This is a genomic window from Devosia sp. P2_G7, assembly GCF_056403495.1.
The window spans coordinates 219,471-332,315 of sequence record NZ_JBFUFI010000004.1 but is presented as its reverse complement, the minus strand read 5'-3'; the positions used below and the strand labels follow the sequence as shown (position 1 = coordinate 332,315).

Here is a 112,845-nt window from a genome sequence, read left to right as displayed (position 1 = left end):
CAGCCCGGTTCACGACCCGGCCGGTGAGATTGTCCAATATTTCGCCTCCTTCGCCGATGTGACCAAACACAAGCAAGCGTCGATGCAGTCGAAGATGCTCATCGACGAACTCAATCATCGGGTGAAAAACACACTGGCGACAGTTCAGTCGATTGTGTTCCAGGCCCTGCGGACGGCATCGGCAGAGCCCCAGTCGATCCACGAAGCGATCGAGTCGCGACTTCTGGCATTGTCGCGGTCTCACGACTTGCTGACGCGCGAGAACTGGAAGAGTGCGGGCTTGCGAGACATCATCGACGACGCGCTTGAACCCTTCACGGCATCCGGCTCCGGGCGCGTCGTGCTTCATGGTGGCAATGTTCGCTTCGCCCCGAAGGCGGCCTTGGCGCTGGGTATCGCCTTCAACGAACTGGCGACCAACGCCGCCAAGTACGGAGCACTCTCCGTCGATGCGGGTACCGTGGACATCAACTGGACGCTCAAGACGACATCCAGCGACAGGCGGCTGATGCTTGTTTGGCGCGAAAAGGGTGGTCCAGCGGTTGTAACACCAACCCGCAAGGGGTTCGGAACGCGAGTGATCGAGCGCGGTCTCGCCCATGAACTCGAGGGGGAGGCCAGTCTAGATTACCGAAAGGACGGGCTTGTAGTCACCTTGGAGATTCCAGCGCCGAAAGGTATTCAAAATGAGTAACTTGTTGTCCGGACGGAGCATCCTTGTGGTTGAAGACGAGATGCTCGTCGTCATGATGATCGAGGACATGTTGGCCGATCTCGGGTGCGAGGCGATCACCACGGCCGCGACGGTCAATCAGGCCCTCCGCCATATCGAGGGAAAGGCATTTGACGTGGCGATGCTCGACATGAACCTTGGCGGCACGGGCAGCGAGTTGGTAGCCGATGCCCTCGTGGTGCATCGCATCCCCTTCATCTACTCGACCGAAAATTCTGGCAACGCCATGCGGCCGGGCTACGGCGATCGTCCGGTTCTTCGCAAGCCGTTTATGGCGGAAAGGCTGGAGGAGCTACTGACCGTCGCTCTCATGGCCGCGTCTCCCGCGCACTGAATACCTCATTTCGGCACAGGAAGGGCTGCCCCTGGCGCAAAGCGGCCCCTTGACACCTCACCCGACACACGCCTATCAATCCCCACCTAAATCTGGAGCACGATCCGTGCAGAAGCTTATCGTAGTAGTGGGGCGCATCGAGCACGTGGGGTAAATCCCTGCGAGGGTCGGTGCGCTCGTTCGAAGGTCCCTAACGGGGCCTTTTTTGTTGCCGAATTTCCGCCGGTGACGGCGCGTTGCGAATAGAAGACCGGCTGAGCCCGGGTGGAGTGAGAGAAAATGGCCGAGCAGATGACAGGCGCCGAGATGGTGATCCAGGCCCTGGTGGATAACGGGGTGGAGCACATCTTCGGCTATCCCGGCGGGGCGGCGTTGCCGATCTATGATGCGATGTTCCAGCAGGACAAGGTGCAGCACATTCTCGTTCGCCACGAGCAGGGCGCGACGCACATGGCCGAGGGCTATGCGCGCTCGACCGGCAAGGTCGGCGTCGTGTTGGTGACCTCGGGACCGGGGGCGACCAATGCGGTCACCGGGCTGACCGACGCGCTGATGGACTCGATCCCGCTGGTCTGCATCACGGCGCAGGTGCCGACGACGCTGATCGGCTCGGACGCGTTCCAGGAATGCGACACGGTCGGCATCACCCGCTCGTGCACCAAGCACAACTACCTGGTGAAATCGGTCGCCGACCTGCCGCGCGTCATGCACGAGGCATTCCACATCGCCAATTCGGGCCGTCCGGGTCCGGTGCTGGTCGATATCCCCAAGGACGTGCAGTTTGCGCTCGGCACCTATCTGGGCATAGACGAGATCGGCCCCAGCCGCCACAAGAGCTATCACCCGGCCGGCGCCGGCGACAGCAAGGCCATCGAGCAGGCCGTCGACATGATGCTGAAGGCCGAGCGGCCGATCTTCTATACCGGCGGCGGCATCATCAACTCGGGGCCGGAAGCGTCGGAGAAGCTGCGCGAGCTGGCGGAACTGACCGGCTTCCCGGTGACTTCGACACTGATGGGGCTGGGCGCTTTCCCGGGCTCGAACCCGCAGTGGATGGGGATGCTCGGCATGCACGGCACCTACGAAGCCAACATGGCGATGCATGACTGCGACCTGATGATCAACATTGGGGCGCGGTTCGACGACCGCATCACCGGGCGCATCGATGCGTTCTCGCCGGGCTCGACCCGCATCCATGTCGATATCGATCCGTCCTCGATCGGCAAGAACGTCCGCACCGACCTCGCCATTGTCGGCGACAGTGGGCTGGTGATGGAAGAGATGGTCCGCATCTGGCGCACCAAGACCAACCAGCCGCGCACCGAGGCGATCGCGCCGTGGTGGGAGCAGATCGAGGGCTGGCGCGCCAAGCACTCGCTGGGCTTCAAGAACTCGACCACGACGATCAAGCCGCAGCACGCGATCAAGCGGCTGTACGAGGCGACCAAGGGGCGGGATGTCTACATCACCACCGAGGTCGGCCAGCACCAGATGTGGGCGGCGCAACATTTCCCGTTCGAGATGCCGAACCGCTGGATGACCTCGGGCGGGCTGGGCACGATGGGCTACGGCCTGCCGGCGGCAGTCGGCGTGCAGGTGGCGCATCCGGATGCACTGGTCATCGACATCGCCGGCGAGGCGAGCGTGCAGATGACCATGCAGGAAATGTCGACGGCGGTGCAGTACGGCCTGCCGATCAAGGTGTTCATCCTCAACAACGAGCGGATGGGCATGGTCCGGCAGTGGCAGGACCTGCTGCACGGCGGGCGCTATGCGCACAGCTATTCGGAGAGCCTGCCGGACTTCGTCAAGCTGGCAGAAGCCTATGGCGGCAAGGGGATCCGCTGCTCGGATCCGGCGCTGCTCGATGCGGCCATCCAGGAGATGCTGGATTACGATGGCCCGGTGCTGTTCGACTGCATGGTCGAAAAGCACGAGAACTGCCTGCCGATGATCCCGTCGGGCAAGCCGCATAACGAGATGATCCTGCCCGATTTCGAGGACGATATCGGCGCGGTGATCGACGAAAAAGGCCGGCAGCTGGTTTGAGGGAGACAGAGAAATGAACGCACATTTGCAGCCGAGCGGTTCGGCTTACTTCCTCGCCGCGGAAACGCAGAAGCCGGAGCGGCATACGCTGTCGGTGTTGGTCGACAACGAGCCGGGCATTCTCGCGCGGGTGGTCGGACTGTTCTCGGCTCGCGGCTACAATATCGACAGTCTCACTGTCTCAGAGACCGAGCACGAGAAGGGGCTGAGCCGTATCACCGTGGTTACGGTGGCGACGCCCAAGGTGCTGACGCAGATCAAGCTGCAGCTCGAGCGGCTGATCCCGGTGCACCGGGTGCATGACCTGACCAGCGAGGGGAAATCCTTGGAGCGCGAGCTGGCGCTGATCAAGGTCGGCGGCTCGGGCGAACCGCGGGCCGAGGCGCTGCGGCTGGCCGATGCGTTCCGCGCGCAGATCGTCGATGCGACCACCGAGAGCTTCGTGTTTGAGGTGACGGGAAAGCCGTCGAAGATCGACAGCTTTATCGCCCTGATGATGCCGCTGGGGCTGATCGAAGTGGTGCGCACCGGGCTCGCGGCGATTTCGCGCGGGCCGGAAGGCATGTAAGACACGGAGGCCGGGAGCGATCCCGGCCTTTTCGTTCGAGGGGATCTACTCGTGTCTTTTGCGTCGCACCCGTTCCGCGGGCCGTTGTTCATGGTCATCGCGACCTGCTCGTATGTGATCAACGACACGATGATGAAGCTCGCGACCGAGGGGTTGCCGCCTTACGAGGTGCTGATGCTGCGCGGTTGCGCGGGGCTCTTGTGGGGGCTGCCGCTGATGCTGCTGCTCGGCTATGGCAAGCAGTTGCCGCTGGTGTTCGAGCGGCGGGTGCTGGCGCGTAACCTCGCCGAGATGGCGGCGATCCTCTGCTACGTGGTGGCGCTGGCCAACATGCCGATCGCCGACGCTTCGGCGCTGGGGCAGATAACCCCGCTGCTGGTGCTGCTGGGCGCCTCGATCCTGTTCCGGGAGCGGATCGGCGGCGTGCGGATGGCGCTGATCGGGGTCGGCTTCATCGGTGCGATCATGGTGGCGCAGCCGACGATGCAGGGGATCTCGATCTACGCCGTGCTGGCGCTGGCCAATGCCGTGCTCTGTGCGGTGCGTGATATCGCCGGGCGGCGGGTGGCTGCCGAGGTGCCGGGGATGATCGTTGCGATGTCGGCGATCATCGTGGTGTTGATCGGGGCGGGGGCGATGCATCTCGTCACGGAGCAATGGGTGACGCCGCAGACGCATCACCTGCTGCTGCTCGCCGGCGCCGGACTGTTCCTGATCTTCGGGCACTTCTTCATCTTCATGGCCTACCGCGTCGGGCCGACCGGCGTGGTGGCGCCGTTCTATTACTTCTTCACGTTCTGGGCGGTGCTCTCGGGGCTGGTGGTGTTCGGGCAGTTCCCGAACCTTCTCGCCATCAGCGGCATCGTGCTGGTGGTGGCGAGCGGGCTTGCTATCGTGCTTCTCGATGAGCGGAAGCGGCGGTTGGCGCCGGTGGCGTAGGACCATCTTCGGCGGTGATCGGGCTTATCAAAACGTTCGATTGGCTGGCCGGCGTCCGATGCGGTAAGCCTCGCGCCTGAACCTGCCGAGGCCCGCGATGACCCATCTCAGCGTCAATCTCAATGCCGTCGCCATGCTGCGCAACCGGCGATCGGTGCCGTGGCCGAGTGTCACCGGCATAGCGCGGATCGCGCTCGATGCCGGCGCGGACGGGATCACGGTGCATCCGCGGCCCGATGAGCGGCATATCCGGCGCACCGACGTGTTCGAGCTGGTGACGCTGCTGCGGCAGGACTATGCGGGCCGCGAGTTCAACATCGAGGGCTATCCGACCGAGGATTTCCTGACGCTGGTGGAACGAGCGGCGCCGGAGCAGGTGACGTTCGTGCCGGACGATCCGCTGCAGGCGACGTCGGACCACGGCTGGCACATCGAGGCCAACCGGGCCGTGCTGGTGCCGGCGATCGAGCGGATGCGGAAGGCCGGTATTCGGGTATCGCTGTTCATCAATGCCGATCCGGCGGCGCCGGCGGCGGCGGCCAATGTCGGCGCGGACCGGGTGGAGCTCTATACCGGACCTTATGGCGGATCGCTGAAGCCTGAGGTGCAGGCGGTGCATCTGGCGGCGCTGAAGGAGACAGCCGACGCTGCACGGGCCGCCGGCCACAACACGCGGCCGGGGCAGGGTGGACTGATGGTCAATGCCGGGCACGACCTCAACCTCGTGAACCTGCCGCCACTGAAGCAGGCGATCCCCGATCTGGCGGAAGTGTCGATCGGCCATGCCATCACGGCTGACGCGCTGATCTACGGCATGGCTGAGACGGTTCGGCGCTACAAGGCGGCCTGCGCCTGACCGTTCAGGAGCGCCTGAGCTAAGTGCTTATGCTGGCGCGCGTGACCGCCATTGGTGCGCTTTCGCACATACGTTAACGGGCAACACGCGGTTGGCGGTCAAATCCGACTTAACTACCGCCGACGCCGCTCATTTCGCTTCAACCGTGGATGGACCAAGTTGGGGTCTTCCACGGATCGGGCGGGTTGCCATATGGCTTTGAGAGCAGTTGCGTACGAGCAGGCGATGAGCGACCCGATCAACGAAGCACTGGTGCTCTATACCGGGTTCGGCAGCTCGCCATTCCCGCGGGCCAAGACGCCGCATCTGGTGCAGCGCTTCGGCGAGGTCGAGGGCACGGAGCTGAAGCAGCGCATCCTTGGGCTGCTCGAGGAGCTGCAGCAGCCGGTCGATGGGCTGGAGAAGCGCTCGAAGAAGAGCCTGACCGAGCGGGCGATCGAGCAATTGCAGCCCAGGCACCCTGAGCTCGATGATTCCGGGCTGAAGGCGCTGGCCTGGACCTACTCCTTCGGGCTGCGCTGACACGCCTCCGTTACCAGTCGTTCGATAATCGCGAACGGTGCATTTCGCATTCGGCGAGAATGACGCATCAGCTGGGCCGTTGCGCGATGGCGCGCTCGGTGATGCCCGGAATAGCTTCACTCACAGTCCTGTAACCGCACGCACATGGTTGTGCCCGGGTTTGGATTCTGTGCCCCCGCTTCAAATTGGTGCCTGCTTGCACCGGGCCATGTGGGTCACTTATTTGCCGCTAGTCACATTTTGTTACTAGGAGTGCAGCAGCAAATGACCAAACCCAAGATCGCCGTCATCATCAGCTCGATCCGTCCGACCCGCTTCGGCGACAAGCCGGCGCAGTGGATCGCCGATCACACCGCCGCTCGCGGCGACGTCGATGTCGAAATCGTCGACCTGAAGGATTACCCGCTTCCGCTGTTCGACGCGGCCGCGTCCGACTTCTGGATGCCGACCCCGAACGAGGTTGCCGCCAAGTGGCAGGCCAAGCTCAACGAGTTCGACGGCTACATCATCGTCACCGCCGAGTATAACCGCTCGATCACGGGTGCGCTGAAGAACGCCATCGACTGGGCCTACAAGCCGTTCATCAAGAAGGCCGTGGCCTTTGTCGGCTACGGTTCGGTGGGCGGCGCCCGCGCCATCGAGCACCTGCGCAACATCATGGTCGAACTGCAGGCCGTGCCGGTTCGTCACGCCGTCCACATCGGTGGTTCGGACTTCATCCCGATCATGATGGGCCAGAAGAGCTGGGACGACACCAAGGGCAACTTCGACTTCTTCGTGCCCGAGATGCTCGACAACCTGGTGTGGTGGACCAATGCCACCCGCAACGCACGCCAGGCCGACGCGGCCGCCGCGGCGACCAAGGCCGCCTAAACCCCGGCTTTCCGTTTCCGGGGTTCTCCTCCTTTCGCACCCCGGTCGGGGACGGTGCTTCCCATGGCACCGTCCCCTTTTGTATTGTCACGTGGCCGATTGGGCGGCGGGTTGAGTGTGTAAGCCGTTGGGTGTAGACAACCGCCCTCGACAGGCGGAGCCCTCCATGGCACCCGAGAATACCGCTGCCCAGCCGGACAGCTCGACCACTCCCCTAAATGAAGAACTGAACCAGGGCCTCCCCGTGCTGATCATGGGGGCTATCGGTGTCGTCTACGGCGACATCGGAACGAGCCCGCTCTACGCGTTCCGAGAGGCGCTGCATGTCTCGACGGGGCATGGCGCGCGGATCGACCCGACGATCGTTCTGGGTCTGCTGTCGCTGATCGTCTGGACGCTGATCATTCTCGTCACGGGCAAGTACATCACCATCGTGCTCCGCGCCGACAACAAGGGCGAGGGCGGCACCCTGTCCCTCATGGCGCTTGCACAGGCGAGCTTCACCAATCGACCCGCCTGGGTGCTGGCGCTCGGCGTGCTCGGCGCCGCGCTGTTCTACGGCGACGCCATGATCACCCCGGCGATCTCCGTGCTATCGGCCATCGAGGGCATCCAGGTCGTGGCGCCCGCCTTCGACCGGTGGATCATCCCGATGACCATCGTCGTGATCATCGGCCTGTTCGCGGTGCAACGCTTCGGCACCAGCGGCGTCGCCGCGGTGTTCGGCCCTATCACGGTGGTCTGGTTCCTGGCGCTGGGCTATTTCGGGCTGACGCGCATCATCGAGGATCCTGCCGTCCTCTCCGCGCTGAACCCACTCTACGGGGTCAACTTCATCGCGACGCACACGGCGATCGCGGCGGCCACATTCGGCGCTGTGTTTCTCGCCGTCACCGGGGCCGAGGCGCTCTACGCCGATCTCGGTCATTTCGGCCGGAAGCCGATCATCATCGCCTGGATCGCGCTAGTGTTTCCCTGCCTCCTGCTCAACTATTTCGGGCAGGGCGCCTATGTGCTGGGCCACGGCGAGGCGGTCGCGAACCCCTTCTACCAGATGCTGCCGGACTGGTCGCAGGTGCCGATGGTAATCCTGGCGACAATGGCCACGGTCATTGCCAGCCAGGCTGTGATCACCGGCGCCTTCTCGCTCACCCGGCAGGCCGTGTCGCTGAACATCCTGCCGCGCATGACAGTGCTCCACACGTCCGCGACCCAGCACGGGCAGATCTACATGCCGCTGGTCAACGGCCTGCTGATGGTGGCCGTGGTGCTACTGGTGCTCGGCTTCGGCAGTTCGAGCCACCTGGGCGCCGCATACGGCATCGCTGTCACCGGCGAGATGATCGTGACGCTGGGATTGCTGGTGGTTGTCATGAGCCGCATCTGGCATTGGCAACCCTGGATGATCGCTGCGGTCGTCCTGCCCATCGGGATCATCGAGGTGATCTTCTTCTCCTCCAACGCCGCCAAGTTCTTCCAGGGCGGCTGGGTGCCGGTAATGGTGGCGCTGTCGATTGCGGCGACCATTGTGATCTGGATCTGGGGCCGCCGGCGGCTGACCGAGAAGACGCGGCGCGACGAGGTGCCCCTCGAGTTCCTGGTCGAGAACCTCGCCAAGAAGAAGCCGACCATTGTGCCCGGCACGGCGGTGTTCCTGACCTCCGACATCGAGGGCGCGCCGACGGCGCTGTTGCACAGCCTCAAGCACTACAAGGTGCTGCACGAGCACAATGTGATCCTCACGGTGATCACGTCCGACCGTCCGCGCGTGGCGGACGAGGACAAGATCAGGATCGATGCCTACAACGACCTGTTCTACCGGGTGGTGGTGACGTTCGGTTACATGGAGACGCCGAATATCCCGAAAGCACTGGCGCTGGCCCGCAAGCTCGGCTGGAAGTTCGACATCATGTCGACCTCGTTCTTCCTGTCGCGGCGGTCGCTGAAGCCATCGCCGAAAGGTGGGATGCCGCTGTTCCTCGACCGTATCTTCATCGCGCTGGCCCGTAACGCGACAGACGCAACGGAATACTTCCACATTCCTACCGGCCGCGTGGTTGAAATTGGCACGCAGGTGGTGATCTAGTCCGCTCGGGGAACCGAGGGACGCGAGCCTGCTGAAATCATTGGACATTGCGATCGCTGGGGCGGGACCCGGCGGGTTGGCGACGGCGCTGATGCTCAGCCGTGCCGGCCATCGCGTACGGCTGTTCGAGCGGTTCGAGACGCCGAGGCCGGTGGGCTCGGGGTTGATGCTGCAGCCGACCGGGCTGGCCGTGCTGGAGGCGCTCGGCCTTTATGACGAGATCGCAGTGCTGGGAGCGCGGATCGGACGGCTGGTCGGCACGGATGCTCGCAGCGGCCGCGTGGTGCTCGACGTGGGCTATCGGCCGCTGGGGCCGGAGGTGCATGCGATCGGCGTCCATCGAGCGACGCTGTTCAACGTACTGCACGATGCGGTGGTGGCCGACGGGTTGTCGATCCGCACCGGGTTCGTGGTGGAGCGGCTGGAGCGGTCGGGCGGCGGCCAATGGCTGCTGGGGCCTAATGGGCGCGAGGGCCCGTTCGACCTGGTGGTCGACGCGCTCGGCTCGGCTTCGCCGCTGAAGGTCGAGGCGCAGGTGCCGAGCCGGGCGCGACCGCTGAGCTTCGGCGCGATCTGGGGCACGGTCCCCTGGGTGGACGCGGGCTTTCGGCGCGACGCGCTGATGCAGCGCTATCGCCAGGCCAGCGTGATGATCGGGGTGTTGCCGGTCGGTCGCCAGAGGCGCGATGCGCCCGAGCAGGCGGCGCTGTTCTGGAGCCTGAAGCCGGAGGCTTACGCGGCGGTGCGCTCAGCCGGGATTGATGGGTGGCGCGAACAGGTGATGGGCCATTGGCCCGAGACCGCGCCGCATCTCGAGGCGATCGCCGATTTCGACCAGATGACCTTGGCGCGCTATGCGCACCATACCCTGCGGGTGCCGGCCGGTGACGGGATCGCCTTTATCGGCGACAGCGCGCACGCGACCAGCCCGCAGCTCGGGCAGGGTGCCAACATGGCGCTGCTGGATGCGGCGGCGCTGAGCAGTGCGTTGGCGAGCTCCGGATCGATCGGGGATGCACTCGACAGCTATGCGCGGCTGCGGCGCTGGCATGTGCGGCTCTACCAGATGCTGTCGTTGACACTGACGCCGTTCTACCAGTCCGACGGCGTTGTCCTGCCCTTGGCGCGTGACGTGCTGGTATCGGCGATGGCCAAGCTGCCGCCGGTTCAGTGGGTTCTGGCGGGCATGGTGTCCGGGCAATTGCTGAGTCCGCTGAAGGCGATCGGCCTCACAGCGAAAGCGTTACGCGAGGTGCCGGCGTGAGCCGGCCGCACGTCCTGATCGTCGGCGGCGCCGGCGTGTTCGGCTCGCGGCTGGCCCGGCTGCTGGCGCGGCGAAAGGGATTCCGGGTGAGCCTCGGCGGGCGCACGGAGAGCCGGGCGCTGGCGTTGCAGCGGGAGCTGCGGCTGATCGACGAGCAGGGCGAGTTCGGCTTCGTGATGATCGACCGCGACCGGATCGGGGCCGAGCGCCTCAAGGAAATCGACTGCGACGTGGTGGTGGATTGCTCGGGGCCGTTCCAGCTCAGCGGCACGCAACTGATCGAGGCCGCCATCGGGGCGCGATGCCACTATGTCGATATCGCCGACTCGCGTGCGTTCGTTACCGGCGTCAGCAAGTTCGACAGCGCGGCGCGGGCGGTGGCGATTTCGGTGATCTCGGGGGCGAGCTCGACGCCGGGCCTGACGCATGCCGTGCTCGACAGCGTGACGAGCGCCTGGCTTACCGTCGACAGCATCGATATCGCCATCGTGCCCGGGAACCGGACGCCGAAGGGCCGCTCGGTGATCGAGGGGATCCTCAGCTGGGTCGGGCAGCGGGTGCGGGTGTTCCGCGAGGCCGGGTGGGAGCAGGGGCGCGGGTGGAGCGGCGGCCGATGGGTGACCATCGAGGGGCTGCCGCGAAGGCGTGCGATGCTGGCGGACGTCCCGGATCTCGATCTGGTGCCGGCGCGATTTGCGCCGCGGGTGCGGGCCGGGTTTGACGCCGGGATGGAACTGCCGGTGCTGAACTGGCTGATCGGGGTAGTGGCGGTGCCGGTGCGCTGGGGACTGGTGAAGTCGGCGCGCGTCTTCGCGGGGCTCGGCACGCAGATTGCCATGTGGCTCGACCGGTTCGGGACCACCGATGGCGGCATGCTGGTCGAGGCGGCCGGGCAGGATGCGCGGGGCGATACCCGGGTGGTCCGGTGGTGGCTGAGGGCGGCGAACGGTGATGGTCCCTATGTGCCGGTGGCGCCGGCCGCAGCGGTGGTCGAAATGCTGACGCTTGGCGGCCGGTTGCGCGGCGGGGCCCGCTCGGCCGCGGGGATCGTCACGCTCGAGCAGATCAGGCCGTGGTTCGATGGGCTCGCCATCGAGACCAAGCAGATGGCGTTTCGCGGCGAGAAGCCCCTGTACCGGCGGGTGATGGGCGATGGGTTCGACCGGCTGCCGGAGGTGACCCGGCGGGTGCATCGCGGCCGGCCGGCTGTGATTGCCGAGGGCGAGGCCGTGGTGGCGCCGCCGGAGAATTTCGTCACCCGGTTCCTGGCGCGGCGCTTCGGGCTGCCGCTCGACGAGGGGCGGATACCCGTGCGGGTGGTGATCGAAAGCCGCGACGGGCGCGAGCATTGGACCCGGTTCTTTGCCGACAGGCCGATGCGGTCGGTGATGAGTCTGGCGTCGGAGGGCCTGATCGAGGAGCGGTTCGGGCCGGTGGCCATCCGGATGCGGCTGGTGCCGCGCGGTGACGGGCTGGATATGCAGCGGGTCTCGGGCCGACTCTGGGGCGTCCCGATTCCCGGCTTCCTGCTGCCGGTGATCAGGGCCGAGGAGCGGGTGGACGAGGGTGGCCGCCATCGCTTCGAGGTCGAGATCGCGCTGCCGCTGCTTGGCCGGCTGATCGCCTATCGCGGCTATCTGGTGGTCTGACGCCTAGATCGCGAGGGCCGCGTCGCGCTTGCCGTAGGCGCGCAGGAACGTCTTCACGCCGTTGCGGGCGGCCTTTTCCAGCTGTGCGTCGCTGACGGTTTCGCCCGGTTCGTTGGGAAGATCGGCGCCGATCAGCGCCATGAACTGGCGGGCAGCGAGATCGGGATCGTCGAGCTCGATGTCGCCGGCGCGCGCCAGGCGGGCGAAGCGAGCGGAGATGGCCGGCCAGTTCTTGCCGGGGCCGTAGTCCTTCCAGGTCTCAAAGAGCTCCGGGTAGCGCCGCCCCTCGTTCTCGATCAGCTTGCGGAGCGCGCGGGAATTGGCGTCGCAGAGGCAGTTTCGGGTGAGCCGTATAGCGAAGGCGACGAGTTCGCGGCCGATGTCCTGCGGCTGATCGGGGAAGGTGGCGAGGGTCGCGACCATGCGGGTGCTGCCCTGCTCGGTGATGTCGCGCACCACCTCGGCGAACAGTTTCTCCTTGTCGCCGATCTGATTGTAGATCGTCTGCCGCGAGACGCTCGCCTCCTCGGCGATGGCGTCGATGCTGGCGCCGGTGAAGCCATCGCGCACGAACACCGCGGTGGCGGCAGCGATGATGGCGCATCGCTTGTTGTAGTTGCCCCGCTGCATGGCTGGGCTGCGAACAAGGTCGTGGCTGATCTCCATGCAGAGGAGGATAATGGGACTTGACGAATTGGACAAGAGTGTCCAAAAGTCATTTTGACACATGTGTCCATTTTTATGGACGACATCGTCACATTAGCGGCAGCAGAGCCGGGTAGAACCCGGTGGATATGAGACGACGCGCGGGGGTGAAACGCGCGCGCTTGATCGCCGCCCGGTTGAAGGATATTCAACTGGTAAGTTATATACTGATTGGTTAAATACGAGCAGGTTGGGAATCACTGCTATGAACATGAACATCTTGAAGTCGGCCCTCGTGCTTGGGCTGCTGTCGGTGATCGGCCCCGTCGCCATCGACATGTATCTGCCGGCGCTGCCGGAAATTGGCGGACAGCTGGGAGCGAGCACTGCATCGGTGCAGCTCAGCCTGATGTCCTTCATGGCCGCATTCGCGGTCGGTCAGCTGATCTACGGTCCGATCAGCGACATGGTCGGGCGCAAGCCGCCGCTGTATTTCGGCATCGCGCTGTTCATCATTGGCTCGATCGGCTGTGCGGTTTCGCCTTCGGTGGAGTGGCTGATCGTCAGCCGATTCATACAGGGTATCGGTGGGTGTGCGGCGATGTCGCTGCCGCGGGCTATCGTGCGTGACGAATATACCGGTGCCGAGGCGGCGCAGCTGTTCAGCCTCATCATGCTGGTGTTTTCGATCTCGCCGATCCTTGCCCCGCTCTCGGGCAGCATTGTCATCACTTTTGGCGACTGGCGGCTGTTGTTCTGGGTGATGGGCGCGGTGGGGGTGCTCGGGCTGATCCTGTCGGTCGTCGCGCTCAAGGAGACGCGGCCGAAGCATCTGCGGACCGAGTCGAGCCTCGGTGGTGCGATCCGTGGCTACGGCTCGTTACTCGTCGACTGGAACTTCATGGGCCTGACCTTCATCGGCGCCTTCGGCATGTCGGCCTTCATGGCCTTCATCGGCAACTCGAGCTTCGTGTTCATCGAGCACTATGGGCTGACGCCGACTGAGTACAGTCTTGCGTTCTCGGTCAACGCGATCTCGTTCTTCGCGGTGTCGCAGTCGACCGGCTTCATGGTGAAGCGCTTCGGGTTGCAGCGGGTGGTTCGCTGGGCGGTGACCGGGTTCGCAGTGTCGATGGCGCTGCTGGCGGGCATCTTCGTCGCCGGCATCGACAGCATGTGGATCCTCAGCGGCCTGATGTTTGTCGCCTTCGGCTTCCTCGGCCTCGTGCTGCCGACGACGGGCGTGCTGGCGATGGAAGAGCACGGCGAGTTCGCCGGTACCGCATCGGCGCTGATGGGGACGCTGCAGATGGTCCTCGGAGCGGTGGTAATGGGCATCGTGGGTGCGTTCCACGACGGCACGGCCATTCCGATGGTGCTCGGCTTTGCGGTCTGTGCGGTGCTGGCGTTCCTGCTGACGCAGGTGACGATCCGCACGACGACGACGCCGGTGGTCGGTGCGCCCGCCGAATAACTGGCCTAACCCATGCGGGCCGGTCGGGCGCGAGGGAAACCTCGCGCCCTTTTCTTAAGGGCGGGCGGCCCTAGATGCTGGCCTGCACACTTTGCAGCGCGGCATAGACCCCGCTCATTGCCATCAGCTCGTCGTGCGTGCCCTGTTCGGCGATGCCGTCGCGGCCGAGTACGAGGATGCGGTCGGCGTGCCGAACGGTCGAGAGGCGGTGGGCGATGACGATGGTCGTCCTGCCCCGCGCCAAAGTTAGCAGGGCCTGCTGGACCGCCCGCTCACTTTCGTTGTCGAGGGCGCTGGTCGCCTCGTCGAAAATGAGGATGGCGGGATCCTTGAGGAAGGCGCGAGCAATGGTCAGACGTTGTTTCTGCCCGCCGGAGAGCTTCACCCCGCGCTGCCCGACGTCCGTGTCATATCCGTCGGGCAGGGCCATGATGAACTCGTGCGCGTTGGCGGCTCGCGCCGCGGCCTCGACCTCCGCGTCGGTCGCGCCGGGGCGGCCATAGCGGAGGTTGTCGGCCACCGAGCCGGCGAACAGGTAGACGTCCTGCTGAACGACAGCGATATGGCGGCGAAGCGTCTCCAGCGTCACGTCGCGCACGTCTCGCCCATCGATCCGGATTGCCCCAGCATCCACATCATAGAAGCGCGGGATAAGCGCGCAGAGCGTGCTCTTGCCGACGCCGGACGGGCCGACCAGGGCGACGAACTCGCCGGGAGCGATATCGAGCGACAGGTTGCGCAGCACATGCGGCCCGCCCGCCTCGTAGCGGAAGGTGACATCGTCGAAGCTGACCGCGCCGGTGGGCGTGGACATCGGAGCGGCCGCCGGCCGATCGGCGATATCGGGGGCGACCTCCAGGATCTCCATGGCACGGGTGAACCCGGTATACCCCTCCTGCAGCAGCCGGGCGAAGTTGGCGAGGCGCTGGATCGGATCGACCAGCACGGCAACGCAGAGGAGGAACGTCAGCATCTCGGCGACGGTGAGTTCGGCCGACAGGATGCGAAGCGCGCCCACCACCACGACCAGGATCATCACCAGCTGGGCGAAGCTCTCGACGCCGATGGAGAACCAGGCCTCGGACTTGTAGCCATCGGCGCGGCTCATGACGAACCGCTGGTTCTGCTCGGCAAATCGCTGCGTTTCCAGCGTCTCGTTGGTGAAGGACTGGACCACGCGAATGCCGCCCAGGGCATCCTCGACCCGCTCGTTGACGGCGGCAATCTGCTGCTTGCTGCGCTCGAGCGCCCGGTTCATGCGCCGGTTGAAATAGAGGGCATAAGCGAGCGCCAGCGGGGTCAGCGCCAGGATGAGGCCGGCCAGCAGCGGATCGATGAAGAACAGCACAAGCATGGCCCCGCCGAACTTGAGCACGGCGATGGCGAGGTCTTCGGGACCGTGGTGGAACAGCTCGCCCACCCAGAGGGAGTCGCTGGTGATGCGGCTCATCAGCTGGCCGGTGCGCTGCCGGTCATAGAAGCTGAAGGACAGCTTCTGGCAGTGCTCGAAGAGCTCCTGGCGCATGGCCGCTTCAATGCGGGCGCCCATCACGTGGCCCTGATAGTCGACGAAGAAGACCGCCGCCATCTGGATGGCGAGGACAGCCAGCATGCCGCCGCCCATGGCGAGGATCTGCCAGATGACTCCGGGCGCATCGGGCAGGGCCAACAGTCGCGTGGTGATGAAGTTGGCGCCGAGCGGCAGGGCGATCGCGGTGCCCGCGACCAGCACGGCACAAATCAGGTCGGCCGCGAGCAGCGGCAGATGTGGGCGATAGTAGGAGAAGAACTTCCGTATACGCGCCGAGCGCCGCTGACGGGCAGCGGGGTCGGACGAGGCGGCGATGCGGTGGCGGAACGGCTTATGGCGCGGCGGGCTTTTCCTTGCGCGCGGGAAGGTGGAAGGCATGAAGCGTGATGTCCTTGCTGAGATGGGCTCCTTTCCGAGTGGACAGCGTCGCTTTCATCGTGATCTCCCGAGGGCATGAATTGAGGGCGGACCATAGGCGAGGTCGGATGCCCCGACAACCGGGAGTGCCGGTTGTCGGGTGGCGGTGTGGTTGACGGGCAACAGGTGCAGCGAACGCTCGCGGCAACGTGCCGAGGATCAGCTCTTGGGCATGTCCGGGCAGACGTAGGGCACGGTGGCCGTCACGTACTTCTCCTCGATGGCGTCGCTGCCGAGCTTGAGGCTCAGCACCAGTTCGGCGTCGGTGAGCGAGACGATGTCGGCGTTGATGTCCATGCCGTCCTCGTTCCACTTCAGCGCGGTGTCCGAGGTAAGCTCCCATGCCGACAGGCGGTGGGTTTCCCAGCAGGAATCCTGCACGAGGGTGCCGTCGGAGAGGAAGATCTTCATTACGCCGGGCAGGTCGCCATCGGCCTTGGTCCAGACCCGATCGACGAGCCCGGCCTTGCTGGTCTTGGCATCGGTGGCGGATTCGGTTGCCGTATCCTCGGCGAAGGCGGGAAGGCAGGCAGTGGAGCCGACGCCCCACATGGCGAGCAAGGCGAAGAGGGCGGCTTTGCTGGTCATTCGGCGTCAATCTCCAGTGGCAATCCGAACATGGGTGCGTCGTAATCGCCATACAAGGTGGCATGGCGATTACGACGGAAATCGGATCATCGGGGAGTGAAAATGAACGGCCGATGAGCGTGGGCTCAGCGGCCGCCCAAGTGCCTGGCTACTGCCGGATGCCCAGCGCGCGGTCGCGGTCGCGGATGCGGTTGCGGGCCTGCTTGGGCCAGAGCTGGTAGGCATCGCCGCCGCCTTCGAGGGCGTGGCGCGCGTGCACGGCCCAGTTCGGGTCTTCGAGCGCCGTGCGGGCAAAGGCCACGAGGTCGGCTTCGCCTTCCTCGAGGATACGCTCTGCGTCGTGCGGATCGTCGATGAGACCGACGGCGATGGTCGGGATGCCGGCCGCCCGCACCGCCTTCGACAGCTCCACCTGGTAAAGGGGCGCCGCTTTCAGCGAATAGCCGTCGAAGCCGCCCGATGAGCAGTGGATCATATCGACGCCGAGTGACTGGAGTTCACGCGAGAGGACGATGGAATCCTCGACGCCCCAGCCACCCGGGCTGCCGTCGGTCACCGACAGGCGCATGATCAGCGGCTTGTCGGCCGGCCATGCGGCGCGGACGGCTTCAGTGACCTCGAGCGCGAAGCGCATGCGGTTCTCGCGGCTGCCGCCGTACTCGTCGGTGCGATGGTTGGCGAGCGGGGAGAGGAACTGGCTGATCAGGTAGCCATGCGCGCCGTGGATCTCGACGGTGTCAAAGCCAGCCTGGTCGGCGCGGCGCGCGGCGTCGGCGAAGCTCTGCACGATGCGCTGGATGCCCGGCTTATCCAGCGCGACCGGCATCTGGAAGTTAGGGTTGTCGGCGTGGCGCTCGGCGCTGGGAGCTTCGGGCACCCAGGTCTCGTAGGCGTATTCGGCCTTGTCTGCCTCGGTCTCGTTGAAGCCGCCGCGCCACCAGATCGGCGTCGCGGCCTTGCGCCCGGCATGGCCGAGCTGGATGCCCGTCGCAGCGCCCTCGGACTGCAGGAACTTCACGATATGGGCCAGCGGCGCGATCTGTTCGTCGTTCCAGAGCCCGAGATCGCCGTAGGAGATGCGCGCTTCGGGCGTGACACCGGTTGCTTCGAGGATGACGAGGCCAAAGCCGCCAAGGGCGAAACGGCCGAGGTGCACGAAGTGCCAGTCGTTGGCGAAGCCGTGCTGCGCCGAATACTGGCACATGGGCGCGATGACCGTGCGATTGCGCATTGTGAGCCCGCGCAAGGTGAACGGGGAAAATAGCTGGGACATAAATCGGCTGCTGCTGCAGGTGGAGGGAGCAGGGACCTTGCACCGCGAGCACTCCATCGGCAAGTACCGATGGAGCAGGTCTCACTTGCACTCAACATGCCGTGTTCGCCGGAACCGCCGCAGCGGGGGCGAGTTGCGCGTGCGAGGGTTGAGGAGAAAAGTGATGAAAGTTCTTGCTGCTGCGACCCTCTCGGCGGTCGCCCTGTTTGCCTCCGGTGTCCTGGCGCAGGATACCAAGGTGCTGACGGGCAAGGCCGCCTTCGGCGATTTCACGCAGGATGCACCGGGTGTGAGGCGCCTGATCAAGGCGACGGACCTCGACCCGCCGAATGTCACCGAGTCCGCGTCGAATGCGCCGGGGACGGTGCCGATGCCCGAGGGCGCGCTGCCCAAGGTGCCCGATGGTTTCAAGGTGGAACTGGTCGCCTCGGGGATCACCAATCCGCGCGCCATACGCTTCGCGCCGAACGGCGACCTGTTTGTCGCCAACTCGGAGGACGGCGAGGTCCTGGTGTTCGATTTCGACGAAGAGGGCGGGATGAAGGAGGTGAAGCCGGCCGTCTACGCCGACAAGCTCAACCAGCCCTATGGGATCAGCTTCTACCCCAAGGACAATCCCGAATGGATCTACATCGCCGAGAGCGACGGGCTGAAGCGGTTCCACTACAAGGCCGGCGACCTGAAGGTCGAGGAGGGCGAGGATGGTCCGGACCAGGGTGAAGCGATCCTCACCGGCATCCCGGCAGAGCATCACTGGACGCGCGACGTCGCGTTCTCCACGGACGGACAGACCATGTACTACTCGGTTGGCTCGGGCTCCAATGTCGGGCTCGACATGACCATGGATCCGACGCCTGAGGGTGGCCTCGAAGCGTGGATCAAGGATCATCCACTTGGCGTTGCCTGGGGTGGCGAGGAGCGCCGCGCGGCGGTGCTGGCCTTCGATCCCGAGGGCAAGAACGAGAAGTATTTCGGCACGGGCCTGCGCAATTGCGCCGGCATGACGGTACAACCGGCCACCGGAGATGTCTGGTGCGTGGTCAACGAGCGCGACGAACTCGGCGACAACGTGCCGTTCGACTATGCGACGTCGGTGAAGGACGGGGCGTTCTACGGCTGGCCCTGGTACTACATTGGCGACAATCCCGACCCGCGCTGGACTGCGACGCCGCGCGAGGACCTGAAGGGCCACGTCACCGTTCCGGACGTGCTGTTCCAGACCCACTCGGCGCCGCTGAACATCGTCTTCGACGAGTCGGATGGCTGGGGCGCAGAGTACAAGGGCGACGCGTTCGTCGCCATGCACGGCTCGTGGAACCGCGGCAAGCGCACCGGCTACAAGGTGGTGCGGCTCGACTTCGACGACGCTGGCAAGCCGACCGGCGAGTACGAGGACTTCATGACCGGGTTCGTCATGGACGCCGACAACGTCTGGGGCCGGCCGGTTGGCGTGGCAGTGGCGCCCGACGGCGCGCTGTTTGTCTCCGAAGACGGCGCCGGCACCATCTGGCGCGTCAGCAAAGCGGAATAGGCGGAGGTCAGACCGCCTCAGGGACGTCCTCGTGGGGAACCGCGAGGGCGTCCTTCTTTTTGTCAGTCCGTCACCGTGTATTCGGTGATGCCGTTGGCGGCGACGCTGAGGCGTTGGCGGGCTTCGCCGACGCCGAATGCACCCGCGTCGACGTCCCAGCAGCCGGCCGAAACGGCGAAGCTGTAGGACTGCCCTGGGCCGATCGAGACGTTGTCGGGCAGGCGGTCGAAGCCGTAGGTCGAGGCATTGCAGTCTGAGATGGAGACCACGTCGATGTTGCCGCCGGTGCCGTTGATGACAGTCAGCGTGCCGGTCGGCTCGCCGGGGCGGATGAGTTCGCCGCCGGTGATCATGGAGCTCGGGTCGCAGGCCGCGAGCGCGAACAGACAAACGGCGACAGCGCCGCCGCGAAATACTGAATTCATGACATCCCCCAATGACGAGACATACGTGACGCCGCGTCTGCCCAGTCAATTGCTAGCAGAGGGCCGCGCTGGCCTCAATCATCGGGCGAAGGCGAGCGGTTTATCCTTGGAGGGCTGTGAAGAAGTCTGGCTCAGGCGGCCTGGGGGCGGCGGTGGCCGGAGACTTCAGCGCCGGCGTTTCGGTGCAGCGTCAGCAATTGCAGCGAGCAGGCGACGATGATCAGGCCCATCAGCAGGTAGGCGATCTGGAAATCGATCACCCCGAGAGCGGGGGCGCCACGCCACATCTGGCTGAGGTTGAGGCAGCCAGCCGCGACGGCCACGCCGAACACCATGGACAGCTGCTGCGACATGCTGGAGATCGTCGTGGCCGAGCTGCGCTGGGCGGCGTCGACGTCGGCAAAGGCCAGGGTGGCGAGGGCGGTGAACTGCATGGAGCGGGTCGCTCCGGCGATGAACAGGACCGCGGCGGTGATCGGGTAGGCAGTATCGGGACCGAGCAGGCCGCAGGCGGCGACCGAGATGCCGGCGAGGACGCCGTTGACAGTGAGGATGGTGCGGAAGCCGAAGCGGCGCAGCGTCGGCGTGGTGACCGCCTTGATGGCGAGGTTGCCGAAGAAATAGATCACCACCAGGGCGCCGGAACTCAGCGCGTCCATGCCATAGGCGACCTGGAACATCAGCGGCAGCATGAACGGCGTGGCGTTGATCGCGGTGCGCATGATCGCGCCGGCCTTGGCGTCGGTGGCGGCGAAGGTGTTGATGCGCAGGGTTCGGAGGTCGATCAGCGGATGATCTATCCGCAGCAGCCAGAGGACCGCGGCGGCGCCCACCGCGAGGCCGAACGCGATCAGCAGAGTGGCGATCCAGGCGGGCAGCCCGCCCTGCGCCAGTGCGTCGAAGCCGTAGAGCAGGCAGCCCAGCGTGATGCCGGTCAGCACGAAGCCGGGGGCATCGAAGGGACGATCGGCGAACTCGTTGTCCTTGGGGACGATGGCCAGCACGAGCGCCATGCCGATGAGGCCGAGTGGGATGTTGATCCAGAAATTCCACTGCCAGGAGATGTATTCGGTGATGAAGCCGCCCAGTGCCGGCCCGAGCACGGGGGCGAACAGCGCCGGCCAGATGGTGAGGCCGATGGCGGCGACGATCTCGGACTTCTGCGCGGTGCGCAGCACGATGATGCGGCCCACCGGGAACAGCACGGAGCTGCTGGCGCCCTGCAGCGCACGGGCGATGGCGAATTGGCCGAGATCCTGCGCGAGGCCGCAGGCGATCGAGGTTAGCGTGAACAGCGCGATTGCCACGACGAAGACGCGGCGGGCGCCGAAGCGATCGGAGAGCCATGCCGCGGCTGGAATGCAGACGGCCACCGCGAGCATGTAGATGGTGACGCCGAGGCTCATCTCGAGCGTGCCGACGCCGAAGTCCCGCGCCATGCGGGGCAGGGCGGTGACGATGATCACGCCGTCGAGGAACTGCATGAACAGCGTGGCGGCAACCACGAGGGCGACGTTGCGGGCGTGTGGGGTGAGGCGCGTGGACATGATGAGGATGCGAATGACTAGTATGGTACCAGTACAGGCAAAGCGGGGCGGCGCATATCAGGCAATGGGATGATGCCGATGATTTTGCGCGGGTGTCGTCGGTGCACCTCAGCCGGCTGCTGACTGAGAGAGACGGCCCCCTCCTGGCCTCCCCCACAAGGGGGGAGTTGAAGAGCCGAGGCTCTGTCTTTCGATGGTGCCAAGAGCGCCGCCGGCGCACCTCCCCTTGTGGGGGAGGGTTGGGAGGGGGCCGTCTGTCTCAGCGACGCGGCGTTACCCTTTCACCGCGCCCGCAGTCATCCCCGCCACGATCTGGCGGTTGAAGAACAGGTAGACGATCAGCGGCGGGATGGTGATCAGCAGGATGTTCATGAACAAGAGGTGCAGCGAGGTGTTGAACTGCCCCTGGAAATTGAACAGCGTCAGCTGCACCGTGACGTTCTGCTTGCCCGGCAGGTAGTAGAGCGGGTTGGTAAAGTCGTTGAAGATGGCGACCGACTGCACGACGATCACCGTCACTACCACCGGCTTCAAGAGCGGCAGTACCACCTGGAAGAACAGGCGGAGGGGCCCGGCGCCGTCGATGATCGCGGCCTCGTCGAGTTCGCGCGGGATCGTCGCGACGAAGGCGCGGAACAGCAAGATGGTAAAGCTCAGCCCGTAGGCGACTTCGATCAGGATCATGCCGTGCATGGTCTTGAACATGCCGAACGACTGCAGCACCCAGATCGTCGGTACCACTGCCGGCGGGATGATCAGCCCGGCGAGCACCAGGAAGTTGACGATGGCCGTCCAGCGCGACGGCCGGCGCTGCAGCACGAAGCCAACCATGGCGCCCAGTACCACCAGCAGCGTCACGCTCGCGACAGTGAGGATGATCGAATTGATGAACGCGGTGACCAGCATGTAGTCCTGCGTCCGCAGCACCTCCATCAGGTTGTCCCAGAAGTGCCAGCTGGTCGGCCAGTCGAACGAGCGGGTCGCCGCTTGCCGCCGGTCCTTGACCGCGGTGAGGATGATGAAGGCGAACGGCACGAGGAAGACGACGATCGACGCCGCAATCGCGATGCCGCCGAGAATGTAGCGCTGAGCGTGCCTCACCGGTCCGTCTCCTGGCGATTGAGCAGCATCGAAAGTGGCACGATGATCAGGGCCACCATCGCAAACAGCACGACGTTGCCGGCAGTGGAGAGGCCGTAGAAGCCGGCCTGGTACTGCTTGTAGATCACCGACGCGATGACGTCGGAGGTGAAGCCGGGGCCGCCCTTGGTCATCGCCCAGATCATGTCGAACGAGCGCAGGCCGCCGATGAAGCTGAGGATGATCACGGTGGCCGTGGCCGGGTGGACCAGCGGCAGGGTGACGGTCCAGAACCGCTGCCACGCCGTAGCGCCGTCGATCCGCGCGGCTTCGTAATATTCGAGCGGGATCGAGACGATGCCGGCGATGTAGATCACCGTGGCGAGGCCAACGCCCTTCCACACATCGACGAGGGCGACGGAATAGAGCGCGAAGCGCGGATCGGTGAGCCAGCCCGGTCCCTTGATGCCGATCGCGGCGAGGGACTCGTTGAGCAGGCCCTGGGTGGGATGCATCATTGCGGTGAAGGTGATGCCGACCCCAACCGTCGAAACCAGCACCGGGAAAAACACCACGGCGCGCAGATAGCCGCGGCCGAAGATGTCTGAGGTCAGGAGCAGCGCAAGCAGCAAGCCGAGCACGACCTTGAGGCCGGAGGTGACGACGCCGTAGATCAGCGTGTTGACGAGGCCCTGGAACAGGAACGGCTCGCGGAAGAACTGAGCGAAGTTCTCGAGGCCGATGAAGTCGGCCTTCTGCAGGCTCCACCGCGTCAGGCTGAAGAACAGCGACGCGAAAGTCGGGAGCATGAACAGCACGGCGAAAATGATGGCCGCGGGCAGGTAGAACCAGCTCGGATAGAGCCCAGCTGTGCGCGACTTGCGGCGCGGATTTGCGATGGGCACTGAGCCTTCTGCGACCGCAACTGCCATACCCGTCATCCTCCTCGACGAATTGGCGCCCGACCCTTTCGGCCGGGCGCCGATTTTCACACGCAGATCGCGCGATTACCAGCCGGGCAGGCCGAGCTGCTGGGCCTGCTTCTTGACGTCTTCGTCATAGAGCGCGGCGCCATCGGCGGCCGGGCGGATGCCCGAACCGACTTCCACGGTGATTTGCTCGAGCGCCGGCCCCTTGATCGGGGAGAGGAACTCGAGGGCAGGGGCCGAGTGGCCGCCTTCCTGGAAGTACGGGAGCAGGTCGGCGACAACCGGCGGCACGTCGGACGGCAGGGTGCAGTCCTTCACCAGGTACGGGCCGGTGGCGCCGGCCGACTGGGTCTGGATATCGCAGCCCTCGGTGCTGGCGACGAAGGCAACGAATTCCTTGGCTTCGGCTTCATGCTTCGTCGTCTTGGGGATGTAGAGGCCCGCCGGCATCCAGGTGGTGAGGCCGTTATTGGCGGCGTCGTCACCCGGGATGGCGAAGAAGCCGACGTCGTTGACGTTGTCGGGCGCCAGTTCCTTGATGTTGGCGACGGCGAACGACAGCATCGGGTAATGTGCGCCTTCGCCGGTCGCGACCTTGGTCACGCCGTCCTCAAAGGTCGCCGCCGCGAAGTCCTCGTTGAGCAAGCCGGCCTTGAACACTTCCTCCTGCCGCTCGAAGCCCTTCATCGCGGCCGGGGTAGAGGCGTACTTGGCCTTGCCGGCGGTATAGTCGGTGGCAAAGTTCGGATCGGCGGCGAGCACGTTGTAGAAATCGCCGAGCACGAACAGCTGGCTGGTCCAGGTCGCACCGAAGGTCTGGATCACCGCGGTCTTGCCGGCCGCCTTGATCTTTTCATTGTTGGCCATGAACTCGGCCCAGGACTTCGGCGGGGTCAGCCCGAGTTCCTTGTAGATCGGGATGTTGTAGAGGATGCCGCCGCCCATGGCGGTGCCGATCGGCGCGCCGTAGACCTTGCCGTCCGTACCGGTGACGACGGTCTTGAAGCTATCGATGACATTGGCCTGGAACGGCTCGGCGGTCAGGTCGACGAGGTTCTGTGTCGGGTTGATCGCCTGGAACAGCGAGCCCGAATTGTAGAGGAACACGTCGGCCATCTCGCCGGTGGCGAGGCGGGTCTTGATCAGGTTGTCGCCATCGGCGCCGCCCGGGCGGCTTTCGGTTTCGATGTCGATGTTCGGGTGCTTGGCTTCGAAGGCCGCAGCCAGGGCCTCGGACATGGCGACCGTCGAGGGCGCATTGTCGAACAGGAAGGTCAGCTTGACCTTGTCCTGGGCCATGGCGGTGCCAGCCAGGATCGCGAGAGCGCCGGTGGTGGCCAGCGCCGCACGCGTCAGTTTGCGCATCAGCATTGATAGTTCCTCCCTTGTGGCCGCCACGGGTCCTCCGGCGGCCTGTTGCAAATTACTCGTCCCTCCGGCTCCTCTTGCCGTCAGGGCTTGCTGATCCGGAACGTCACCTTGTGCTTTCCGGGCGCCAGCAGGCTGCGCGCTTTTCCATCCGTGCCACGCTCGCTGACGGCGATGCCGTCGACGCTGGCGTCGGTGTAGCCGGCGGCGAGGACGAGCGTGCCGCTCGCGCCCTCGGGCACCGTGATGTTGTAGGTCACCTTGTCGCCATCGACCTTCCAGCCTGCCTCGATCCGGCCGGCGGCGGAGTCATGGTTGGCCGCAACCGGCGAAAGGGCCGGGACGATCGTGGGCTCGAAGAAGATGTGCTTGAAGCCGGGCAAAGCCGGGTCGGGGCGGAAGCCCGCAACGCCCTCGAGCAGCCACTGGCAGACGGCGCCATAGGCGTAGTGGTTGTAGCTGTTCATCTGCGGATCGAACGCCACGCCGTCCTCGTTGAGGGCGTTCCAGCGCTCCCAGATCGTGGTGGCGCCCATCTTCACCTGGAACAGCCAGCCGGGCAGGCCCTCCTGGAGGAAGACCGAGGCCGCGAGATCGGCTTCGCCAATCTTAACCAGGGCCGGTAGTAGTGCCGGTGTGCCGATGAAGCCAGTGCCGATCCGCCCCTGGGCGCGGGCGACGGTTTCCTTGAAGTAGCCCTTGGCGGCGGCGTAGTGCTCGGCCGGGATCAGGTCCCAGAGGAAGCCCAGCGCGTAGGAGGTCTGGTCGTTGTAGCCGATACGGCCGGCGGCGGTCATGAACTCGCGCTGGAAGGCCTTCTTCACCTCTGCGGCGCGCTCATTGAGCCGCTTGGCCTGCGCCTGGTCGCCGATCGCCTCGGCGGCTTTGGCGGTGAGGTACGACGAGATGTAAAGGTAGATCGTGGCGGCCGCATCGTCGCCAATGGTCGGATAGGGCTTGGCGAAATCGCCCTGCGGCTGCAGCCAGTCACCGAAGGTGAAGCCGCGTCCGCCCCAGCCCGACGGCGGGCGGACGATCGGACCATCGCTGATCGACCAGACGAAGTCGTTCCACTTGATCATGGCCGGCAGCGCTTCCTCGAGGATGCCGCGATCGCCGTAGTGGGTGTAGAGCGTCCACGGGATGACGCATATCGCATCGCCCCAGCCGGTCGAGCCGTAAAAGCCCGGGATCTCGTCCTCATGGTTGCGCGTCGGGTCGGGCACCACGTGGGGGATGGCGCCATCGGGCCGCTGGTCGGCAATGAGGTCGCGCACATACTTGGTCAGCATGCCGTGGCTCTCATGCAGATAGCAGGCGGTGGGCGCGAAGACCTGTGCGTCGCCCGTCCAGCCCAGGCGCTCGTCGCGCTGCGGGCAATCGGTCGGCACCTCGATGAAGTTGGAGCGCTGCGACCAGACGGTGTTCTCGACCAGCCGGTTGACCAGCGCATTGGCCGAGCTGAAGTTCGCCGTGCGGGTGACCGCCGAGCTGATCGGGATCATCTCGATCCTGGTGATCGTCGCCTTGCCCTCGATGGCGACGCGCGCAAAGCGGAAGCCGAAGAAGGTGAAGGTCGGACGGTAGCTTTCCGGCGCGCCGCCCTTGAGCACGTATTCGACGCGGGCTTCGGCCGACCGCATGCTCTCGCGGTCGAAATTGCCGAGGTGGTTGACGATCTCGGCGTGCTCGATGGTGACTTTGGCGCCGGCTTCGCCCTCGACGGTGAAGGCGACATAGCCGCCGGCGTTCTGGCCGAAATCGTAGACCGTGCGGCCCTCTGCATCGGCGAAGGACTTGACCACGGGCAGGGCGGGTAGTTCGTGCACGCCGCCGGTTTCGGCCGGCAGCAGTGTCGACTTGTCGAAGTCGCCAAGCACGGTGGCGCCACCGCTCACCGGCGCGTTCTCGGCGCGGGCGTCGTAGTTCTCGCCGTAATAGATGCCGGATTTCTGCACCGGCGCGAGGCCGCTCTGCCAGGTGGCGTCGGTGCCGACGATGAGCTCGCCATTGGCGCCGCGCAGCTCGGCAATGGCGCCGATCTTGTCGCCCCAGGTGTTCAGGATCTGGTTGCGCGGCCACATCATCCGCGAGCGGTACCAGCCGTCACCCAGCCAGATGTCGATGGTGTTGTCGCCATCCTTGAGCAGGGCGCTGACATCATAGGTCTGGAAGCTCAGGCGGTCCCAGTAGCTGGTCCAGCCGGGTGTCAGCAGATCCTCGCCGACGCGCTTGCCGTTGATGAACGCACGATAGAGGCCGAGAGCACTGATCCGTAGTGTCCCGGCCCCACCGCGGGAGGAGAGGTTGAAGGTCTTGCGGAGGAAGGACGACTGCGTGCCGACGCCCTGATCGACGCTGGGGTGGATCATTTCAGCGACCCAGGCGCCATGGCCGGATACGGCTTCACCTGCCCGGATGAGCATCGTCTCGTTCACTTTTGCATCCTCCAAGGGACCTGTTGCGGTCCGTCCGGCGCCTTTGGCTGCCGATCAACGTGTGACGTTCTACGTATACCGTTCTACACGATCAGTTCAAGCAGGATTCGCGCATGAACCGCCAAATTGGCGCATGAACCGCCAAATGCCCTCAAGAACCGCCAAAATCGCTCACGTTGTGTTGTGGAAAGCGGGTTGCTAGAAGGAGGGCGGTTCGGGGGGAACTGTGGCGCCAATCACCAAGACCGGCCGGGTTACCATCAAGACGGTTGCTGCCGACGCAGGGGTGTCGGTGGCGGCGGTCTCGAAGGTGCTGCGCGATGCCTATGGCGTCAGCGACGCGCTTCGCGCCAAGGTTCAGGCCTCTATGGAGAAGCTGAACTACCGGCCGCATGCCGGGGCGCGGGCGATGCGCGGGCGCACCTACACGCTTGGCGTGCTGCTGCCGGATATGCGCAACCCGTTCTTCGCCGACATCCTCGCCGGGGTGAACGACGCGCTCGAGCGCACGCAGTATCAGACCATGCTGGGCGTGAGCCGATCGGCTGAGCCGATCGAGATGTCGCTCATCGACTCGATGATCGACCGGCAGATGGACGGGCTGATCATGATCGGACCGCGCATGCCGCCCGAGACGGCCGAGTCCGTTTCCGCGCGGATCCCTACGGCGATCGTCGGCTATCACGTCCCGCAGATCGCCACGCTGGATACGGCCAACAACGACGACATCGCCGGCGCTGGTCTCGTGGTGCGCCATCTCGCCGCCAACGGCTATCGCCGCATCACCATGGTGACACTCGCAGTCCCCGCCAAGAACGTGGTGGTGACCGTGCAGCGCGAGCGCGGCTATCGCGAGGCGATGAAGGAGTGCGGGCTGAGCCAGTACATCAACATCGTGCCGGCCGACCAGTCGGCGCGCGAGACGCAGACGGCCGTCCGTCACCTGCTCGAGGCCCGGCATCGGCCCGAGGCGCTGTTCTGCTGGACCGACATGGTGGCGCTGCATGCGCTCAGCGTCGCCAAGGATCTCGGTCTCGCGGTGCCGGGCGATCTCGCCATCGTCGGCTACGACAACACGATCTACTGTGACCTCGCGCAGAACAGCCTGACCAGCGTCGATCAATCCGGCCAGGTGCTGGGGCTCCAGGCGGCCCGCTTGTTGATCGAGCGGATCGATGGCCGGCTGCAGGGCGAGCACTTCGTCGTCACGCCACGGCTGGTGGTGCGAGGGAGTTCGCGCCCCCGTCCTTCGTAGTGCTTTCCGCCGAGCCGATTTTCACCCACCATCACAATTCAACCCAATCAAGATTGTCGCCATGCCCTTTTTCGACCTGCCGCAAGCCCAGCTCGACAGCTACCGTTCTAGCGCCGTCGCTCCCGCCGATTTCGACAGCTTTTGGGCGACAACGCTCGCCGAGTCATGCGCCAAGCCGCTCGAGGCGGTGTTCGAGGCCGTCGACACGGGCCTGAGGCTGTTCGACGTGTTCGACGTGACCTTTTCCGGCTTCGGCGGCGACAAGGTGCGCGGTTGGTACATCAAGCCGGTGGGCGTTGCGCCGCGCGGCACGGTCGTGAAGTTCATCGGTTATGGCGGCGGTCGCGGTTTGCCGCAGGAGCATCTGCTGTGGCCGGCGACGGGTCGCGCCGTGCTGGTGATGGATACGCGCGGGCAGGGGAGCAGCTGGTCGCGCGGCGATACGCCGGATCCGGCCGGCTCGTTCCCGGCGCATCCCGGTTTCATGACCCGCGGTCTCAATGACCCGAAGGACTACTACTACCGCCGCGTCTATACCGACGGCGTGCGGGCGGTGGAGGCGGCGTTGGGCCGAGCTGAAACCGATCCGGCCAAGCTCGCGGTGGTCGGCGGCAGCCAGGGCGGCGGCATTTCGATCGCCGTGGCCGGGCTCGAGCCGCGGGTGAAGGCGGCGATGCCGGACGTGCCGTTCCTCTGCGACTTTCCGCGTGCGGTGGGGCTCACGAGCCGCGACCCTTATGGCGAGATCGTGCGCTTCCTCGCGACGCATCGCGAGAAGGCGGCGGCGGCCTATAAGACCATCAACTACTTCGATGGCGTGCATTTCTCGGCGCGCTCCAAGGCAGCGGCGCTGTTCTCGGTGGCATTGATGGACGACGTCTGCCCGCCCTCGACCGTCTACGGCGCCTACAATGCCTGGGCCGGCCCCAAGACCATCGAGAGCTACACGTTCAACAACCACGAGGGTGGCGGCACCTGGCAGGAGCGGCGGCAGGTCGCCTGGCTCGACGAGACCCTGCCGTGACCGCACTGACGCTCGACTACGCCGACCGCGACGGGGTTGCTGCCCGTCGCCGGTGGGCGGTGTCGCGCGTACTGATCTACGTCGTGCTGACGCTGTTCGCGCTCGTCTACGCGGTGCCTGCGCTGCTGGTGTTCTTCAACTCGTTCCGCGACGGGGAGGAGGTCTTTCGCAACGGCGTCATCGCCGTGCCGGAGAGCTTCTCGTTCGACAACTACCTGCGCGCCTGGAACGACGCCTGCGTCAGCGGCATGTGCCGGGGGCTGGGGCCGAACTTTCTCAACTCGCTGATCATCACCGTGCCGGCGACTATCGCCACGGCGATCATCGGGGCGCTCAACGGCTATGTGCTGAGCAAGTGGAAGTTTCGGGGCTCGGAGTTCGTCTTCGTGATGATCTTCCTCGGCATCTTCCTGCCGAGCCAGATCGCGCTGCTGCCCTGGGCCTGGATCATCGGGCAGCTCGGGCTGCAGAACAACGTGCTCGGCTTGTTGCTGATCCACACCGTGATGGGCATCTCGTTCGCGACGTTGTTCTTCCGCAACTTCTACGCCGGCGTGCCCAATGAGATCGTCAAGGCGGCGCAGGTGGATGGCGCCGGATTCTGGCGCATCTTCATCCGCGTGATGTTGCCGCTGTCGGGCCCGATCATCGCGGTGACGGTGATCTGGCAGTTCACCTCGATCTGGAACGAATACCTCTACGGCATGGTGTTCACCTCGGGCGACCAGCAGCCGATCACCGTGGCGATCATGGGCGTGCGCGCCGGCGGCTCCGCGGCGACGGTGATGATGGCGATCGTGCCGCCGCTGCTGGTGTATCTGATCGGCGGCAAGTATTTTGTGCGCGGACTCACCCAAGGGGCTCTGAAGTAAGCATGACGGCGAAGAACTACGTGATCGACGAGATGATCTCGGCCAAGGCGATCGCGGCGCGGGTGGAGGCACTCGCCAAGGAAATCTCGGAGTTTTACGCGGGCACCGAGAAGCTGGTGGTGGTGGGGCTGCTGCGCGGCTCGTTCGTGTTCATCGCCGACCTGGTGCGCGAACTCGACCTGCCGGTGGAGGTCGATTTCCTCGAGGTGTCGAGCTACGGCAATTCCACCGAATCCAGCCGCGAAGTCCGGATCCTCAAGGACCTGCGCGGCGAGATCGAGGGGCGCGACGTGCTGCTGGTCGAGGACATCGTCGACACCGGCTACACGCTGAAGCACGTGCTCGAAATTCTCGGCACGCGCCACCCCAAGCGCATCGAGGTCTGCGCGCTGCTCGACAAGCCGTCGCGGCGCGAGACCAGCGTGAAGGCGCGCTGGATCGGCTTCGAGATCCCCGACAAGTTCGTCGTCGGTTACGGGATCGACTACGCCCAGCGCAACCGCAACCTGCCCCACATCGGGGCGGTGCGTTTCACCGCCTGACCGGGCCGACGCGCAATCATCTGCTGACGCGGCCTGTCCGATTGGCCGAGGACCGGTCCGGGTCGTCCCCGGACCGGCAGAATGGGGCCCTACCGGCGCCGGTAGCGCTCTCCATTGCTGGCGCGGCAATAACGAGGCCCGCAGCCCAGCCGACAGGTGGTCATCGGGCAGTTGATGGTTGTGCCGGTGTGTGCCTGCACAACGCTGATGGACGGGTCACTGGTGACCGCATCGACCATTTTGACTGTCGGGATTGCGAGAGCATTGCGCGGCTACTATCGAGATCGAAGGCGAGACAGGCGTTTGGCTTCTTAACTGCGCGGAGACTCTGCTAGTATCGGTGCGGGGCTCTCGGAGGTTCCGGGAGCTTTTCCGCAACCAGTGGAGAAGCACGATGGCCGAGACGCAGTCTTCCGTACCTTCCGATCTTCCTCCCGGCCTGCGCCGCATGCTCGGCGACAGCTGGTGGCTGCTCCTGCTGCGCGGCATCGCCGCGATCGCCTTCGGCGTGCTGGCGATCTTTTGGCCCGCCATCACGCTGATCTCGCTCACCCTGCTATGGGGCGCCTACACCCTGGTCGACGGCGTCTTTGCGCTGTGGGCGGCGATCTCGGGCCGGACGGTCGGTGGGATGGGCGCGCGCTGGTGGCTCGCCATCAGCGGGGTGGTGAGCGTTCTCGCCGGCCTCGCGGCGTTCTTCTGGCCGGGCATGACGACATTCGTGCTGCTGTTGTTCATCGGCATCTGGGCAGTGATCATCGGCGTGTTGACGATCTGGGGCGCCATTCAGGCGCGCAAGGAGATCGAGGGCGAGTGGGTGCTGGGGCTGTTCGGCCTGCTCACAATCGTGTTTGGCCTGCTGCTGCTGTTCCAGCCGGGCGCCGGCGCGTTGTCGCTGATCTGGATGATCGCCGGCTATTCGATCTTCGGCGGCGTGCTGCTGATCATGCTGGCGTTCCGGGCGCGGACGTTCAAGCAGGCGGCCTAGCGCCGACTGCCCGTCGCTAGAACCGTCCCGTCATGCTGGCACGGATCGATGCCGCCGCAAGGCCGGTGGTGTCGATCCCATAGTCGGCCAGCGCCCGCAGCGACCAATCCGGCCCCGCCAGCGTCACGCCACCGGTGAGCCCGGCAAAGGTGTTGTCGATCGCAAGCACAGAGCCCGTGCCGCCCAGGCCGGCGCGGACGCCGATGGATGGGGTCAGGTCGAGATCGTTGCTGAATGCAAAGGTTCGCGCCAGCGTGAGACCGCCGCCGAGTTCCAGCGTCGACGTCGAGAAGCCGTCGACGTTCACGACGTCTCCCGATGGGTTGGTCACGGTGTAGTCGCCGACATCCTCGTTGGTGAAGTACAGCCTGGCGCTGGGCCGGATGGTGAACGCGTCGGCGCTCCACTCGCCCTCGACCTCCACTTTGGTGATGAAGCGGTCAGTCTCGAAGGTGCCGGTGAAGGTCTGGCCGAACAGCGTGGCGTTCGCGTCGTTCCACGAGTGGCCGAAGAATACGCTGGCATCGAGGGTGACGTTATCGAGGATCTCCAGCGACACATAGGGGCCGATAAGGGCGCCGGTGCCGGTGATGCCGCCGATGTCGGTCACGTCGCGCATGTTGTCGAGATAGAGCGCGACGCCGGTGAGGAACCGATCGTTCACCAGGTAGTCGGCGCCCGCGCCCACCACACTGAGCCTGCCGTCGGCGTCGTCGCGCGTGTGGAAAGTGAGCGAACCGTCGATCCAGAAGCTGAACGGAGCGGCGGTGTCCTCGGCCAGCAGGGCCGCGCCGGGGCCGAGGTCCCAGGCGTTGCCGGTACGGGCAGAGAAGTTGAGCACGGCATCGCCGTTTGCCTCGGATAGCGAGACGTTGGGGCCGCCACCTCGGCGATCGCCGAGGCTGGGGGTGTCAATGGCGTTGCCGATGAGCTTCTGCCGGGTTTCGACGAAGCCGCGCGTCATCTCCTCGAAGGCTTGGGACACGGTGTCGGTGACCGCCGTCGTCGCAGAGCTTGAGTTGTTCGTCGTGTTGATATCGCGGTCGCTGCTGGCGATGCTTGCGACGTTGGTGATCGAGCCGTCCAGCACGGCCGTTGCGCCGATAGTGAAGGTTGCGGGGGTCGCAGGCGCGAATTCGCTGCGGCTGCAGGTAATGGTGCCGCCGCTGTCGACCGCCGGGGTGGCGCAGCTCCAGCCTGAGGGAAAGGCGATGCTCATGAACCTCAGGCCGGCGGGCAGCGCGTCTGTCATCACGGTATTGGTGGCAAAGCTCGGACCGGAGTTGTTCACCGTGACGGTATAGCTGAGCACTTCGAACCGCTCGGCGCTGGCGGGGCCGGTCTTGCTGATGCTGAGATCGGCTTCGCCCTCGACGGTCGTACCGACGGTCGAGCTGTCGTTCTCGCTGTTGATGTCATTGCTGGTCGTGCTGACCGAGGCGAAGTTCTGGATGAACGTGCCTTCCGGTGTGCCGTCCGGCACATGCGTCGTCAGCGTGAAGGCGGCGGAGCTGGCAGCAGGGTTCGTGGCGGAACAACTGACAGTGCCGTTGCTGCCCACGGCCGGCGTCGAGCAGTTCCAATCGGATGGGGCCGCGAGCGATACAAAGGTCAGTGGGGCTGGCAGGGCGTCGGTCAGAGTGATCGTCGCGGGGCTGCCGCTGGCGGTGACGGTCAAGGTGTAGACGAGGTCGGTATCGTCCGTGACGTTCCCTGCCGCCAGCTTCTGTACGCCGACATCGACCCAGGGTGCCGGAATCTGTGCCGTCGCGGTGTAGCTGTTGTTCTCTTCGCTGGGATCGTCGGGGGATGAAACGGTCGCGATGTTGGTGAAGAACGCCCCGGGCGGAGTACCCGCGTCGATATGGGCGGTGATCGTGAAGACCTGGGACCCTGCCGCCACCGACAGCGGGTTGATCTTGCAGACGACGGTTCCATTAGTGCCAACGGCGGGCAGGGGATCAAATGCGGTGTTGCAGTCCCAACCAGACGGCGCGGCGACCGCTTGGAACGTCGTGCCCGGCGGCAACGGATCTGACATCACCACGTTCGAGGCGTCGTCGGCGCCAGGGTTACCCGCGTCCCCCACGTTAGTGACGGTGATGGTGTAGGTGATGTCGGTGTCGGCCGCTGGAGTCTCGTTACTCACGGTGTTGGTGAGCATCAAGTCGGGATAGGGCTGCGCCTGTGCAGCACCTACCGCCATCGTCGACACCAGCGCGAGGATGCAAATCCTCAGCGCTGCGAACCCAATCGCAGACCACCACGCACGCATAGACGATAGCCCCACCGCCGCAATATTTGCCTCAGCAACGTCGCGAAGCTGGGGGCTGCTGTAAATCGCCTTGATGGAGGGAAAGCACGGGATTCGTGCTTTCCCAATGGGTTGCGGCGTCCGCGCCACACCGAGCCGGATAAGGTTACGGCCGTAGCGGGCCCTGGCCGGCGCCGGTCGCGGCGATGGTTTTGGCGATGGCGTCGAGGTCGGCTGCGTCGAGCTCGATGCTCGCGGCGTCGATCCAGCCGTCGACCTGGGCGGGTGAGCGGGCGCCGACGATCGTGGCGGTGAGGCCCGGCCAGGCGAGGGCCCAGGTGAGGGCGATGGTGGAAATCGACGTGCCGTGCTTGTCGGCAACCGGCTTCAGGCCCGCCGCGAGGGCGAGGTTGCGGTCGAGACGGTCGCCGGTGAACTCGGGGTTGGTCTTGCGCCAGTCGTTGTCGGCGAGGGTCGCGGCGCGTTCCCTAGTGAAGCTGCCGGTGAGCAGGCCTGCCTGCATCGGGCTGTAGCAGATGACGCCGGTGCCGTGCGCCGCGCACCAGGGGAGGACTTCCTCGGCCGTTTCGCGCTTGATCATCGAGAAGGGTGGCTGCAGCGTTTCGACATGGCCCATCGCTTCGGCTCGGGAGAGCTGCTCGGCATTGTGGTTCGAGAGGCCGATGTGCTTGACTTTGCCCTCGGATTTCAGCTCCAGCATTGTCGCCCAATAGTCCTCGAGCGGCCCGTCATCGGCCGGCCAGTGCACCTGGTAGAGGTCAATCGCCTCGACCTGCAGGCGACGGAGCGAGTTCTCGAGTTCGTTGCGCAGACTTTCGCGATTGGCGAGGCGGCGCGGGTTCTGCCCGTTGGCGTCGCGGATCACGCCGCCCTTGGTGAAGACATAAGGGCGCCGGTCCGCGGGCAGGGCCTTCAGCGTCTGGCCGATCACCTCTTCGGAGTGACCGACGCCGTAGGCTGCGGCGGTGTCGATCCAGTTGATGCCGAGATCGATGGCGTGGCGGATGGCGGCGTCGGAATCAGCGTCGTCCTGCGGGCCCCACATGTTGCCGCCCATGGCCCAGGCGCCGACGCCGAGGCGGGTGATCTCCATGCCGGTTTTGCCGAAGGCCCGGGTTGGCAGCGTCGTCTTCATGCTCATCCTCCAAATGTTCTGAACTGCCATACCAGCATCCCATGTCAGATCGGACAACCCAGCCTTGCGGCTTATGGCGACGCCGGCGATCGTGGCGTTCAGGAGCGCCGGGAGGTATGACGGCCGCAGCCGACTGTCCGCCGCCGTCAAGCCATACTTCTCCTCTTGCGCCGAACCGTAACGTACGGTACGGTTCGTGACGTGGAGAATGAGCGGTCGGTTCGCGGGGTGCGGACCTGAACCGCGAGGGCCTTGGGTGTCGTCGTGGCGGTTGTGGTTGCCAACAGCGAAGAGGTGTTCACGCCGCGTCAGCAGCAGGTGCTGACGGCGGCGCTCGATCTGCTCGTCGAGCAGGGCGACCGGCTGACCATGACCTCGGTGGCGCGGCGCGCCTCGTGCTCGAAGGAAACGCTCTACAAGTGGTTCGGCGACCGTGACGGGCTGCTGACCGCAACGGTGCAGTGGCAGGCGGCCAAGGTGAAGGCGCCGCAGGTCGATCGTTGGCGGCTCGACGCCGCGTCGCTGCGCCAGAGCATCGAACAGTTTGCTCGGGACCTCCTGGGCACCATAGTCGGCGAGGTCTCGGTGACCCTGAACCGGCTTGCCATCGGCCATGCCGGTGCTGAGAAGCACGGGCTCGGCGCGATCGTGCTCGAGAACGGGCCGCTCGCTATCCGCAAACGGCTGAAGCCGGTGCTGGAAGCCGGACGGGAGGCGCGGCTGCTGCGCTTCGAGAGTTCGGAGGAGGCTTATCGCAGCTTCTTCGGGCTCGTCGTGCGCGACGCGCAGATCCGGCTGCTGCTTGGCGAAACCTTTGCCACCTCCGAAGCCGAGATCACGCGGGACGCGGCTCGGGCGACGGAACAGTTTCTTGCCATCTACGCGGTCCACCACCAGCCCGCGTGATTTTTCAAATCGGCCGTGATGGCCCAACGCACAAAAGGGAGATTTCCATGCGCGTCTATTATGATCGTGATGCCGATCTGAACATCATCAAGTCCAAGAAGGTCGCAATCGTCGGCTACGGCTCGCAGGGCCATGCGCACACGCTGAACCTGCGCGACTCGGGCGTGAAGGATGTCGTCGTGGCGCTCCGCCCGAACTCCCCGTCGGCCAAGAAGGCCGAGGGCGAGGGCCTGAAGGTCATGTCGGTTGCCGACGCTGCGAAGTGGGCCGACGTCATCATGATGCTGACCCCGGACGAGCTGCAGGCCGACATCTACAAGAAGGACATCGAGCCCAACATCCGCGACGGCGCCGCGATCGCCTTCGCGCACGGCCTCAACGTGCACTTCAACCTGATCGAGCCCAAGGCCACCGTCGACGTGATCATGATCGCGCCGAAGGGCCCGGGCCACACCGTGCGCGGCGAATACCAGAAGGGTGGCGGCGTGCCGTGCCTGATCGCGGTGCACCAGGACGCGTCGGGCAATGCCCATGACATCGCGCTGGCCTATGCCTCGGGCGTAGGCGGCGGCCGTTCGGGCGTCATCGAGACCAACTTCCGCGAGGAATGCGAGACCGACCTGTTCGGTGAGCAGGTCGTGCTCTGCGGCGGCCTGGTCGAGCTGATCCGCGCTGGCTTCGAGACGCTGGTGGAAGCCGGCTACGCTCCGGAAATGGCTTACTTCGAGTGCCTGCACGAAGTGAAGCTGATCGTCGACCTGATCTACCAGGGCGGCATCGCCAACATGAACTACTCGATCTCGAACACCGCCGAGTGGGGCGAGTACGTGTCGGGCCCGCGCATCATCACCTCGGAGACCAAGGCCGAGATGAAGCGCGTGCTGCACGACATCCAGTCGGGCAAGTTCACCTCCGAGTGGATGCAGGAATACAAGGGTGGTTCGTCGCGCTTCAAGGCGACCCGCCGCCTCGCCGACGAGCACCCGATCGAGGTGGTCGGGGAAAAGCTCCGCGGCATGATGCCGTGGATCAAGGCCGGCGCCCTCGTCGACAAGGCCAAGAACTGAGCGGGGCCTTGCTCCACGCCTGGTTTGATGCGCGCTGGCGCGCCGCTGTGATCAAGGCCGGCGCGCTGTTGGACAAGGCGAAAAACTGAGGCCGCGCTGCATCAGTCGAACGTTCGAAGGGGCCCTCGGGCCCCTTCTGCTTTTGTGCGTTACATAGACCTGCTACCGGTAGCCGTCTCCCGTATCCGACGTGGAGTTTGCCGTGCCCACGACGACCCGCAAACGGTTCGCATTGGTGCTGATCAAGCCGTCGCACTACGACGACGACGGCTACGTGATCCAGTGGTGGCGCTCGCCCATTCCGTCCAATTCACTCGCCGCCATGTACGGCCTGGTGCAGGACAGCGTCAGCCGGCAGGTGCTCGGGCCGAACGTCGACTGGGACGTCGAGCCGATGGACGAAACCAACAGCCGCGTGCACATCAAGGACATCGCGGCCCGCATCAAGGCAGCCGATGCCGGCATGGTGATGCTGGTGGGCGTGCAATCGAACCAGTTTCCGCGCGCCCTCGACATCGCTCGGCCATTGCGCGCTCTCGGCATTCCGGTCGGGATTGGCGGCTTTCACGTGTCCGGCACGATCAGCATGCTGGCGGGCGACGATGACGGGCTGCGCGAGGCGCAGGCCATGGGCATCTCGCTCTATGCCGGCGAGGCCGAGGGGCGGCTCGACGAGCGATGGCTTCGTCGAAAAGTGCGCCCGCGCCGGAGTGAAGCGGGTGTTCATCGGGCTCGAGAACATCAACCCGGCCAACCTTGCCGGAGCCAAGAAGAAGCAGAACAAGATCACCGAGTACCGCAAGATGCTGCTGGCCTGGCGGGCGAAGCGCATCATCACCTATGCCGGCTACATCCTCGGCTTCCCCGGCGATACGGTCGACTCGATCATGCACGACATCGACGTGATCAAGCGCGAGCTGCCGGTCGATATGCTGGAGTTCTTCTACCTGACGCCGCTGCCGGGGTCGGAGGATCACCAGAAGCTCCATCGCGCCGCCGTGCCGATGGACAAGGACCTCAACAAATACGACCTCAACCACGCGACCACCGCGCATGGGCACATGAGCAAGGCCGATTGGGAACGGTGCTACGCCATGGCTTGGGATCGCTACTACACGACCGAGCACGTGACGACGATGATGCGCCGCGCTGCCGCGAGCGGCATCTCGGCACCCAACATCCTGTTCCTCTCCACCTGGTTCATGGGCTCGATCAAGATCGAGAAGGTGCATCCGCTCGAGGGCGGTGCGCTCCGGCTGAAGCACCGGCTGTCGCGCCGGCCAGAACGTGGCATCGAGTCAGCGTTGGTGTTCTACCCTCGATACTGGGCGGAAACGGCGGTGAAGCTGGCACGCTGGGGCCTGCTCTACGCGCGCTACGGGCGGCACTGGCTGAAGATCAAGAACGATCCCAACCGCAAGGCCTATACCGACCTCGCGATGACGCCGGTCTCGGAGCATGACGACGAACTCGAGATGTTCCAGTCGGAAGATGCACTCGCCTATATCAGCCAGGAGAAGCGGCTCGAGCGGGCGCGGCACGGCGGCCTGGGAACGCCGGCCGAGTAGCACGGGCGCGGCTAGGCCTTGCCGCCGTCCTTGCCGATCCGCTCCTTGGTCAGCACCTCCAGCAGGCCAACGAGCCGGGTGATGTCTTCCTGGCGCAGCAGATCGATCTTTTCGTGCAAGGCTTCGATGTCGAGTTCGGCGCGCAGGTTCACGTCGTAGTCGAGCTGTGCCTTCTGGCGGTCGATGGTGGATTGCCGATTCTGCGCCATCATCAGGATCGGAGCCGTGAAGGCGGCCTGGAACGACAGGACGAGATTGAGCAGGATGAAGGGGTAGGGGTCCCAGTGCTGCATCCAGGCGACGACGTTCAGCACGATCCAGGACACCAGCAGCACCGACTGGACGATGATGAAGCGCCACGAGCCGACGACAGCGGCGATGCGGTCGGCGAGATACTCGCCGTAGGTGCGCGGCAGGGCGATCGGCTGCTGGTGCCTGAGGCTGAAGCGCCGGGCGGCCTGGTGGGCCGCAGCATTGGGTTGTGAGTCGCTCATCTGTCGCCTCCGGGCACATCCGCGTGGCGCAGTTCTAGCAGTTGTCGGCCCTTGAAACACGAAGGGCCCCGATCATCTCGGAGCCCTCCTATTTTGCTATGTCGGATACCCGGTGGCTATTCATGGCCGCGGGTCGGGGATGCGTGGTGCCGACCGGAACGCATGACCGCAAGGTCGGTGCGAGTGAGGCCGATATCGCGCAACAGGTGGTCGTCGAACTTCATCAGGTCGGTGAGGACCCGCTTCCGCTGCGAGCGGCGGAACATGGACGTCAGGCTGAAAGCCATTTGATCATCTCGTCAGTTTGTATGGTGCCGGGATCGGCGGGGGGCTTATGCCCATAAGGCGATGAACGCCTGATGAACCGTTGGCGGCTTAGCGGGCCTTGCGGCGGAACCAGCTATTCTGCTTGTTGAGCTCGGCGCGGGTGACACCGATATCGGCGAGCAGGCGGTCTTCGATCTGCTGGTTGGGCGTGCGAGCACGCAGGTGGTCCGCGAGGAGTAGAAGTTCGGGGATCATTGGTCGATTTCCGTGTTTGTGAACCGGTTCATTCCGGCGGTGGGGCGCTGAATGAGCTACGACGGTTGAACCGGTTCTGAACGATGCCTTCAGGGAGGATTGGTTGAGCGAGATCGAGTTGCCGGCGTTTCCGGTCGAGGGCGGGTGCCAGTGCGGGGCGGTGCGCTACCGGATCACCGGAGCTCCGCTGGCGGTCTACAACTGCCACTGCCGGGATTGCCAACGTTCGAGCGGGGCGACCCACTCGATGTCGATGCCGATCAAGCGGGAGCTGCTGGAGCATCTGAGCGGCGAGCTGGTTGCCTATGACAAGGCGGCCGACAGCGGCCGCACGGTGCGGATGCTCGGCTGTGCCAGCTGTGGCACCAAGCTGTGGAACGAACCGCTGGCCTCACCGGCGATGTTCGTGGTGAAACCCGGGACGCTGGACGATCCGAGCTGGGCGGTGCCGATCGGCAATATCTGGACCGACAGCCGGCTGCCCTGGGCTGTGATCGATCGGACGCAGGTCAACTTCCCCGGCCAACCGCCAGACCGTCAGCCGCTCTATGACGCTTGGAGTGCGGCGACGGCCTGACCGGCAAATCGCAATTTGCCGGAAGGATTCGCGGCGTCGGCGGAGGGCGTGGCGCCGGTTTCCCATGCTACGAGGGCGGCCGGAGTCTGAGGAGGGTTCGATGAGTTTCGACAGCGATATCGCGCTGGTCGCCGAGCAGGAGAAGCGGCTGGTATTCAGCCGGTTCGACGAGGCGACGGCGCTGCAACTGGGCGAGGACATCCGCCGGCTGGCCGAGGCGGCAAAGGCGGCGCTGGTGATCGATATCCGGTTCTGGAACCGGCCGCTCTACTACTATGCGATGCCCGGCACCGGGCCGGACAATTTCGAGTGGGTGCGGCGGAAGAGCAATTGCGTCAAGCGCTTCAACCGCGCGTCCTACGCCATGACGCTGCGCCAGCAGCGCGATAAGCGGGGCTTCGCGCCGGACGACAATGTCGATCCGACCGAGATCGCGGCGCATGGCGGCTCGTTCCCGATCCGCATCGAAGGGGTGAGCGTGGTCGGCTCAATCACCGTGTCCGGGGTGCCCGGGCGGCACGACCATGGCTTCGTGGTCACAGCCGTCGCCAACCATCTGGGTATCGATCCGGCACCGCTGATGCTGCCGCACGAGGAGCCGAAGTCCGACTGAAGGCTTGCTTGCTGTCACATCTCCCGGCTGGCTATATCCCGCCGCACACGAGGAGAGCGGACGGCATGGCCACGGCAGACGATATCGCCAAGATCATCGAGCAGGAGCAGGGGCTCGAATTCACCCGGTTCGACGAGCACATCGCGTTCTCCATCGGCGCGCGGGTGCGCGAGCGGGCGGTGCGCGAGAAGCTGGGACTGGTGGTCGATGTGCGCACCTGGGACCGGCAGATGTTCTACGCGGCGATGCCGGGGACGACCGCCGACAATCCCAACTGGGTGCGCCGCAAGGTCAACACGGTGCAGCGGCTGCTCAAATCGAGCTATCGCGCGGCGCTGGAGCAGGCGCGCGAGGATCGGCTCTTTGCCCCGAATCGCGCGCTCGACGGCGCCGACTTCGTGCTGGCGGGCGGGGGCTTCCCCATCCGCCTAAAGGGCTTTGGGCCGATCGGCTGCATCACCATTTCGGGGCTGCACGAGCGCGACGACCATCAGGTCGGAGTCGATGCGGTGGCCGACGAACTCGGGCTCGACAAGGCGGCGTTCGCGCTGGCCAAGATTTAGCGCTGGGGCGCGCTTGACAGTCCGGGCGCGGCTGCCGCAACTGCTGCCGGTCGCGGAGCCCGGAAATGAAACTCAACTACCTGCTGCTGGACGTTTTCACCACCGAACGTCTCAAGGGAAACCCCCTTGCCGTCGTGCTCAAGGCGGATGGCTTGCTCGATGACCAGATGCAGGCCATCGCCGCCGAGTTCAACCTCTCCGAGACGGTGTTCATCCAGAAAGCGCAGTCCGAGCGGCATGCCGCGGCGGTGCGGATTTTCACGCCGTCGTCGGAACTGATCTTCGCCGGACATCCGACGGTCGGGGCAGCCGTGGTGCTGGGGCTGCAGAATCGCAGCACGGCGGTGCGGCTGGAGGAAAAGGTCGGGGTGATCACCTGCGTGATCGAGCGCATCGAGAAGGATATCGGGCTCGCCCGCTTCGCCCTGCCGCGGTTGCCCGAAGAAATCGGGAAAGCGCCGAGCGTGATGACCATTGCCACGACGCTGGGGCTCGAGCCCGAGGAGATCGGCTGCGGACCGTACGAGCCGGCGCTGTTTTCCGCAGGTGCGCCGTTCTACCTGCTGCCGGTGAAGGACGCCGAGGCGCTGAAGCGCATCCGCCTGGAGCGGCGCGGCTGGGACGAGATCTACCCCGTCGGTCGCGGCTCGATCTATGTCTTCACCCAGACGCCTGAAGAGCGGGACAACGATTTTGCAGCGCGCATGTTCGAACCCGGCATGAGCGGAGGCGAGGATCCGGCAACCGGTTCGGCTGCCGCGGCGCTGATCGGACTCCTGGTCCGTCCCGCCGACAACGGGCAGCATGAGTTCCGCTTGCGGCAAGGCCACGAGATGGGGCGTCCGAGCCTGATCACGCTGCAGATGCGCAAGGAAAACGACCAGCTCACCCATGGCGGCATCGGCGGGCACGCAGTGATCGTGGGCGAGGGGACGCTCAACCTCGGCGACTAGCGAAAGGCGGTTTCGCCAACCCGACGGCTAGGGCCGCTTGTGCCACGGGCTAAGACTGCCCGGGCCGAGGCCGGTCGTGGGTTTGGCACCAACCCAGAACTCCTTGATGTAGGACGGCAGGCCGGCAGCATCGAGATAGGTGAGGGGGCTGAGCGCCAGCCCATCGCGGCGCCTCAGATCAACCGTCCAGAGACCGTCGTGCGGCGGCACGAAGCTGCCGCTTCCATCGAACGCCGACGGCAGGGCGTATGGACGATCGAGCCACAGCACGGCGCCGTGGCAGGCTGGGCCGACATGCACCTGGTAGGCAACGGCATCGCCCGGAGCGTATCGCGGCAGGGGATCGTAGGAATGGCGGGCAGTGCTGATGGTCAGCGTTGGCGGATCGTGCTCTGCGGCCGCGAGCCAGCGGCTTACCACCGCGTCGAACGCCGCGAGATAGCTTGATGTGGCTTGAGGCGTGAAAGGCTCGGTTCCGGTCCCGGCCGCGGCCGCGGGCAGGGTCGTGCAAGGCTGGTCGCAAAAAGCGGTGTCGTAGATTGCGGCGTCGAGCAGGCTGCGGGTCTCCGCGATCAGGTCCCGGTCGGCGGCTGCTGGAGCGTTGGCACCGGCGAGATAGTGCGCGGTCGTTTCGATCAGTGGGCGGAGTTCGACGCCGGCGCAATAGTTGCCGGCAGCAAGTGCTACGCCGATGCGGGCTGTCGCCTGCAGCATCAGCAGATCCATGCTGACCCCTTCGGCGCGCGATGGTGTCGCCGCCGAAATCACTGCTGCCAGGGCGACAAAGGCAAAGCCGAGAGACCGCACCATCGCATCCTCCCAAGGCGAGGGTGAGCCAGGGTCGTCCCGCACCGTGTCGGCAGCAAGGCGGACGCGCATAACCCTAGTCGACAAAAATCAACTGACAGACTTGCACTTTTGTCAGTCGTCATCCATTTGCACGGTCTCACCACAAGGAGACTGGTCATGGCTCATCGCACATTGGGAACATCGGGCCCCGTCGTTTCCGCCCTCGGGTTGGGCGCCATGGGTATGTCGGGCGCTTATGGGCCGTCCGATCGCAGCGAGAGCATCGCGACGTTGCATGCGGCGCTCGAGGCCGGCGTCACGCTGATCGACACCGGCGATTTCTACGGCATGGGCCACAACGAGATGCTGATCGGCGAGGCGCTGAAGGGCCGCCGCGACGATGCCGTGCTCAGCGTCAAGTTCGGCGCGCAGCGCGGGCCGGATGGGCAGTGGTTCGGCTTCGATGGTCGGCCAGCGGCGGTGAAGACCGCGCTCGCTTACACACTCGAACGCCTCGGCGTTGACCACATCGACATCTACCGGCCGGCGCGGCTCGATCCGAACGTGCCGATCGAGGACACCGTCGGCGCCATCAAGGACCTGATCGCTGCCGGCTACGTCCGCCATCTCGGCCTGTCCGAGGTCGGGCCGGAGACCATCCGCCGTGCCAACGCAGTACACCCGGTGGCGGACTTGCAGATCGAGTATTCGCTGATTTCGCGTAGCGTCGAGCGGGCGATCCTGCCGGTTACGCGCGAGCTGGGCATCGGCATCACCGCCTACGGCGTGCTGTCGCGCGGCCTGATCAGCGGGCACTGGAGCAAGGACGGGCTCGTCGCCGGCGACTTCCGCGGCCACAGCCCACGCTTCAGCGGCGAGAATGTCGATCACAACCTGCAACTGGTTGAAAGGCTGCGCGAGATCGCGGCCGGCAAGGGCGTCAGCGTCGCTCAACTGGCGATCGCCTGGGTGCTGGCGCAGGGCAGGGACATCGTGCCGGTGATCGGGGCGCGCCGCCGCGATCGTCTCACTGAGGCACTCGGTGCGCTCGATGTGGTGTTGACGGGGGCCGATCTGTCGGCCATCGAAGAGGCTGTGCCGCCGAATGCCGCGCGCGGCGAGCGCTACATGCCGGCGCAGATGGCGATGCTCGACAGCGAGCGAACTGGAGCCTGATGAACGAGGTCTTGACCCGCGAACGGATCCTCGAGGCGGCGGAGCAGGTGTTCCGCCGCTTTGGCCCGCAGAAGACCACCGTGGTCGACGTCGCGCGGCTGCTCGGTGTGAGCCATGGCAGCGTATACCGGCATTTCCAGAGCAAGGCTGCGCTGCGCGACGCGGTGGTCGAGGGCTGGCTGAGGCGGACGTCCGATCGGCTCGAGCCAATCGCCTATTCCGACGTCCAGCCCAGCCTGCGCCTTCGGCAGTGGTTCGATGGATTGAGGGCCACCAAGCGTAAGTATGCATCGAGCGATCCCGAACTGTTCTCGATCGCCCGCGCGATCTTCAGCGAGGCGCCCATAGTGGTTTCCGGCCATGTTCAACTCCTCGTCGCCCAGATCGAGAAGATCGTCGCGGACGGTATTGCCGCCGGCGAGTTCCGCGAGGCCGACCCCAAATCGACCGCTCAGGCCATTTTCGACGCCATGGCGCGCTTCCACGATCCGGCACATGCCCTCGACTGGAACGATCCTGAGAACGACGCCGCTTTCGATCGCGTCTACGCCCTGGTAACCGCCGCTATCGCTGCCTAGCGGCGGTGGCGGGACGGCCTACCGCGTCGCTCAGGATGTGACTCCCAACGACTCTCGCACAAGTGTACGCTGACGTACCGTTGCTTGCTTGGGGGAGGCGTGCCGTGGACGTAATCAATACAATTCTGTTGTGGCTGCACTTCATGGGCCTGGCGCTTGGGGGCGCCGCTGCCTTCGGCATTCCCGTGGTCGGAAGCCGGATGCAGAGCGCGGCGCCCGAGACCCGGCCGCTGCTGATGAACATCATGAAGGGGCTGGCGCAAGTCGGGCGCGCCGGGATCGGCTTGCTGATCATCACCGGACCGCTGATGATCTGGCTCAAGTATGGCGGCGTCGGCGGCATCAGCGCCTGGTTCTGGATCAAGATGGTGCTGGTGCTCCTGCTGATCGCCGGCGTGATCTACAGCGGCATGCTGGGCAAGCGGATCGAGGGCGGCGACATGTCCGCCGCCAAGCTCGCGCCGAGGGTCGGCATGGCCAACGCCACGCTGCTCATTCTCATCGTGCTGTCGGCGGCGATCACCTTCGGCTGACGGCTCGCAGACGCCCGGTTGGCACATTGCCGGCCGGGCGCTAGTCTTGCGGCATGAGCGAACAAGCTGCCGGCACGGGTGCGATCGTCAAAACCGGGCGCGCCGGGTGGATACGCCGCGCGCCCGATGAGCCGGGTTGCGAGCGGATCGAGGCCTATTTCGCCGGCCGCGCCTACGAGCCGCACCGGCACGATACCTACGCGATCGGGCTGACGCTTTCGGGCGTGCAGAGCTTCAACTATCGCGGGGCGCGGCGCGACAGCGTGCCCGGCGGCACCATGGTGCTGCATCCGGACGAACTGCATGACGGGCAGGCGGGAGCAGAGGGCGGCTTTCGCTATCGCATGCTCTACATCGAGCCGGCGATGCTGCAGAAGGCGCTGGGTGGCCGGCCGCTGCCCTATGTGGCTGGCGGGATTTCGCACGATCCGCAACTGCGCGATGCCACGGCGGCATTGCTTGAGCATCTCGATGGACCGCTCGAGGGCCTCGAATACGAGGATGCGGTTTACGACCTGGCCTGGGCACTGGACCGGGCCGGCGATAGCCGTGAAGGGCGACACACCGGGCTGAGCGACTATCGAGCAGCCGAGCGGGCGCGGGAGTTCCTCGATGGAGCGCTGGACGCGCCCGTGACGCTGGCGGAGCTCGAGGTGATCGGCGGGCGAGACCGTTGGCAGCTGTCACGCGACTTCAGGCAGCTCTATGGGACCAGCCCGCACCGCTACCTGGTGATGCGCCGGTTGGGTCAGGCGCGCAGCGCGATGCGCGAGGGCGCCTCGATGGCGGCGGCCGCGATTGGTGCCGGGTTCGCCGACCAGAGCCACATGAGCCGGCATTTCAAGCGAACCTACGGGATGACGCCGGCAGCGTGGGTGCGGCTGCTCTCAGCCTGAGATCGCGCACGAACGTTCAAGACCAACCTGCCAGCAGCACGCCAATCTCGGCTCCCCAAAGGAGGCAGGAATGGCCGCTTACACCAGCATCGACCTCATTGCGAAGATCGGAAAGATCGACGGGCACTGGCAGCCTCGCGTCGTGGCCGAGCTTAACGACTACCAGTTCAAGGTGGTGAAGATCGAAGGCGACTTCATCTGGCACGACCACAAGGATACCGACGAGGCGTTCCTGGTGCTGGAGGGGCAGTTGCGGATCGATTTCCGCGATGGATCGGTGACGGTGGGGCCGGGCGAACTCTATGTCGTACCGCGCGGAATCGAGCACAAGCCGTTCGCCGAGCGCGAGGTGAAGATGCTGCTGATCGAGCCACGCGGCACGCTCAACACCGGTGCCGAGGGCGGTGCGAGGACGGCGGAAAATGACGTCTGGGTTTGAATCTGTCGTCACAGACGCTTGCCAATGGGCTTCAATTCCAGCACTATCCGCGACGCAAACGGAATTTCGCCATGCAGCGCAAACGCGCCATTGCCATCGCAATCGCTGAACAGAAGGCTCGGGAGAGCCGGCTGATTCTGGCTGCTGCGTTGCTGCTGCTGCCGGCCGCCCTGCTTCTCCTTCTTATCAGCCCCTGATAACCGACAGCTCGGATAGCGAGCGGGTGGTCAGGGGATAACGCGCAAGAAACCGAACATCGATTTGTCCGGTCGCGATGGTTTTCGAACCCCGGCCGTTTGATAGGAATACCGAAATGAGCACCCAGGCACAGGCGCAGAGCAACAAGGACCGCGTCTTCATTTTCGACACCACGCTGCGCGACGGCGAGCAGAGCCCGGGCGCGACGATGACGCTCGAGGAAAAACTGCAGGTGGCCGAGGCCCTCGACGAGATGGGCGTCGACATCATCGAAGCCGGCTTCCCGATTGCCTCGAACGGCGACTTCGAAGCGGTGGTCGCGGTGGCCAAGCAGGTGAAGAACTCGGTGGTTGCCGGGCTCGCCCGCGCCATTCCGGGTGACATCGCGCGCGCCGGCGAAGCAGTGCGGCACGCCAAGCAGGGCCGCATCCACACGTTCGTCTCGACCTCGCCGATCCATCTGGCGCACCAGATGAAGAAGACCGAGGAGCAGGTGCTGGAGATCATCTCCGCCACCGTGGCGCAGGCGCGCAACCTGATCGACAATGTCGAGTGGAGCGCCATGGACGCCACGCGCACGCCGATCGATTACCTGGCGCGCTGCGTCGAGCTCGCCATCAAGGCCGGCGCAACGACGATCAACCTGCCCGATACCGTCGGCTACGCCATCCCGGCCGAGCACGAGGCGATGTTCCGCTCGATCATCGAGCGCGTCCCCGGCGCCGACAAGGTGATCTTCTCGGCCCACTGCCACAACGACCTCGGCCTCGCGGTCGCCAACTCGCTGGCCGCGGTGCGGGGCGGGGCGCGACAGGTCGAATGCACCATCAATGGCCTGGGAGAGCGCGCCGGCAACGCGGCGCTCGAGGAGATCGTGATGGCGCTGCGCACTCGCGCCGACGCCATGCCGTACCACACCCAGATCGAATCGACGCACCTCAGCCGGGCCAGCAAGATCGTCTCGGCAGCGGCGAACTTCCCGGTGCAGTACAACAAGGCGATCGTCGGAAAGAACGCCTTCGCGCACGAGAGCGGCATCCATCAGGACGGGATGCTGAAGAACGCCCAGACCTATGAGATCATGACGCCGGAGAGCGTGGGCATCAAGGAAACCACCTTGGTGATGGGCAAGCATTCGGGCCGCGCCGCCTTCAAGGATAAGTTGAAGGAACTGGGCTACGACCTTGGCGATAATGCCTTCCAGGAAGCATTCGTTCGCTTCAAGGACCTGGCTGACCGCAAGAAGCACGTCTATGACGCCGATATCGTCGCCTTGGTCGATGACGAGGCCGGCTCGGTCGACGACCGCATCAAGCTGGTCGACATGGAGGTGATCTCCAAGACCGGCGGCGTGCATCACTGCGACCTGACCATCACCATCGATGGGGTCGAAGTGAAGGCTGCGTTCGACGGCACCGGCTCGGTGGATGCGATCTTCAACGCGATCAAGCAGGCCGTCGGCAAGGATCCTCATCTGGTGCTCTATGCCATCGACGGCGTCACCGGCGGCACCGACGCGCAGGCCAGCGCCCATGTGCGCCTCGAAATGAACGGCCGCATCGTCTCCGGCAACGCCGCCGAGCCCGACACGCTCGTCGCCTCGGCCCGCGCCTACATCAACGCCTACAACCGCCTGCTGCTCGAACGCGGCGCCGCGGCGCAAGGCGCGACCGAAGCGGCAGTCGGGTGAGGGCACCCACCGGTCCGAACAATCAGGAGCCGCCCTCGGGCGGCTCTTTTCTTATGGAGGGGCAATGACTTACGAGTTGAGGCGGGTGGAGACTCCCGAAGAGTGGGCGGCGATGCATCGGATTCGGCGCGAGGTGCTGTTTCCGCCCGAGCGGCATCCGGGCTTCGTCTACGACGATGCGCACCCGGACGACGCAGCCGCGAACCACATCAAGTTCCTGCTGCTGCTCGATGGCGAACCTATCGGGACGACCCGGCTCGACCTGAAGGGCGAACGCGCCGCCGTGCGCCTCGTCGGGATCGTGGCCGATCGCCAGCGGCAGGGGCATGGGAGCGTGATGGAGCAGGGGGTGATCAACCACGCCTACAAGCTCGGCATCACCACGCTGATGCTCAATTCGGCTCCGGAGGCCATCGGGTTCTACGAGAAGCGCGGCTGGCAGCGCGAGGTCTGGGACCCCGAGGAGCTCAGCGGGATGCGGAGCGGCTGTGTGCAAATGATGAAGCACCTGTAGCGCGCGGGCTGGTCCGGCGCCGCGGCTGCCGCTACGGTTCGGCGCATCTGACGGGGATCATTGCATGCTGCGTGAATTGAGGGGGGCGATCACCGCGCTGGCGCTGGTGGTGTGCGGCGTGCTGCTCGCGGTGAGCGTCGATTTCGGCGTTCCGGGGCAGGCGTTGCTGCAATCGCTGCGCTTTCATATCGCCGCCGCGCTGCTGGGGCTGGTGCTGCTGCTGTTCATCGGCGGGGCGTGGCGACGCGGGCTGCTGTTCCTGTTCGTATTCGCCGTCAGCGCCGGGCAGGGCGGGGCGATCATCTATCGCCAGCAGGAAGCGCGGATCGCCGCACAAGGGGTCGGGAGCAAGCCGCTCTTGAGGCTGCTGAGCTTCAATCTCCTCGTGGACAACCGGAACGGCGCGGCGATTGCCGATTTCATCATTGGTTCCGGAGCCGACGTGGTGCTGCTGATGGAGGCTTCGCCGATCGGGCCATATCGCGAAAAGCTGCTCGCTACTTACCCGTATCATGCCGGCTGCGATATCAGTGATGGCTGCTCCACCGTGCTGCTGTCGCGCACCCCGCTCGAGAATGTGGCCGTAGGCTCATTGAGCGAGGTATGGCGGAACCGGCTGATCACCGCAGCGACTGTTGTCGGTGGCCAGCGCGTCAACATCGTCGGCGCCCATCTGGTCAAACCTTATTTCGACGACTTCCCGGACGAAGAGCTCCGCCGGTTAGGATTGGCGATTGGCCGGCTCGAGGGGCCGCTGCTGCTGGCAGGCGATTTCAACGCTGCAGCGTGGTCCGCCAGGATCGACGGACTGGCGAGTCGCGAAAAGCTGGCGCCGGGCCCGTTCTACCCGGCCACCTGGCCGGTGCGCCTCGGCCCGCTTGGCGTGCCTATCGACAACGTCTTCGCCCGCGCGCCGCTGGTGATCGAGCAAGTCGACGCAATGGGAGACTCGATGGGCTCGAACCACCGGGGGCTGATCGCGGAGATTGGGCTGGCGGGGAACCGCTAGCGTCGCTGCTCAACTGTGGTTTCGGCGAACTCGACATGCCCTGGCCGACTGTGAGGCATCAGTAGTCCGAACAGGTCCTTTGGATCGTCGAGTTCGGGGATCAGGTCGATGTGGCGTGCCTCGACAAGGCTCAGATCGCGGACGTAGCGCAGGGTTGAGAAGTCTTCGACGGCGAAGCCGACTGAGTCGAAAAGGGTCACCTCGGCGGCCGTGCGGCGACCTGGGCTGTGTCCCGACAGCACCTGCCATAGTTCTGTGACGGCGAAGTCATCCGGCAGTTGCTGGATTTCGCCCTCGATGCGGGTCTGCGGAGTGTATTCGGTGAACACCGAGGCCCTGGCGACGATGTCGCGGTGCAACTCGGTCTTGCCGGGGCAATCGCCGCCGATGGCATTGAGGTGCACGCCGGGGGCGATCATCTCCGGTATCAGCACGTCGGCGTGGCGCTTGGCGGCGGTGCAGGTGGTGACGATGTCGGCACCGCGCACGGCTTCGGCGACGGACGGAGCGCGGGTGAGGCGTAGGCCGCTGGTTGCGAGGTTGAGGCAGAATTTGTCGACTGCTTCGACATCGACGTCGAACACACGCACTTCTTCGATGCCGAGCAGTGCCCGGAAGGCCAGGGCCTGAAATTCAGACTGGGCGCCGGCGCCGATCAGCGCCAACGTCCGGCTGCCCGGCCGGGCGAGGGCGCGTGCGGCGACGGCAGATGTCGCGGCGGTGCGCAGCGCAGTGAGGATGGTCATCTCCGAGACCAGCAGCGGATAGCCAGTGGCGACGTCGGCGAGGACGCCGAAGGCGGTGACCGTCAGCTTGCCGGCGGCGGTGTTCTTGGGATGCCCGTTGACGAACTTCATCGCGTAGAGCGCGCCATCCGAGGCCGGCATCAGTTCGATGACGCCATCGTGGCTGTGACTGGCAAGGCGCGCCGCCTTCTCGAACTGCTCCCAGCGGCGAAAATCGGCTTCGATGTAGTCGGCGAGCCCGACGAGGAAGGGCTCGACGCCGGTCTTCCTCAGGAGGGCGCGGATATCGCTGGTGCCGATGAACTGGGTCATACTCGCCTCTTACTTTGCTGGAGCAGTCAGGCTTCGAGTGCTCGTGTTGCGGCCGTCAGGCCGTCATTGACAGGGCCGCTTGCCTCGCGGCCGGGGTGGAGTGGCGCTCGCCGAACAGGCGGGCGGTGAGGTCGATCATCAGGTCGGCGCTCATGCCGAGATGGTCGAGGAAAGGGTTCAGTTCGACGAGGTCGAGCGAGCCGACGCGGCCGCTCCTGTGCAGCATGTCCATCACCAGGTCGCCTTCGTCGCGGCTGAGACCGCCGGACACCGTGGTGCCGACGCCGGGGGCGAGGCTGGGGTCCATGGCATCGACGTCGAGCGAGAGATGCAGATGGCCGTTCGCCGCCTCCACACGATCGAGGAAGTGCTGGAGCGGCGTCGCCACGCCCGCGACGCGGATGGCGTCCATGTCCACCACCTGCACGCCACGTTCGTCGAGCAGCTGCGCCTCTTCGCAATCGAGGGCCCGCGCGCCGAGGATCACGACGTTGGCTGGGTCGACCGTGGCGAACCAGTCGGTGGAGTTGTGGAAGCCCGGCTCGCCGCACAGGCGGGCCAGCGACATCCCGTGGATATTGCCGGTTTCGGTGGTGGCCCAGGTGTTGAAATCGCCATGTGCATCGAACCACAGCACGAACAGCGGGCGCCCGGTGTCGCGGCAGTGCCGGGCGACGCCGGCGACCGAGCCCATCGAAATCGAATGATCGCCGCCGAGGAAGACCGGGCGGGCGCCATTCTCGAGGCTGCGATAGCCGGCCTCGCTGGCGGCAACGGCCAGCGCGTCGATCTCGGCGGCTGGGGCCAGCTTCTGGCTGACGTTCACGTCGCCGAGATCCGCAACGGCGTAGCCGATGCCCGCGAGGCGCTCAGCGATCCCGGCGGCCCGGAGGTCGTCAGGGCCGAGCGCCGCACCACGACAGGACGCGCCGGCATCGGTCGGCAGGCCGATCAGGTCGATCCGGTTACCGGTAATGGAACGGCGGGCGCGGGCGTCGTGCAGCATTGGGGGGCCTCGATTCAGTTCCCGCATATGTGAGGATCGATGCGTGCAGACGAAAAGACGGAGAAGTGATAAGATTGCGCAGCGAGATGTGCAAAGTGGCGGTGCGAATTGACGAATAGTACACCGGGGCTCGACGACCTCGATTATCGTCTGATCGCTCTGCTGCGGACCAATGGCCGTTTGCCGGTGGCCAAGCTCGCGGCAGAGCTTGGCGTTTCGCGCGCCACTGTAACGGCGCGGATGGAGCGGCTGGAGCGCTCAGGGGCCATTGCCGGCTACACGGTCGTGGTGCAGGCGCAGGGGCGGGCGGACGCAGTGCGTGCCGTCATGATGGTCGAAGTCGACGGCAAGAACTCCGAGCAGATCATCCGCCGGCTCGCCGGCTTTCCCGAGATTCGCGGGCTCTACACCACCAATGGCCGCTGGGACGTGGTGGCGGAGATCGAGACGCCGACGCTGCGTGAGTTCGACGAACTGCTGCGCAAGGTGCGGCAGATCGACGGCATCGCCAATACCGAGACGAGCATACTGCTCGCCGCCCGCAAGGAACTGGGGTAGGGGCCGGTGCCCCTACCTGATGGTCAGCGGCGCCAGCGCCCGGCCGAGGCTTGCTTCGCCCATGCCGTAGGTCGCCGCGTTGTAGTTCAGTAGCGTATCCTTGCGGGCAGTATTCAGCAGCTGGTTGGTGATCTGGGTCGGCGTCGCGGTGGTGAACTTGCTGCCCAGGATCGAGGCATAGCCCGAGATGATCGGAGCGGCGAACGAGGTGCCGGCCAGGCCCATCTTGCTGCTGTCAACGCCGACGACGAGGAAGTGGCTCTGCACCGCGGTGTTGGTGCCGGCCTTGTTGGAGTAGGACGCGAGGCTCGCTTTGTTGGCAACGGTTCCGTTGGTATTCAGCGCGCCCACATAGATGGTGGATTGCGTGCCTACGAGCGCGAGGTTGAGATAATCGACCTGGCCGCTCTTGTTGGTGCCGCCGATGGCGATCCCGTCATTGCCGGCCGCCTTGGCGATCACTGCCTTGCCGTTCCTGGCATAGGAGATGATCGAGGACTCCTGCCCACTCCAGCCAATCTGGCTCGCGCTGTAGCCGGCCCTGGCGTACATGCCGTAGCTCAGGTTCAGAATATTGAGCCCCGCCGCGAGGCTGACGCTCGTGCTGGACCTGAATTCCTTGGATTTGATGGTGGCGAGGGGCGCGATCATGCTGCCCTCGAGCCGCGTCCACTCGCCGTGGCGCAGGACCTGGCTGGTACCAGTGAGGTTGCCCCCGAACTTCGACGTGCTGGAAAAGTCGTCGATGAAGGTGATCGTGGTCTTCTGGCCCTTGTAGCCGGCGGTCCAGGCGTCGGCGACCTCCGGGCTCATCCAGTTGCGCCAGATGGGCGTCGTGGTTTGGGCCTGCGGGGCGGAGACGCCGCCGAGCAGGGCGAGGGCGGCGATGACTGCCGTTACGAGATACTTGATACGTGAGGTCATGGCGTTCACTCCTGAAAGCTAGAAACTGGCACTGTAGGTAAGGGAGACATGGAGCCGGTTCGGCTCGGCGTCGGCGAGGTATTGCAGCGTCTCCTGCGTTGGCAGCGGAGTCGCGGCGAGGCGGCAGTTGACGGTCTGAATGCCGCCGCCGATCTCGCCGTAATCCCCCTCGCAGGTCTTTTCGGTGAGGTTGCCCCAGAGGATGCCGCGGACGGTCAGCGACAGGGTGGTATTGGCGCTCGGGTGGGCCTGTGCGACGAAGCCGATCCGCAGGCTTGGGTCGATGGTGTACTTCTCGCCACGCTCGCCGGTGCCAAGGCCCCACAGCAGTCCGAAATCCTCGCCAACCTGGGTGAGCATGTCGATGTGGGTATCTGGCCAGTCGGTGTGGTACCACTTGGGCAACGATACCCAGGTGCCATCCGACAGCTCGTAACCGCCGTTGGCGAGGTTGCGGACGCTCTCGGTCAGTTCCGACCCCTGCGCGATATCGATCACGTGGAGCGCAACGGCGAGTTCCTGTGCGGCAGCCGGCGAGGGCGATGCTGCGGCACAAGCGGCGAAGAGCCACCCGGCCAACAACCAGCGGACCCGCACTTGCGGTTCGACCTGCCGATCAACCTCAGGGTCGACTGCGCCCACGAGATATGCCCCACATCAGAGGGGGCATATCAAATCGCATTTTCTCTAAAGAAGTGTTCGCGATCGGAACTAATTCGACGGAATTATCTAAGCCTCGCGTAAGGCCACCGGCAGTTGCTCGGCCACGACCGCCAACTCATCGGGCCGCCCCACGCTGATCCGGATGTGTCGGTCGAGTCCGGGAGCCATGGGTTTGCGTATGAACACGGCCCGGGCCTCCAGCGCCTTCAGCACGCGCATGGCGTACTCTCCGTCGCTTCCGCAATCGATCGCTACGAAGTTGGTGGCCGATGTCACAGTGCCGAGCCCGTTCTCGGCAGCAATGGCGTAGAGTCGCTCGCGGCCGGCTGCGACCCTCGCAACCACGTCCGCCAGCCAATCCTGATCGGCTAGGGCCGCCATCGCTGCCACCTGGCTCAGCCGGGTGACGCCGAAATGGTTGCGAACCTTGTCGAAGGCCTTGATGAAGCCGGTCTCGCCGATGGCATAGCCGACGCGCATGCCGGCGAGGCCGTAGGCCTTGGAGAAGGTGCGGGTGCGGATCAGGTTGGGGCGTCCGATATCGAGCGCGGGCAGGGCGCCGGCCGGCGCTGTCTCGCAATAGGCCTCGTCGAGAAGGATCAGGGTTTCCTCGGGCACCGAGGCGATGAAGCGGTCGATCTCGGCAGCGTTCCACCAGGTGCCCATCGGGTTGTCCGGGTTGGAGAGGTAGATCACCTTGGCGCGCTCGCGCCGGGCTGCCTCGGCAAGTGCTCCGAGGTCCTCGTGGTTCCCGGCATAGGGCACTGCGACGATGCGGCCGCCGTAGCCGGCGACGTGATAGTTGAAGGTGGGGTAGGCGCCGAGCGAGGTGACGGCGACATCGCCGGGTTCGGTGATCAGCCGGGCAATCAGGCCGTGCAGCCCGTCGATGCCTTCGCCAATCGCGATGTTCGCCGGGGGGATGCCGAGATGGGCGGCAAGCGCCGCCTTCAGGTCATGAACCTCGGGATCGCCATACATCCACACGCCGCCAGCCGCCGCTGCAATGGCTTCGATCACCTTCGGTGATGGCCCGAAGCCGCTCTCGTTGGCGCCGACGCGGGCGCGAAACGGCATGCCGGTGCGCCGCTCCAGCGCTTCGGGGCCGGTGAACGGGACAGTCGAGGGCAGGGACTGGGCGAGGGGCGTGAGGATGGAACGCATGCGGGCGAACTTAGCGTGCCCGGCGCCCGCCGCAACGGGCCGATCACGTGCCGCGAGCGGAAAAGTTTCACCAGCCGCGCCGCACATTTGATTGTGTTGCGCGTGACGATGGGCGGGTCCAATCATGCCGCCACAATCCTCATGGGTGGATCCAATGATGAAGAACAGGCTGGCGTTCGCGGTAGCAATCGTGGGCGCGCTGGGAATGACTGGCGCACAGGGCGCCGAGACGGCGACCGCGATCTTCGCGGGTGGCTGCTTCTGGTCGATCGAGAGCGATTTCGACCACGCGCCGGGCGTGCTCTCCACCACCTCCGGCTATATCGGCGGGCATGTCGACAACCCGAGCTACGAGCAGGTGGTCACCGAGACCACCGGCCACCGCGAGGCGGTGAAGATCGTCTATGATCCCTCAGTCACCAGTTACGACAAGCTGGTGGACACGTTCTTCCACCTGATCGACCCGATCGAGACGCGCGGGCAGTTCTGTGATTTCGGCGAGAGCTACACCACCGCGATCTACGCCGGCAACGACACCGAACTGAAGGAAGCCGAGGCCGGCAAGGAAGCCACAGCCGCGGCGCTGGGCAAGCCGGTCGCCACAGTCGTCGCCATGGCCCCGACCTTCTGGCCGGCGGAGGACTACCACCAGGACTTCTGGAAGGGCTCCGAGATGCTGCAGAACGGCCTGACCCGCGCCGAGCACTATGCCCGCTACCGCGCCGGCTGCGGCAAGAACGGCCAGGTCGAAGCCATCTGGGGCAAGGACGCTTTCAAGGGGCTGGACGGGCACGCCTGAGGCGGGCTGCTGTTCCCGTCACCACAAAGCTTGGGGGGCGGGCTAAGTCAGATCAGGCGTCCGCTCACCAGCATTCTGTGTATGCGGGTCTGCGGCCAATTCCACCTGCGCGTGCTCGCCCTCTGCCGAGAGCATCTTGTTGATGGCGAGTTTAGCCTTCTCGGTCAGGTCCCGCAGCGTCGGCAGGTATTCCGGAGTCGGCACCCAGGCGCGCAGCTGCAGCATGATCTTGTCACCGACGAAGCTCTCGACATGCACCGTCGGCGGCGGGTCGACCTGCACGCGCTTGTCGGAGGTAGCGATCTTCAGCATCGTGCGGCGGGCGGCGGCCACGTTGATCGAATCCGGCACGGTGATGTTCACGTCGATCCGCCGGCGCGGCTCGCGGCTGTGGTTGGTGATGGCCGAAGACCAAAGCTTCTGATTCGGCGTGAAGATGTAGAGTCCGCTGGTCGAGCGCAGCCGCGTGCCGAACAGGCCGATCTCCACCACCACGCCAGCCACGCCATCGCCGACAATGTACTCGCCGATGGCGATTGGCCGCAGCCACACCAGCATGATGCCGGCCGCGATGTTGGCGAGCGTGCCCTGCAGCGCCAGGGCGATGGCGAGGCCGGCGGCGCCGATCACGGCATAGATCGACGTGCTGGAAACGCCGAGGAAGCTGAGCGCCGTGACGATTGCGAAGATGATGACGCCGTAGCGCGTCACCTGAGCGAGCAGCGGCGCGAAGTTCTTGTCGACGCCATAGGCGCGCGGCAGCAGGTTGCGCACCATCCGCGACAGCATGCGCGCCAGGTACCAGCCGGCCACCAGTACGAAGAGCGCACTGAGCAGCGCCACCGAATTGTCGGCAAGCCAGCGAAGCGGAAGGGAAACGGCTTCAGTCGCCTGGGTTGGCAGATCGGTGTTCAGATTGTTCATGGGCACTTCGTGGGGCTGTGGCGTGGGCGGGCGTTAACTTACCAATCTGGCAAAACCGCGAAAGTCCACAGACACGCGAATGGGTGCTGGACAAGGTGGGGGAGCCCTGATAGTCAGCCGCTCGGACCGGGTGCGTAGCTCAGATGGTAGAGCAGCTGACTCTTAATCAGCGGGTCCACGGTTCGAGTCCGTGCGCACCCACCAATCCTCCTAAAGCTTTGATATGACGGGCCTAACGGCCAGTCTGCCGCGGGTCGCAGGTTGCGACGCTCTTGCGGCCGTGCCTGCATCGGCGAGCCTCGGCCGGAGCGGACGAATCCGGCGTTGAGTCGGCTCGACTGATAGCCGGCGTTGGTCGCGCCGTGGCGTCGCAGGTGTTGAATTGTTCCAATGGCGCTCTTCACAAGCTCCACACAGGTCCTTACATAGCCGCGATTAACCTTTTCAGCGCGGAGATGACCCGGAATGCCCTTTGGCCTTGATGCATCGGCTTTTGCGGCATTTTTCCAGGTTATCATGATCGATCTCGTGCTCGCTGGCGACAATGCCGTCGTCATCGGGCTCGCCGCGGCCGGGCTGCCGTCCGATCTCCGCCGCAAGGCCATCCTCATCGGCATCATCGCGGCCACCGTGCTGCGTATCTGTTTCGCGCTGATCACCACGCAGTTGCTGCAGCTCGGCGGTGGCCTGCTCATCGCCGGCGGCCTGCTGCTGCTGTGGGTCTGCTGGAAGATGTATCGGGAGCTGTCGGTCTCGCACGAGGACGAGCAAGACGCCACCGAGGCGCTCGCCAATGCCGATCTCAATGCCGACGGCACCGTTGCGGGCAAGAAGAAGAAGACGCTGAAGCAGGCGGTCTGGCAGATCATCATCGCCGACGTCTCGATGTCGCTCGACAACGTGCTGGCCGTGGCCGGCGCGGCACAGCACCATGAAGTGGCGCTAATCTTCGGGCTCGGCCTCTCGGTGCTGCTGATGGGCGTTGCCGCGACGCTGGTCGCGGGCCTCCTGCACCGGTATCGCTGGATCGCCTGGCTCGGTCTCGTCATCATCCTCTACGTCGCAGTGAAGATGCTCTACGAGGGCGCCGACCAGTTGATGGGCCACACCTTGCCGATGATTCCGCTGATCAAGGGCGCTCCGGCCGTCGCGCACTAACCGGCTCGTAACCACGGCCCGACTTTCCTTCGCATTGCGCGGCGGGCCGTAGGGATTTCATCATTGCGCGGACGATAGCGTCCGGCAGGTCTTCTGCCGGATTTCGTCCATGTCGCTCGCCACCCTGTCTCCCAGCCCGCTCACTTACGCCGACCTGCCGCCACGACCGGCGTCGGGCTTCGTCATGCGCCTGGTGGAGCCAGAGGCATGGGACGATGCGATCGCGGATTTCGAGGGCGTGTGCCAGGAGCAGTTGGCTACCTTCGCGCGGGCCCGCTGGCCGGGCGTGGCGCTTGAGCCGCAACTGTTCATGCTCGGTGGCAAGGTCGTCGGCGGATGCCTGATCATGGTGCAGGGGCTGCCGCTGGGCCTGGGTTCGATCGCCGTGGCCAAGTGGGCGCCGATGCTGCGTCGCACCGAGGGCGCCGATGCCAATGCCATCTACGCCCGGATGATCGAGACGCTGTGCGCCGAGTATGCGGAGCGTCGCGGCATGATGCTGTCAGTGCTGCCGCGCGCCTCGCTGGCCGGCGGCAACGCGGAATACCGCCTGCTGCTGGAGCACGGCTTCCGCCAGGGCGCGACGCTGGGGTTTCCGGATCGCTACATCGTCAATCTCAGGCTCAGCGATGCCGAGCAGCGCGCCAGCTTCCACCAGAAGTGGCGCTATCATCTCAACAAGGCCGACAAGGCGGGGCTGACTTTCGAGCACGCCGGGGCGGAGCGGCGGCCGGAGTTCGACGCGCTTTACGAGCAGATGGTCGACCGCAAGAAGTTCCCTGACCACTCGGCCTACGGCACCGTGCCGGCGCTGATGGACATGAGGAACCCGAGGCTCAGGCCGGAACTGTTCTTCGTCCGCCATGCCGGCGAGATCGTCGCCGGCGCCATCATCTTCAAGGCCGGCGACCGGGCGGTCTATCTTTACGGAGCCACCAGTGCTGCGGCGCTCGAGCTGCGCGCGGGCTATTTCCTCCACTGGCACATCATCCGTTGGCTACGGGACAACACGCCGGCCCACTGGTACGACCTGGGGGGCACGGACGGCTTCCAGGGCCTGCACCAGTTCAAGAAGGGCATGGTCGGCGAGCGCGGCGTCATCACGCCGGTGCCGCCGGTCGCAAACTACGCTGCACGCTGGTGGCCGCGCCTGCTCGGCGAGGCGGCATTTGTCGGACGTGAGCTGGCTCACATGGTCGGCCGCCGCATCGACCGGTTGCGGCCCGACCGGGCCAAGCCCGACCAGCAGCGGGACGCCCGATGAGCCTCAGGCAGCGCCTGCTCTCGCAATCCAGCATCATTTTCGGCGCCCGGCTGTTCGGCGCGGGGGTGATCTTCCTCGCCCAGGCGGCGATCGCGCGCCTCTGGGGCGCCGAGATCCTCGGCGAGTACCTGCTGATCATCGCGACGGTGAATATCGTCGCGGTGGTGATGCCGCTGGGCTTCGAGACCATCGGCACCTATTTCGCCGCGGAATATCGCTCGAAGGGCGAGGGCCGTTTGCTGCGCGGCTTCATGCAGCGCGCCTATGGCCACGTCGCCGCGACGGCGCTGTTGCTGGTGGTCGCCGGCTACCCGCTGGCCACGCTATTCGGCGAGCCGGGCAGGGTGCTCACAGCCCATTGGCTACCCGCCTGCCTGATGACGCTCGCTACCGCCGTGGTCTACTGCAACAGCGCGCTGCTGGTCGGGCTGAAACGGCCGTTCGCCGGCTTTTTTGCCGACACCATCTTCCGCCCGCTGCTCATCGTCCTCTGCTTCGCGCTGGCCGCTATGGCCGGTGATGCCGAGGCGAAATTCGCCGAGCTGATCTGGCTCCTCGCCATCGGCTTCGCTCTCATTGCCGCCGCCCAGTTCGCCTGGGTCCTCCGTGCCGTCCGCCAAGTCCCCGATGCCAGCGGCGTCCACCCGGCCGAGCAGAAGCGCTGGTGGCGCTTTGCGCTGCCCTGGGTGGTAATCGCCCTCGCCACCGACTTCTTCTTCGACATCGATCTCCTGATCCTCTCCAATTTTCTCGACCGCGAAAGCCTGGCGGTGTTCGGCGTCTGCACGCGGGTATTCTCGCTTGTGGCCTTCGCCGTATCGGCGGTCTACGCCGTGACGCTGCCCGAGATGTTCGAGCGAAACGCTGCGGCCGATCGCGACGGCTTCATGAAGCAGATAGGCGAGGCCAACCTCGTCGCCGCCGCTATCTCGATCACGCTGTTCGCGGTCATCGCCGCAACGGGCCCGCTGCTGCTGATGCTGTTCGGGCCGGAGTTCCAGGCGGGTGTCGGCCCGCTGGCGGTGCTGTGCCTGACGCTTTGCGTCCGCTCGCTGTTCGGCCCTGCCGCACTGGTGCTGTCGATCCACGACCGGCCCTATGCCACGCTGCCGGCTATTGGGCTTGGGATGGGCGTGCTGGTGGGGGCCAATATTCTGCTGGTCCCGGTGCATGGGCTGATGGGTGCTGCCGTGGCAGCGCTGGCGGCGCAGACGTTCTGGTGCGCGGCGATGTGGCTGACGGCCAAGCGGATGGCTGGGATCGATGTATCGATCGGACCGCGCCTGGGCGAGCTGCTGGCCGGCCGCCGGGTAAAGGACGTCTAGGGCTTACCGTCCCAGCAGCGAATTGATCCGCGCCCTGACCTTCGTCAGGCGCCCCATGCCCATCCCCGAGTCATACTCCTCGGTGACCTTGGTGTAGAACTTCTCCATCACCACGTAGTCCTGCCCGAAGATCTGCTGGCGCAGTAGCGCGGCCTGCTCGTAGCCGTAGCGGCGGAGCAGAGCGAGGGCGACTTCGTTTTCCGGCCGCACCCAGGTGAAGGCCTTGTGGAACTTGCCGTTGTCCCAATGCTCGTCGAACACCCGCATGCCGTAGATGCCGAGCCGGCTCTGCCGGTGGGCGGGGAAGATCCAGCTCCAGTAGCGGAAGATCGCGCCGGTTTCGGGCCCGGAGATCAGGCCGCCACCGGCGACGCCGTCCTGGGTCAGGATGATGACGTGGAACGGATCGACCCGCTGCAATGCGCGCAGGAACCCCTTCGTCAGCCGGCCTTTCTCGTGTTCCTTGAAGCGCTTCGAGTAATGCGGAGACTCGTCGATCACCGCCATCAGTTCGCGGTGGATCATGTCGAGTTCGTCCGGTCGCGCGGCGTGATAGCCGAGTTCGGGCATCGGAGCCTCCAAATGGTATTGCCGCCATTGTCGCCCGGAAACCGCCGAGAAAGCGTTTACGGCAAGGGTTTCCGAAGGGTTTTCAGAGCGTTTCAATTGACCCGGAGCCGGCAAGTGGTCTGCTTGCCCGGCCTTGAGGGCTTGGTTAGAACGGTTCGCAAAATCGGAGGACGACGATGAGCGAGAGTTTGGTGTTCGCGCCCAGCGCGGCAGCGATTGCCCACACCCGGACCACGGCAGCGCAGTACGAGGAGATGTACGCCCGCTCGCTGAGCGATCCGGATGGCTTCTGGAAGGAGCAGGCCCAGCGCATCGACTGGATCAAGGCGCCGACCAAGATCAAGAACACCAGCTACGCCTACCCCGACGTCTCGATCAAATGGTTCGAGGACGGGGTGCTGAATATCTCCGCCAACTGCGTCGACCGGCACCTGGCGACCCGCGCCGACGAGACGGCGATCATCTGGGAAGGCGACATCCCCGGCACCGACGACAAGATCACCTATCGCCAGCTGCACGAGAGGCTCGGCCGCTTCGCCAATGTGCTCAAGGCCAACGGCGTCAAGAAGGGCGACCGCGTCACCATCTACATGCCGATGATCATCGACACCGCGGTGGCCATGCTGGCCTGCGCGCGCATCGGCGCGGTGCACTCGGTGATCTTCGGCGGCTTCTCGCCGGATTCGATCGCCGGCCGCATCAATGACTGCGACAGCAAGATCGTGCTGACGGCCGACGAAGGCCGCCGCGGCGGCAAGACCATCCCGCTGAAGAAGAACGTCGATGAGGCGCTGACGAAGACGCCGGGCGTCGAGCGCGTCATCGTGGTCAAGAACACCGGCAACGCCGTCGACATGAAGGCCGGCCGCGACGTCTGGTATGCGGACGAAGCCGCCAAAGTCTCGGCCGAGTGCGCGCCCGAGCCGATGAACGCCGAGGACCCGCTGTTCATCCTCTATACCTCCGGCTCCACCGGTAAGCCGAAGGGCGTGCTCCACACGACCGGCGGCTACATCGTCTGGGCTTCGCTCACCCACGAGCGGGTGTTCGACTACCGTCCAGGCGAGATCTACTGGTGCACCGCCGACGTCGGCTGGGTCACCGGCCACAGCTACATCGTCTATGGGCCGCTGGCGAACGGCGCCACCACCCTGATGTTCGAGGGCATCCCGAGCTATCCCGATGCCGGCCGCTGCTGGCAGGTGGTGGAAAAGCACAAGGTCAACATCTTCTACACCGCCCCCACCGCCATCCGGGCGCTGATGGGCGCCGGCGCCGCCATTCCCGACCAGTACGCCATGCCGTCGCTGCGGCTGCTCGGTTCGGTGGGCGAGCCGATCAACCCGGAAGCCTGGCTCTGGTACCACAAGCATGTGGGCAAGGAGCGCTGCGAGATCGTCGACACCTGGTGGCAGACCGAAACCGGCGGCATCCTGATTTCGGCGCTCCCGGGTGCCATCGCCACCAAGCCCGGTTCGGCCACCAAGCCCTTCTTCGGCATCAAGCCGATCGTTCTCTCGCCCGAGGGGAAGCTCCAGGAGCAGACCAAGGCCGAAGGTGTGCTCTGCATCGCCGACAGCTGGCCGGGCCAGATGCGCACCGTCTATGGCGATCACGCACGGTTCGTCTCGACCTATTTCGAGACCTACAAGGGCTACTACTTCACCGGCGACGGCTGCCGGCGCGACGAGGACGGTTACTACTGGATCACCGGTCGTGTCGACGACGTGTTGAACGTCTCGGGCCACCGCATCGGCACCGCTGAGGTCGAAAGCGCGCTGGTGGCGCATCCCAAGGTCGCGGAAGCGGCCGTGGTCGGCTACCCGCACGACATCAAGGGGCAGGGCATCTACTGCTACGTCACCCTGATGGCCGGCGAGAAGGGCGACGACGCGCTGAAGACCGAGCTCAGGAACTGGGTGCGGAAGGAAATCGGCGCCATTGCCTCGCCCGACCTGATGCAGTTCGCCCCGGGCCTGCCCAAGACCCGCTCCGGCAAGATCATGCGCCGGATTTTGCGCAAGATCGCCGAGAACGACTACGGCGCGCTGGGGGATACGACGACGCTGGCAGACCCGAGTGTGGTGACGGATCTGATCGAGAACCGGCAGAACCGCTGACACCGAGCGTGGGGCCACCCCCACCCTCATTCCCTCCCCACAAGGGGGAGGGAGGCCGATCGTGCTCGCTGACCTCTCAGTCGTCTCCCTCCCCCTTGTGGGGAGGGATCTAGGGTGGGGGTGGCCACACGCTCCGGCCGACCAGCTTTCGCCGCACTCGTAAGCCAAAAGCCGTCCTCCCTGATCGCGAGACCCCACCCATATGCGCCTTGCTACGATGCTTCTCGCGACGATCCTTCCCTTTGCCGCGTCGCCCGCCTCCGCCCAGTCGCTGGAGCAGATGGCCGGGCAGATGATCGTCGTCGGCTTTGCCGGCAATGGCGTCGATGACAAGGACGTGGTCGCCCTGCGCGAGGAAGTGGCGGCCGGCGACATCGGCGGCGTCATGTACCTCAAGACCAACGTCGCGAGCCGTGCGGCTGTGCAGGCGATGAACGCGGCGTTTCGCGACGCTGCACCGGCCGGGCTGCCGCCGTTCATCACGCTCGACCAGGAGGGTGGGCTGGTGGAGCGGCTCGATGACTCGGTCGGCTTCAAGGAAATCCCCGATGCCGCGACGGTCGCCGCGAAGAACACACCGGCCGAAGCCCGCGGCGTCTACGAAGGGCTCGCCAAGGGCGTCGCTGAGTGGGGCTTCAACGTCAATTTCGCGCCCGTAGTCGATCTCGCGGTCAACCCGAACAACCAGGTGATCGCCAAGTTCGGCCGCGCCTACGGCAAGACCGGCGACGTGGTCACCTCCTACGCTGCCGAAGTCATTGCAGCACACCATGACGCGGGGCTCCTGACCTCGCTGAAGCACTTCCCGGGGCATGGCTCATCTACCGCCGACAGCCACGAGGGTTTCGTCGACATCACCAAGACCTGGAAGGACAGCGAGCTCGAGCCGTACCGGGCGCTGATCTCCGGCGGCTACCAGGATTTCGTCATGATCGGCCACCTGATCGACACCAATATCGATCCATCGGGCCTGCCGTCGAGCCTCTCCAAGGAGTGGATCGACGGGGTGCTGCGCGGCCAGCTCGGCTTCAAAGGCGTGGTGATCACCGACGACCTCGAGATGGGCGCCATCCGCGACCATTTCGACCTAAAGGAAACGGTGGTGAAGGCCGTGCGCGCCGGCGTCGACGTGCTGCTGTTCTCTAACACCGCCTACCAGCGCGCCACGCTGGGCGACGAGGTGCGGGCGATCCTGGTTGCCGAGGCCGAGGCCGATCCGGCGTTCAAGGCGCGGATCGAGGAGAGCTACAGGCGCATCGTGGCGCTGAAGTCTCGTATCGGGGTCGCAAATGTCGAAGCTCAATAAGGCAGAAGTGATCGCTGCCCTGGGCCTCGGCGGGCATTTCGAGGGCGGCTATTTCCGCGAGACGTTCCGGCCGACGCATCGCGAGAGGCTGGAAACGGCGCGCGGTCCGCGCGGCACCATGACCAGCATCTACTACATGCTGACGGACGACTCCCCGGTGGACCACTTCCACACCAAGCACTCGGATGGCATTCAGTTTCACCATTTCGGTGCCCCGCTGACCTATCACATGATCCACCCCGACGGCCGCTACGAAGTGGTTGTGCTCGGCCCCGACCTCGCCGCAGGGCAGGTGCCCAGCCTCGCCGTCGCCGGCGGCGTCTGGAAGGCGGCCGAGCTGCCGGCCGGCGAGTATGGTCTCGTCAGTGAAGTGGTGGCGCCGGGCTGGGAGATGGAGGACATGATCCTCGTCACTCGGGCCGAACTGCTGGCCAAATTCCCGCAGCATGTCGAGGTGATCGCCCGGCTGACACCGGCGCCCTAGGCCGGTCGCACGCTTGTCGCACTGGTGCTGTTCGCTTATGAGGGCCGGAGTTTTCCCCACCTCGCGGCCGATGGAGCATCGAAAGCGCTCCCGTCCCATAGGTCAAATGAGCTAAACTCCTGATCCCGAAGGCGAGAGGTTTGAAGGCATGAGCGAAGAGGGCAGGGAGGTGCGGCGGGTTCGCGCGCTGTTCATCTCCGATGTGCATCTCGGCATGCGCCCCACCCGCATCACCCAGTTGATCGATTTCCTGCGCTGGCACGAGGCGGAGGTGATCTATCTGGTCGGCGACATCGTCGATGGGTGGCGCCTGGCCAAGGCCTGGTACTGGCCGCCGGAATATCACCAACTGGTCGAGATCTTCCTCGACAAGGCGCTCAGCGGCACCCGCATCGTGGTGCTGCCGGGCAATCACGACGAGTTCCTGCGCGAGTATCTCGGCACGTATTTCGGCGAGGTCGAGTTCGTCGATCGCACCGTGCACACCACGGCGCAGGGCAAGACCTACGTGGTCATGCATGGCGACCAGTTCGACGTGGTGGTGGCGCATGCCAAGTGGTTGGCGCATGTCGGCGACTGGGCCTATCGCGCCGCGCTCCGGATCAACATCGCGGTCAACTGGGTGCGCCGCCGCATGGGTCTGACCTACTGGTCGCTGTCGGCCTGGGCCAAGCACAAGGTGAAGAACGCCGTCAGCGTCATCGGCCGCTTCGAGGAGGCGCTGACCCTCGAAGCCCGCGACAGCGGCGCGGATGGCGTGATCTGCGGCCACATCCACTATGCCGACATGCACGAGCGGCTCGGCATCCACTACGTCAACACCGGCGACTGGGTGGAAAGCTGCACCGCAGTGGCCGAGACGCATGAGGGTGTGCTCGAGTTGGTGCGCTGGACTGAGACGCCGCTGCCGCGGAAGCCACGGCGGCTGCGGTTGCGACGCGCACCGGCGGTGCCGGGGCAGTAACTCGCATCGAGGCTGTGGCCACCCCCACCCTTGATCCCTCCCCACAAGGGGGAGGGAGACGCAAGAACTGAGGCTGTGCAGCTGTCGCCTCCCTCTCCCTCGTGGCGAGGGAATGAGCGTGGGGGTGGTCCCACGCTTCGGCCTTGCGAGTGTGACACTACCTAACGCCCCGTCATCCTACCGTCACAGCCCATTCGCAACGCTGTCACCCGACTCCCGTAAACCCGCGGCATCGCTTCCCGAGGGTGGGTCCGATGCGCAAGGTCTTGATCGTCACCGATGCCTGGTTGCCGCAGACCAACGGGGTGGTGCGCTGCCTCGAAGCGGTTGGCCGCGAGCTGATGGGCCGCGGCCACGAAGTGAGCTACCTCACCCCCGAGGGTTTCTGGACGTTCCCGATGCCGACCTACCCGGAGATCCGGCTGTCGCTGGTCACGCCGATGACCATCGGCCAAGTGATCGCGCGCGAGGCGCCCGATCACATCCACATCGCCACCGAAGGCCCGCTCGGCCTCCTCGCTCGCTTCGTCTGCCTCGAGCAGGGCCTTGCCTTCACCACCAGCTATCACACGCGCTTCCCCGAGTACGTCGCGGCCCGCATGCCGATCCCGACCGAGTGGACCTACGGATTCCTGCGCTGGTTCCACGAGCCGGCCGCCGCGACCCTGGTGCCCACCGCCTCCATGCAGGAAGAACTGACCTCGCGCCAGTTCGGCCATGTGCGGCTCTGGACCCGTGGCGTCGATCACTCGCGCTTCTCGCCCGGCGAGAAGACCGAATTCCTCGATCTGCCCGGGCCGCATCTGCTCTATGTGGGCCGTGTCGCGGTGGAAAAGAACGTCGAGGCCTTCCTCAAGCTCGATGTCCCCGGCACCAAGATCATCGTCGGTGACGGCCCCGCCCGTGCCGAGCTCACGGCGCGCTATCCTGACGCCGTGTTCCTCGGCCTCAGGACCGGCGAGGAGCTTTCGCGGCTCTACCGCTCGGCGGACGTGTTCGTCTTCCCCAGCCGCACCGACACCTTCGGCAACGTGATGATCGAGGCGCTCGCGTCCGGCGTCCCTATCGCTGCCTATCCCGTCACCGGCCCGCGCGACATCCTCACCGACCCGACCTGCGGCGCCGTCGACGAAGACCTCGGCTTCGCCGTCATCCGCGCCCTGACCCTCAGTCGCGAAGCCGCCCGCGCGCATGCGCTGGGCTTCACCTGGGCGCGCTGTGCCGACATCTTCCTTGATGCACTGGTGCCGGTTCGCGAGGCTGCGGCCCAGGCTGCATAACGCCACGGCATAACGCACATTAGCGCCGTGCCCGTTGATCTTTCTCCGGCCCCTCGGCACTGTCGGCCCGTGCGGCGGATTCTCCCGCCCGGAGCACACCCTGATGTCGTCGACCACTATCGCGCCGCGCGTCTCGCCAGAGCTGCGCGCTGCGATCTACCATTTTGCCGTGTTCGGCAGCACCGGTGTCGCGTCGGTCTACTTCGGCATCTGGCTCCTTAATCGCGGCATCGGCGCCGAAGAGATCGGCATCATCAATGCCGCGCCGCTGCTCGTCATGCTGCTGGTCAACCAGCTGGTGGGCCGCATCGCCGACCGCATGCCGGATTGGCGCGGCGTAATCATCGTCCTGTCGCTGATCGCAGGGCTCGTGCCGATCGGCCTGTTCTTCGTCTCCGGCTTCTGGGGCATCCTCGGTGTCTGGATCTTCACGGTGATGCCGGCCTTCGCGCTGGTGCCGATCATCGACGCGGCGACGCTCCGGATGACGCAGCGCCGTGGCACAGATTTCAGCATGGTGCGCGCCTGGGGCACCGTCGGCTTCATGGTCACCACCGGGCTGAGCGGCCCCCTCATCGCCTGGCTCGGCGACGCCGCGTTCGTCCCGGTATTCGTCGCTTGCGCGCTGTTGCGCGCAATACTGGCGTTCCAGTTGCCGCAGTTCCGCGCCGGTGAAGACCGCGCCAGCATGACCAAAGGCGCCAGCCGGCTGCGCCAAGTGCTGAAGCCGTGGTTCCTGATGGGTCTGCTCGGCCTCGCCATCCTCTACTCCACCCACGGCGTGCTCGGGGCCTTCGCCGCAGTGCTGTGGACGGAGCAGGGCATCCCGCAGGGGCTTATCGGGCCGCTTACTGCCACTATGGCGGCGGCCGAAGCGCTGATGATGTTCGTGTGGAGCCGGCTGAAGCTCAAGGTTTCGGCCCGGCACATCATCATCTTCGCCTGTCTCGTCGCAGCCTTCCGCTGGACAGTGATGGCGTTCTCGCCGCCGGTCTGGCTGCTGTTTGGGCTGCAGCTGCTGCACTCCATCACCTTCGCCATGGGGTACCTCGGCGGCATCTACTTCATCGCCAACTGGACCAGCGACGACATCGCCGCCGAAGCGCAGGGCTTCTCCTATGTGCTGCAGCAGGGAATGTCGGTGGTGGTCATCGTCGCCATGGGCTGGTTCGTGGCCGCCTTTGGTCCAATGGCGTGGTTGTTCGTCGGAGCCTATGCGGTGGTCGGAGCGCTCTGCGTGGTGCTCTCGCTAAAGCTCCAGCCACCATCCGCGCATCCGATCACGTCGGATCAGCTCACCGTTGCCGATCCGGCCCCCTGAGGTCCAAGAATGCCTGCCAACGCGGCCAAAGCGCCGACAATCTCGCCCGAGCTGCGCGCGACATTCTTCTACTTCAGCATCTACATGGGGGGAGCGGCCTTCAACGTCTATGGCGGCATCTGGTTCGCCGACCAGGGGCTGACCTCCGAGCAGATCGGCATCATCAACGCGCTCCCGGTGCTGGTGACGCTGCTGCTGAACATCCTCGTGGGTCGCATCGCCGACCGCGCCTCGGACTGGCGGCAGGTCATCGTCCTGGGCTGCGCGCTGTCGGCCATCATCCCGATTGGGCTATTCTACGTCATTGGCGATTTCTGGGGCATCCTGGTCGTCTGGACGCTGGCGTTGCTGCCCGCCGGCCTTATCGGGCCGGTCGCCGATGCCGCCACCATGCGGATGACGCGACGGCGTGGCACTCAGTACGGACCGATCCGGGCCTGGGGCACCGTCGGCTACATGGTCACGCTGTTCTTCGCGGGCTGGCTCATTGCCACCTTCGGCGGTGGCATCTTCCTGCCGATGTTCGTCGGGTTGTCGATCCTGCGAGGGCTCGTGGCGTTTGGGCTGCCGCGCTTCCGGGGGCCCGAGGGCGAGAAGGCGCCCGTCAGCTCCGGTGCAGCGCAGCTGCGCGATGTGATGAAGCCGTTCTTCGTCCTGCCGCTGATCGGCTTTTCGATGGTCTACGCCACCCACATCGTGCTCAACGCCTTCCAGGCGCTGCTCTGGATGGAGCAGGGGCTGTCGCCCGACCTGATTGCGCCATTACTGGCCCTCGCGGCCTTCGCCGAGGCAGCGATCATGTTCGTGTTCGGCAAACTGGCCCGGCGTTTCCCGGCCCGCAGCCTGATCCTCCTCTCCGCCGTCACCGCGGTTTTCCGCTGGATCTGCATGGGCTTCCAGCCGGGTCTTGAGTTCCTGATTCCGCTGCAGCTGCTGCACGCCTTCACCTTCGCGCTCGGCTTCATGGGGTGCGTCCACTTCATCGCCAACTGGACCAGCGACGAGATCGCGGCCGAAGCGCAGGGCTTCTTCCAGATGCTGCAGCAGATCATGAGCGTCATCGCGCTGATCGCCTTCGGCTGGCTCACCGGGATGATGGGCGCCAAGGCCTATTTCATCGCCGCCGCCTTCGCGTTGCTGGGAGCTGTACTGATCTGGCTCTCGATCGCCATGCAGGGTCCGAAGCGGCGGACGGAGGCGCGGCTGGGTTGATCGTTGCGCAATATTTTGCGCAACGGCCTAAATGCCGCTATATGAAGAGCATGCGGAGGTCGGCATGCCCTACGAGACCAACACTGCAAGGGTGGTGGCGCGGCTTATCAGCGAAGGCTGGGAGCAGGTCGGCGGGAGCAAGCACGACAAATTCCGCAAGCTCGGTGTCGGGACCATCATGGTCCCCCGACATCGCACGCTGACGCCCGGCGTCGCGCAGTCGATTGCCAAGGCCGCCGGCTGGACCAAGTAGGAGACTGAAATGGCTCGCTTCATTGCATTGATCGATGCGTCGGACGAGGTGTTCGGCGTTGCCTTTCCGGATGCGCCAGGGTGCACCGCCATGGGCGAGACACAACAGGAGGCCATCGACAACGCCACCGAAGCCCTGGCCGAGTGGGTAGCAGATGAGCTAGCGGATGGTCGCGCCGCGCCTTCCCCACGCTCGCTGGATGAACTTGGCAGGCTGACCGAGGTTAGCACGGCGTTGGCATCGGGCGCGGTGCTGGCAATGATCCCGCTCATCCTCGACAGTGGGAAGGTGGCCCGCGCCAACATTTCCATCGACACGGGCTTGCTGGCCGACATCGACGAGGCGGCGCGGTTGCGAGGCGTTACCCGCTCGGCCTTCCTTGCGGCGGCGGCGCGCGACAAGATCAAGGCCGGCGCATAGACCCAAAGAAAAAGGCCCCGCGGTTTCCCACGGGGCCTGTAGTCGAGGTCAAACCTTAGGCGTCAGCCGAGGCGGCCGCTGGCGTGGGCCAGCATGGTGTAGACGCGGCCGCGATCGCTGAGCAGGTACTCGCGGGTTTCGCCGGCCGGGTTCGGCCCGGTAGCGGCGCGCTTCAGCAGCTGCTCGAACTCTGCCATGTAGGTGGCGGCGGTCTTGGCGAAGTCCTGGTCGCGCTGGACGCGTTTCCTGACTTCGTCATAGGTCGCCTGGCCGCCCAGCGTATAGATGCGGCGCGAGAAGACGTTCTGCTCGCCGGCCTGGTAGCGCTGCCAGGCATCGGCCAGCGCGGCCGGTTCCATGGAGCGGGCGATTTCCTCGGTCAGCGTCGAGAGGTTTTGTGCCGGGGCAGCAGCTGGCGCGGCAGGGGCCGGAGCCGGAGCGGGCGCCGGAGCGGCAGCGGTCGGACCAGAGGCGTTGCGAAGCACGTCGCGCAACCAGCCGCCACCTTCCTCAGCCTTGGGCGCCGCAGCTGCGGGCTTGGCTTCGGCAACGGGCTGCGGGCGCGGTGCGGTGACCACAGTGGCCGGCACGTCGGGCATGGGCACGAACCGCGGCTGGCTGCGGGCCGGCTCAGCCTTGGGCGGCTCGGCGGCGCGCACCGGCTCCGGACGGACCGGTTCCGGACGCGGCTCGGGCCGCGAGGGGGCTTCGTCGCGAGCGATGCTCTGGCGGCTCGGGGTCGACGGGCGACGCTCATTGAGGTCGTGGGTTGCCGGCTGGGCGCGGACGATGGCGTTGAGCTCGGCGAGGGCCTCGATCTGCTCGGCCACGACGCGGCGCATTGCAGCAGCGCTCGACTTGGTCTCCTCGGGCAGCTCCATCACGCCGCGCGCCAGTTCGGAGCGGGTGTTCTCGAGTTCCGAGCCGACTTCCTTGGCAGTGGCGCGCATCGCCGTCGCCGTCTCGTTGAAGCGCTGCGTGGCGGCCTCGAGGGCCTGCTGCATTTCGAGGATCATCGTCGCCTGCGTCTGGCGCAGGGCATCGGCAGCGCGCTGGCTCTCGTTCGCCGCGGTATCGGTGAACGAACCGAGCTGCGTCGCAACGCGGTGCGACGTGCCGTCGAGGGCTTCCTCGAGCAGGTTCGTGCTCTTGCCCAGCACCGACTGCATCTCGGCAGTGGCGTTGGCGAGGGCGCTCTGCACCTTGTCGGTGGTGCCGGTGAGGGCCTGCTCGAGCTGACCGGTGGTCTCGCCGAGGGCGTTCTGCACTTTCTCCGCCGTGGTGGTCAGCACCGACTCAAGCTGGCTGGTGGTTTCGCCCAGGGCGGTCTGCACCTGCTCGGCAGTATTGGTCAGCACGCTCTGTAGCTGACCGGTGGTGTCGGCGAGGGCAGCGTTGATCGTGCCGGAGGTGGCTTCAAGCGTCTCGGCGACGTTGGACGTGGTCGAGGCAAGCAGCTGTTCCATCGACTCGCGGGCAGCGACGAGGCGCAGCTCGGTCTCTTCGACGGTGTCGGAGATCGAGTGGGCGAAGCCGCGCATGCGGGTGTCGATTTCGTCGGCGCGGGCGGTGAAGGCCTGTGCCAGCTCGTCCATGGCCGTGCGGCGCTCGTCGAGGTTGGCGAGGGTCAGTGTGCCCGAAGCGGAGAGGTTCTGCGCGGCGGTATCGAGGCTCTTGGCCTCGCTGTCGAGGTTGCCGAGCATCGAGCCGAACTCGTTGACCATCGAGGCGATCGAGGCCTGCAGTGCGCCGACATGTTCGGTCACCAGACGGCCGGCTTCCTCGGTCGAGCCGATCGCTTCGCGAACGGTGGTCGAGTAGGTGGCGGTCTGCTGGGCGACCGAGGTCTCGAGGTTGGCGAGGTTCGCCGTCGAGGCGTCGAGCACCTTCTGCAGCAGCATGTTGGAGTCGTTGAGCTTGCCCAGCGCCGTCGTCACATCGGTGAGGATGCGCGAGGTCGACTGGTTCATCAGGTCTTCGGCCTGCGAGGCATTGGTGATCAGCGCCTGCGCCAGGACGTTGCCGTGGTTCTGCAGGCTCATCTCGAGCTGAGCCGAGCTGTCGGAGACCAGCGCCGAGAAGGCGTCGGTCTGCTCGGAGACGACGCGGTTGATTTCCGCGACCTTGCCGCCGATGGCGTCGGCAGCGGCCACCGCCTTGATCGAGATCAGCTCGTCGATATTGCTCGACGCCTGCTGGATCTGCGCCAGCGCGCGACCCACGGCCACGTCCATCCGGTCGGCCGTGGTGGTGACGTCGTCGGCGATATTCTGGGTGGCCGAGACGATGCGGCGGGAGATGGTCTCCTCGATGCGGTCGGCGCCGGCCTCGAGGTCGGTCATCGACTGCACCAGCGCGGTGTTGATCGCGGTGTTGAGCGAGGCCAGGCGCTCGGCCGTGATGTCGGCACGGGCGGTGATCGCCTCAGGCAGGGTGCCCAGGCGCTGGTCGACCATGTCGGTGATGGCCTTGCGGGCCGAGTTGACGCCGGTTTCGATGATGTCGGCGGCCTTGCGGGCGCTCTCGCCAACGGTGCCGGCGGCACCCTCGATGCGGGCATTCACGCCGGCTTCAGCGTCGGCCATGCGGAGGATGGCGCTGTCGATGCCGCGGCCGAGGCCCTCACTGACTTCGGCGACCTTGGTCTCGAGCAGGGTCGAGACGGCGCCGGCGCGCTCAGACATCACGTCGGTGACGTTGCGGAGGCTGGCTTCGATCCGGTCGCGGGCGGTGGCGCCCTGGGCGTCGATGGTGCGGGCCAGCTCGCTGGTGCGGTCGCCAATCGCCGCGGCGATGCCTACGGTGTGGCTGCCGAGCGTTTCGGCCAGCTGCTGGGTGCGGGTGTTGAGCGCTTCGGCGAGCTCGGCCGAGCGGGTCGACACGGTCGTCGCCAGTGCCTGAGTGCGCTGGTCGAGGCTGTCGCCGATCTGCTGGGCGTGCTGCTGCAGCGTCGTGTCGAGCGCCTGGGTGCGCTGGTCGAAGCTATCACCGATCTGCTGCGCATGCTGCTGCAGGGCGAGGTCGATGGCCTGCGTGCGGGTCGCGACCGACTGGTCGAGCGCCTGCGTACGGCTGGCAACAGACTGGTCGAGCTCCTTGGCGCGGCTGGTCAGCACGTTGTCGAACTGCTCGACGCGGGCGCCGAGCGCCAGGTCGATGGCCTGGGCGTGGGTGATGATGTTGGTGTCCATGGCGCGGGCATGGCCGGCAATGGTCACATCGAACGCCTTCACGTGCTCGTCGAGCGCGGCGCTCAACTCGCCGTGGCGGCTCTGCAGCGTCTCGTTGAGCAGCTGGGTGCGGCCGTCGAGGGCGTCGGCGATGATCTGCGTGTGGCCCTCGAGCGAGTCCGAGATTTCGCGCGAACGGTTGGCGATCGACTCGGTGATCTGCTTGGTGCGCTGGCCGAGCGTCTCGGTCATCTCGCGGGTGCGCTGCGACACGATCTCGTTGAAGTGCTCGGACTTCTCGTCGAGCGCCATCTCGAGGACGTTGGCGCGGGCGGCGAAGCTCGCATTGTTCTTGTCGAGGGCGGCGATCAGCTTGTCGCCCTTGTCGCCGATAACGCCGTCGAGGCTCGACAGACGGTTGTCGATGACCACAGCAATCTCGTCGAGGCGAGCGTCGAACTGCGCGAGGTTCTGCGAACCGGCGCCGGTCAAGGTGACGCGGGCGCGCTCAGTGGTGTCGTCGAGGGCGCCGGACAGCTCGATCATCGCCGACTGCAGGCGCGATTCCATCGAGTTGACCTGGATCTGCACCTGCTCGTCGAGCTGGTGGCTGAGGCCCGAAAGCAACTGCTCGGCTTCACGGGCCCGGCCGGTGATGTCCGAAGCGATGCGGGTGCCGATCATGTCGAGCGCGCTCGACACTTCATGGCCGCGGTCGCGAAGCTGGTCGAGCAGCGTGATGCCGCCCTGGCTCAGGAGCTTGGCCAGCGAGGAGGTGCGGTTGTCGATGGCGTCCGACAGGGTAACGGCGCGGCTGTCGAGAGCCTCGGTCAGCGATTGCATGCGGCCGTCGATCACCGAGCTGAGTTCCATCGTGCGGTTCTCGAAGGCGCCCGAGATCGTGCCGGCACGGTCCTCGAGCGTGATGTTGAGGCGCGAGGCCGAGTCATCGAGCGCGACCAGCAGGTGGCTGGTGCGCTGGTCGATCAGCGACACGAAGCTCTCGGTGCGCTCGCCGAACGCGCCGTTCAGCGAGTTGCCGGCGGTTTCGAGTGCCTTGGTCAGGTTGCCGCCGCTTTCGACGATGGTGCCTGCGATGCGCTGCGAAATCATGTCGAGGTCGAACACGAGGCCGGTGTGGCTCTCGGTGATGGCTTCGCGGACGCGTTCGGTATTGGTGATCACCGCTTCGCGCTGGCTCGCCAGTTCCTGGATCAGCGCGCGCATGCGGGATTCATTGTCGGAATAGGTGCGTTCGAGCGCGGTGACCTCGTTGTGGATCATCACTTCGAGCTCGCCGGCGCGCGACAGGGCTCGTTCGAGGCCATCGCCCAGCGCGTTCACCTCGCGGCGCACGGCCTGGCCGACGGAGGCGACCTTCTCGGACGCGGTGGTTTCCGGCTCGGCGAGGCGGATCGCCGCCTGCGTCACAGCTGCGGCAGCATTGCGGAGGTCCTGCGCACGGCGGATCAGCGTGGCAATGGCAAAAATGCCGATCACCGGCACGATGGCGAGCGCGAGCAGGCCGATGAAGTCGTTCGAGCCCCAGAAGGCCGCAGTGCCCATGTCGGCGCCGTTGCGGATCATCGCCACCAGAGCGATCGCGACCACCCAGCCGAGCGCCACCAGCCCGGCAACCATGGTCGGCGCGCCGGACGATTTCGACTGCAGGCCGTAAAGGATCTTGGAGGAGGGGAAGCGGTCGTCGTTCGCCACCGAACCGGTCTGCGCCGCGAACTTGTCGGCGGTGCGCTGACGCTCGGAGCGGGGCGAGTTGTCCCTCGGCATCGGCCTTGGAGCGGCCTTTTCCGCCGGTGCCTCTTCAGCCGCGGCGGGCTGGTCCAGGTTCGCGAAAACCGAGTCTTTCAGCGCGTCCTCGACGGCGGAAAAAGCGAGCGTAGCAGGATCGTTCTGGGGTGTTGCGGTCTTTTTGGCCATAACTCTTTACAACTCTCGCATCGGCACTCGGCGGTCGATCAGAGCTTGCATTGGACCACCCCGGGGGTTCCGGTTAGCCGTCCAAATTGGGTAAAATGCGATTCAAATGCCCCGCAGTCTGCCCTATGCCCCACGCCGCCGCACGCTAGGTGGACCTCAAACATACATGCAATTTGAGGCAAACCGAACGCATTCTTAATGGAAGGTTAATTTCGGGTGGGAATGCGGCCGGTTAAGGGCATAGGTAAGATTGTACCCATTCATTTGGCGGCCCCTTCATCCGCTCCCGCTAGTTTGCATCCAGCCTAGAAACGGGCGGGAACGAACCAAGGGCCACGGGGATGAGCGGGAAGAACGCAGTGAAAACGGGGCAGGATGCTCCGCTTCGGGATCTCTCACAGACGCCCATCGACATGGACCATCTGGACCAGCAGTCGCTGGGTGATCCGGGGCTCCGCGACGAGGTATTGCGGCTCTATGCCGAGATGTCGAGCGTCTATCTCGGCCGCATTGAGGACAGCACCTCGATCCCGCTGCTGCTCGAACATCTCCACACCCTGAAGAGCGCGGCCGCCGGCATCGGCGCCTGGGGCGTTCGCGATCTGACCAAACGGGCCGAGGATGCCCTGCGCGCCGGCAATCCGGTCAATCCCGAGCACATCCAGGACATCGCCGCCGCCGTGGTCGATTGCCAGGCCTTCATCGCCGAACTCGTCGGCGCCGAAGAGGCCTGAGCCTGCCTGCGCCGTTTGGCGCGCTTGCGACGAGGGGGCGGCACCGCTATATGCGGCTAACCCTCCCGAGCGAAGTTACATGCCCCACATCACCTATATCGAATCCGACGGCACGCGGCACGAGACCGAGGGCGAGGTCGGATCGACCGTGATGGAGACCGCGATCATGAACGGCGTGCCGGGCATTGTTGCGGAATGCGGCGGCGCCTGCACCTGCGCCACCTGCCACGTCTATGTCGACGACGCCTGGACCGAGACGGTCGGCGGCCCCTCGATGATGGAAGAAGACATGCTCGACTTCGCCTACGCAGTGAAGCCGACCAGCCGGCTGAGCTGCCAGATCAAGGTCAAGGACGCGCTGGATGGGCTCGTGGTGCACGTGCCCGAGCGGCAGGGCTGATCTCGGCAGAGTGTCCCGAACAGCGCCATCGTTCCATCATCGGCGCCCGCTATGGATTCATTTGTCGAGCTAGGTTGCCGGACCTCAACGCAATTCTAATCCGCAGCTGCTATGGGAAACATTAAAGCTATTGAATTTCAATGGCTTGTCCCAAAGAGCCGAAGTCAGTATGTATCCGGCTTCGGAAAGGCCGTGAATGGGTGAACTGAACACATTCCCCGTCAGCTACAAAGTCCAGGGTCAGCGCATCGTCATCGTCGGCGGTGGAGAAGAAGCCCTCAACAAAGCCCGGTTGGCCTCTAAGACGACTGCTTTGGTCGTCATTATCTCCCGAAACATCGAAGCCGATTTCTCCGAGCTGCCGGTCACCGTGCTGGCGCGTCCGTTCGAGGACGCCGATCTCGTTGATGCCGCACTGGTTTTCGTCGCGGACCACGGTCCCGATGGTGACGCGGCGAAGCTCGCCGCGCGCGCCCGGCGGGTGCCGCTGAATGTCGTTGACGTCCCCGAAGAGTGCGATTTCTACACCCCGTCGATCATCGATCGGGCTCCGGTCACCATTGCCGTTGCCACCGAAGGCGATGCGCCGGTGCTGGCTCGGCTGATCCGGGCGCGGATCGAGGCCGCGCTGTCGCCCAACCTTGGCGCGCTGGCCAAGCTCGCCGGTTCGATGCGCGACAAAGTCTCCGCATTGCTGCCGGGCGCCCGCGCCCGCCGCTACTACGAAGAACTGGTCACCTCGCCCGAGGTCGAAGTCGCGCTGCTGCGCGGGCAGGGCGCCGACAAGGCCGAGACGCTGCTTGAGCGGCATGCCGCCGACGGCGAGAGCCCGGGCGTAGTGTGGCTGATCGGTGCCGGTCCCGGCTCCGAGGATCTCCTCACCCTGCGCGCCCAGCGGCTGCTGCAGGAAGCCGACGTGATCGTCCACGATCACCTGGTGCCTGCTGCCGCGGTCGAGATGGGCCGGCGCGATGCCGAGCGCATCCTCGTCGGTAAGCAGAAGGGCCATCACTCCTTCACCCAGGCCGAGATCAACGCGTTGATCGTGCGGCTCGGCAAGGCGGGCAAGCGGGTGGCGCGTCTCAAGGGCGGCGACCCGATGGTGTTCGGCCGCGCTGGCGAGGAAATCGACGCGCTGAAGGATGCCGGCATCCCCTATCACATCGTTCCAGGCGTCACCTCGGCGCTGGCCGCTGCTGCCGACACGGCGACGCCGGTGACGCTGCGCAAGGTTTCGACCGGCTTTGTCCTCGCCACGGCGCACGGCGCCGAGTCCGAGGAGCTGAAGCACTGGGCGGCGCTGGCCTCGACCGGCCTGACCCTGGCGCTCTATATGGGCAAGTCGGTTGCCGGCCCGACGGCGACCCGGCTGATCGCCGAAGGCGCGGCGGCGACCATCCCGGTCGGGGTGGTGGTCAGGGCAGGGCGCAAGGATCGCGTGCTCTATCGTGGCACGCTGGGCACACTGGCCGCGGGCACGATCGAGCTTGATGACGGTCCGGCAATCATTTTCGTGGGCGAAGCGATCGCGCACGGTGACTGGAGCGACGCGATCGAACTCGCCAGCTCCGAATTCAAGGTGGCGTAAGTGAGCATGGAAATCCTCACCGGCAATGAGCTGATGAGCGGCGCGACGGTCTATCTGGACCGCGCCGGCAAGTGGGTCGAAGAGCTGCAGCAGGCCCGTGTCTTCCTCGCGGAAGAAGCGGAGGCCAAAGATGCAGCGGTCGCGGCCACCAAGAAGACCGGGCGCATCAATTCCATCGAGGTCGAAACGGTCTCGCTGCGCGACGGGGTGATCCATCCCGATCGTATCCGCGAGCGCATCCGCGCCGAGGGCCCCACGGCTCCGCGCTTCGACCGCCAGCATCTCGACGAGGACGGCCATGTATCGATATGACGAGTTCGACGCCGCGTTCGTGAAGGAACGCACGGCGCAGTTTTCCGACCAGGTGGCCCGCCGTCTCACCGGCGAGCTGAACGAGGACCAGTTCCGGCCGCTGCGGCTGATGAACGGGCTCTACCTGCAGCTTCACGCCTACATGCTCCGCATTGCCGTGCCCTACGGCACGATGAGCTCGAAGCAGATGCGGATGCTGGCGCGGATCGCCCGTGACTACGATCGCGGCTATGGCCACTTCACCACCCGCCAGAACATCCAGTTCAACTGGCCGAAGCTGCGCGACATCCCGAAGATCCTCGCGGACCTCGCTTCGGTCGAGATGCATGCCATCCAGACTTCGGGCAACTGCATTCGCAATATCACGACGGATCAGTTCGCCGGCGCCACCGCCGACGAGATCATCGATCCGCGCCCGGTCGCCGAGATCCTGCGTCAGTGGTCGAGCCTCCACCCGGAGTTCTCGTACCTGCCGCGCAAGTTCAAGATTGCGATGACCGGCTCGACCAACGACCGCGCCGCCATCCGTTTCCACGATATCGGGCTGCAGGCGGCGACCAATGCCGTCGGCGAGATCGGCTGGGAAGTCTGGGTCGGCGGCGGTCTCGGCCGTACGCCGATGATCGGCAAGCAGATTTCGCCGTTCGTGCCGCATGAGCACCTGCTCGCCTATCTGGAGAGCATCCTGCGCGTCTACAACCGCTACGGCCGCCGGGATAACAAGTACAAGGCGCGCATCAAGATCCTGGTGCACGAGACCGGCATCGACACCATCCGCGAGCAGGTCGAGGAAGAGTTCGCCCACGTGAAGGGCGGCGTGCTGACCCTGCCGCAGGAAGAGCTCGACCGGATCACCAAGTACTTCGCGCAGCCCGACTACGAGCTGGTCAATGAGACCATCGTGGACGTCGCCAAGGAAAAAATACTCAACCCGCCCTATGGCCGCTGGCTCGAGCGCAACCTCAATGCGCATCGGCAGCCGGGCTATGTCTCGGTCACCATCTCGCTGAAGCCGACCGGCGGCGCGCCGGGCGATGCCACCGACAAGCAGATGGAGGTCGTCGCCGACCTCGCCGAACGCTATTCGTTCGACGAGCTTCGCGTCACCCACGAACAGAATCTCGTGCTCCCCCACGTGAAGATTGCCGATCTTCCGGCCGTCTATGCCGCGCTGGTCGAGCACGATCTGGCCGAGGGCAATGCCGGGCAGATCACCGACATCATCTGCTGCCCGGGCCTCGATTTCTGCGCCCTGGCCAATGCCCGTTCGATCCCGCTCGCCCAGGAACTCAGCCGCAAGTTCGCCTCGCCCGAGCGGCAGGCCGAAATCGGCGACCTGAAGATCAAGATCTCGGGCTGCATCAACGCCTGCGGCCACCACCATGTCGGCCACATCGGTATTTTGGGCGTCGAAAAGAAGGGCACCGAGCTCTACCAGATCACCGTCGGTGGCGACGCCACGGAGAACGCTGCGATCGGCAACATCCTCGGCCACGGTTTCGTGGTGGAGGAAGTGCCCGCCGCCATCGAGCGGCTGGTCGACGTTTACATCTCGAAGCGCATCAGCGCCGACGAGCCGTTCATCGCTGCCTATCGGCGGCTGGGCGACGCGCCGTTCAAGGAGGCCCTGTACGGCAATGCTTGATCTCGCCGTAGCCCCGGGCGTTCGCGCCCATAAGCCGGACAAGCTCCGCGAACTCGGCATCATGTCGCTCAACGGCATGTTCGACGAGATGGATGGCGTGGCAGTGCTGCGCCAGGCCGTCGAGGAACTGCTGGTTGACGATGTCGCCATCGTCTCTTCGTTCGGCGCCGATTCCTCGGTGCTGCTGCACATGGTTTCGCAGGTGGACAAAAACCTGCCGGTCTACTTCCTCGAGACCGGCAAGCACTTCCCGGAGACGCTTGACTATGTCGAGACGCTGAAGAAGCACCTCGGGCTGACCAACGTCATCGCGCTCCATCCGGACAGCAAGGACATCCAACGCTTCGATCCCAAGGGCGACCTGTGGGAAACGGATCCGGACTCCTGCTGCCATATCCGGAAGACCGAGCCGCTCGATGCCACGGTTTCCGGCTTCGGCGGCTGGGTCACCGGCCGCAAGCGCTTCCAGACCGCCGAGCGTGGCGTGCTGCCGCATTTCGAGCTGACCAGCGACGACCGCATCAAGGTCAACCCGCTGGCCTATTTCTCCGATGCCGATATCACGACCTACAAGCTCAAGTATGGGTTGCCGGAGCACCCGCTCTACAATAAGGGCTACAAGTCGATCGGTTGCGCGCCGTGCACGAGCGTGGTGGCCGAAGGCGAAGACCCGCGTGCCGGCCGCTGGCGTGGGCTCAACAAGAAAGAGTGCGGCATCCATTTCGATTTCAACGGAGCCATCGCCAAACCCATGGCCGCTCAGGAATTGAACCTCTGGAAAGACGGCGCGTTCATCGCCGACCCGTTCCGCGCGTGGGCGGAAGGCGATGATGCGGGCAGCGTGCGCTATACGCACATCCCGCTGCCGGTGTTCCTCGAAAACCGTGAAGCCATCCTGGCCAACCCCCATCCGGTGGGCCTGCTGGTGTCGCCGGGCGACAATGTCGAACTGGTGCAGGGCGATCTCGATCGCTTCAGCTCCATCGCCATCAATTTCCCGGCTTTCGGCGATGGCCGCGGCTACTCGTCATCGCGCCTGATCGCCGAGCGCTATGGCTACAAGGGCGAACTCCGCGCCGTGGGCGATGTGCTGCACGATCAGATTTCGCATATGCGCCGCTGTGGCATGAACGCCTTCGTGGTCAGGCACGAGCCGACCCGTAAGGCGCTCGAAGAAGGCAAGCTGGCGACTGTCGATATCTTCTACCAGCCGGTCGGCAAGACTGAGGTGCCGCTCGGCACCCGGCCGTTCCTCCGCCGCGCCGTCGAGAACGCCTGACACCTCCGTATTCGCGGCGGTTCCCGTAAGCGGGGATCGCCGTTTTCGCCGCGCCTAGCGTGACAGGCGGCGCGATACCTTAGCACTGGAAGGTCGAAGCGGCCTTCAGCCAAACGAGAAGCGAATGTCGAACGAAATCGTCACTGATGTGGTCATCATCGGCGCGGGCCCGGTGGGTCTGTTTGCCGTATTCGAGCTGGGTCTGCTCGATGTCAAATGCCACCTCGTCGACATTCTCGACCGTCCGGGCGGGCAGTGCGCCGAGCTCTATCCGGAAAAGCCGATCTACGACATTCCTGGTTTCCCGGTGGTCACGGGGCAGGGCCTCGTCGACAACCTGATGCAGCAGATCGCGCCGTTCGGGCCCCAGTTCCATTTCAGCCGGATGATCACCTCGCTGGTGAAGCAGGACGACGGCACGTTCGTCCTCACCACCGACGCCGACGAGAGCTTCCGCTGCAAGGTGGTGGTCGTTGCTGCCGGTGGCGGTTCGTTCCAGGCCAAGCGCCCGCCGGTCGAGGGCATCGAAGCCTATGAGAACAAGTCGGTGTTCTATGCCGTCCGCAAGATGGACGATTTCCGCGACCAGGACGTGGTGATCGTCGGCGGCGGCGACTCCGCCCTTGATTGGACCCTCAATCTGCAGCCGATCGTCCGCTCGCTGACGCTGGTGCACCGCCGCGACGCCTTCAAGGCGGCGCCGGCCTCGGTCAACAAGATGAAAGAGCTGGTCATGGAGGGAAAGATCAACTTCCTCCTCGGCCAGATCGGCAAGATCGACGGCGCCGATGGCCAACTCCACCACATCCACATCACCATGGATTCCGGCGACATCCCGGTGCCGGCCACGCGCCTCCTACCGTTCTTCGGCCTCACCATGAAGCTGGGGCCCGTCGCCGACTGGGGGCTCGAACTCAACGACAACCTGATCGCCGTCGACACCGAGAAGTTCGAAAGCTCCGTCCCAGGCATCTTCGCCATCGGCGACATCAATCACTACCCGGGCAAGCTGAAGCTCATCCTCTCGGGCTTCCACGAGGCCGCGCTGATGGCCCAGGCCGCCAAGGCGGTCGTCTCGCCCGGCGAGCGCGTGGTGTTCCAGTACACGACGAGCTCGACCAAGCTGCAGAAGAAGCTCGGCGTGGTGTGATAGAAGCACCGGCCCCTCCGTGATCCTCCCCCGCGTGGCGGGGGAGGGGGACCAGCGAAGCTGGTGGAGGGGGCGGCCAGGTGCACAGACCTTCGCTGGGATGACACCGGGACAATTTTCCAGTAATGGGGCACGCCACGCCCCACGTCACCGGAGCCAATGCACCGATGAAAATCCTCGTCACCGACCAGTCTGGTACCGAACACGAGCTCGAGGGGCTCGATGGCTGGCGCACGATGGAAGTGATCCGCGACTGGGGCCTCAACATCAAGGCCGAGTGCGGCGGCGCCTGTTCGTGCGCCACCTGCCACGTCTATGTCGATGACGAGTGGTTCGACAAACTCCCGGCGCCAAGCGACGACGAGGAAGACCTGCTCTACTCGACGCTCGACAAGAAGCCGAACTCGCGGCTGAGCTGCCAGATCCTCTTGAACGAGGATCTCGACGGGATGCGCGTCACGCTGGCCCCGAGCGCCGCCAAGGACTCCGAGGCGGCATAGTCCCCGCCGCCCATCAGATACGAAACAGCGGGCGTCCGGAGGTCACTGGACGCCCGCTGCACTTGGCTCCCGTTAGCGGCGGACCCGGGAGCGCCGGGCTCTGATATGGCCCGTTAGCGAAGCTGCGCTTCGGCCGTCGCGGCAGGACGCAGCAAACTTCCGTAGACCCAGCCTGTCCGGCCGGTCTCGTCGGTGATCAGCACCCAGCCCTGCACGTTGTCGCTGATGTTGACCCAGCTGCCGCCCTTGAGCGTGAATACCTGGGGCTGGGTCTTTTTCGGGCCCGCCCGGACCCGAAGCGCTTCCACCGCGACGGTGTGGCTGAACGCCGGTGCCGGCAACGCCGCCAGTGGGTCTGGCGTAGCGACAGCGATGGGTGTCACCGGCACCGATCTGGCGACATTGAGGTCGTCCGCCTTGGCTTGCGGCAGGCGGGCGATGTAGCTGGGCTTGAGATTGGTGGTCTTGACCGGCATGGACGCGGCGACGCTGCTCACCGTGTCAGCGCTGTACTTCAATCCCCCAACGGTCAGCGTGCCGGAAACCAGCGCCACGGCCGAGAACGTGGCGAGTGAGACAAGCAAGTGGGCCAATTGCAGCTCCCTTGTTGGAGAGCCGCAAAGCCGCGCCGGACTTGCTCTTCTTGCTCGTGCGTCCGGCTGGCCACGGGCTCTCGTAGCGATATTAAGTTCCGAGGCAGCAGGAAGTTCCGTCGCGCCGTGGAATCGCCCCCGGCGGCGGCACCGCGCTTCAGCTCCGCGCCGCCGGTGGGCGCTGGCCTAAGCCGCCTGCTCCAGCGCCTCGACGTCGCGCCCAGCCTTCAGCGTCTTGGTGTACCAGGCCAGTTCATCGAGCATCGCCGTTACCGTCGGCGCCAGGTAGTCGTAGTCGGCAAAGTCCTTGCCGCCGCGCAGCATGCCGAGCAGCGGCTCCATGTTGATGTGGACGCCCGCCCTCATCGGCACCATGCTGAGTTCCACTGCCATCAGCCGAAGCTGCTCCACCGCGCGCGCCGCCCCCACGGCGCCATAGCCGACGAAGGCAGCCGGCTTCCGCGCCGGCTCGTCGTAGATATGGTCCAGCGCGTTCTTCAGCACACCCGAGATCGAGCGGTTGTACTCGGCCGTCACGAAGATGTAGCCGTCGAGTTCCGACACCTTCCGTGCCCACTTCAGCGCCACCTCGTTGGTCTGCGGCACGAAGCGCGGCGAGCCGACGGCGTCGAAGAACGGGATGGGATAGTCGCGCAGGTCGACGATTTCATAATCGGCGTCGCCGCGGGCCTTGGCGATCTCGAGCACCCATTGGGCGGGGCGGTCGGCGAAGCGGGTTTCGCGGGTGGTGGACAGGATGATGCCGATACGGGGCTGGGTCATTTGGATGTCTGCCTTGTCAGGAATGCATGGGTGGCCACCAACGGAGACCTAGTCACCGTCAGTAACTGGCGCTATGTTGGTGACTACCTCGGAGGTGCACAAGACGGCACCGTTTCTTCACGGAGTTACCCATGGACGACCTGGTCACCCACACGGAACTGCCCGCAGCGACCGCCTCCGACGCCGTTGCTGCAGCGTTCGAAGCCATCCGTACCGAGCCGCACAACTTTGCCGAGTGCCAGCGCGCCATGCTGCCAGTGCACGAGGTGCTGGCACAGATCAGCGGCAAGTGGACGATTCTCGTGGTGCGCGGCCTCAGCGACGGCCCCAAGCGCTTCTCTGAGCTGAAGCGGCAGATCGACGGCGTCTCTCAGAAGATGCTGACCGCGACGCTGCGTGATCTCGAAAAGGATGGCTTCGTCTCCCGCAAGGTGACCCCGTCGATCCCCCCGCGCGTGGACTATGCGCTGACCGAAATGGGCGAGGAGTTGCAGGAACCGCTGCGGGTCATCGGCAACTGGGCTCATATCAATCGCCACCGCGTCGAGGAAGCGCGCGAGCGCTTCGCCGAGCGCGAGGCCGAGGCCCGCGCCCTGGCCTGGTGATCAGGCGGGCTTTAGAGCCCGCGCACCGGCCCACTGGTTGACGATCAGCCCGGTCATCACCAATAGCACGCCGACCACCTGAAGCGGCGCCGGGACCACGTTGCGGATCACCGCATCGAGGATGAAGGCCACCACCGGCGTGATCAGCACGAACGGGATCACCGAGGCTGCACCGAGCGCCACGATGGCCCGGAACCACAGGATGAAGGGCAGGGCGGTCAGCACTACCGCAAGGATCGCCAGCCCCAGCACGTTGCTCCACTCGATCGACGCCGGCAGGTCGCCGATGAGCAGCGCCAGCACAGCGAGCTCGGTGCCGCCGATCAGCAACTGCCAGGCGGTGAAGCTGACCAGTGACATCTCGGCCGGCCGGCCCCAGCGGTTGATCAGGATGCCGCCCAGCGAGCCGGCGACGACGCTGCAGAGCGCTGCGACGACCCCGAGCATGTCGATCCCCGCATCGCCGCGCAGGATCACCAGCGTCACACCAACCGCGCCGATCAGGATCGAGACGATCTTCAGCAGCGTCGGCGGCTGGCTGAGCAGCGCCCAGGCAAGGAGAATGGTGATCAGCGGTCCCAGCGTCTGGAACGTCCCGGCGACACCGCCGGGCAGCCGGATGGCCGAGATGAACAGCAGCGAAAAGAACGCCCCGAAGTTCAGCGTCCCCAGCACGATCAGCTTGGGCCAATAACCCCTCGGCACCATCTGTCGGGCAAACGCCAGCAACAGGAGGCCACCGCCCAGCGCCCGCACCGAGCCGATGAAGATCGGGTTATGCGGCAGCATGGTAGTGGTGATGATGTAGGTGAAACCCCACAGGATCGCCGCGCACAGGGCAGCCAATTTCAGGTTCATCGCGGGGCTCGGGAATCAGGTGGAATGGCGAGCGTAGGACCCACGAGCTGGGCTGGATAGTGCCACAGCGCTAGAGGGGCATGGGATAGGCCCCGCTCCACTCCCACTCTGGGGGTCTGCTCTCGCGAGGATTGCCCCCGTGGCGGAGCTCGAACGTGCTCCAACCATCGCCCGACACCTCGGACATCAACGCGTAGTCCAAAAAGGTCGTCATGGATTTCTCCAAATAAGACTAGTGGTCGACAATCCATTTTGCTGCACCCATCTTGGCGCTTCTTGAGGATTGGCGAGGGGCACTCTCCCAGTGAACTGGCGTACCCACGGCAGCGCGCTCACGATCTGAGTGGTTGGCGGCGCCTCGGTGGCTTTGAGGCTGCCCGAGATAAACGTGACATCGTAGCGATTGTCGTCGCCTGGCACGTAAATCGCGCCCTCGGGACTGCTCGCCGATGGAAAGATGAGAAGGTTCGGAAGCAACGCGGGGTTCAGCGGGCACTCAGCATCCAACTCAGCGACTGATTTGAGCCACAACGCTCCAGTGCCGTCGGTCACAGACGGGAGAAGCCCGCAATTTGCTGTCAGGAGGTAGCCAAGAGATCTTCGATGCTCGTCGGTTGTCGTCAGCAGAGCCACAAGAACCCGTCCGTCGGATAGGCGCATCGGGATGGCGTCTGCAAACGCGTAGCTTGAGACTTGTGCGTGCGGGCCGCTCCCATCCCTAAGTGTCACGAAACGGGACCTGACGACGCCGCTGCCAACGACTTCGTCGTCGCCAACCTGGTACCTCAGCGATATCTTGTAGCTCTTCTCGATCCTTGTGACGTTTGAAGCACCGCCGCCGGGGAGCGTGGCCCGAAAGAACGCGCCCGTAACCCAAGGAATAGCAACGAACGCCACGAGAATGACGACCAAGCCAAGCGAAATAAAGATGATGAGTGGTTTCAAAAGGCCCCTCCAACTACGTCATTCATATGAAACAGTGGGCACGGCCCCAAAATCTCATTCATGCCCCATTCACCCTCATCGGACTACCCAGCGCGCGCTTCGCGGGGGGCTTCGCGAGGGTCACGATGGACTTCTATACAATCTTCAAATTCCTGCATGTGCTCGCAGCCATGGCCTGGTTCGGCGGCGGCGCGGTCATGCTGCTGCAGGCGGTGCTGGCCATGCGCCAGGGCGACGACGAAAGCCTGATGCGGGTCACCGGCGGTCTCGGCAGCCTTGCCATGCTGTGGTTCCTGCCAGCCTCCGGCCTGACGCTGCTGTTCGGCCTCGTCACCGTGTTGCTCGGCAACCTCTGGGGTGAGGCGTGGGTCATTCTCGGGCTGCTCGGCGCCCTGGCCAGCTTCGTCGTCGGCCACTTCTTCCTGCGCCCGATGGGCGAGCAGGCTGCCGGGCTCATTGCCGACGGCAAGGTCGCCGAGGCCGCCGTGTTCGGCAGCCGGATGATCCGTATCGCCATGGTCGATTACGCCAGCATCGTCGCCATCGTCGCGCTGATGGTGCTCAAGCCCGGCTGGACTGACATTCTGGCACTGCTCGTGATCTACGGCGGCCTCGGCATCGCCGCCTTCCTCATCCTCGGCGGCAGGGAGCGCCTCAGGGCTCTCCGCGCCGAGTGAGCGCTGGTGATCGCCGCCTTGCTTGGGGGCGGGCGGCGATCACCGGTGGGACTCAGTCGTCCTCGTCTTCATCCTCGTCGTCGTCATCATCGTCTTCATCGTCGAAGTCCATGTCGACGAGTTCAGCGACTTCCACCGTGCCGCCATCGGCGAGCACCGGGCAGCCCTTGGCGATGGCGAGCGCAGCGTCCATGTCGTCGGCCTCGACGATCGAGTAGCCGCTGACCGCATCGGACGGGGCAGGGCCCACCGAACCATCGGACCCGACGATCATTGTCGCGCCGACCGGGCTGCCGAGATCCAGCATCGCCTCGCCGGTGGCTTCGAGCCATTCGTTCCAGGCGAGCATCACGGCCGCCTGCGCCTCTTCGCTCTCGGGGTTGCCACCGCCATGGTAGGCCAAGAGATAGTTGGGCATCGCGCATCTCCATATCGCCGGCAAAGTGCCGGATAGGAAACGGGTAGCCCGTCGATGCGACTCTTGTGTGAAGGCGATCAGGCGGTTTTGCGCTCGATTTCCTCGGCCGTCTGCTGCGGCGCGGCGAAGCGGCCGACCCAGTCGGTGAAGCGCTCGACCCAGATACCCAGATTGGTGCGGATACGCTCGTCGGTGATATTGCCGTCGTCGTCAATCGAGCCGGGGCGAGACTGGAAATAGATCTCCGGCGCGCCCATCAGCGCGAGGCCCAGCACCGGCAGGATGGAGCGCAGGTGCGCCTGCGCGGCCGCCGTGCCGCTGACGCCGCCGGTGGCGCCGGCAATCGCGGCGGGCTTGCCCGACCACACGCCATCCCCATAGGGCCGCGACGGCCAGTCGATGGCGTTCTTCAGGATGCCCGGAATCGAACGGTTGTACTCGGGGGTGACGAACAGCACGGCGTCGGCTGCCGCGATCTCGCGCTTCAGCCGGATCACCTCGGCCGGCGGATCGTTCCACAGCGCGTCGTCATAGAACGGCAGGTTGCCGATCTCGATATAGTCGAACGTCAGCCGGCCGGCAGCCAGCTTTTCCAGCGCCTTGGCGAGCTTGAGATTTGACGAAGTCGGGCGTGTGCTCCCGACGAAAACGGCAACCCGGTACATCGGTGCCCCCTTGGTTACAATTTGTGACTGGGGGTGGATATGTGCCTATGGTTCGAACGGCGCAAGGCGGCACAAAGTTGTAACTGGCATCCGCCCGACAAACGAAAGGGCCGGGCATGGGCCCGGCCCCCTCAGAAGGGCAAATGGTCCTTACAGCGTGTCGCGCAGCCAGGCGGTGGTCTTGTCGATCACCTGCTTGCCGATCTCGGGCTGCTCGCTGTAGACGCCGAGCATGTGGTCGGCGCTGGGAATGGTCAGGGCTTCGGTCTTGCCGGCGGCCAGTCCGAGATACTGCTGGAAATAGCCGGTGGCAGGATCGGCATCGCCGGCGATGGTCAGGAACGGCCCGGCATACCCGGAGAACCGCGCTGCGAGATCGTGCTTGGCGAGGCTGTCGAAGAACGTCTGCTTCAGTGTCACGACGCGCCAGCCGAGATCGATGCTGGCGACGCCCTCAGTCTTCGCCTTGTCGTAGAAGTCCTGGCCGAGGAACTCGTGGAACTCCGCCTGCAGGTCGCCCATCTGGCCCCACACCACCACCGACTTGAAGTCGTCGGGCTCGAGCATGGCGACCGCAGCGCCGAAGCTGTAGCCGATGACGCCGACGCGGGCCGCATCGATGCCGTCGACGCCGGCGAGATAGGCGCGGGCCTCAGCGGCATCCGCGACCAGCCCCTCGAGCGTGGTGTCGGCCATGTCGCCGGTGCTCTCGCCATAGCCGCGGAAATCGATACGCAGCGAGGCGATGCCTTCGGCGGCCAGTGCCGCGGCCTGCTGGGCAAACAGCCCGCCCACTTCGTCACGCGAGCTGCCGAAGCCGTGCAGCATCACGACGGCCGGGCCGGTGGCGCCGGCGTCGGGCACGGACAGGGTACCCTTCACACCGCTGGGCAGGTCCACGACCGTCTCGGACGCGAGGGAAACACTGGCCAGCAGCGCGAAAGCGAGGGTGGCGGCGGTCTTGGTGCTGGTGCTGAGGATCGACATCGACATTCTCCGTTGTTGGCGCGAGGCCGGGTGATGTCGTCAGTTCTAGCGACGGGGGCCGGGGAGAGATTGGAGAAATCCGACAATGCGCAGGTGGCCCGGATCTCTCAGTCGGGCACCTTCTCCCACAAGGGGAGAAGGCCAGGAGGCTACCCCTTCTTCTCCGCATTGAGCACGTTCGCCAGCTCCGGGATGAAGTCCTTCACCATCGGCTGCTTCACCACCTCGAACGGCAGCGGCCGCACCACGCGCATCGCCGCGATGCCGACGCGCACCGTCATCAGCCCGTTGACCACGCCCTCGCCGAGCCGCGCCGAGAGCTTCGAGGCCAATCCCTGGCCCAGCAGCTGCTCGACCACGCCATCAGTGAGCACCAGCCCACCCGTCACCGCCAGGTGCGCGAGAATGGCCCCGATCAGCCGCCACGTCCCGATGAACCCCGGCCGCGCCCCATAGAGCCGGGCGATGTCGCCGCCCAGCCGGACGCTCTCGAAGATCACGAAGGCAATGTCGATCAGCGCCCGCGGCGAGACCGCGGTGACCAGCGCCACGCGCCGCGCCGAGGCCGCCGTCAGCGCCCGTGCCCGGGCATCGAGCGGCGCCATCAGCAGCCGCTCACCCAGCCGCACATGCTCGGCGCCGTCGAAGATGTGATGGGCATTGCTCTCGAGCTCGTCCCGTGGACGGGCCAAATCGGGCCGGCGGGCGTATATCTCGAGCAACTCGCGGGTGATCGCCGCGCCGTCCTTATTGCGATCGCTGGCCAGCGCCGCGATCGCTGCATGGCGCAGCCGGTCCAGCGCCCTCAGCCGCATCAGCGATGCGACCTCGCGAATAATAATCACCACCAGCGCGATCACCAGCGCCGCCAGCACAGCCAGTCCGACCCAGCCGAGCCATGGCTGCGTGGCGAACAGGTCGGCGACCAGCCGCTCCGCCGCCAGCCCCAGCGCCAGCGACACCAGGATGCCGCCGGCGGTCCATGCCACCCGCCCGACCCAGCTGAGCAGGCGCGGCGGCCGCGCCGTGTCGTCCAGCGGCACGTCGATATCGGTGATCGGCTCGATGCTCTCGGGCAGCGCGACAGCCTGCGCCGGCTCGAACGCCCGAGGGCGGCGCGGTTCGTCGGCGGCCGCGCCACTGGTGGAGACCGTGCGGGCAAAAGGCGGTTTCATTTCAGCCAGTCCCCGATCAGGTAGTCGAGCGCCCGGTCGAAGCGGATATGCGGCAGCACGACGTTGCCCTCGGCATTCTTGTCCAGCCGCTGCGGTGGTTGGAACCGCATGAACTTGAGCGCAACCGGCCGGCCGTCCTCAAAAAGTGAGTCCGGATGTTCCGGCAAGTCCCCGGGAAACAAGGCGATTTCGGTGTTGCCGTCATAGGTGGTGCCATCCAGCACCTCACCCTTTTGCGGCGTCCCAACGATCACCTCATGCCGCTCGCCCCCCTCCTCGATGACGCTCTCGCGGGTGGCGCGGATCGCCGCGATGGCCATCGAGCGGGTCTCCGCCCCGGCGAACCGGGCCTTGCGTGCCGCATCGGCGACCAGCCGGTTCATCACCGCTTCGAGCCGGTCGTGGCTGGAGGAATGGATGTGGTCGGCCTTGGTGGCGGCGAACAGGATCCGGTCGATCCGCCGCGCCACCAGCCGGACGATCGGATTGTTGTCGCCCTGCCGGAAGCAGGCAAGGATATCGGTGAGCGCGGTTTCGAGATCGGCGACAGCGGCCGGCCCGGCATTCAGAGCCCGTAGCGTGTCCACCAGCACGACCTGCCGGTCCAGCCGGGCGAAGTGATCGCGGAAGAACGGCCGGACGACGATCGCCTTGTAGGCCTCGTATCGTCGCTCCAGCATGGCGTAGAGGCTCGACGAGCGCACCGGCCCTGTCGGCGGCGGCAGCGGTGCAAAGGTCAGCGCCGGGCTACCCTCGAGGTCACCCGGCAGGAGGAACCGACCCGGGGGCAGGGTGCTAAGCGCCCGTCCGTCCTCGCGGCTACGGCGCAGGTAGTCCGTGAAGGCCACGGCGAGCCGTTCAGCATCGACGTCAGTGGCCTCTTTCGAGCTGTCCGTTTGTTGTAATTCGTTCAGGAATGCAGCGGACTCGGTTTTTGAATGGGGCAGCTCTGCTCGCCTAAGTGCCTGCTCGCTCCATTCCGCAAAGCTCAGCGAAAGCAGCGGCAGGTCGAGCAGCCACTCGCCGGGATAGTCGACGATATCGAGATTAAGCACCGTCGGTCCGAACATCCCCGACACCCAGCGCTTCGACTGGAACTTCAACGTCAGCCGCAACTGGCTGATCTTCCTCGTCGATTCCGGCCAGTGCGGCTCCTTGCCGGTCAGTGCCGCGAGATGCTGCTCGTAAGCAAAACGCGGCACGCCCGCATCCGGGTGCTCGGCCAATCGGGCGCCGATAAAGCGCCCCTCGGTCAGCGCCGCAAACCCCGGCAGCCGCCCGCCGGTTAACAGGTTATGGACCAGCGAAGTGATGAAAATCGTTTTGCCAGCACGACTTAGGCCGGTAACACCAAGCCGCAAGGTCGGCGTGAATGGGGCGGCGGCCGCATCGGCGAGGTTGCCCAGCGCGATGCCGATCTCGTCGGTGATGGTCGTCGGCGATTGCGGCATCAGGGTCCCCGGATCGCCGGGAAGGTAGGCGGTCCCCGCACGATTGCAAGGCTACCGCGCTGGGCGCTCTAGAGGAATCGTGATCGCACGGTTGGGGGATTCTTCACTGTTGTTCGCCTTATCTGGGGCATGGCTTACGCTGTAGCTCGTAGCTTCGAGAGTGATGCGGCGGAACTCCTGGGTGTTCCGCGCGAGCGAACGGCTGGCGACCGACTGCATCTCGATGTCGCCAAGCTGTTGATTTCAAATAAGACCCTGCGGCTCACCGACCTCGCCATCGCCATGCGGCAGACGGCGGAGTGGGGCTCCAGCCTCGCCTCGACGATCATCGCGCTCGGGTTCGTCAGACCCATCGACTACTACCGGGCGGTCGCCGAGGTGTACGGCTTGCCGTTCGTCGATCTGCAGAAGGAGCCGATCGACGAGAGCCTGACGCGGGTCGAGGACCGCGCCGACTATGCCGAGCGCAATATCGTGCCGTGGCGCCGGATCGACGGCCGGCTGATCCTCGCCGCCACCGAAATCTCGACCGAGCACTTCCTGTGGGGCGACGAGCGGTTCGGCGCCGACAACTACGATTTCGTCATCACTTCGCCGTTCGACATCCTGTGGCAGACGCAGCAGCTGTTCCGCGAGTGGGACAGCTTTTTCGCCCGCGAGGCCCTGTACTCCTGGAAGCCCGAGCACTCGGCCAAGTTTACGGTAACGCGGCCGCAGAAGCTGGTGCTTTGGGGCATGCTGGCGGCGTTGGTGGCGGGCCTTTTGCTCGCGCCGATGGCCACTGCGGTCACGCTGATGGCGTTCTTCACCACCATCTACACGCTGACTTTCGCGTTCAAGTTCGTGCTGACCTTTGTCGGCGCCTCGCGCAAGGCTGACATGGAAATCTCGGCCGAGGCGATCGCTGCGCTGAAGGATAACGAGCTGCCGGTCTACACCGTACTGGTGCCCATGTACAAAGAAGCGAAGGTGTTACCGCTCCTCACCAAGGCGCTGAAAGGGCTCGATTATCCGGCCTCGAAGCTCGAGGTGAAGCTGGTTCTCGAGGAAGACGACACCGAGACCATCGAGGCGGCCAAGGCGCTGCGGCTGCCCGGGACGTTCGAGATCGTGCGGGTGCCCCCGAGCCAGCCCAAGACCAAGCCGAAGGCCTGCAACTACGCGCTGCAGTTCAGTCGCGGCGAGTTTGTCACCATCTACGACGCCGAGGACCAGCCGGAGCCGGATCAGCTGAAGAAGGCGGTGCTGGCGTTCCGCAACGGCGATCCGCATCTCGCCTGTGTGCAGGGGCGGCTGAACTACTTCAACCGCTCTGAAAACTGGCTGACGCGGATGTTCACGCTCGAATACAGCCAGTGGTTCGATTTCCTGCTGCCAGGCCTCGACTGGCTGAAAGTGCCGATCCCGCTGGGCGGCACCTCCAACCACTTCAAGCTCTCGGCGCTGCGCAAGGTCGGGGCGTGGGATCCCTACAACGTCACCGAGGATGCTGATCTCGGCGTACGGCTGGCGCAGGAAGGCTACACCGTCGGTGTCATCAATTCGACCACCTACGAGGAAGCCAACGGCGTCTTGCCGAGCTGGATCAAGCAGCGCTCGCGCTGGATCAAGGGCTACATGCAGACCTGGCTGGTGCACATGAGGCACCCGATCCAGCTGTGGAAGTCGATCGGCGCCAAGGGCTTCTTCTCGTTCCACTTCTTTATCGGCGCGCCGCCGTTCACGATGCTGCTGGCGCCGATCCTGTGGGTGATCACCTTCCTCGTGTGGTTCACCAACAGCTGGGATTTCGGCTGGCTGTTCCCCGAGCCGTTCGGCACCATGGCGCTGTTCAACCTGGTGATCGGCAACCTTTTCCTCGTCTATTTCGGAGTCATCGCCGCGCTGAAGCGCCGCTATTACGACCTGGTGCCGGTGGGCGTGCTGCTGCCGTTCTACTGGGTGCTGCACTCGATCGCGGCCTACAAGGCCTTCTGGCAGCTGATCTTCAATCCCCACTACTGGGAAAAGACCGAGCACGGCACGTCCAGCGTCACGCAGCAGACCCTTGAGCAGGTCAAGAGCGAGGCGGCCAAATGAGCCTCGCAGACATCACCGCCTTCGTCACGGCTCCGCCCAAGCGCGTCAAGTTCTGGCGGCTGTCCACAGTCGCGGTGACCGTCACGGCGCTTTCGGCCTTCCTGTGGCTGGCGCAGTACGTCATCGACAACGGCTTCCTGCGCCGCGACATCGCCGCGTTGCAGGCCGGCGAGGCCTGGCGTACCGGCGGCTGGCTGTCGCACGCGGTGCTGCGGATCGTCGGGTTGATCCCCTACACGCAGGTGCAGCAGAGCGTGCTGTCGCTCACCGCCGCAGCGGCCACCGGGCTGATGTTCGGCATCCTCTATCATCGCATGCGCGCCAACGGATGGTTCGTCATCGGCACGGTGCTCACCCTCGTCGCGCTGGGGCTCCATGCCGACGTGCTCTACGTCACCACCGCCGCCAGCCGCGGCCTGCCGCTCTACTTCGCGTTCGCGGCGCTGATCCCGGCCATCCGTGGCATCGAGGATGTTGGAGACGTGCAGTCCGCCATCGGTCTCGGCCTACTCATGCCGCTGCTGCTGCTCGCCAGCCCCATCACGACGCTGCTGATCCTGCCGTTCGCCCTTGGCGCCGCGCTTGCCGAGCCCGACGGCCGCCGCGATCCCCGCGCGTTTTTCGCCATGCTGCTGGTAGCCATTCTGCCGTCGCTGATCGTCGCCGTGGGGATAATCGGCTTTATCGCGCAGGCGCGGCTCGATGTAGCCGCGGCGCTGCTCCCCTATGTCGCCACCTACGGTACCCTGCGGTTCGGCGACGTCGGCACCAGCCTGTTGTCGCTCGTCACCTTTGCGCCGGTAATGGTGGTACCGCTGGCCTACTGCTTCTGGCCCAGGCTGCCGGAGAAGCGGCATGTGTTCAGCGCGCTCGCCGTCATCGTGCTCCCGGTCTATCTCGCGGTTGCGCGGGTCATCCTCAACACGCAGATGCAGGCCTTTGTGCCCGCGGTGGCGCTCCTGGCGGCCTTCGCCTCGTGGCTGGCGGTGGTGCGCCTGCCGATGCCCCTGCGGCTCTTCGCGCTGGTCATGCTGGGTGTCTCGGTCATTCTCAGCTGGACCGTCACGGGCTTGTGGGATGATCCGCTCTGGAAGGCGGCGTTTTTCAACGCCGTGCCGGGCGAAGTCGGCAACCTCTCTTTGCGGCCGGGCGTTTGACCTCCCAACAAAGGAGGACGAAATGCACAAGCCCGTCGTCGAAATCGACACCACCATCGCTGCGCCTGCTGCCACGGTCTGGAAGGCCATGCAGAAGGGCGCCATGTTCCCCGGCACGACGATCGACACCGACTGGAAGATCGGCCATCCCATCACCTTCAAGGGCGAGTGGCAGGGCAAGAGCTTCACCGATCGCGGCGAGATCCAGAGCCTTTCCGAGGCCAAGGAACTCAGCTTCACCCATTGGAGCGACAAGGACGGCTCCGCCAAGCGCCCGCCCAGCTATCACGTGGTAAAGTATGAGCTGGAACCAACCGGCCAGCGCACCAAGGTGACGCTCAGCCAGTTCAACGAGGGCGAGGAGACGCAGGTAGATGCCAAGACGAGGGCGGAGTTCGAGAAGAACTGGTCGATGATGCTGGACGGGCTGAAGAAGTCGGCCGAGGGGATGCACTGACTGCAGCAGACGCCCCCCTCCCGGCCTCCCTCTTCAACGGGGGATGGGAGGGGGCGTCTCTCTCAGTTTTCGCGCGAACGAATTGAACGAATATCGTTCTATCCGTTCAATCCGATCTTCTCGAGCTCGTACGGCGTGGTCTGGTAGATCTCGTTGATCCAGTTCTGGAACAGCAGGTGCGCATGGCTGCGCCAGCGGTTCTCCGGCTCCACGGTGGTGTCGCCGTTGGGGAACAGGTTCACCGGTGGCGGCGTATCGAGCCCGGCCTTCACGTCCCGCTCGTACTCGTCCGCCAGCGAGCGGTTGTCGTACTCGAGGTGGTTCAGCATGTAGAGGGCAGGGCGCACCTTGTCCTGCAGCATGCAAACGCCGATTTCCTCATTGTCGATAAGGACTTCGAGGTCTTTGCCAAGGCTGTTCCGGTCGATGTCGTTGTAGCGGCTGACCGGGATCATCGGGCTGTCCGAGAAACCATGCAGCCACGGCGTCTGCGGGCCGACCAGTTTGTGCCGGAACACCCCGAAGGCCTTGCTGGGCATGCGGTAGCGCTTCGCCCCGTGGAAATGGTGCAGCGCCGCCTGGGCGCCCCAGCAGATGAACATCGTGTGGTGCACGTTGGTCTGCGTCCAGTCCATGATCTCGAGCATTTCGGACCAGTACTTGACCTCCTCGAACGGCATGTTGGCGACCGGCGCGCCGGTGACGACAAAGCCGTCAAACCTTTTCTCCCGCACCTCTTCCCAGGTGGAATAGAAGCTCTTGAGGTACTCTTCCGAGGTGTTCTTGGACTTGTGGTCGCTCACTCGCACCAGCGTCAGGTCGACCTGCAGCGGCGTCGCGCCGATCAGCCGGGCGAACTGCGTCTCGGTGCGTTCCTTGTTGGGCATAAGGTTGAGCAGCCCGATCTGCAGCGGGCGGATGTCCTGGCGGGCGGCGCGGGAGGAGTCCATGACCATGACACCCTCCGATTCAAGGGTCTTGGCCGCAGGCAGGTGGTCAGGGATACGAATGGGCATGATGTCCCTCTAGATGGGTAAGCGATCGGGTGAACTGAAGCGGCGCCGCGGACGGCGCTATCGCATTCGCTTCCGGATCGCTCCCGCCACGAGGTCGAGGAATTCGTCGCCATCGCGCACCGTGGCGAGGTCGCTGGCTTCGATGGTGTAGCCGAAATTGTCGGCGAGCAGTTGGTAGCGTGGCAGCCGATCTTTCAGCAGCGCCTCGAAACCCCACGCGCCAAAGGCATCCGGATCGACGTCGGCGTCGTCCATGACCTTGTTGAGCTTCTTGAACTCGGCCCACTTCTCGACGAGGAAATGTGGCTGGTAGTACATCGGCTTGGGGCTGTGCTTGAAGCGGCGGACCAGTTCCGCCGTGTCGTGCTCGGTGCCCCGGATGTAGAGCAGCAGGGTGCTCGAAGTCAGCGCCTTGATCACCGGATCCTCGGCATTGGCCGGGTCCACCACCTCGATCAGCGAACCGCCGGTGTCGGCGATGAAGTTCGAGTAGCCGTAGAGCGTATCGGCGCGCTCGATGAAGTAGGGCACATCCTCGAGCGCCGCGATCTCGGCAATCCGGTGCTGCTCCTGCCGCCGCTGGTACTCATCGAGCGGCAGGCCGCCACGGCGCGTATCGCCCGGCCGCCCGAGATAGGTCGAGAGCGGGTCGAGGTTGGCGAAGGTGATGTTGCTGTCGATCTTGATCGAGTCCGAGCGCAAGAGGTCTCGCAGGAACGGCACCTTCATGGCCTCGGCCTTGAAGTTGTCGACAATGAACTCGCCCATGTAGCGCGTGCCGATGCGGTAATCGGCCGAGTAGTGGAACCACTGGTGCTTGCGCAGCAGCGCCGCCAGCCAGGTCTTGCCGACGCCGGCCATGCCGAACACCGTCACGGCGTGACGCGGCGCGCTCAGGAAGTCCTCGGCGGAGTTGAACAGCATAGGGGCGGGTCCGGTTCGGCGCATGGATTTAGACGATGCGCGCAGAGCGGACAAGGGCAGGGGCTCCGGCGAGATCTCACGCTATCGGCAATTCCTGCCGCATAGCTCGGACTCTTTTGCCTTGTTATCGCCGCACCCGTTACCGGCGTGCCAGAAAACCCAGCAAATTCAACGGTATCCCGATCTGGCATCACCCTTGCATTGCTTTACCCGAACCCGCGTGTCCGCACGCCAAATGGGGGTATGGAGCAAACTATGGGCATCTACGGCGCTCTTTCGACCGCAGTCACCGGGCTACGCGCCCAATCCTTCGCGCTCGAGAACATCTCGGGCAACATCGCCAACAGCCAGACCACCGGCTTCAAGCGCATCGACACCGATTTCGTCGACTTGATCCCCGACGCACCGCAGAAGCGGCAGACCGCCGGTTCGGTCCTGGCGCAGTCGCGCTCGACCAACAACCTGCAGGGTGACGTCAAGGGCACGTCGACCGAAACCAACATGGCCATCAACGGCAACGGCTTCTTCATCGTCGAGCCGCCGATCGGCCAGTCGGACGGTGACGCGCTGTTCGCGGGCGCCAGCTATTACACCCGGCGCGGCGACTTCGAGCTCGACAAGAACGGCTACCTGGTCAACGGCTCGGGCTACTACCTGAAAGGCCTGCCGATCGACCCGGTGACGCAGAACATCTCGGGTTCGGTGCCGCAGGTGCTGCGCGTCTCCAACTCGTTCCTGCCGGCGCAGCAGACCACGCGCGTCAACTACGAGCTGAACCTGCCGCAGCTGCCCAAGACTGCAGCGTACCAGGCGGCGAAGACCGTCGGCAGCGAGCTGCTGCGGGCGCAGGACTTCCTGACGCTCACGCCGGATACTCCGGCCACCACCTCGGGCGCCACCACGACGGGCACGGCCTTGCCGTCAACCATCGCCGCAGCCGGTGACTCGCTGAGCGTTGCCGTCAATGGCGGCGCAGCGACGACCATCAACTTCATCAGCGGCGGCGGCAGCTCCGGCAACAACATCGACATCACGGCCTACGCCGATGTCGACGCGATGCTGACTGCGGTTCAGGGCCTGCTGCCGGGTGGCGTCACCCTCGCCCGGAACACCGCCGGTGCGATCACGGTTACGGCGGCCAACGCCAGCGACACGGTCACCCTCACCGACAATACTACCGGCACCTCCACCACCGGCTTCAACCTTGCCAACGGCACGATCAATCCGACCGTGTCGGCCGCGACGGCCCTCTCCGCACGCGTCAACGCCGTCAGTGCCGACGACGCGGACACTTTCGTCGCCCAGTCGATCTCGGGCGGCGCGATCACGGTCTATGCCGGCAACGGCGCTCCCGCCAACGTGCAGGTGCGCTGGGCCAAGGTGAACTCGACCGCCAATGGCGGCGCTGAGCGCTGGAACATGTTCGTCCTCACCAACTCGGAAGCCACCGGTTCCGGTACCGCCTGGACCCGCATGGGCGGCGACTACACCTTCGGCGCCGACGGTTCGCCCAACCCGGCAGTGGAATACACCGACCTGCCGGGGCTCACGGTGAACGGCGTGACCATTGGCGACATACGTCTGCAGCACGGCGCGAACGGGCTCACCCAGTTCGCCGATCCGAACGGCACCGCCGAGGTGACCACGCTCAACCAGAACGGCTACGCCGCTGGTGAGTACGTCTCGGTCGCGGTGAACGACAACGGCCGCGTCGTCGTCTCCTACAACAACGGCCAGCAGCTCGAGGTCGCCCAGGTGGTGACGGCGAACTTCAATGCCGCGAATGCACTGAAGCGCATGGATGGCGGCGTGTTCGCCGCGACTTCGGAGTCGGGCGAGCCGCTGCTCGACAATGGCGGCGTCATCGGCTCCTCGCTCGAAGCGTCGAACACCGACATCTCCGAGGAGTTCACCAAGCTGATCATCACCCAGCAGGCCTATGCCGCCGGCACCCGCATCGTCTCGACCGCGGACCAGATGCTGCAGGAAGCACTGAACATGGTCCGCTGAGGCGGCGGATGAACAGAGCTGTCGCGGGTCAACCGCGGCGGCTCGGGATGGGGCTGGAGTAGGACGGAATGGGGCTTTCGGTTACCCTCAGCAATGCGCTCAGCGGGATGCGCGTCGGGCAAAGCGCGCTCGACACGCTGTCGAACAACGTCGCCAATGCCGGTACCCCCGGATACCACCGGCGTTCGGTCAGCATCATCGACTCGGTGGGCGTCAATTCCACCTATGCCCGCGAGGGGCAACTCACCCGCACCTTCAGCCAGAGCCTGCAGCAGCACTACACGCGTGCCACGGGCGAATCCGGCTTCTCCAGCGTCAAGGCGAGCTTCCTCGATCGCGTGCAGACGCTGTTCGGCAAACCCGGCACGACCGGCTCCGTCGATAGCGCCTACAACGCCTTCGAGAGCGCGCTGGCGGCGGCTGCCACCAGCCCGGACAGCTACGCCAACCGCGCCGACCTGGTGCAGAAGGCCGAGGGGCTGGCGGGGACGCTCAACCGGCTCACCTCCGACATCCAGTCTCTGCGGCAGGAGACCGAGTCGCGGCTCTCCAACAGCGTCGACACCATCAACAACCAGCTGCAATCGCTGGAGAAGGTCAACCTCAGGCTGGCCGACCAGGGGATCGATCCGACCTCGCGCGCCACGTTGCTGGACCAGCGCGACCGGCTGGTCGAAGGCCTGTCACAGCAGATGGATCTGCGCGTCAGCTATCGCGGCGACGGCACGGTCTCGCTGATGACCCGCTCCGGCGTCGGCATCCTCGATGTGAAGGCCTCGGTATTCTCGTACGAGAGCGCCGGTGCGCTGTCGGCCAGCTCGCGCTTCAGCCCCAACGATGCGGTCAGCGGCGTTGGCAAGCTCACTATCATGACCCCGGCCGGGCTCGAGATCGACCTGGTCAAGCAGAACGTTCTCAGCTCCGGTGAGCTCGCCGGGCTCATTGAGTTGCGCGACCAGTCGCTGGTGGAGGCACAGGACCAGCTCGATGAGATCGCCTCCTCGCTGGCTAAGGCGATGTCGACCAACGTGACCACGGGAACGCAGGTGACCTCGGGCGCCTCCAATGGCTACGAGGTCGATCTCGCCAACGTCCGCAACGGCAACGAGTTCACCTTCAAGTACCTGCAGGGTGGCGCCGAAAAGAACGTGCGCGTACTGCGCGTCGACGACACCTCGAAGCTGCCGATCGACTATATCGATGCCAACGGCGCGCGAGTGGTCGGGCTCGATTTCTCCGGCGGTGCGGCGTCGGTTGCGGCGCAGCTGCAGGGAAAACTCGGTACCAGCCTCTCGGTCAGCAGCCCATCGGGCACCATGCTGCGGGTGATGGATGACGGCGCCGCCGGCACCACCGACATGCTGTCGCTGCAGACGCGGACCACGGCGACGGGCCTGCAGAACGGCGGCCTCGGCTTCTCCCTGTTCGTCGACACCAACAATGCCGACTATACCGACAGCCTCGACGGCGTCGGACAGAAGCTCGGTTTCGCCGGGCGCATCAGCGTCAACCAGGCGGTGGTGAACGATAACAAGCTGCTGGTGCAATATACCGGCACCACGCCGCTCGGCGACCAGAGCCGGCTGAACCAGATCGTCTCCAACCTCGACGGCATGCGCTTTGCCGGCGCCGAGGGATCGAGCGGCACCACCGCGAGCTTCCGCCTCGGCGGCACCGTGGCCGACATCATCTCGCAGACGATCAACTACCAGGGCAACGCGGCGGCCTCCGCGATCTCGGACAGCGAGACGCAGGAGATGACGCTCGATGCGCTGACGCAGCGCCTCGACAGCGAGTACGGCGTCGACGTCGACGAAGAAATGGCACGTCTGATGGAACTGCAGAACGCCTTCGCCGCCAATGCGCGCGTGATGAGCGTAGTGCAGGAACTGATGGACTCCCTGATGCAGCTCTAAGGTGCGAACACCATGACCTCAGTCGGCAAGACGATGTTCCCGCTCGCCAACGGCATCAAGAACATCACCAACATGAAAGAGCGCTACGACAAGCTGCAGACGCAGCTGTCGAGCGGGGAGAAGGCCTCGACGCTCGCAGAGATGGGCTCGGACCGGTACTTCGACCTGGCGCTGCGCCAGCGCGTGGCGCGGATGGATGGCTACCAGCAGTCGATCTCGACCGTGAACCTTCGCCTCGAAGTGCTGGATACGGTGATGAGCCGGCTCGACACTATCGAGTCCGACGCCCGCGCCGCGGCTATTTCTGGCGGCGGCGGCACCTCCGGCATCAACTTCCAGACCACGCCGACGCTCGCCGGTTCGCGCTTCGACGAGGTGATGACGCTGCTCAACACCGATATCGCTGGCCGTTACATGTTCGGCGGCAACCGCACCGACAGCAAGCCGGTCTCGACGCCGGCGGACCTGATGAACGGCGTCGGCGCGCGCGCGGGGTTCAAGCAGGTCGTGGGTGAGCGGAAGCTTGCCGATCTGGGGACCGACCACCTGGGCCGGCTCGACATCAGTACCGTGACCGACACGGTGACGCTGGCGGAAGAGACCACCGTGTTCGGCATGAAGCTCTCAGGCGTCACCACCACCTCGGCGAACATCGCGGTGACCGCCCCCGGTGGTGGCCCGCCGCCGCAGCTGACGGTGCAGTTCGGCACGCCGCTGCCGTCTGCTGGCGACAAGGTGCAGGTCAGCTTCACCATGCCGGATGGCACCGAGGAGCAGGTCGTCCTCGTCGCGACCACCGCCACGCCGGGCGCAGGCGAGTTCCAGATCGGCGCCGATGCCGACACCACCGCGGCGAACTTCGGCACGGCACTCACCAGTTCGGTGAAAAACCTGGCCGAGACCGCGCTGGTTTCGGCATCGGCCTATGCCGCAGCGGACGACTTCTTCAACGGGCAGGGCGAGCAGGTGATGCGCGTCGACGGCCCGCCCTACGACACCGCCACCGGCCTCATCGCCGGCACCTCGGCCAACACGATGCTCTGGTACAATGGCGAGGACAGCGCCGATCCGCGCAACACCGTCACCGCCCGGGTGGGTGAGGGCACGACCGTGGGCTATGGCGTGCAGGCCAACGAAAGTGGCTTCCTCAATCTGATCCAGACGCTCGCCGCCGTGGCCGTACAGGATTTTCCGGACAGCGATCCGACCTCGGAGGAGCGCTACACCTCGATGATGTCGCGCAACGCCTCGCGGCTCGCCGACACCAAGGACAATCAGCCGGGCTCACTGGCGGCCATCACGGTCGAACTCGGCCTCGCGCAGAGCACGACGGGCGCCATTGCCGAGCGGCACACGGCGCACTCGGCGCAGCTCGGCAACATGCTGGAGCAGATCGAGTCCGCGCCGACCGAGACCATCGCGATGGAGATCCTGGCGCTGAAGACCCGGCTGGAAGCCAGCTACCAGACCACCGCGCTGCTGAGCCAGCTATCGCTCGTGAACTACATGCGCTAGCGGCCGCCAACGTTCCGCAGACCCCGATCGCACAAGTCATCCCCGCGAAAGCGGGGATCTCTGTTTCTGGTGCGCAGGCATGGCCGCTGGAACGGCTAGAAACAACAAAGCCCGCGTTTCCGCGGGCTTGATCATTCGCAGCGATATGTCGCGCTCAGCTTTGGCCGGCGCGCAGTCCGGTGGCGATCTCGCGGTTGATGTTGATCAGTACGGTGAGCTTGTTGGCCGACGGCTCGGCCTGGATGGTCATCGTCTGCTTCATCACGAACAGGCCGAGGTTGGCGATGTTCTCGCGCAGCGACTTGGGCAGCGGGCTTTCCTCGCCGGTCACCGAGCCGAGGAACACGGTCCAGAGCTTGCGGTTGAACATCAGGGCGTTGTGGAGCTCGTGACGCTCGTTGTCCCAATCGTCCCTGATGCGCTGCATCTGGCCGGCAGCTCGAGAGAGGAGGTTCGCCTCGAGGAGACGAGGATTAACCGTCTGCCTGCCTACCTGCTGGTAGGCGAGGGCCGCACTATTCTGCATTGCCGAGGAGTTCCTGTTCGTACTGGATCAGCTTTTTCGCAGCCTTGAGTGCTTTGTACAGGGAGCCGGTTAATATCTCGTTATTGATTTCGTCAACAATGCGGATTGTTGATGGCGCTGCCGTGATGATGTCGTTGACCAGTTGAAAGTAGTCCTGCGTAAGTCGTTCGACGCTCTCATGAATATACATGAGCTGCACCGCCAAGTAGATGCGCTTGGCGGGACTGTCGGCGGTGTCGAAAGTCAGGATATCCTTCTCGCGCAGGATTGGCGCCTTACCGTCGATGAACAGCCGCGTGCGCTGATCCGAGTTGGTGATGACGCAGTTGCCGACGATCAGGCGTTCGCCCGGCTTCAGTTCGACCTTTAGCGACATATCGGTGGCTCGACCCCATGATTCCGTGGAGCAGCATACTGCATACGGCGCGTCACCAAAACGCTACCGGCGCAGGGCGAATGCGAGTGCTCCGAGACCAAGGAGGATGAGCAGGGCGCCGCCCAGGATGAACGGTGCCGGGACCCCGAAGCCGGCGCTGATCAGGCTGCCGAGGAACGGTGCCGACATCATGGCCGAGATCATCGCGGCCTCGCCGGCGGCAGTGACCCGGCCGATCCGATCAGGTGGCGTTTCGGCCTGGATCACCGAGCGATAGGGCACCATCATGAACACCGTGGTGCCGCCCATCACTGCCATCACCCCACAGAACAGTGGGAACGGGATGGCGAGGCTCCACCCCGCCGCGAGCGCCACGGCGATGGTCACCGGGCCGGAGATCAAAGCCGGGATGGCCATCATCGCCAGGGGGCGCTTCGGCCTGACCATGCCCGCTAGAAATGCCCCGACGACGCCGCCGACGCCGGAAGCGGTGACGGTCAGCCCGAAGGCCGTTGCGTCGTAGCCCAGGCGGCTGGTCAGCAGCGCAATCTGCGTGTCGTAGAGAAAGAAGATGAAGTTGGCCGCGGCGGCAAAGATCAGCACCGCGAGCAGCCGCCGGTTGCGCCCGAATTCGGCGATGCCCCCGGACACGCGGCGCAGGAATGGCTCCGCGGTACCGTGGAGCACATGGGCGCGAGGCGGCAGCTTCAGGCCCAGCAGGATCAGGAACGCCACGACGGACAGGAAGCCGTTGACGACGAACACACCCTGCGCCGGCAGCAGCGCCAGTAGCAGCCCGCCAGCCGCCGGGCCTATGATCTTGCTCGCCTGGTTGATGCCCTGGTGCAGGCCATTGGCGGCCATCAGCAGCGGCTCGGGCGTCGTCAGTTGGATGGCCGACTGCCGGGCGGGGGTGAAGGCGGAATCGACGATGCCGCGCAGCAGGACAAGCAGCAGCAGAACCTCAACATTGGGCGCCAGCGCCAGGGCGAAGGTCAGCGCGCCACGGCCAAGGTTGGAAACCAGCAGCACGCGCTTCAACTCGGTGCGATCGACCCAGGCGGCGAGCAGCGGGCCGGCGATGACGTAGGGCAGGGAGAAGGCCAGGGCCAGGAAGGCGAGGGCGACCGGGCCGTGGCCCCAGACATAGGCGATCAGCGCAACCACGGCGACGTAGTCGAACCAGTCGGCGAAATCGGCGGGAATGGCCGCAAACAGCAGCCGGCGCTGGGCCGGGATGCGGAGGATGTCTCGGAACGGCGTCATGGGTGCGACGATTGCCCGGCGAGCGACCCATGACAATGGAAAAGGCGGGCACCGGCCCGCCTGTCCTCAAGTCTCTGCCAATGCCGCTAGAACAGCCGCAGCACGGCCTGGTCGGCCTGCGAGGCCATCGACAGCGCTGTCGAGGACAGCTGCTGGCGGGTCTGCAGCGCGAGCAGGTTCGCGGCTTCCTGGTTGGTATCGGCCAGCGTCAGGTTCGCGGCGCCGGTTTCCAGGGTGTTGATCATCGACTTGGTGAAGTCGTTGCGGTTCTCGACGATCGACAGGTTCGAGCCGAAGGCTGAGGCCTGCGAGCGGAGCTTGCCGAGAGCATCGCCGAGCTTGCCGAGACGGGCATCGAGCGAGGCATCGCTGTCGAAGTCTGCGTCCACCGCGGAGGCGATACCGAGCGTCGTGTTGTTCACCGAGGTTGGGTCGCCATCGGAATCCTTGGCCTGGATATCGATGGTGGAGGTGCCGGTCTCGTTGAATGTCAGCTTCAGCTTGTCGCCGCGTAAGAGGTTGATGCCGTTGAACGAGGCGTCGTCGGCGAACTTGTCGAGCTGGTCGCGCAACTCGTTGAACTGCTTGACGAGATTCTTGCGCACCTCGTTGCCACCGATCTCGGCAGTGCCCGAGGTCCCGTCGATCTCGCCGTCGGTTCCGACGCCCTTGACGGTCAGCTCTTCGGTCGAGAGGTTCTCGATCCGGAGCTTGCCGTTGTCGTTGGAGGCGCGGACCTTGTCCTTGAGGCTGGTGTTGGTGTTGATCGACTGGACGAGCTGGTCGACCGAATAGGTGCCGGCTGTGGCGCCGGCGGTCACGCCGGGAGAAGCGCCGAACACTGCAGCAGCACCAGCCCCGCCGACGGTGACGGAATTGGAGCCATTGGCCTCACCCTGGAGGTCGATGCGGTTGCCGCTGCCTCCCACCGTGACGCCCGACACTCCCTGCGCCGTCAGCTGCGACTGGATGTAGCTACGGGCCGTGGTCGCGTCGGGGGCGTTGGAATCCGTAAGGTTGATCGTCGCGGTGTTCGTGCCGTTGCTGATGGTGATTGGTGCCGACGGTGTACCGGCCTGCGCGGTGATGCCGAACGTCGCGTTTACGTTGCCGCCAACGTCCACGTCGCCGTCGACGGCCGAAATCGACAGGTTGCTGCCCGGGCCTGCCGTGCTTGCAATGGTGATGTTGGTGCCGTCGTTGGTTACCGATGTGGCGAAACCATCCGCCAACAGTTGCCCCTCGAGCAACTGGGTGAGCTCATTGATGTCGTCGACGACGTTGTCGTTATTGCCATACATCGAAAGCTGGAAGCTATCGATCGTTATGGGCCAGGAAACGCTGCCAAAACCCCCGGTTTGAGAGAGTTGGAACGCGACCGCGTCGGAGCCGCTGAACCCCGTCGTATCGGCGTTGAAGGCGAAGGACACCGAACCGTCGCCAGGCGGGACGAAATCCGCTGACGCCGCAACCGTCGACTGCACCGCGCCGGCGCTGCCCAGCGATACGCCGACGGCGGTGCCGCCAACGGCGCCGCCGGAGAACTCGAGCAGGCCGGTGCGGCCCGGATCCATGGTGAAGGACTGGGTCTTGAACGACTTGTCCTGCCGAGCCTGGCGCAGCGTCGACTGCATCGACTCGACCGTCTTGGTGATCGAACTCAGGCCGTTGTCGGCGGCCTCGATGGTCTTGATGCCGTTCGACATCAAGTCCAGCAGGTTCGACATGTCACCGGCGCGGCTGTTCAGCGACGCTGCAGTGAAGAAGTTGGTGGGGTTGTCGAGTGCCGAGTTGACCTTGAGGCCAGTGGCCAGGCGCTCCTGCGTCTTCGCCATCGAGGTAGCGGTCGATTGGAGCGAAAGCAGGTTCGAGCGAACCGCCTTGGAGAGGTTTACTTCGGCCACGTCACAAACCTTCTGGTCTGTCTAGCATGCCCGCATCCTGGGGCCCGGCTCGTCACAATGAGTATCTATCGAGCCACAGGTGCAAACGGCCGGTTAATCGGGTTGCGAAAACAGTCTAGCCCAAAAGAAAAAGGCGGGCCGGAGCCCGCCTTCGCCTTGTCTTGCGACTGACTTCTTAGAACAGGCGAAGCACGGCCTGATCGGCCTGCGAGGCCATCGACAGAGCCGTCGAAGACAGCTGCTGGCGGGTCTGCAGAGCGAGCAGGTTCGCTGCTTCCTCGTTCGTGTCGGCAAGCGTGAGGTTCGCCGCACCGGTCTCGAGGGTGTTGATCATGTTCTTGGTGAAGTCGGTGCGGTTCTGCACGATCGACAGGTTCGAGCCGAAGGCCGAAGACTGCGAACGCAGGTTGCCGAGGGCGTCGCCCAGCGTGCTCAGCTTGGCGTCGATCGACGCGTCGCTGTCGAGGTCCTTGTCGGCAACGGTGGTGATGCCAAGCGAAGTGTTGTTGATCGAGGTGGCAGTGCCGTCGGCATCCTTTGCCTGGATGTCGATGGTCGACGTGCCGGTCTCGTTGAACGTCAGCTTCAGCTTGTCGCCGCGGAGCAGGTTGATGCCGTTGAAAGAGGCGTCATCAGCCAGCTTGTCGAGCTGGTCGCGCAGTTCGTTGAACTGCTTGGCCAGGTTCTTGCGGACGTCATTGCCACCGATGTCGGCAGTCCCGGTGGTGCCGTCGACTTCACCGTCGGTACCAACGCCGGTAACGGTGAGGTCTTCGGTCGAGAGGTTCTCGATGCGAAGCTTGCCGCCGTCGTTGGAAGCGCGGATCTTGTCCTTCAGTTCGGCCTTGCCGTTGATCTCGGTAACGAGAGCATCAACGGTCTTCACCGCGCCGGGCGCGACCGTTGCAGCACCAGCCGCCGAGGTGCCGGCGTCAAGGCCGATACCGGTGATGGTGGTGTCGGTGTCGGCGTCAGTCTCGGCGAAGTTGGTCACCGCAACCGCCGAGCTGGCGCCCGTGGTGGCCGAGGTCAGCACCAGCTTGCCGCCGCCGATCGAGGCGGTGACGCCGGTGACGCCCTGGGCCGTCAGAACGGCGTTCAGTTCGGCAACGTCGTCGAGCGTGTCGTCATTGTTGCCGACGGTCGCCAGAGCGGCCTGATCGATGGTGACGGTCGTCGCGGCACCGCCGTCGACGGCGATATCGAATGAGATATCGTCGGCTGCGTCGGTGAAGGTCACGGCCGCGAAGTTGGCGGTCGAGGTGAAGGTACCAGCGGTAGCGGCAGAGCCGGCGCCGGTGGTGTTCAGGTTAACGCTGACAGCCGTGGCGCCGACGGCGCCGTCCTTGAACGACAGCGTCTTCACCGAAGAGGTGCCGATCGAAGTGGAGTCGATCGAGAAGGACTGGGTCTTGAACGACTTGTCCTGGCGCGCCTGACGGAGCGTGGACTGCATCGACTCGACGGTCTTGGTGATCGACGAAAGGCCGTTGTCCGCGGCTTCGATGGTCTTGATGCCGTTGGACATGGAGTCGAGCAGGCTCGCCATATCCGAAGCACGAGAGTTCAGCGAAGAAGCGGTGAAGAAGTTAGTCGGGTTGTCGAGCGCCGAGTTCACCTTCAGACCGGTGGCGAGACGCTCCTGCGTCTTGGCCATGGACGAAGCGGTGGACTGGAGGCTCAGCAGGTTCGAGCGAACTGCCTTTGACAGATTTACATCAGCCATTTTGGAGGCCCTTTCTGGGTCCGTACTCAGTTACTAACCGTCTCTCCTGAGACGTCCCGGATCATTGGTCCCCACCGGCAAAAGAAGTCTTAAGTTCGTCCCGCGAATTGAAGTTTGTTGGTGGCATTCGAAGCAAAGTTAATGACTTGTTTTCTCAATGCTTCGAACTGGTACGCAATGGCGCGTAGAACGAAAAAAGGCGGGCCGAAGCCCGCCTTTTCGTGTCTGGAGGCGTTCGCCCTTAGAACAGGCGGAGCACAGCCTGGTCGGCCTGCGAGGCCATCGACAGTGCGGTCGACGACAGCTGCTGGCGGGTCTGCAGGGCGAGCAGGTTTGCTGCTTCCTCGTTGGTGTCGGCCAAGGTCAGGTTCGCCGCGCCGGTTTCCAGCGTGTTGATCATGTTCTTGGTGAAGTCGGTGCGGTTCTGCACGATCGACAGGTTCGAGCCGAAGGACGACGCCTGCGAGCGGAGCTTACCGAGCGCTGAGCCCAGGATCTCGAGCTTGGCGTCGAGCTTGGAGTCCGCGTCGAAGTCGGAGTTGACGACGTGGTCGATGCCGAGGGTCGTGTTGTTGATGGCGATCGGGTCGCCATTCTCATTCTTGGCCTGGATGTCGATGGTCGACGTGCCGGTCTCGTTGAACGTCAGCTTGAGCTTGTCGCCGCGGAGCAAGTTGATGCCGTTGAAGGACGCATCGTCGGCGAACTTGTCGAGCTGGTCGCGCAGTTCGTTGAACTGAGTGACGAGGTTCTTGCGAACGGTATTGCCACCGATGTCGCCGGTACCGGTGGTGCCGTCGACCTCACCGTCGGTACCAACGCCGGTCACGGTCAGCTCTTCGGTCGAGAGGTTCTCGATGCGGAGCTTGCCGTTGTCGTTGGAGGCGCGGATCTTGTCCTTCAGCGAGGTGTTGGTGTTGATCTCCTGGACCAGCGCATCGACAGTCTTCACTGCACCGGGGGCGACCGCTGCAGCACCGGCCGCCGAGGTGCCGGCGTCGAGGCCGATACCGGTGATGGTGGTGTCGGTGTCGGCGTCAGTCTCGGCGAAGTTGGTCACGGCAACCGACGAGTTGGTGCCCGTGGTGGCCGACGTCAGCACCAGCTTGCCGCCGCCGATCGAGGCGGTGACGCCGGTGACGCCCTGGGCCGTCAGGACGGCGTTCAGTTCGGCAACGTCGTCGAGCGTGTCGTCATTGTTGCCGACGGTCGCCAGAGCGGCCTGGTCGATGGTGACGGTTGTCGCGGCACCGCCGTCGACGGCGATATCGAATGAGATATCGTCCGCTGCGTCGGTGAAGGTCACGGCCGCGAAGTTGGCGGTCGAGGTGAAGGTACCAGCGGTAGCGGCAGAGCCGGCGCCGGTGGTGTTCAGGTTGATGCTGACCGGTGCAGTGCCGACGGCGCCGCCCTCGAACGAGATCGTCTTGGCAGTGGTGGTGCCGATCGCGGTCGCATCGAGCGCATAGGACATGGTCTTGAACGACTTGTCCTGGCGCGCCTGACGCAGGGCCGACTGCATCGACTCGACGGTCTTGGTGATCGAAGTCACGCCGTTGTCGGCGGCTTCGATGGTCTTGATGCCGTTAGACATCGAGTCCAGCAGGTTTGCCATGTCGGACGCACGACTATTCAGCGACGCGGCAGTGAAGAAGTTGGTCGGATTGTCGAGCGCAGTGTTCACCTTGAGACCGGTGGCGAGACGCTCCTGCGTCTTGGCCATGGAGGCAGCGGTGGACTGGAGGCTCAGGAGGTTCGAGCGAACCGCCTTTGACAGGTTAACTTCCGGCATGGGTGAAATCCCTTCTGGCTAAATCGATAATCTCGTCCTGAGATTGAGCTGATCGTAGCCTCGGCCGGCTTAAGAATGGTTAACGGGATGCTTCCTGACGCAGTTAATTTTGTGTTCCATGACACGGCTGTGTCACACGTAAAGCCTTGGTATGCCTGATAAAAGCGACGCCACGGCAATTCCTGCCCAGCATCGCCGCGCCGGCCCGGAGTTAGGGAATCGAGATGCGGCGGGGCAGAATCGAGGTCGGTCAGACCCGTCGGTCGTGGAGCGCGAGCGAGCCCTGGGCGGGCAGGTCGGCGCTGCCCAGCCGCAGGATGATCTCGCGGTCGCTTGTCGGCTTGGGCGGCAACTGCCCTGAGAGCAGTGCGGCCGCGAACGCGGATCCCGGCGGCGGTGGCGGCGCAGGCAGCGGCGGCAGCAAAGACGCGAGGCTGTTCTGCGAGGGCGGCGGGGGAGGGGTGTCGGGCTGGTCAGAACCGGCGCGGGAATCGCCCAGCAGTGAGCGCGAACGATAGTCCGCGACAGCTCCGAGTCCCGTGCTGATCGGTTCGGGCGCTATTCTGGCGCTCATGACCGGCATTCCCAATTACCAACTGGCTGGGAAGCATGCCGGTCCCGGCTTTCGTCCGGCTTTCGCGGTTCGGGACAATTTTCGGAAAACTGTAGCGATCAGAGCGCCCTGTTGATCGATACGCCGCTGGCGATCTGCGGCGGCTGGCCGGCGATCTCGCCGTTGGCGCCGTAGGTCTTGGGGCGTGCTTTGGCGCTCATCGCCTTGGCCACGTCCGTGAGCAGGTCCTCGGTGATCGACCGAGCCGTGGCGATAACGCGCAGGTTTTCCGCCATCTGCATCGCCAGCTTGTCATGGCCGCCGAGCAGCGCCTCCACCAACTCCGGCGCTTCGGCCCGGAGCCGAGGCCCCTGCCGCTGCACCGATCGGGCGAAGCCCATGTAGTCCTGCGCCAGCCGGGTCTTTTCGGCAGTCAGCTCGCCGGCATCCTTGGCGCGGCCGGCGCGGAGCAGGGTGGTTTCCTGGTTCAGCACCACGACCAGGCTCTCGAGCGTTTCCATGGCGAGCCCGCAGAGTTCCGCGGCGGGCAGAGAGTCGAGGGCCGCGAGGCGTTCGGCAGCAGCATTCATCATTTACAGCGCTCCACTGATCTTTGTTGGCGTCGTGTTCTTGGGGATCGAGTTCTGCGCGGCTTCCTGCGCCGCGATGAGGTCCGGCAGCAGGGCG

At 65.2% G+C, this 112,845-nt stretch carries 107 protein-coding genes, 1 tRNA gene and 1 pseudogene (2 of these 109 running past the window's edge); 65 read left to right on the top strand and 44 right to left on the bottom strand.

The features are described from left to right. From AC1DWU_RS09535 to AC1DWU_RS09485, 11 genes are all read left to right on the top strand, one after another. Positions 1-694 carry the 3' portion of an HWE histidine kinase domain-containing protein gene (locus tag AC1DWU_RS09535; RefSeq protein WP_477149732.1) on the top strand. Its footprint begins 359 nt before the window's first position, so only the last 694 of its 1,053 coding nucleotides appear in the window; the start codon falls outside the window, past its left edge; the stop codon is at positions 692-694. Beyond that, entirely contained in the window at positions 687-1,067 is a 381-nt protein-coding gene (locus AC1DWU_RS09530; RefSeq protein ID WP_477149731.1) for a response regulator, read from the top strand. The genes AC1DWU_RS09535 and AC1DWU_RS09530 overlap by 8 nt, the downstream gene beginning before the upstream one ends. A 279-nt stretch (positions 1,068-1,346) precedes the next feature. Further along, a complete protein-coding gene (locus AC1DWU_RS09525) occupies positions 1,347-3,116 on the top strand; it encodes an acetolactate synthase 3 large subunit (protein WP_477149730.1) in 1,770 nt (589 codons plus the stop codon). Positions 3,117-3,129: 13 nt separating this feature from the next. Next, entirely contained in the window at positions 3,130-3,684 is a 555-nt protein-coding gene (gene ilvN / locus AC1DWU_RS09520; protein WP_055045130.1) for an acetolactate synthase small subunit, read from the top strand. Between the two features lie 51 nt (positions 3,685-3,735). Beyond that, positions 3,736-4,623 carry a DMT family transporter gene (locus tag AC1DWU_RS09515; protein ID WP_477149729.1) on the top strand — a complete coding sequence of 296 codons (888 nt, stop codon included), beginning with the start codon at positions 3,736-3,738 and terminating at the stop codon, positions 4,621-4,623. 97 nt (positions 4,624-4,720) lie between these two features. Further along, positions 4,721-5,479, top strand: a complete 759-nt coding sequence (locus AC1DWU_RS09510) for a pyridoxine 5'-phosphate synthase (protein ID WP_477149728.1) — start codon at positions 4,721-4,723, stop codon at positions 5,477-5,479. A gap of 225 nt (positions 5,480-5,704) precedes the next feature. Then, the gene (locus AC1DWU_RS09505; protein ID WP_477149727.1) at positions 5,705-6,001 is read left to right on the top strand and encodes a hypothetical protein; all 297 of its coding nucleotides are present in this window, start codon (positions 5,705-5,707) and stop codon (positions 5,999-6,001) included. A gap of 264 nt (positions 6,002-6,265) precedes the next feature. After that, positions 6,266-6,874, top strand: coding sequence for an NADPH-dependent FMN reductase (locus tag AC1DWU_RS09500; protein ID WP_477149726.1), 609 nt, complete (start codon positions 6,266-6,268; stop codon positions 6,872-6,874). Between the two features lie 166 nt (positions 6,875-7,040). Continuing rightward, positions 7,041-8,960 (top strand): potassium transporter Kup, encoded by a 1,920-nt coding sequence (locus AC1DWU_RS09495; RefSeq protein ID WP_477149725.1) that lies wholly within the window; start codon positions 7,041-7,043, stop codon positions 8,958-8,960. Between the two features lie 40 nt (positions 8,961-9,000). Then, positions 9,001-10,224 carry an FAD-dependent oxidoreductase gene (locus tag AC1DWU_RS09490; protein ID WP_477149724.1) on the top strand — a complete coding sequence of 408 codons (1,224 nt, stop codon included), beginning with the start codon at positions 9,001-9,003 and terminating at the stop codon, positions 10,222-10,224. Continuing rightward, positions 10,221-11,873, top strand: coding sequence for an SDR family oxidoreductase (locus AC1DWU_RS09485; RefSeq protein WP_477149723.1), 1,653 nt, complete (start codon positions 10,221-10,223; stop codon positions 11,871-11,873). The genes AC1DWU_RS09490 and AC1DWU_RS09485 overlap by 4 nt, the downstream gene beginning before the upstream one ends. A gap of 3 nt (positions 11,874-11,876) precedes the next feature. Here the strand turns inward: AC1DWU_RS09485 and AC1DWU_RS09480 are convergent, their stop codons facing one another. After that, positions 11,877-12,503, bottom strand: coding sequence for a TetR/AcrR family transcriptional regulator (locus AC1DWU_RS09480; protein WP_477149722.1), 627 nt, complete (start codon positions 12,501-12,503; stop codon positions 11,877-11,879). A gap of 280 nt (positions 12,504-12,783) precedes the next feature. Between AC1DWU_RS09480 and AC1DWU_RS09475 the strand changes: the two genes are divergently transcribed. Continuing rightward, entirely contained in the window at positions 12,784-13,992 is a 1,209-nt protein-coding gene (locus AC1DWU_RS09475; protein WP_477149721.1) for a multidrug effflux MFS transporter, read from the top strand. Positions 13,993-14,062: 70 nt separating this feature from the next. Here the strand turns inward: AC1DWU_RS09475 and AC1DWU_RS09470 are convergent, their stop codons facing one another. The 3 genes from AC1DWU_RS09470 to AC1DWU_RS09460 form a co-directional block, all read right to left on the bottom strand. Further along, positions 14,063-15,901 carry an ABC transporter ATP-binding protein gene (locus tag AC1DWU_RS09470; protein ID WP_477149720.1) on the bottom strand — a complete coding sequence of 613 codons (1,839 nt, stop codon included), beginning with the start codon at positions 15,899-15,901 and terminating at the stop codon, positions 14,063-14,065. Between the two features lie 198 nt (positions 15,902-16,099). Continuing rightward, entirely contained in the window at positions 16,100-16,528 is a 429-nt protein-coding gene (locus tag AC1DWU_RS09465; protein ID WP_477149719.1) for a hypothetical protein, read from the bottom strand. A gap of 148 nt (positions 16,529-16,676) precedes the next feature. Further along, on the bottom strand, positions 16,677-17,801 hold the full coding sequence (locus AC1DWU_RS09460; RefSeq protein WP_477149718.1) for an NADH:flavin oxidoreductase/NADH oxidase: 1,125 nt from the start codon (positions 17,799-17,801) through the stop codon (positions 16,677-16,679). A 163-nt stretch (positions 17,802-17,964) separates the two neighbouring features. On the opposite strand from AC1DWU_RS09460, the gene AC1DWU_RS09455 reads away from it, so the two are divergent. Then, positions 17,965-19,332, top strand: a complete 1,368-nt coding sequence (locus AC1DWU_RS09455) for a PQQ-dependent sugar dehydrogenase (protein WP_477149717.1) — start codon at positions 17,965-17,967, stop codon at positions 19,330-19,332. 62 nt (positions 19,333-19,394) lie between these two features. On the opposite strand, the gene AC1DWU_RS09450 is transcribed toward AC1DWU_RS09455, so the two are convergent. The 6 genes from AC1DWU_RS09450 to AC1DWU_RS09425 all read right to left on the bottom strand — a co-directional run bounded on the left by AC1DWU_RS09450 (position 19,395) and on the right by AC1DWU_RS09425 (position 27,107). Continuing rightward, positions 19,395-19,757 (bottom strand): hypothetical protein, encoded by a 363-nt coding sequence (locus AC1DWU_RS09450; RefSeq protein ID WP_477149716.1) that lies wholly within the window; start codon positions 19,755-19,757, stop codon positions 19,395-19,397. Positions 19,758-19,888: 131 nt separating this feature from the next. Beyond that, positions 19,889-21,304 carry an MFS transporter gene (locus tag AC1DWU_RS09445; protein ID WP_477149715.1) on the bottom strand — a complete coding sequence of 472 codons (1,416 nt, stop codon included), beginning with the start codon at positions 21,302-21,304 and terminating at the stop codon, positions 19,889-19,891. A gap of 273 nt (positions 21,305-21,577) precedes the next feature. Then, complete coding sequence (locus AC1DWU_RS09440) at positions 21,578-22,405, bottom strand: carbohydrate ABC transporter permease (protein ID WP_477149714.1); 828 nt, start codon at positions 22,403-22,405, stop codon at positions 21,578-21,580. Then, positions 22,402-23,283: a carbohydrate ABC transporter permease gene (locus AC1DWU_RS09435; RefSeq protein WP_477149749.1), complete on the bottom strand. Its 882-nt coding sequence runs from the start codon at positions 23,281-23,283 to the stop codon at positions 22,402-22,404. Before AC1DWU_RS09435 ends, AC1DWU_RS09440 begins: the two co-directional genes overlap by 4 nt. 108 nt (positions 23,284-23,391) lie before the next feature. After that, on the bottom strand, positions 23,392-24,678 hold the full coding sequence (locus tag AC1DWU_RS09430; RefSeq protein WP_477149748.1) for an ABC transporter substrate-binding protein: 1,287 nt from the start codon (positions 24,676-24,678) through the stop codon (positions 23,392-23,394). Positions 24,679-24,764: 86 nt separating this feature from the next. Then, positions 24,765-27,107, bottom strand: a complete 2,343-nt coding sequence (locus tag AC1DWU_RS09425) for a family 78 glycoside hydrolase catalytic domain (protein WP_477149747.1) — start codon at positions 27,105-27,107, stop codon at positions 24,765-24,767. 238 nt (positions 27,108-27,345) lie between these two features. Here AC1DWU_RS09425 and AC1DWU_RS09420 point away from each other — a divergent pair, with 238 nt between their 5' ends. The 5 genes from AC1DWU_RS09420 (at position 27,346) to AC1DWU_RS09400 (ending at position 31,800) form a co-directional block, all read left to right on the top strand. Beyond that, positions 27,346-28,374, top strand: coding sequence for a LacI family DNA-binding transcriptional regulator (locus AC1DWU_RS09420; protein ID WP_477149713.1), 1,029 nt, complete (start codon positions 27,346-27,348; stop codon positions 28,372-28,374). Between the two features lie 61 nt (positions 28,375-28,435). Beyond that, positions 28,436-29,398 (top strand): acetylxylan esterase, encoded by a 963-nt coding sequence (locus tag AC1DWU_RS09415; RefSeq protein WP_477149712.1) that lies wholly within the window; start codon positions 28,436-28,438, stop codon positions 29,396-29,398. Next, positions 29,395-30,270: a carbohydrate ABC transporter permease gene (locus AC1DWU_RS09410; RefSeq protein WP_477149711.1), complete on the top strand. Its 876-nt coding sequence runs from the start codon at positions 29,395-29,397 to the stop codon at positions 30,268-30,270. Before AC1DWU_RS09415 ends, AC1DWU_RS09410 begins: the two co-directional genes overlap by 4 nt. A 2-nt stretch (positions 30,271-30,272) precedes the next feature. Beyond that, complete coding sequence (hpt, locus tag AC1DWU_RS09405) at positions 30,273-30,812, top strand: hypoxanthine phosphoribosyltransferase (RefSeq protein ID WP_477149710.1); 540 nt, start codon at positions 30,273-30,275, stop codon at positions 30,810-30,812. Positions 30,813-31,206: 394 nt separating this feature from the next. Beyond that, a complete protein-coding gene (locus AC1DWU_RS09400; RefSeq protein WP_477149709.1) occupies positions 31,207-31,800 on the top strand; it encodes an HdeD family acid-resistance protein in 594 nt (197 codons plus the stop codon). A gap of 16 nt (positions 31,801-31,816) precedes the next feature. Here AC1DWU_RS09400 and AC1DWU_RS09395 read toward each other — a convergent pair whose 3' ends face one another. Beyond that, on the bottom strand, positions 31,817-34,075 hold the full coding sequence (locus AC1DWU_RS09395; RefSeq protein ID WP_477149708.1) for a hypothetical protein: 2,259 nt from the start codon (positions 34,073-34,075) through the stop codon (positions 31,817-31,819). A gap of 145 nt (positions 34,076-34,220) precedes the next feature. Further along, positions 34,221-35,210, bottom strand: a complete 990-nt coding sequence (locus tag AC1DWU_RS09390) for an aldo/keto reductase (RefSeq protein ID WP_477149707.1) — start codon at positions 35,208-35,210, stop codon at positions 34,221-34,223. A gap of 264 nt (positions 35,211-35,474) precedes the next feature. Between AC1DWU_RS09390 and AC1DWU_RS09385 the strand changes: the two genes are divergently transcribed. The 3 genes and pseudogenes from AC1DWU_RS09385 (at position 35,475) to AC1DWU_RS09375 (ending at position 38,751) form a co-directional block, all read left to right on the top strand. Beyond that, entirely contained in the window at positions 35,475-36,116 is a 642-nt protein-coding gene (locus AC1DWU_RS09385; protein WP_477149706.1) for a TetR/AcrR family transcriptional regulator, read from the top strand. A gap of 47 nt (positions 36,117-36,163) precedes the next feature. Next, a complete protein-coding gene (gene ilvC, locus AC1DWU_RS09380; protein WP_477149705.1) occupies positions 36,164-37,183 on the top strand; it encodes a ketol-acid reductoisomerase in 1,020 nt (339 codons plus the stop codon). A 202-nt stretch (positions 37,184-37,385) separates the two neighbouring features. Next, positions 37,386-38,751 (top strand): annotated as a pseudogene (locus tag AC1DWU_RS09375) (hypothetical protein). Between the two features lie 11 nt (positions 38,752-38,762). Here AC1DWU_RS09375 and AC1DWU_RS09370 read toward each other — a convergent pair. The 3 genes from AC1DWU_RS09370 to AC1DWU_RS09360 form a co-directional block, all read right to left on the bottom strand. After that, positions 38,763-39,245 carry a DUF1003 domain-containing protein gene (locus AC1DWU_RS09370; RefSeq protein ID WP_477149704.1) on the bottom strand — a complete coding sequence of 161 codons (483 nt, stop codon included), beginning with the start codon at positions 39,243-39,245 and terminating at the stop codon, positions 38,763-38,765. Positions 39,246-39,361: 116 nt separating this feature from the next. Beyond that, positions 39,362-39,532: a YjiS-like domain-containing protein gene (locus tag AC1DWU_RS09365; RefSeq protein ID WP_477149703.1), complete on the bottom strand. Its 171-nt coding sequence runs from the start codon at positions 39,530-39,532 to the stop codon at positions 39,362-39,364. An 88-nt stretch (positions 39,533-39,620) separates the two neighbouring features. Next, positions 39,621-39,767, bottom strand: coding sequence for a hypothetical protein (locus AC1DWU_RS09360; protein WP_477149702.1), 147 nt, complete (start codon positions 39,765-39,767; stop codon positions 39,621-39,623). Positions 39,768-39,870: 103 nt separating this feature from the next. Between AC1DWU_RS09360 and AC1DWU_RS09355 the strand changes: the two genes are divergently transcribed. The 4 genes from AC1DWU_RS09355 to AC1DWU_RS09340 all read left to right on the top strand — a co-directional run bounded on the left by AC1DWU_RS09355 (position 39,871) and on the right by AC1DWU_RS09340 (position 42,473). After that, positions 39,871-40,344: a GFA family protein gene (locus AC1DWU_RS09355; protein ID WP_477149701.1), complete on the top strand. Its 474-nt coding sequence runs from the start codon at positions 39,871-39,873 to the stop codon at positions 40,342-40,344. A 100-nt stretch (positions 40,345-40,444) separates the two neighbouring features. Continuing rightward, on the top strand, positions 40,445-40,957 hold the full coding sequence (locus AC1DWU_RS09350; RefSeq protein ID WP_477149700.1) for a heme-degrading domain-containing protein: 513 nt from the start codon (positions 40,445-40,447) through the stop codon (positions 40,955-40,957). 65 nt (positions 40,958-41,022) lie between these two features. Beyond that, on the top strand, positions 41,023-41,520 hold the full coding sequence (locus AC1DWU_RS09345) for a heme-degrading domain-containing protein (protein WP_477149699.1): 498 nt from the start codon (positions 41,023-41,025) through the stop codon (positions 41,518-41,520). Positions 41,521-41,585: 65 nt separating this feature from the next. Then, positions 41,586-42,473, top strand: coding sequence for a PhzF family phenazine biosynthesis protein (locus AC1DWU_RS09340; protein ID WP_477149698.1), 888 nt, complete (start codon positions 41,586-41,588; stop codon positions 42,471-42,473). 27 nt (positions 42,474-42,500) lie between these two features. Here the strand turns inward: AC1DWU_RS09340 and AC1DWU_RS09335 are convergent, their stop codons facing one another. Continuing rightward, positions 42,501-43,283 (bottom strand): hypothetical protein, encoded by a 783-nt coding sequence (locus AC1DWU_RS09335; RefSeq protein ID WP_477149697.1) that lies wholly within the window; start codon positions 43,281-43,283, stop codon positions 42,501-42,503. Positions 43,284-43,439: 156 nt separating this feature from the next. On the opposite strand from AC1DWU_RS09335, the gene AC1DWU_RS09330 reads away from it, so the two are divergent. The 9 genes from AC1DWU_RS09330 (at position 43,440) to AC1DWU_RS09290 (ending at position 50,295) form a co-directional block, all read left to right on the top strand. Continuing rightward, on the top strand, positions 43,440-44,438 hold the full coding sequence (locus tag AC1DWU_RS09330) for an aldo/keto reductase (protein WP_477149696.1): 999 nt from the start codon (positions 43,440-43,442) through the stop codon (positions 44,436-44,438). Then, the gene (locus AC1DWU_RS09325; protein ID WP_477149695.1) at positions 44,438-45,016 is read left to right on the top strand and encodes a TetR/AcrR family transcriptional regulator; all 579 of its coding nucleotides are present in this window, start codon (positions 44,438-44,440) and stop codon (positions 45,014-45,016) included. Before AC1DWU_RS09330 ends, AC1DWU_RS09325 begins: the two co-directional genes overlap by 1 nt. A gap of 104 nt (positions 45,017-45,120) precedes the next feature. Beyond that, positions 45,121-45,549 carry a hypothetical protein gene (locus AC1DWU_RS09320; RefSeq protein WP_477149694.1) on the top strand — a complete coding sequence of 143 codons (429 nt, stop codon included), beginning with the start codon at positions 45,121-45,123 and terminating at the stop codon, positions 45,547-45,549. Between the two features lie 53 nt (positions 45,550-45,602). Further along, on the top strand, positions 45,603-46,445 hold the full coding sequence (locus AC1DWU_RS09315; RefSeq protein ID WP_477149693.1) for an AraC family transcriptional regulator: 843 nt from the start codon (positions 45,603-45,605) through the stop codon (positions 46,443-46,445). A 70-nt stretch (positions 46,446-46,515) separates the two neighbouring features. Further along, positions 46,516-46,884 carry a cupin domain-containing protein gene (locus AC1DWU_RS09310; protein ID WP_477149692.1) on the top strand — a complete coding sequence of 123 codons (369 nt, stop codon included), beginning with the start codon at positions 46,516-46,518 and terminating at the stop codon, positions 46,882-46,884. Positions 46,885-46,955: 71 nt separating this feature from the next. After that, a complete protein-coding gene (locus tag AC1DWU_RS09305) occupies positions 46,956-47,081 on the top strand; it encodes a hypothetical protein (protein WP_477149691.1) in 126 nt (41 codons plus the stop codon). Positions 47,082-47,197: 116 nt separating this feature from the next. Then, positions 47,198-48,772: a 2-isopropylmalate synthase gene (locus AC1DWU_RS09300; RefSeq protein WP_477149690.1), complete on the top strand. Its 1,575-nt coding sequence runs from the start codon at positions 47,198-47,200 to the stop codon at positions 48,770-48,772. Between the two features lie 64 nt (positions 48,773-48,836). After that, positions 48,837-49,286, top strand: a complete 450-nt coding sequence (locus tag AC1DWU_RS09295) for a GNAT family N-acetyltransferase (protein WP_477149689.1) — start codon at positions 48,837-48,839, stop codon at positions 49,284-49,286. Between the two features lie 64 nt (positions 49,287-49,350). Next, positions 49,351-50,295, top strand: a complete 945-nt coding sequence (locus AC1DWU_RS09290) for an endonuclease/exonuclease/phosphatase family protein (protein WP_477149688.1) — start codon at positions 49,351-49,353, stop codon at positions 50,293-50,295. Here AC1DWU_RS09290 and AC1DWU_RS09285 read toward each other — a convergent pair. Beyond that, a complete protein-coding gene (locus AC1DWU_RS09285; protein WP_477149687.1) occupies positions 50,292-51,353 on the bottom strand; it encodes an ornithine cyclodeaminase in 1,062 nt (353 codons plus the stop codon). The genes AC1DWU_RS09290 and AC1DWU_RS09285 overlap by 4 nt on opposite strands. 55 nt (positions 51,354-51,408) lie before the next feature. Then, positions 51,409-52,359 (bottom strand): arginase, encoded by a 951-nt coding sequence (gene rocF, locus AC1DWU_RS09280; RefSeq protein ID WP_477149686.1) that lies wholly within the window; start codon positions 52,357-52,359, stop codon positions 51,409-51,411. A 108-nt stretch (positions 52,360-52,467) separates the two neighbouring features. Here rocF and AC1DWU_RS09275 point away from each other — a divergent pair, with 108 nt between their 5' ends. Further along, entirely contained in the window at positions 52,468-52,917 is a 450-nt protein-coding gene (locus AC1DWU_RS09275) for an Lrp/AsnC family transcriptional regulator (RefSeq protein ID WP_477149685.1), read from the top strand. A gap of 12 nt (positions 52,918-52,929) precedes the next feature. Here AC1DWU_RS09275 and AC1DWU_RS09270 read toward each other — a convergent pair whose 3' ends face one another. From AC1DWU_RS09270 to AC1DWU_RS09260, 3 genes are all read right to left on the bottom strand, one after another. Next, positions 52,930-53,841 (bottom strand): S8 family serine peptidase, encoded by a 912-nt coding sequence (locus AC1DWU_RS09270; RefSeq protein WP_477149684.1) that lies wholly within the window; start codon positions 53,839-53,841, stop codon positions 52,930-52,932. A gap of 18 nt (positions 53,842-53,859) precedes the next feature. After that, positions 53,860-54,420, bottom strand: coding sequence for a hypothetical protein (locus AC1DWU_RS09265; RefSeq protein WP_477149683.1), 561 nt, complete (start codon positions 54,418-54,420; stop codon positions 53,860-53,862). 150 nt (positions 54,421-54,570) lie between these two features. Next, positions 54,571-55,668 carry a pyridoxal phosphate-dependent aminotransferase gene (locus tag AC1DWU_RS09260; protein ID WP_477149682.1) on the bottom strand — a complete coding sequence of 366 codons (1,098 nt, stop codon included), beginning with the start codon at positions 55,666-55,668 and terminating at the stop codon, positions 54,571-54,573. Between the two features lie 157 nt (positions 55,669-55,825). On the opposite strand from AC1DWU_RS09260, the gene msrA reads away from it, so the two are divergent. Then, complete coding sequence (msrA, locus tag AC1DWU_RS09255) at positions 55,826-56,467, top strand: peptide-methionine (S)-S-oxide reductase MsrA (RefSeq protein WP_477149681.1); 642 nt, start codon at positions 55,826-55,828, stop codon at positions 56,465-56,467. Between the two features lie 42 nt (positions 56,468-56,509). Here the strand turns inward: msrA and AC1DWU_RS09250 are convergent, their stop codons facing one another. Further along, complete coding sequence (locus tag AC1DWU_RS09250; protein ID WP_477149680.1) at positions 56,510-57,391, bottom strand: mechanosensitive ion channel family protein; 882 nt, start codon at positions 57,389-57,391, stop codon at positions 56,510-56,512. A 128-nt stretch (positions 57,392-57,519) separates the two neighbouring features. Between AC1DWU_RS09250 and AC1DWU_RS09245 the strand changes: the two genes are divergently transcribed. From AC1DWU_RS09245 to AC1DWU_RS09230, 4 genes are all read left to right on the top strand, one after another. Beyond that, a tRNA-Lys gene (locus AC1DWU_RS09245) sits at positions 57,520-57,595 on the top strand. 261 nt (positions 57,596-57,856) lie between these two features. Further along, positions 57,857-58,549: a TerC family protein gene (locus AC1DWU_RS09240; RefSeq protein WP_477149679.1), complete on the top strand. Its 693-nt coding sequence runs from the start codon at positions 57,857-57,859 to the stop codon at positions 58,547-58,549. Between the two features lie 109 nt (positions 58,550-58,658). Then, positions 58,659-59,813: a lipid II:glycine glycyltransferase FemX gene (locus tag AC1DWU_RS09235; RefSeq protein WP_477149678.1), complete on the top strand. Its 1,155-nt coding sequence runs from the start codon at positions 58,659-58,661 to the stop codon at positions 59,811-59,813. After that, a complete protein-coding gene (locus AC1DWU_RS09230; protein WP_477149677.1) occupies positions 59,810-61,138 on the top strand; it encodes a lipopolysaccharide biosynthesis protein in 1,329 nt (442 codons plus the stop codon). Before AC1DWU_RS09235 ends, AC1DWU_RS09230 begins: the two co-directional genes overlap by 4 nt. A gap of 3 nt (positions 61,139-61,141) precedes the next feature. Here AC1DWU_RS09230 and AC1DWU_RS09225 read toward each other — a convergent pair whose 3' ends face one another. Next, a complete protein-coding gene (locus AC1DWU_RS09225; RefSeq protein WP_477149676.1) occupies positions 61,142-61,708 on the bottom strand; it encodes a hypothetical protein in 567 nt (188 codons plus the stop codon). A gap of 176 nt (positions 61,709-61,884) precedes the next feature. On the opposite strand from AC1DWU_RS09225, the gene acs reads away from it, so the two are divergent. From acs to AC1DWU_RS09180, 9 genes are all read left to right on the top strand, one after another. Further along, the gene (acs, locus tag AC1DWU_RS09220) at positions 61,885-63,828 is read left to right on the top strand and encodes an acetate--CoA ligase (RefSeq protein WP_477149675.1); all 1,944 of its coding nucleotides are present in this window, start codon (positions 61,885-61,887) and stop codon (positions 63,826-63,828) included. A gap of 202 nt (positions 63,829-64,030) precedes the next feature. Continuing rightward, entirely contained in the window at positions 64,031-65,134 is a 1,104-nt protein-coding gene (locus AC1DWU_RS09215) for a glycoside hydrolase family 3 protein (RefSeq protein ID WP_477149674.1), read from the top strand. Further along, positions 65,118-65,618, top strand: a complete 501-nt coding sequence (locus AC1DWU_RS09210; RefSeq protein WP_477149673.1) for a cupin domain-containing protein — start codon at positions 65,118-65,120, stop codon at positions 65,616-65,618. The genes AC1DWU_RS09215 and AC1DWU_RS09210 overlap by 17 nt, the downstream gene beginning before the upstream one ends. 148 nt (positions 65,619-65,766) lie before the next feature. Further along, complete coding sequence (locus tag AC1DWU_RS09205; protein WP_477149672.1) at positions 65,767-66,582, top strand: UDP-2,3-diacylglucosamine diphosphatase; 816 nt, start codon at positions 65,767-65,769, stop codon at positions 66,580-66,582. Positions 66,583-66,836: 254 nt separating this feature from the next. Further along, on the top strand, positions 66,837-67,862 hold the full coding sequence (locus tag AC1DWU_RS09200) for a glycosyltransferase family 4 protein (protein ID WP_477149671.1): 1,026 nt from the start codon (positions 66,837-66,839) through the stop codon (positions 67,860-67,862). Between the two features lie 103 nt (positions 67,863-67,965). Continuing rightward, positions 67,966-69,183: an MFS transporter gene (locus tag AC1DWU_RS09195; protein ID WP_477149670.1), complete on the top strand. Its 1,218-nt coding sequence runs from the start codon at positions 67,966-67,968 to the stop codon at positions 69,181-69,183. A 9-nt stretch (positions 69,184-69,192) separates the two neighbouring features. Further along, positions 69,193-70,395 (top strand): MFS transporter, encoded by a 1,203-nt coding sequence (locus AC1DWU_RS09190; protein WP_477149669.1) that lies wholly within the window; start codon positions 69,193-69,195, stop codon positions 70,393-70,395. Between the two features lie 64 nt (positions 70,396-70,459). Beyond that, on the top strand, positions 70,460-70,648 hold the full coding sequence (locus AC1DWU_RS09185) for a type II toxin-antitoxin system HicA family toxin (protein WP_477149668.1): 189 nt from the start codon (positions 70,460-70,462) through the stop codon (positions 70,646-70,648). Between the two features lie 9 nt (positions 70,649-70,657). Next, a complete protein-coding gene (locus AC1DWU_RS09180; RefSeq protein WP_477149667.1) occupies positions 70,658-71,068 on the top strand; it encodes a type II toxin-antitoxin system HicB family antitoxin in 411 nt (136 codons plus the stop codon). A gap of 62 nt (positions 71,069-71,130) precedes the next feature. On the opposite strand, the gene AC1DWU_RS09175 is transcribed toward AC1DWU_RS09180, so the two are convergent. Beyond that, positions 71,131-76,176 (bottom strand): apolipoprotein A-IV repeat region-like domain-containing protein, encoded by a 5,046-nt coding sequence (locus tag AC1DWU_RS09175; protein ID WP_477149666.1) that lies wholly within the window; start codon positions 76,174-76,176, stop codon positions 71,131-71,133. Positions 76,177-76,517: 341 nt separating this feature from the next. Between AC1DWU_RS09175 and AC1DWU_RS09170 the strand changes: the two genes are divergently transcribed. From AC1DWU_RS09170 to AC1DWU_RS09135, 8 genes are all read left to right on the top strand, one after another. Continuing rightward, positions 76,518-76,910, top strand: coding sequence for an Hpt domain-containing protein (locus AC1DWU_RS09170; RefSeq protein ID WP_477149665.1), 393 nt, complete (start codon positions 76,518-76,520; stop codon positions 76,908-76,910). Between the two features lie 79 nt (positions 76,911-76,989). Continuing rightward, a complete protein-coding gene (locus AC1DWU_RS09165; protein ID WP_055878326.1) occupies positions 76,990-77,310 on the top strand; it encodes a 2Fe-2S iron-sulfur cluster-binding protein in 321 nt (106 codons plus the stop codon). 196 nt (positions 77,311-77,506) lie between these two features. Then, positions 77,507-78,898, top strand: a complete 1,392-nt coding sequence (gene cysG, locus AC1DWU_RS09160) for a siroheme synthase CysG (RefSeq protein ID WP_477149664.1) — start codon at positions 77,507-77,509, stop codon at positions 78,896-78,898. A gap of 6 nt (positions 78,899-78,904) precedes the next feature. Beyond that, positions 78,905-79,210, top strand: coding sequence for a DUF2849 domain-containing protein (locus AC1DWU_RS09155; RefSeq protein WP_477149746.1), 306 nt, complete (start codon positions 78,905-78,907; stop codon positions 79,208-79,210). Continuing rightward, complete coding sequence (locus AC1DWU_RS09150; protein ID WP_477149663.1) at positions 79,197-80,855, top strand: nitrite/sulfite reductase; 1,659 nt, start codon at positions 79,197-79,199, stop codon at positions 80,853-80,855. The genes AC1DWU_RS09155 and AC1DWU_RS09150 overlap by 14 nt, the downstream gene beginning before the upstream one ends. Further along, the gene (locus tag AC1DWU_RS09145) at positions 80,848-82,134 is read left to right on the top strand and encodes a phosphoadenylyl-sulfate reductase (protein ID WP_477149662.1); all 1,287 of its coding nucleotides are present in this window, start codon (positions 80,848-80,850) and stop codon (positions 82,132-82,134) included. Before AC1DWU_RS09150 ends, AC1DWU_RS09145 begins: the two co-directional genes overlap by 8 nt. Positions 82,135-82,258: 124 nt before the next feature. Beyond that, entirely contained in the window at positions 82,259-83,284 is a 1,026-nt protein-coding gene (locus tag AC1DWU_RS09140) for an NAD(P)/FAD-dependent oxidoreductase (protein WP_477149661.1), read from the top strand. A gap of 167 nt (positions 83,285-83,451) precedes the next feature. Then, positions 83,452-83,784 carry a 2Fe-2S iron-sulfur cluster-binding protein gene (locus AC1DWU_RS09135; protein WP_477149660.1) on the top strand — a complete coding sequence of 111 codons (333 nt, stop codon included), beginning with the start codon at positions 83,452-83,454 and terminating at the stop codon, positions 83,782-83,784. Positions 83,785-83,897: 113 nt separating this feature from the next. Here the strand turns inward: AC1DWU_RS09135 and AC1DWU_RS09130 are convergent, their stop codons facing one another. Together AC1DWU_RS09130 and AC1DWU_RS09125 are read right to left on the bottom strand one after the other, a co-directional pair. After that, the gene (locus AC1DWU_RS09130) at positions 83,898-84,377 is read right to left on the bottom strand and encodes an SH3 domain-containing protein (RefSeq protein ID WP_477149659.1); all 480 of its coding nucleotides are present in this window, start codon (positions 84,375-84,377) and stop codon (positions 83,898-83,900) included. 186 nt (positions 84,378-84,563) lie between these two features. After that, on the bottom strand, positions 84,564-85,160 hold the full coding sequence (locus AC1DWU_RS09125; protein ID WP_477149658.1) for an NADPH-dependent FMN reductase: 597 nt from the start codon (positions 85,158-85,160) through the stop codon (positions 84,564-84,566). Between the two features lie 131 nt (positions 85,161-85,291). Between AC1DWU_RS09125 and AC1DWU_RS09120 the strand changes: the two genes are divergently transcribed. Further along, a complete protein-coding gene (locus AC1DWU_RS09120; RefSeq protein WP_477149657.1) occupies positions 85,292-85,765 on the top strand; it encodes a winged helix-turn-helix transcriptional regulator in 474 nt (157 codons plus the stop codon). Here the strand turns inward: AC1DWU_RS09120 and AC1DWU_RS09115 are convergent, their stop codons facing one another. Further along, a complete protein-coding gene (locus AC1DWU_RS09115) occupies positions 85,766-86,623 on the bottom strand; it encodes an EamA family transporter (RefSeq protein ID WP_477149656.1) in 858 nt (285 codons plus the stop codon). 210 nt (positions 86,624-86,833) lie between these two features. Further along, positions 86,834-87,568, bottom strand: a complete 735-nt coding sequence (locus tag AC1DWU_RS09110) for a hypothetical protein (RefSeq protein WP_477149655.1) — start codon at positions 87,566-87,568, stop codon at positions 86,834-86,836. Between the two features lie 125 nt (positions 87,569-87,693). On the opposite strand from AC1DWU_RS09110, the gene AC1DWU_RS09105 reads away from it, so the two are divergent. Beyond that, the gene (locus AC1DWU_RS09105) at positions 87,694-88,245 is read left to right on the top strand and encodes a DUF2269 family protein (protein ID WP_477149654.1); all 552 of its coding nucleotides are present in this window, start codon (positions 87,694-87,696) and stop codon (positions 88,243-88,245) included. Between the two features lie 52 nt (positions 88,246-88,297). On the opposite strand, the gene AC1DWU_RS09100 is transcribed toward AC1DWU_RS09105, so the two are convergent. The 5 genes from AC1DWU_RS09100 to AC1DWU_RS09080 all read right to left on the bottom strand — a co-directional run bounded on the left by AC1DWU_RS09100 (position 88,298) and on the right by AC1DWU_RS09080 (position 92,941). Continuing rightward, positions 88,298-88,663 (bottom strand): YciI family protein, encoded by a 366-nt coding sequence (locus tag AC1DWU_RS09100; RefSeq protein WP_477149653.1) that lies wholly within the window; start codon positions 88,661-88,663, stop codon positions 88,298-88,300. 77 nt (positions 88,664-88,740) lie between these two features. Beyond that, positions 88,741-89,328 carry an NADPH-dependent FMN reductase gene (locus AC1DWU_RS09095; RefSeq protein WP_477149652.1) on the bottom strand — a complete coding sequence of 196 codons (588 nt, stop codon included), beginning with the start codon at positions 89,326-89,328 and terminating at the stop codon, positions 88,741-88,743. A 150-nt stretch (positions 89,329-89,478) separates the two neighbouring features. Beyond that, entirely contained in the window at positions 89,479-90,315 is an 837-nt protein-coding gene (locus AC1DWU_RS09090; RefSeq protein ID WP_477149651.1) for an alpha/beta hydrolase family protein, read from the bottom strand. Between the two features lie 149 nt (positions 90,316-90,464). Continuing rightward, on the bottom strand, positions 90,465-91,490 hold the full coding sequence (locus tag AC1DWU_RS09085; RefSeq protein ID WP_477149650.1) for a YcjF family protein: 1,026 nt from the start codon (positions 91,488-91,490) through the stop codon (positions 90,465-90,467). Then, positions 91,487-92,941 (bottom strand): YcjX family GTP-binding protein, encoded by a 1,455-nt coding sequence (locus tag AC1DWU_RS09080; RefSeq protein ID WP_477149649.1) that lies wholly within the window; start codon positions 92,939-92,941, stop codon positions 91,487-91,489. The genes AC1DWU_RS09085 and AC1DWU_RS09080 overlap by 4 nt, the downstream gene beginning before the upstream one ends. A gap of 129 nt (positions 92,942-93,070) precedes the next feature. Between AC1DWU_RS09080 and AC1DWU_RS09075 the strand changes: the two genes are divergently transcribed. The 3 genes from AC1DWU_RS09075 to AC1DWU_RS09065 are packed head-to-tail and all read left to right on the top strand — an operon-like array spanning position 93,071 to position 96,634. Then, positions 93,071-95,020: a glycosyltransferase family 2 protein gene (locus AC1DWU_RS09075; RefSeq protein ID WP_477149648.1), complete on the top strand. Its 1,950-nt coding sequence runs from the start codon at positions 93,071-93,073 to the stop codon at positions 95,018-95,020. Next, positions 95,017-96,177 (top strand): hypothetical protein, encoded by a 1,161-nt coding sequence (locus AC1DWU_RS09070; RefSeq protein ID WP_477149647.1) that lies wholly within the window; start codon positions 95,017-95,019, stop codon positions 96,175-96,177. The genes AC1DWU_RS09075 and AC1DWU_RS09070 overlap by 4 nt, the downstream gene beginning before the upstream one ends. A 22-nt stretch (positions 96,178-96,199) precedes the next feature. Continuing rightward, positions 96,200-96,634: an SRPBCC family protein gene (locus AC1DWU_RS09065; protein WP_477149646.1), complete on the top strand. Its 435-nt coding sequence runs from the start codon at positions 96,200-96,202 to the stop codon at positions 96,632-96,634. A 98-nt stretch (positions 96,635-96,732) separates the two neighbouring features. On the opposite strand, the gene AC1DWU_RS09060 is transcribed toward AC1DWU_RS09065, so the two are convergent. Next, entirely contained in the window at positions 96,733-97,650 is a 918-nt protein-coding gene (locus AC1DWU_RS09060) for a homoserine O-succinyltransferase (protein WP_477149645.1), read from the bottom strand. A 57-nt stretch (positions 97,651-97,707) separates the two neighbouring features. Beyond that, positions 97,708-98,574: an ATPase gene (locus AC1DWU_RS09055; protein WP_477149644.1), complete on the bottom strand. Its 867-nt coding sequence runs from the start codon at positions 98,572-98,574 to the stop codon at positions 97,708-97,710. A gap of 255 nt (positions 98,575-98,829) precedes the next feature. Between AC1DWU_RS09055 and AC1DWU_RS09050 the strand changes: the two genes are divergently transcribed. The 3 genes from AC1DWU_RS09050 (at position 98,830) to AC1DWU_RS09040 (ending at position 104,015) form a co-directional block, all read left to right on the top strand. Beyond that, complete coding sequence (locus AC1DWU_RS09050) at positions 98,830-100,584, top strand: flagellar hook protein FlgE (protein WP_477149643.1); 1,755 nt, start codon at positions 98,830-98,832, stop codon at positions 100,582-100,584. A gap of 68 nt (positions 100,585-100,652) precedes the next feature. After that, entirely contained in the window at positions 100,653-102,500 is a 1,848-nt protein-coding gene (flgK, locus tag AC1DWU_RS09045) for a flagellar hook-associated protein FlgK (protein WP_477149642.1), read from the top strand. A 12-nt stretch (positions 102,501-102,512) separates the two neighbouring features. Next, a complete protein-coding gene (locus AC1DWU_RS09040) occupies positions 102,513-104,015 on the top strand; it encodes a flagellin N-terminal helical domain-containing protein (protein WP_477149641.1) in 1,503 nt (500 codons plus the stop codon). A gap of 154 nt (positions 104,016-104,169) precedes the next feature. Here the strand turns inward: AC1DWU_RS09040 and flaF are convergent, their stop codons facing one another. The 9 genes from flaF to AC1DWU_RS08995 form a co-directional block, all read right to left on the bottom strand. After that, positions 104,170-104,541 carry a flagellar biosynthesis regulator FlaF gene (flaF, locus tag AC1DWU_RS09035; protein ID WP_477149640.1) on the bottom strand — a complete coding sequence of 124 codons (372 nt, stop codon included), beginning with the start codon at positions 104,539-104,541 and terminating at the stop codon, positions 104,170-104,172. Continuing rightward, positions 104,531-104,917: a flagellar biosynthesis repressor FlbT gene (flbT, locus tag AC1DWU_RS09030; RefSeq protein WP_477149639.1), complete on the bottom strand. Its 387-nt coding sequence runs from the start codon at positions 104,915-104,917 to the stop codon at positions 104,531-104,533. The genes flaF and flbT overlap by 11 nt, the downstream gene beginning before the upstream one ends. A gap of 63 nt (positions 104,918-104,980) precedes the next feature. After that, positions 104,981-106,183 (bottom strand): MFS transporter, encoded by a 1,203-nt coding sequence (locus tag AC1DWU_RS09025; RefSeq protein WP_477149638.1) that lies wholly within the window; start codon positions 106,181-106,183, stop codon positions 104,981-104,983. Between the two features lie 86 nt (positions 106,184-106,269). Beyond that, positions 106,270-108,087 (bottom strand): flagellin N-terminal helical domain-containing protein, encoded by a 1,818-nt coding sequence (locus tag AC1DWU_RS09020; RefSeq protein ID WP_477149637.1) that lies wholly within the window; start codon positions 108,085-108,087, stop codon positions 106,270-106,272. 175 nt (positions 108,088-108,262) lie between these two features. Continuing rightward, the gene (locus AC1DWU_RS09015; RefSeq protein ID WP_477149636.1) at positions 108,263-109,813 is read right to left on the bottom strand and encodes a flagellin N-terminal helical domain-containing protein; all 1,551 of its coding nucleotides are present in this window, start codon (positions 109,811-109,813) and stop codon (positions 108,263-108,265) included. A 241-nt stretch (positions 109,814-110,054) separates the two neighbouring features. Further along, the gene (locus AC1DWU_RS09010; RefSeq protein ID WP_477149635.1) at positions 110,055-111,605 is read right to left on the bottom strand and encodes a flagellin N-terminal helical domain-containing protein; all 1,551 of its coding nucleotides are present in this window, start codon (positions 111,603-111,605) and stop codon (positions 110,055-110,057) included. 250 nt (positions 111,606-111,855) lie between these two features. Then, the gene (locus tag AC1DWU_RS09005) at positions 111,856-112,179 is read right to left on the bottom strand and encodes a hypothetical protein (protein ID WP_477149634.1); all 324 of its coding nucleotides are present in this window, start codon (positions 112,177-112,179) and stop codon (positions 111,856-111,858) included. Positions 112,180-112,277: 98 nt separating this feature from the next. After that, positions 112,278-112,751 carry a hypothetical protein gene (locus tag AC1DWU_RS09000; RefSeq protein ID WP_477149633.1) on the bottom strand — a complete coding sequence of 158 codons (474 nt, stop codon included), beginning with the start codon at positions 112,749-112,751 and terminating at the stop codon, positions 112,278-112,280. Next, positions 112,752-112,845: the final stretch of a rod-binding protein gene (locus AC1DWU_RS08995; RefSeq protein WP_477149632.1), read on the bottom strand. 263 nt of this gene lie beyond the right edge of the window; the window shows 94 of its 357 coding nt (coding positions 264-357); its start codon lies off the right edge, out of view; it ends in the stop codon at positions 112,752-112,754.

Bases quoted from the DNA above. Each gene is read 5' to 3' on its own strand.
- AC1DWU_RS09530 (WP_477149731.1), top strand. From the start codon at position 687: ATGAGTAACTTGTTGTCCGGACGGAGCATCCTTGTGGTTGAAGACGAG.
- AC1DWU_RS09525 (WP_477149730.1), top strand. From the start codon at position 1,347: ATGGCCGAGCAGATGACAGGCGCCGAGATGGTGATCCAGGCCCTGGTG.
- ilvN (WP_055045130.1), top strand. From the start codon at position 3,130: ATGAACGCACATTTGCAGCCGAGCGGTTCGGCTTACTTCCTCGCCGCG.
- AC1DWU_RS09510 (WP_477149728.1), top strand. From the start codon at position 4,721: ATGACCCATCTCAGCGTCAATCTCAATGCCGTCGCCATGCTGCGCAAC.
- AC1DWU_RS09505 (WP_477149727.1), top strand. From the start codon at position 5,705: ATGAGCGACCCGATCAACGAAGCACTGGTGCTCTATACCGGGTTCGGC.
- AC1DWU_RS09500 (WP_477149726.1), top strand. From the start codon at position 6,266: ATGACCAAACCCAAGATCGCCGTCATCATCAGCTCGATCCGTCCGACC.
- AC1DWU_RS09495 (WP_477149725.1), top strand. From the start codon at position 7,041: ATGGCACCCGAGAATACCGCTGCCCAGCCGGACAGCTCGACCACTCCC.
- AC1DWU_RS09480 (WP_477149722.1), bottom strand. From the start codon at position 12,503: ATGCAGCGGGGCAACTACAACAAGCGATGCGCCATCATCGCTGCCGCC.
- AC1DWU_RS09475 (WP_477149721.1), top strand. From the start codon at position 12,784: ATGAACATGAACATCTTGAAGTCGGCCCTCGTGCTTGGGCTGCTGTCG.
- AC1DWU_RS09470 (WP_477149720.1), bottom strand. From the start codon at position 15,901: ATGCCTTCCACCTTCCCGCGCGCAAGGAAAAGCCCGCCGCGCCATAAG.
- AC1DWU_RS09465 (WP_477149719.1), bottom strand. From the start codon at position 16,528: ATGACCAGCAAAGCCGCCCTCTTCGCCTTGCTCGCCATGTGGGGCGTC.
- AC1DWU_RS09460 (WP_477149718.1), bottom strand. From the start codon at position 17,801: ATGTCCCAGCTATTTTCCCCGTTCACCTTGCGCGGGCTCACAATGCGC.
- AC1DWU_RS09455 (WP_477149717.1), top strand. From the start codon at position 17,965: ATGAAAGTTCTTGCTGCTGCGACCCTCTCGGCGGTCGCCCTGTTTGCC.
- AC1DWU_RS09450 (WP_477149716.1), bottom strand. From the start codon at position 19,757: ATGAATTCAGTATTTCGCGGCGGCGCTGTCGCCGTTTGTCTGTTCGCG.
- AC1DWU_RS09445 (WP_477149715.1), bottom strand. From the start codon at position 21,304: ATGTCCACGCGCCTCACCCCACACGCCCGCAACGTCGCCCTCGTGGTT.
- AC1DWU_RS09430 (WP_477149748.1), bottom strand. From the start codon at position 24,678: ATGCGCAAACTGACGCGTGCGGCGCTGGCCACCACCGGCGCTCTCGCG.
- AC1DWU_RS09425 (WP_477149747.1), bottom strand. From the start codon at position 27,107: ATGCTCATCCGGGCAGGTGAAGCCGTATCCGGCCATGGCGCCTGGGTC.
- AC1DWU_RS09415 (WP_477149712.1), top strand. From the start codon at position 28,436: ATGCCCTTTTTCGACCTGCCGCAAGCCCAGCTCGACAGCTACCGTTCT.
- hpt (WP_477149710.1), top strand. From the start codon at position 30,273: ATGACGGCGAAGAACTACGTGATCGACGAGATGATCTCGGCCAAGGCG.
- AC1DWU_RS09400 (WP_477149709.1), top strand. From the start codon at position 31,207: ATGGCCGAGACGCAGTCTTCCGTACCTTCCGATCTTCCTCCCGGCCTG.
- AC1DWU_RS09395 (WP_477149708.1), bottom strand. From the start codon at position 34,075: ATGCGTGCGTGGTGGTCTGCGATTGGGTTCGCAGCGCTGAGGATTTGC.
- AC1DWU_RS09390 (WP_477149707.1), bottom strand. From the start codon at position 35,210: ATGAAGACGACGCTGCCAACCCGGGCCTTCGGCAAAACCGGCATGGAG.
- ilvC (WP_477149705.1), top strand. From the start codon at position 36,164: ATGCGCGTCTATTATGATCGTGATGCCGATCTGAACATCATCAAGTCC.
- AC1DWU_RS09370 (WP_477149704.1), bottom strand. From the start codon at position 39,245: ATGAGCGACTCACAACCCAATGCTGCGGCCCACCAGGCCGCCCGGCGC.
- AC1DWU_RS09365 (WP_477149703.1), bottom strand. From the start codon at position 39,532: ATGGCTTTCAGCCTGACGTCCATGTTCCGCCGCTCGCAGCGGAAGCGG.
- AC1DWU_RS09360 (WP_477149702.1), bottom strand. From the start codon at position 39,767: ATGATCCCCGAACTTCTACTCCTCGCGGACCACCTGCGTGCTCGCACG.
- AC1DWU_RS09350 (WP_477149700.1), top strand. From the start codon at position 40,445: ATGAGTTTCGACAGCGATATCGCGCTGGTCGCCGAGCAGGAGAAGCGG.
- AC1DWU_RS09345 (WP_477149699.1), top strand. From the start codon at position 41,023: ATGGCCACGGCAGACGATATCGCCAAGATCATCGAGCAGGAGCAGGGG.
- AC1DWU_RS09340 (WP_477149698.1), top strand. From the start codon at position 41,586: ATGAAACTCAACTACCTGCTGCTGGACGTTTTCACCACCGAACGTCTC.
- AC1DWU_RS09335 (WP_477149697.1), bottom strand. From the start codon at position 43,283: ATGGTGCGGTCTCTCGGCTTTGCCTTTGTCGCCCTGGCAGCAGTGATT.
- AC1DWU_RS09330 (WP_477149696.1), top strand. From the start codon at position 43,440: ATGGCTCATCGCACATTGGGAACATCGGGCCCCGTCGTTTCCGCCCTC.
- AC1DWU_RS09325 (WP_477149695.1), top strand. From the start codon at position 44,438: ATGAACGAGGTCTTGACCCGCGAACGGATCCTCGAGGCGGCGGAGCAG.
- AC1DWU_RS09315 (WP_477149693.1), top strand. From the start codon at position 45,603: ATGAGCGAACAAGCTGCCGGCACGGGTGCGATCGTCAAAACCGGGCGC.
- AC1DWU_RS09310 (WP_477149692.1), top strand. From the start codon at position 46,516: ATGGCCGCTTACACCAGCATCGACCTCATTGCGAAGATCGGAAAGATC.
- AC1DWU_RS09305 (WP_477149691.1), top strand. From the start codon at position 46,956: ATGCAGCGCAAACGCGCCATTGCCATCGCAATCGCTGAACAGAAGGCT.
- AC1DWU_RS09300 (WP_477149690.1), top strand. From the start codon at position 47,198: ATGAGCACCCAGGCACAGGCGCAGAGCAACAAGGACCGCGTCTTCATT.
- AC1DWU_RS09295 (WP_477149689.1), top strand. From the start codon at position 48,837: ATGACTTACGAGTTGAGGCGGGTGGAGACTCCCGAAGAGTGGGCGGCG.
- AC1DWU_RS09290 (WP_477149688.1), top strand. From the start codon at position 49,351: ATGCTGCGTGAATTGAGGGGGGCGATCACCGCGCTGGCGCTGGTGGTG.
- AC1DWU_RS09285 (WP_477149687.1), bottom strand. From the start codon at position 51,353: ATGACCCAGTTCATCGGCACCAGCGATATCCGCGCCCTCCTGAGGAAG.
- rocF (WP_477149686.1), bottom strand. From the start codon at position 52,359: ATGCTGCACGACGCCCGCGCCCGCCGTTCCATTACCGGTAACCGGATC.
- AC1DWU_RS09270 (WP_477149684.1), bottom strand. From the start codon at position 53,841: ATGACCTCACGTATCAAGTATCTCGTAACGGCAGTCATCGCCGCCCTC.
- AC1DWU_RS09260 (WP_477149682.1), bottom strand. From the start codon at position 55,668: ATGCGTTCCATCCTCACGCCCCTCGCCCAGTCCCTGCCCTCGACTGTC.
- msrA (WP_477149681.1), top strand. From the start codon at position 55,826: ATGAAGAACAGGCTGGCGTTCGCGGTAGCAATCGTGGGCGCGCTGGGA.
- AC1DWU_RS09250 (WP_477149680.1), bottom strand. From the start codon at position 57,391: ATGAACAATCTGAACACCGATCTGCCAACCCAGGCGACTGAAGCCGTT.
- AC1DWU_RS09240 (WP_477149679.1), top strand. From the start codon at position 57,857: ATGCCCTTTGGCCTTGATGCATCGGCTTTTGCGGCATTTTTCCAGGTT.
- AC1DWU_RS09235 (WP_477149678.1), top strand. From the start codon at position 58,659: ATGTCGCTCGCCACCCTGTCTCCCAGCCCGCTCACTTACGCCGACCTG.
- AC1DWU_RS09230 (WP_477149677.1), top strand. From the start codon at position 59,810: ATGAGCCTCAGGCAGCGCCTGCTCTCGCAATCCAGCATCATTTTCGGC.
- AC1DWU_RS09225 (WP_477149676.1), bottom strand. From the start codon at position 61,708: ATGCCCGAACTCGGCTATCACGCCGCGCGACCGGACGAACTCGACATG.
- acs (WP_477149675.1), top strand. From the start codon at position 61,885: ATGAGCGAGAGTTTGGTGTTCGCGCCCAGCGCGGCAGCGATTGCCCAC.
- AC1DWU_RS09215 (WP_477149674.1), top strand. From the start codon at position 64,031: ATGCGCCTTGCTACGATGCTTCTCGCGACGATCCTTCCCTTTGCCGCG.
- AC1DWU_RS09210 (WP_477149673.1), top strand. From the start codon at position 65,118: ATGTCGAAGCTCAATAAGGCAGAAGTGATCGCTGCCCTGGGCCTCGGC.
- AC1DWU_RS09205 (WP_477149672.1), top strand. From the start codon at position 65,767: ATGAGCGAAGAGGGCAGGGAGGTGCGGCGGGTTCGCGCGCTGTTCATC.
- AC1DWU_RS09200 (WP_477149671.1), top strand. From the start codon at position 66,837: ATGCGCAAGGTCTTGATCGTCACCGATGCCTGGTTGCCGCAGACCAAC.
- AC1DWU_RS09195 (WP_477149670.1), top strand. From the start codon at position 67,966: ATGTCGTCGACCACTATCGCGCCGCGCGTCTCGCCAGAGCTGCGCGCT.
- AC1DWU_RS09190 (WP_477149669.1), top strand. From the start codon at position 69,193: ATGCCTGCCAACGCGGCCAAAGCGCCGACAATCTCGCCCGAGCTGCGC.
- AC1DWU_RS09185 (WP_477149668.1), top strand. From the start codon at position 70,460: ATGCCCTACGAGACCAACACTGCAAGGGTGGTGGCGCGGCTTATCAGC.
- AC1DWU_RS09180 (WP_477149667.1), top strand. From the start codon at position 70,658: ATGGCTCGCTTCATTGCATTGATCGATGCGTCGGACGAGGTGTTCGGC.
- AC1DWU_RS09175 (WP_477149666.1), bottom strand. From the start codon at position 76,176: ATGGCCAAAAAGACCGCAACACCCCAGAACGATCCTGCTACGCTCGCT.
- AC1DWU_RS09170 (WP_477149665.1), top strand. From the start codon at position 76,518: ATGAGCGGGAAGAACGCAGTGAAAACGGGGCAGGATGCTCCGCTTCGG.
- AC1DWU_RS09165 (WP_055878326.1), top strand. From the start codon at position 76,990: ATGCCCCACATCACCTATATCGAATCCGACGGCACGCGGCACGAGACC.
- cysG (WP_477149664.1), top strand. From the start codon at position 77,507: ATGGGTGAACTGAACACATTCCCCGTCAGCTACAAAGTCCAGGGTCAG.
- AC1DWU_RS09155 (WP_477149746.1), top strand. From the start codon at position 78,905: ATGGAAATCCTCACCGGCAATGAGCTGATGAGCGGCGCGACGGTCTAT.
- AC1DWU_RS09150 (WP_477149663.1), top strand. From the start codon at position 79,197: ATGTATCGATATGACGAGTTCGACGCCGCGTTCGTGAAGGAACGCACG.
- AC1DWU_RS09145 (WP_477149662.1), top strand. From the start codon at position 80,848: ATGCTTGATCTCGCCGTAGCCCCGGGCGTTCGCGCCCATAAGCCGGAC.
- AC1DWU_RS09140 (WP_477149661.1), top strand. From the start codon at position 82,259: ATGTCGAACGAAATCGTCACTGATGTGGTCATCATCGGCGCGGGCCCG.
- AC1DWU_RS09135 (WP_477149660.1), top strand. From the start codon at position 83,452: ATGAAAATCCTCGTCACCGACCAGTCTGGTACCGAACACGAGCTCGAG.
- AC1DWU_RS09125 (WP_477149658.1), bottom strand. From the start codon at position 85,160: ATGACCCAGCCCCGTATCGGCATCATCCTGTCCACCACCCGCGAAACC.
- AC1DWU_RS09120 (WP_477149657.1), top strand. From the start codon at position 85,292: ATGGACGACCTGGTCACCCACACGGAACTGCCCGCAGCGACCGCCTCC.
- AC1DWU_RS09115 (WP_477149656.1), bottom strand. From the start codon at position 86,623: ATGAACCTGAAATTGGCTGCCCTGTGCGCGGCGATCCTGTGGGGTTTC.
- AC1DWU_RS09105 (WP_477149654.1), top strand. From the start codon at position 87,694: ATGGACTTCTATACAATCTTCAAATTCCTGCATGTGCTCGCAGCCATG.
- AC1DWU_RS09100 (WP_477149653.1), bottom strand. From the start codon at position 88,663: ATGCCCAACTATCTCTTGGCCTACCATGGCGGTGGCAACCCCGAGAGC.
- AC1DWU_RS09095 (WP_477149652.1), bottom strand. From the start codon at position 89,328: ATGTACCGGGTTGCCGTTTTCGTCGGGAGCACACGCCCGACTTCGTCA.
- AC1DWU_RS09090 (WP_477149651.1), bottom strand. From the start codon at position 90,315: ATGTCGATCCTCAGCACCAGCACCAAGACCGCCGCCACCCTCGCTTTC.
- AC1DWU_RS09085 (WP_477149650.1), bottom strand. From the start codon at position 91,490: ATGAAACCGCCTTTTGCCCGCACGGTCTCCACCAGTGGCGCGGCCGCC.
- AC1DWU_RS09080 (WP_477149649.1), bottom strand. From the start codon at position 92,941: ATGCCGCAATCGCCGACGACCATCACCGACGAGATCGGCATCGCGCTG.
- AC1DWU_RS09075 (WP_477149648.1), top strand. From the start codon at position 93,071: ATGGCTTACGCTGTAGCTCGTAGCTTCGAGAGTGATGCGGCGGAACTC.
- AC1DWU_RS09070 (WP_477149647.1), top strand. From the start codon at position 95,017: ATGAGCCTCGCAGACATCACCGCCTTCGTCACGGCTCCGCCCAAGCGC.
- AC1DWU_RS09065 (WP_477149646.1), top strand. From the start codon at position 96,200: ATGCACAAGCCCGTCGTCGAAATCGACACCACCATCGCTGCGCCTGCT.
- AC1DWU_RS09060 (WP_477149645.1), bottom strand. From the start codon at position 97,650: ATGCCCATTCGTATCCCTGACCACCTGCCTGCGGCCAAGACCCTTGAA.
- AC1DWU_RS09055 (WP_477149644.1), bottom strand. From the start codon at position 98,574: ATGCTGTTCAACTCCGCCGAGGACTTCCTGAGCGCGCCGCGTCACGCC.
- AC1DWU_RS09050 (WP_477149643.1), top strand. From the start codon at position 98,830: ATGGGCATCTACGGCGCTCTTTCGACCGCAGTCACCGGGCTACGCGCC.
- flgK (WP_477149642.1), top strand. From the start codon at position 100,653: ATGGGGCTTTCGGTTACCCTCAGCAATGCGCTCAGCGGGATGCGCGTC.
- AC1DWU_RS09040 (WP_477149641.1), top strand. From the start codon at position 102,513: ATGACCTCAGTCGGCAAGACGATGTTCCCGCTCGCCAACGGCATCAAG.
- flaF (WP_477149640.1), bottom strand. From the start codon at position 104,541: ATGCAGAATAGTGCGGCCCTCGCCTACCAGCAGGTAGGCAGGCAGACG.
- flbT (WP_477149639.1), bottom strand. From the start codon at position 104,917: ATGTCGCTAAAGGTCGAACTGAAGCCGGGCGAACGCCTGATCGTCGGC.
- AC1DWU_RS09025 (WP_477149638.1), bottom strand. From the start codon at position 106,183: ATGACGCCGTTCCGAGACATCCTCCGCATCCCGGCCCAGCGCCGGCTG.
- AC1DWU_RS09015 (WP_477149636.1), bottom strand. From the start codon at position 109,813: ATGGCTGATGTAAATCTGTCAAAGGCAGTTCGCTCGAACCTGCTGAGC.
- AC1DWU_RS09010 (WP_477149635.1), bottom strand. From the start codon at position 111,605: ATGCCGGAAGTTAACCTGTCAAAGGCGGTTCGCTCGAACCTCCTGAGC.
- AC1DWU_RS09005 (WP_477149634.1), bottom strand. From the start codon at position 112,179: ATGAGCGCCAGAATAGCGCCCGAACCGATCAGCACGGGACTCGGAGCT.
- AC1DWU_RS09000 (WP_477149633.1), bottom strand. From the start codon at position 112,751: ATGATGAATGCTGCTGCCGAACGCCTCGCGGCCCTCGACTCTCTGCCC.